This is a genomic window from Bradyrhizobium sp. Ai1a-2 (genome assembly GCF_000426245.1).
Lineage (GTDB): Bacteria > Pseudomonadota > Alphaproteobacteria > Rhizobiales > Xanthobacteraceae > Bradyrhizobium.
Genome location: NZ_AUEZ01000001.1, coordinates 1 through 112796, shown reverse-complemented (window position 1 = coordinate 112796; position 112796 = coordinate 1). Strand labels below are relative to the sequence as shown.

General features: G+C 62.8%; 108 protein-coding genes and 2 pseudogenes (1 of these 110 running past the window's edge). 50 read left to right on the top strand and 60 right to left on the bottom strand.

Translation table 11 applies throughout. From position 1 onward, the window contains the following. Positions 1–321, top strand: partial view of a beta-ketoacyl-ACP synthase II gene (gene fabF / locus K288_RS0100570; RefSeq protein ID WP_027577838.1) — the 3' portion only. The gene continues 942 nt to the left of window position 1, outside the view; the window shows 321 of its 1263 coding nt (coding positions 943–1263); the start codon falls outside the window, past its left edge; it ends in the stop codon at positions 319–321. Positions 322–364: 43 nt separating this feature from the next. Here the strand turns inward: fabF and K288_RS0100565 are convergent, their stop codons facing one another. After that, entirely contained in the window at positions 365–1390 is a 1026-nt protein-coding gene (locus K288_RS0100565; protein WP_027577837.1) for an aldo/keto reductase, read from the bottom strand. 320 nt (positions 1391–1710) lie between these two features. Between K288_RS0100565 and K288_RS0100560 the strand changes: the two genes are divergently transcribed. Continuing rightward, positions 1711–2538 (top strand): enoyl-CoA hydratase-related protein, encoded by an 828-nt coding sequence (locus K288_RS0100560; protein ID WP_027577836.1) that lies wholly within the window; start codon positions 1711–1713, stop codon positions 2536–2538. A gap of 55 nt (positions 2539–2593) precedes the next feature. On the opposite strand, the gene K288_RS0100555 is transcribed toward K288_RS0100560, so the two are convergent. The 5 genes from K288_RS0100555 to K288_RS0100535 form a co-directional block, all read right to left on the bottom strand. Then, complete coding sequence (locus tag K288_RS0100555) at positions 2594–3799, bottom strand: ABC transporter substrate-binding protein (RefSeq protein WP_027577835.1); 1206 nt, start codon at positions 3797–3799, stop codon at positions 2594–2596. A gap of 123 nt (positions 3800–3922) precedes the next feature. After that, complete coding sequence (locus tag K288_RS0100550; protein ID WP_027577834.1) at positions 3923–4933, bottom strand: nitronate monooxygenase family protein; 1011 nt, start codon at positions 4931–4933, stop codon at positions 3923–3925. A 21-nt stretch (positions 4934–4954) separates the two neighbouring features. Continuing rightward, positions 4955–6139, bottom strand: coding sequence for an acetyl-CoA C-acyltransferase (locus K288_RS0100545; RefSeq protein WP_027577833.1), 1185 nt, complete (start codon positions 6137–6139; stop codon positions 4955–4957). A gap of 17 nt (positions 6140–6156) precedes the next feature. Continuing rightward, complete coding sequence (locus tag K288_RS0100540) at positions 6157–7296, bottom strand: acyl-CoA dehydrogenase family protein (RefSeq protein WP_027577832.1); 1140 nt, start codon at positions 7294–7296, stop codon at positions 6157–6159. Positions 7297–7316: 20 nt separating this feature from the next. Then, on the bottom strand, positions 7317–8498 hold the full coding sequence (locus K288_RS0100535; protein ID WP_027577831.1) for an acyl-CoA dehydrogenase family protein: 1182 nt from the start codon (positions 8496–8498) through the stop codon (positions 7317–7319). Between the two features lie 346 nt (positions 8499–8844). Between K288_RS0100535 and K288_RS0100530 the strand changes: the two genes are divergently transcribed. Further along, entirely contained in the window at positions 8845–9585 is a 741-nt protein-coding gene (locus K288_RS0100530; protein ID WP_027577830.1) for an SDR family NAD(P)-dependent oxidoreductase, read from the top strand. A gap of 1 nt (position 9586) precedes the next feature. After that, positions 9587–10255, top strand: coding sequence for a glutathione S-transferase family protein (locus K288_RS0100525; RefSeq protein WP_027577829.1), 669 nt, complete (start codon positions 9587–9589; stop codon positions 10253–10255). 93 nt (positions 10256–10348) lie between these two features. Here K288_RS0100525 and K288_RS0100520 read toward each other — a convergent pair whose 3' ends face one another. Both K288_RS0100520 and K288_RS0100515 read right to left on the bottom strand, forming a co-directional pair. Beyond that, on the bottom strand, positions 10349–11548 hold the full coding sequence (locus K288_RS0100520) for a CoA transferase (RefSeq protein WP_027577828.1): 1200 nt from the start codon (positions 11546–11548) through the stop codon (positions 10349–10351). 51 nt (positions 11549–11599) lie between these two features. Next, positions 11600–12235: a 2-hydroxychromene-2-carboxylate isomerase gene (locus K288_RS0100515; protein ID WP_027577827.1), complete on the bottom strand. Its 636-nt coding sequence runs from the start codon at positions 12233–12235 to the stop codon at positions 11600–11602. A 191-nt stretch (positions 12236–12426) separates the two neighbouring features. On the opposite strand from K288_RS0100515, the gene K288_RS0100510 reads away from it, so the two are divergent. After that, positions 12427–13275 carry a VOC family protein gene (locus tag K288_RS0100510; protein WP_027577826.1) on the top strand — a complete coding sequence of 283 codons (849 nt, stop codon included), beginning with the start codon at positions 12427–12429 and terminating at the stop codon, positions 13273–13275. Between the two features lie 17 nt (positions 13276–13292). On the opposite strand, the gene K288_RS0100505 is transcribed toward K288_RS0100510, so the two are convergent. Next, positions 13293–14912 carry an AMP-binding protein gene (locus K288_RS0100505; RefSeq protein ID WP_027577825.1) on the bottom strand — a complete coding sequence of 540 codons (1620 nt, stop codon included), beginning with the start codon at positions 14910–14912 and terminating at the stop codon, positions 13293–13295. Between the two features lie 60 nt (positions 14913–14972). Here K288_RS0100505 and K288_RS44150 point away from each other — a divergent pair, with 60 nt between their 5' ends. Beyond that, a complete protein-coding gene (locus K288_RS44150; protein WP_244442997.1) occupies positions 14973–15539 on the top strand; it encodes a PadR family transcriptional regulator in 567 nt (188 codons plus the stop codon). A gap of 42 nt (positions 15540–15581) precedes the next feature. Here K288_RS44150 and K288_RS0100495 read toward each other — a convergent pair whose 3' ends face one another. After that, the gene (locus K288_RS0100495) at positions 15582–16145 is read right to left on the bottom strand and encodes a DUF2478 domain-containing protein (protein ID WP_027577824.1); all 564 of its coding nucleotides are present in this window, start codon (positions 16143–16145) and stop codon (positions 15582–15584) included. 189 nt (positions 16146–16334) lie between these two features. Here K288_RS0100495 and K288_RS0100490 point away from each other — a divergent pair, with 189 nt between their 5' ends. After that, the gene (locus K288_RS0100490; protein WP_027577823.1) at positions 16335–16712 is read left to right on the top strand and encodes a hypothetical protein; all 378 of its coding nucleotides are present in this window, start codon (positions 16335–16337) and stop codon (positions 16710–16712) included. A gap of 135 nt (positions 16713–16847) precedes the next feature. Here K288_RS0100490 and K288_RS0100485 read toward each other — a convergent pair whose 3' ends face one another. The 3 genes from K288_RS0100485 to K288_RS0100475 all read right to left on the bottom strand — a co-directional run bounded on the left by K288_RS0100485 (position 16848) and on the right by K288_RS0100475 (position 19280). Continuing rightward, positions 16848–17216, bottom strand: a complete 369-nt coding sequence (locus tag K288_RS0100485) for a winged helix-turn-helix domain-containing protein (protein WP_027577822.1) — start codon at positions 17214–17216, stop codon at positions 16848–16850. A gap of 234 nt (positions 17217–17450) precedes the next feature. After that, the gene (locus K288_RS0100480; protein WP_027577821.1) at positions 17451–18446 is read right to left on the bottom strand and encodes a hypothetical protein; all 996 of its coding nucleotides are present in this window, start codon (positions 18444–18446) and stop codon (positions 17451–17453) included. Positions 18447–18704: 258 nt separating this feature from the next. Then, positions 18705–19280: a heme-binding protein gene (locus K288_RS0100475; RefSeq protein WP_201449625.1), complete on the bottom strand. Its 576-nt coding sequence runs from the start codon at positions 19278–19280 to the stop codon at positions 18705–18707. A gap of 181 nt (positions 19281–19461) precedes the next feature. Here K288_RS0100475 and K288_RS0100470 point away from each other — a divergent pair, with 181 nt between their 5' ends. The 3 genes from K288_RS0100470 to K288_RS49340 all read left to right on the top strand — a co-directional run bounded on the left by K288_RS0100470 (position 19462) and on the right by K288_RS49340 (position 24168). Then, positions 19462–19677: a dodecin family protein gene (locus K288_RS0100470; RefSeq protein WP_027577819.1), complete on the top strand. Its 216-nt coding sequence runs from the start codon at positions 19462–19464 to the stop codon at positions 19675–19677. 259 nt (positions 19678–19936) lie between these two features. Next, positions 19937–21082 (top strand): GGDEF domain-containing protein, encoded by a 1146-nt coding sequence (locus tag K288_RS0100465; protein WP_027577818.1) that lies wholly within the window; start codon positions 19937–19939, stop codon positions 21080–21082. Positions 21083–21957: 875 nt separating this feature from the next. Beyond that, positions 21958–24168, top strand: a complete 2211-nt coding sequence (locus tag K288_RS49340; protein ID WP_051334247.1) for a hypothetical protein — start codon at positions 21958–21960, stop codon at positions 24166–24168. A 3-nt stretch (positions 24169–24171) separates the two neighbouring features. Here the strand turns inward: K288_RS49340 and K288_RS0100450 are convergent, their stop codons facing one another. The 3 genes from K288_RS0100450 to K288_RS0100440 all read right to left on the bottom strand — a co-directional run bounded on the left by K288_RS0100450 (position 24172) and on the right by K288_RS0100440 (position 27501). Continuing rightward, on the bottom strand, positions 24172–24366 hold the full coding sequence (locus K288_RS0100450) for a hypothetical protein (protein WP_027577817.1): 195 nt from the start codon (positions 24364–24366) through the stop codon (positions 24172–24174). Between the two features lie 215 nt (positions 24367–24581). Further along, positions 24582–25817 carry an acyltransferase gene (locus K288_RS0100445; RefSeq protein WP_244442996.1) on the bottom strand — a complete coding sequence of 412 codons (1236 nt, stop codon included), beginning with the start codon at positions 25815–25817 and terminating at the stop codon, positions 24582–24584. A 70-nt stretch (positions 25818–25887) separates the two neighbouring features. Beyond that, entirely contained in the window at positions 25888–27501 is a 1614-nt protein-coding gene (locus K288_RS0100440) for an acyl-CoA synthetase (RefSeq protein ID WP_027577815.1), read from the bottom strand. A gap of 186 nt (positions 27502–27687) precedes the next feature. On the opposite strand from K288_RS0100440, the gene K288_RS0100435 reads away from it, so the two are divergent. Further along, positions 27688–28899, top strand: coding sequence for an ABC transporter substrate-binding protein (locus K288_RS0100435; RefSeq protein WP_027577814.1), 1212 nt, complete (start codon positions 27688–27690; stop codon positions 28897–28899). 226 nt (positions 28900–29125) lie between these two features. On the opposite strand, the gene K288_RS0100430 is transcribed toward K288_RS0100435, so the two are convergent. From K288_RS0100430 to K288_RS0100375, 11 genes are all read right to left on the bottom strand, one after another. Further along, on the bottom strand, positions 29126–29980 hold the full coding sequence (locus K288_RS0100430; protein WP_027577813.1) for a 3-hydroxybutyryl-CoA dehydrogenase: 855 nt from the start codon (positions 29978–29980) through the stop codon (positions 29126–29128). Between the two features lie 179 nt (positions 29981–30159). Beyond that, positions 30160–30612 carry a hypothetical protein gene (locus tag K288_RS44135; RefSeq protein WP_051334273.1) on the bottom strand — a complete coding sequence of 151 codons (453 nt, stop codon included), beginning with the start codon at positions 30610–30612 and terminating at the stop codon, positions 30160–30162. A 68-nt stretch (positions 30613–30680) separates the two neighbouring features. Continuing rightward, positions 30681–30875 (bottom strand): cbb3-type cytochrome oxidase assembly protein CcoS, encoded by a 195-nt coding sequence (gene ccoS / locus K288_RS0100420; RefSeq protein ID WP_027577812.1) that lies wholly within the window; start codon positions 30873–30875, stop codon positions 30681–30683. Beyond that, a complete protein-coding gene (locus K288_RS0100415) occupies positions 30875–33067 on the bottom strand; it encodes a cation-translocating P-type ATPase (RefSeq protein WP_027577811.1) in 2193 nt (730 codons plus the stop codon). Before K288_RS0100415 ends, ccoS begins: the two co-directional genes overlap by 1 nt. Before the next feature lie 9 nt (positions 33068–33076). Continuing rightward, the gene (locus K288_RS0100410) at positions 33077–33577 is read right to left on the bottom strand and encodes a FixH family protein (protein ID WP_027577810.1); all 501 of its coding nucleotides are present in this window, start codon (positions 33575–33577) and stop codon (positions 33077–33079) included. A gap of 17 nt (positions 33578–33594) precedes the next feature. Then, the gene (gene ccoG, locus K288_RS0100405; protein ID WP_027577809.1) at positions 33595–35058 is read right to left on the bottom strand and encodes a cytochrome c oxidase accessory protein CcoG; all 1464 of its coding nucleotides are present in this window, start codon (positions 35056–35058) and stop codon (positions 33595–33597) included. A gap of 82 nt (positions 35059–35140) precedes the next feature. Next, entirely contained in the window at positions 35141–36010 is an 870-nt protein-coding gene (gene ccoP / locus K288_RS0100400) for a cytochrome-c oxidase, cbb3-type subunit III (protein WP_027577808.1), read from the bottom strand. Positions 36011–36016: 6 nt separating this feature from the next. Continuing rightward, the gene (locus K288_RS0100395; RefSeq protein WP_027577807.1) at positions 36017–36181 is read right to left on the bottom strand and encodes a cbb3-type cytochrome c oxidase subunit 3; all 165 of its coding nucleotides are present in this window, start codon (positions 36179–36181) and stop codon (positions 36017–36019) included. Between the two features lie 11 nt (positions 36182–36192). Beyond that, positions 36193–36927 (bottom strand): cytochrome-c oxidase, cbb3-type subunit II, encoded by a 735-nt coding sequence (ccoO, locus tag K288_RS0100390; protein WP_027577806.1) that lies wholly within the window; start codon positions 36925–36927, stop codon positions 36193–36195. A gap of 12 nt (positions 36928–36939) precedes the next feature. Continuing rightward, complete coding sequence (gene ccoN, locus K288_RS0100385) at positions 36940–38562, bottom strand: cytochrome-c oxidase, cbb3-type subunit I (protein ID WP_027577805.1); 1623 nt, start codon at positions 38560–38562, stop codon at positions 36940–36942. Between the two features lie 419 nt (positions 38563–38981). Then, positions 38982–39692, bottom strand: coding sequence for a helix-turn-helix domain-containing protein (locus K288_RS0100375; protein WP_027577804.1), 711 nt, complete (start codon positions 39690–39692; stop codon positions 38982–38984). A 171-nt stretch (positions 39693–39863) separates the two neighbouring features. On the opposite strand from K288_RS0100375, the gene K288_RS0100370 reads away from it, so the two are divergent. From K288_RS0100370 to K288_RS0100355, 4 genes are all read left to right on the top strand, one after another. After that, the gene (locus tag K288_RS0100370; protein ID WP_027577803.1) at positions 39864–40181 is read left to right on the top strand and encodes a cytochrome c; all 318 of its coding nucleotides are present in this window, start codon (positions 39864–39866) and stop codon (positions 40179–40181) included. Positions 40182–40275: 94 nt separating this feature from the next. After that, complete coding sequence (locus K288_RS0100365) at positions 40276–40548, top strand: hypothetical protein (protein ID WP_027577802.1); 273 nt, start codon at positions 40276–40278, stop codon at positions 40546–40548. 4 nt (positions 40549–40552) lie between these two features. Beyond that, a complete protein-coding gene (locus K288_RS0100360) occupies positions 40553–41029 on the top strand; it encodes a hypothetical protein (protein ID WP_027577801.1) in 477 nt (158 codons plus the stop codon). A gap of 37 nt (positions 41030–41066) precedes the next feature. Further along, complete coding sequence (locus tag K288_RS0100355) at positions 41067–41477, top strand: hypothetical protein (protein WP_027577800.1); 411 nt, start codon at positions 41067–41069, stop codon at positions 41475–41477. Between the two features lie 169 nt (positions 41478–41646). Here K288_RS0100355 and K288_RS0100350 read toward each other — a convergent pair whose 3' ends face one another. Next, a complete protein-coding gene (locus K288_RS0100350) occupies positions 41647–44355 on the bottom strand; it encodes a bifunctional acetate--CoA ligase family protein/GNAT family N-acetyltransferase (RefSeq protein ID WP_027577799.1) in 2709 nt (902 codons plus the stop codon). 236 nt (positions 44356–44591) lie between these two features. Here K288_RS0100350 and K288_RS0100345 point away from each other — a divergent pair, with 236 nt between their 5' ends. After that, positions 44592–45317 (top strand): CBS domain-containing protein, encoded by a 726-nt coding sequence (locus K288_RS0100345; protein ID WP_027577798.1) that lies wholly within the window; start codon positions 44592–44594, stop codon positions 45315–45317. Positions 45318–45441: 124 nt separating this feature from the next. Here K288_RS0100345 and K288_RS0100340 read toward each other — a convergent pair whose 3' ends face one another. Continuing rightward, positions 45442–45879: a CBS domain-containing protein gene (locus K288_RS0100340; protein ID WP_027577797.1), complete on the bottom strand. Its 438-nt coding sequence runs from the start codon at positions 45877–45879 to the stop codon at positions 45442–45444. Between the two features lie 198 nt (positions 45880–46077). On the opposite strand from K288_RS0100340, the gene fixL reads away from it, so the two are divergent. The 4 genes from fixL to K288_RS0100320 all read left to right on the top strand — a co-directional run bounded on the left by fixL (position 46078) and on the right by K288_RS0100320 (position 49603). Then, positions 46078–47607 carry a sensor protein FixL gene (fixL, locus tag K288_RS0100335; RefSeq protein ID WP_027577796.1) on the top strand — a complete coding sequence of 510 codons (1530 nt, stop codon included), beginning with the start codon at positions 46078–46080 and terminating at the stop codon, positions 47605–47607. Further along, a complete protein-coding gene (gene fixJ / locus K288_RS0100330) occupies positions 47597–48214 on the top strand; it encodes a response regulator FixJ (RefSeq protein WP_027577795.1) in 618 nt (205 codons plus the stop codon). Before fixL ends, fixJ begins: the two co-directional genes overlap by 11 nt. 87 nt (positions 48215–48301) lie before the next feature. After that, the gene (locus tag K288_RS0100325; protein ID WP_027577794.1) at positions 48302–48703 is read left to right on the top strand and encodes a response regulator; all 402 of its coding nucleotides are present in this window, start codon (positions 48302–48304) and stop codon (positions 48701–48703) included. A gap of 207 nt (positions 48704–48910) precedes the next feature. Then, positions 48911–49603, top strand: coding sequence for a helix-turn-helix domain-containing protein (locus K288_RS0100320; protein ID WP_027577793.1), 693 nt, complete (start codon positions 48911–48913; stop codon positions 49601–49603). Positions 49604–49716: 113 nt separating this feature from the next. On the opposite strand, the gene K288_RS0100315 is transcribed toward K288_RS0100320, so the two are convergent. Together K288_RS0100315 and K288_RS0100310 are read right to left on the bottom strand one after the other, a co-directional pair. Further along, positions 49717–50937, bottom strand: coding sequence for a cytochrome P450 (locus K288_RS0100315; RefSeq protein WP_027577792.1), 1221 nt, complete (start codon positions 50935–50937; stop codon positions 49717–49719). Between the two features lie 68 nt (positions 50938–51005). Beyond that, positions 51006–51215 (bottom strand): ferredoxin, encoded by a 210-nt coding sequence (locus tag K288_RS0100310; RefSeq protein WP_027577791.1) that lies wholly within the window; start codon positions 51213–51215, stop codon positions 51006–51008. Positions 51216–51389: 174 nt separating this feature from the next. On the opposite strand from K288_RS0100310, the gene K288_RS0100300 reads away from it, so the two are divergent. Beyond that, positions 51390–52025 (top strand): TetR/AcrR family transcriptional regulator, encoded by a 636-nt coding sequence (locus K288_RS0100300; protein WP_027577790.1) that lies wholly within the window; start codon positions 51390–51392, stop codon positions 52023–52025. Positions 52026–52170: 145 nt separating this feature from the next. Here K288_RS0100300 and K288_RS0100295 read toward each other — a convergent pair whose 3' ends face one another. Next, positions 52171–53196: a histone deacetylase family protein gene (locus K288_RS0100295; RefSeq protein ID WP_027577789.1), complete on the bottom strand. Its 1026-nt coding sequence runs from the start codon at positions 53194–53196 to the stop codon at positions 52171–52173. A 225-nt stretch (positions 53197–53421) separates the two neighbouring features. On the opposite strand from K288_RS0100295, the gene K288_RS0100290 reads away from it, so the two are divergent. The 3 genes from K288_RS0100290 to K288_RS0100280 are packed head-to-tail and all read left to right on the top strand — an operon-like array spanning position 53422 to position 56875. Next, the gene (locus K288_RS0100290; RefSeq protein ID WP_027577788.1) at positions 53422–54393 is read left to right on the top strand and encodes an ABC transporter permease; all 972 of its coding nucleotides are present in this window, start codon (positions 53422–53424) and stop codon (positions 54391–54393) included. After that, on the top strand, positions 54390–55229 hold the full coding sequence (locus tag K288_RS0100285; RefSeq protein WP_027577787.1) for an ABC transporter permease: 840 nt from the start codon (positions 54390–54392) through the stop codon (positions 55227–55229). Before K288_RS0100290 ends, K288_RS0100285 begins: the two co-directional genes overlap by 4 nt. A gap of 2 nt (positions 55230–55231) precedes the next feature. After that, positions 55232–56875: an ABC transporter ATP-binding protein gene (locus tag K288_RS0100280; RefSeq protein WP_043159012.1), complete on the top strand. Its 1644-nt coding sequence runs from the start codon at positions 55232–55234 to the stop codon at positions 56873–56875. Here K288_RS0100280 and K288_RS0100275 read toward each other — a convergent pair. Next, a complete protein-coding gene (locus K288_RS0100275; protein ID WP_027577785.1) occupies positions 56860–58353 on the bottom strand; it encodes an NAD(P)/FAD-dependent oxidoreductase in 1494 nt (497 codons plus the stop codon). The genes K288_RS0100280 and K288_RS0100275 overlap by 16 nt on opposite strands. Positions 58354–58470: 117 nt before the next feature. Beyond that, positions 58471–58920 (bottom strand): cupin domain-containing protein, encoded by a 450-nt coding sequence (locus K288_RS0100270; RefSeq protein WP_027577784.1) that lies wholly within the window; start codon positions 58918–58920, stop codon positions 58471–58473. Positions 58921–59174: 254 nt separating this feature from the next. Here K288_RS0100270 and K288_RS44130 point away from each other — a divergent pair. Then, positions 59175–60177: pseudogene (locus K288_RS44130) on the top strand (AraC family transcriptional regulator). Positions 60178–60195: 18 nt separating this feature from the next. On the opposite strand, the gene K288_RS0100260 reads toward K288_RS44130, so the two are convergent. From K288_RS0100260 to K288_RS0100240, 4 genes are all read right to left on the bottom strand, one after another. Further along, a complete protein-coding gene (locus tag K288_RS0100260) occupies positions 60196–60408 on the bottom strand; it encodes a hypothetical protein (protein WP_027577783.1) in 213 nt (70 codons plus the stop codon). A gap of 207 nt (positions 60409–60615) precedes the next feature. Next, positions 60616–61665, bottom strand: coding sequence for a hydroxyacid dehydrogenase (locus K288_RS0100250; RefSeq protein ID WP_027577782.1), 1050 nt, complete (start codon positions 61663–61665; stop codon positions 60616–60618). 15 nt (positions 61666–61680) lie between these two features. Beyond that, complete coding sequence (locus K288_RS0100245; RefSeq protein WP_027577781.1) at positions 61681–62577, bottom strand: amidohydrolase family protein; 897 nt, start codon at positions 62575–62577, stop codon at positions 61681–61683. 4 nt (positions 62578–62581) lie between these two features. Further along, entirely contained in the window at positions 62582–63547 is a 966-nt protein-coding gene (locus K288_RS0100240; protein WP_027577780.1) for a tripartite tricarboxylate transporter substrate binding protein, read from the bottom strand. 185 nt (positions 63548–63732) lie between these two features. Between K288_RS0100240 and K288_RS0100235 the strand changes: the two genes are divergently transcribed. Continuing rightward, complete coding sequence (locus K288_RS0100235) at positions 63733–64290, top strand: thiamine pyrophosphate-binding protein (protein ID WP_027577779.1); 558 nt, start codon at positions 63733–63735, stop codon at positions 64288–64290. An 8-nt stretch (positions 64291–64298) separates the two neighbouring features. Next, positions 64299–64913, top strand: a complete 615-nt coding sequence (locus tag K288_RS0100230) for a thiamine pyrophosphate-dependent enzyme (RefSeq protein ID WP_027577778.1) — start codon at positions 64299–64301, stop codon at positions 64911–64913. A gap of 65 nt (positions 64914–64978) precedes the next feature. On the opposite strand, the gene K288_RS0100225 is transcribed toward K288_RS0100230, so the two are convergent. The 5 genes and pseudogenes from K288_RS0100225 to K288_RS53440 all read right to left on the bottom strand — a co-directional run bounded on the left by K288_RS0100225 (position 64979) and on the right by K288_RS53440 (position 69214). After that, complete coding sequence (locus tag K288_RS0100225; RefSeq protein WP_027577777.1) at positions 64979–65365, bottom strand: DUF1236 domain-containing protein; 387 nt, start codon at positions 65363–65365, stop codon at positions 64979–64981. A gap of 112 nt (positions 65366–65477) precedes the next feature. Beyond that, on the bottom strand, positions 65478–66365 hold the full coding sequence (locus tag K288_RS0100220; RefSeq protein WP_027577776.1) for a 2-hydroxy-3-oxopropionate reductase: 888 nt from the start codon (positions 66363–66365) through the stop codon (positions 65478–65480). Positions 66366–66379: 14 nt separating this feature from the next. Then, a pseudogene (gene hyi / locus K288_RS44125) lies at positions 66380–67164 on the bottom strand (hydroxypyruvate isomerase). 11 nt (positions 67165–67175) lie between these two features. After that, positions 67176–68978 carry a glyoxylate carboligase gene (gcl, locus tag K288_RS0100210; RefSeq protein ID WP_027577775.1) on the bottom strand — a complete coding sequence of 601 codons (1803 nt, stop codon included), beginning with the start codon at positions 68976–68978 and terminating at the stop codon, positions 67176–67178. 8 nt (positions 68979–68986) lie between these two features. Beyond that, positions 68987–69214: a hypothetical protein gene (locus tag K288_RS53440; protein ID WP_160168905.1), complete on the bottom strand. Its 228-nt coding sequence runs from the start codon at positions 69212–69214 to the stop codon at positions 68987–68989. 256 nt (positions 69215–69470) lie between these two features. Here K288_RS53440 and K288_RS52045 point away from each other — a divergent pair, with 256 nt between their 5' ends. The 3 genes from K288_RS52045 to K288_RS0100190 all read left to right on the top strand — a co-directional run bounded on the left by K288_RS52045 (position 69471) and on the right by K288_RS0100190 (position 73123). Next, the gene (locus tag K288_RS52045) at positions 69471–69758 is read left to right on the top strand and encodes a hypothetical protein (RefSeq protein WP_152535324.1); all 288 of its coding nucleotides are present in this window, start codon (positions 69471–69473) and stop codon (positions 69756–69758) included. Positions 69759–70138: 380 nt separating this feature from the next. Continuing rightward, a complete protein-coding gene (locus K288_RS0100195) occupies positions 70139–72607 on the top strand; it encodes an arylsulfatase (RefSeq protein ID WP_244443017.1) in 2469 nt (822 codons plus the stop codon). A 147-nt stretch (positions 72608–72754) separates the two neighbouring features. After that, positions 72755–73123, top strand: coding sequence for a hypothetical protein (locus tag K288_RS0100190; RefSeq protein ID WP_027577772.1), 369 nt, complete (start codon positions 72755–72757; stop codon positions 73121–73123). A gap of 171 nt (positions 73124–73294) precedes the next feature. Here the strand turns inward: K288_RS0100190 and K288_RS0100185 are convergent, their stop codons facing one another. After that, positions 73295–73744: a universal stress protein gene (locus K288_RS0100185; RefSeq protein ID WP_027577771.1), complete on the bottom strand. Its 450-nt coding sequence runs from the start codon at positions 73742–73744 to the stop codon at positions 73295–73297. Between the two features lie 338 nt (positions 73745–74082). Here K288_RS0100185 and K288_RS0100180 point away from each other — a divergent pair, with 338 nt between their 5' ends. Further along, on the top strand, positions 74083–74994 hold the full coding sequence (locus tag K288_RS0100180; RefSeq protein WP_051334246.1) for a sialate O-acetylesterase: 912 nt from the start codon (positions 74083–74085) through the stop codon (positions 74992–74994). Between the two features lie 5 nt (positions 74995–74999). Here K288_RS0100180 and K288_RS0100175 read toward each other — a convergent pair whose 3' ends face one another. The 10 genes from K288_RS0100175 to K288_RS0100130 form a co-directional block, all read right to left on the bottom strand. Next, complete coding sequence (locus K288_RS0100175) at positions 75000–76316, bottom strand: amidase (RefSeq protein WP_027577769.1); 1317 nt, start codon at positions 76314–76316, stop codon at positions 75000–75002. Between the two features lie 197 nt (positions 76317–76513). After that, positions 76514–77497 (bottom strand): ABC transporter substrate-binding protein, encoded by a 984-nt coding sequence (locus K288_RS0100170; protein ID WP_027577768.1) that lies wholly within the window; start codon positions 77495–77497, stop codon positions 76514–76516. Positions 77498–77520: 23 nt separating this feature from the next. Further along, positions 77521–78375 carry an ABC transporter permease gene (locus tag K288_RS0100165; protein ID WP_027577767.1) on the bottom strand — a complete coding sequence of 285 codons (855 nt, stop codon included), beginning with the start codon at positions 78373–78375 and terminating at the stop codon, positions 77521–77523. After that, a complete protein-coding gene (locus tag K288_RS0100160; protein WP_027577766.1) occupies positions 78372–79154 on the bottom strand; it encodes an ABC transporter ATP-binding protein in 783 nt (260 codons plus the stop codon). The genes K288_RS0100165 and K288_RS0100160 overlap by 4 nt, the downstream gene beginning before the upstream one ends. Before the next feature lie 294 nt (positions 79155–79448). After that, positions 79449–79910, bottom strand: a complete 462-nt coding sequence (locus tag K288_RS0100155; RefSeq protein WP_027577765.1) for a MarR family transcriptional regulator — start codon at positions 79908–79910, stop codon at positions 79449–79451. Positions 79911–79946: 36 nt separating this feature from the next. Then, positions 79947–80840: an NmrA family NAD(P)-binding protein gene (locus K288_RS0100150; RefSeq protein WP_027577764.1), complete on the bottom strand. Its 894-nt coding sequence runs from the start codon at positions 80838–80840 to the stop codon at positions 79947–79949. A gap of 372 nt (positions 80841–81212) precedes the next feature. Then, positions 81213–81878 (bottom strand): nitroreductase, encoded by a 666-nt coding sequence (locus tag K288_RS0100145; protein ID WP_027577763.1) that lies wholly within the window; start codon positions 81876–81878, stop codon positions 81213–81215. A 62-nt stretch (positions 81879–81940) separates the two neighbouring features. Beyond that, positions 81941–82897: an MBL fold metallo-hydrolase gene (locus tag K288_RS0100140; RefSeq protein ID WP_084799433.1), complete on the bottom strand. Its 957-nt coding sequence runs from the start codon at positions 82895–82897 to the stop codon at positions 81941–81943. 53 nt (positions 82898–82950) lie between these two features. After that, entirely contained in the window at positions 82951–83301 is a 351-nt protein-coding gene (locus K288_RS0100135) for a cupin domain-containing protein (RefSeq protein WP_244443016.1), read from the bottom strand. 100 nt (positions 83302–83401) lie between these two features. After that, positions 83402–84157 (bottom strand): SDR family oxidoreductase, encoded by a 756-nt coding sequence (locus tag K288_RS0100130; RefSeq protein WP_027577760.1) that lies wholly within the window; start codon positions 84155–84157, stop codon positions 83402–83404. Positions 84158–84434: 277 nt separating this feature from the next. Between K288_RS0100130 and K288_RS0100125 the strand changes: the two genes are divergently transcribed. After that, positions 84435–86012 (top strand): winged helix-turn-helix domain-containing protein, encoded by a 1578-nt coding sequence (locus tag K288_RS0100125; RefSeq protein ID WP_027577759.1) that lies wholly within the window; start codon positions 84435–84437, stop codon positions 86010–86012. Between the two features lie 77 nt (positions 86013–86089). Here the strand turns inward: K288_RS0100125 and K288_RS0100120 are convergent, their stop codons facing one another. The 3 genes from K288_RS0100120 to K288_RS0100110 form a co-directional block, all read right to left on the bottom strand. Further along, positions 86090–87151, bottom strand: a complete 1062-nt coding sequence (locus K288_RS0100120) for a 2-dehydropantoate 2-reductase (RefSeq protein ID WP_160168904.1) — start codon at positions 87149–87151, stop codon at positions 86090–86092. 149 nt (positions 87152–87300) lie between these two features. After that, entirely contained in the window at positions 87301–88146 is an 846-nt protein-coding gene (locus K288_RS0100115) for an IclR family transcriptional regulator (protein ID WP_043159069.1), read from the bottom strand. A 112-nt stretch (positions 88147–88258) separates the two neighbouring features. Beyond that, positions 88259–90388: an acetate--CoA ligase family protein gene (locus K288_RS0100110; protein WP_027577756.1), complete on the bottom strand. Its 2130-nt coding sequence runs from the start codon at positions 90386–90388 to the stop codon at positions 88259–88261. A 217-nt stretch (positions 90389–90605) separates the two neighbouring features. On the opposite strand from K288_RS0100110, the gene K288_RS0100105 reads away from it, so the two are divergent. From K288_RS0100105 to K288_RS0100040, 14 genes are all read left to right on the top strand, one after another. Then, positions 90606–91301: a GntR family transcriptional regulator gene (locus tag K288_RS0100105; RefSeq protein ID WP_152535338.1), complete on the top strand. Its 696-nt coding sequence runs from the start codon at positions 90606–90608 to the stop codon at positions 91299–91301. A 61-nt stretch (positions 91302–91362) separates the two neighbouring features. Further along, a complete protein-coding gene (gene oxc, locus K288_RS0100100; protein ID WP_027577754.1) occupies positions 91363–93093 on the top strand; it encodes an oxalyl-CoA decarboxylase in 1731 nt (576 codons plus the stop codon). 158 nt (positions 93094–93251) lie between these two features. Further along, complete coding sequence (gene frc / locus K288_RS0100095) at positions 93252–94529, top strand: formyl-CoA transferase (protein WP_027577753.1); 1278 nt, start codon at positions 93252–93254, stop codon at positions 94527–94529. Between the two features lie 204 nt (positions 94530–94733). Further along, positions 94734–94874 carry a hypothetical protein gene (locus tag K288_RS53435; RefSeq protein ID WP_160168903.1) on the top strand — a complete coding sequence of 47 codons (141 nt, stop codon included), beginning with the start codon at positions 94734–94736 and terminating at the stop codon, positions 94872–94874. Positions 94875–95378: 504 nt separating this feature from the next. Next, positions 95379–96386 (top strand): tripartite tricarboxylate transporter substrate-binding protein, encoded by a 1008-nt coding sequence (locus tag K288_RS0100085; RefSeq protein WP_027577752.1) that lies wholly within the window; start codon positions 95379–95381, stop codon positions 96384–96386. Positions 96387–96466: 80 nt separating this feature from the next. Then, entirely contained in the window at positions 96467–96964 is a 498-nt protein-coding gene (locus K288_RS0100080) for a tripartite tricarboxylate transporter TctB family protein (RefSeq protein WP_027577751.1), read from the top strand. Positions 96965–97001: 37 nt separating this feature from the next. After that, positions 97002–98501, top strand: coding sequence for a tripartite tricarboxylate transporter permease (locus tag K288_RS0100075; protein WP_027577750.1), 1500 nt, complete (start codon positions 97002–97004; stop codon positions 98499–98501). Positions 98502–98902: 401 nt separating this feature from the next. Next, positions 98903–100192 carry an oxalate/formate MFS antiporter gene (gene oxlT / locus K288_RS0100070; protein WP_027577749.1) on the top strand — a complete coding sequence of 430 codons (1290 nt, stop codon included), beginning with the start codon at positions 98903–98905 and terminating at the stop codon, positions 100190–100192. Between the two features lie 235 nt (positions 100193–100427). Beyond that, positions 100428–101744: an oxalate/formate MFS antiporter gene (gene oxlT / locus K288_RS0100065; protein ID WP_027577748.1), complete on the top strand. Its 1317-nt coding sequence runs from the start codon at positions 100428–100430 to the stop codon at positions 101742–101744. A 369-nt stretch (positions 101745–102113) separates the two neighbouring features. After that, positions 102114–102545, top strand: coding sequence for a CBS domain-containing protein (locus K288_RS0100060; protein WP_027577747.1), 432 nt, complete (start codon positions 102114–102116; stop codon positions 102543–102545). 97 nt (positions 102546–102642) lie between these two features. Beyond that, entirely contained in the window at positions 102643–103665 is a 1023-nt protein-coding gene (locus K288_RS0100055; protein WP_027577746.1) for a 2-dehydropantoate 2-reductase, read from the top strand. Beyond that, positions 103665–104453 carry a fumarylacetoacetate hydrolase family protein gene (locus K288_RS0100050; protein WP_027577745.1) on the top strand — a complete coding sequence of 263 codons (789 nt, stop codon included), beginning with the start codon at positions 103665–103667 and terminating at the stop codon, positions 104451–104453. Before K288_RS0100055 ends, K288_RS0100050 begins: the two co-directional genes overlap by 1 nt. Before the next feature lie 324 nt (positions 104454–104777). Continuing rightward, the gene (locus K288_RS0100045) at positions 104778–105773 is read left to right on the top strand and encodes a nitronate monooxygenase family protein (protein ID WP_027577744.1); all 996 of its coding nucleotides are present in this window, start codon (positions 104778–104780) and stop codon (positions 105771–105773) included. A 132-nt stretch (positions 105774–105905) separates the two neighbouring features. Next, a complete protein-coding gene (locus tag K288_RS0100040) occupies positions 105906–106874 on the top strand; it encodes a zinc-binding dehydrogenase (RefSeq protein WP_027577743.1) in 969 nt (322 codons plus the stop codon). A 129-nt stretch (positions 106875–107003) separates the two neighbouring features. Here the strand turns inward: K288_RS0100040 and K288_RS0100035 are convergent, their stop codons facing one another. The 3 genes from K288_RS0100035 to K288_RS0100025 form a co-directional block, all read right to left on the bottom strand. Further along, a complete protein-coding gene (locus K288_RS0100035) occupies positions 107004–108002 on the bottom strand; it encodes an aldo/keto reductase (RefSeq protein ID WP_027577742.1) in 999 nt (332 codons plus the stop codon). A 36-nt stretch (positions 108003–108038) separates the two neighbouring features. Further along, on the bottom strand, positions 108039–108302 hold the full coding sequence (locus K288_RS0100030) for a hypothetical protein (protein WP_027577741.1): 264 nt from the start codon (positions 108300–108302) through the stop codon (positions 108039–108041). A 108-nt stretch (positions 108303–108410) separates the two neighbouring features. Beyond that, complete coding sequence (locus K288_RS0100025) at positions 108411–109196, bottom strand: SGNH/GDSL hydrolase family protein (RefSeq protein WP_051334245.1); 786 nt, start codon at positions 109194–109196, stop codon at positions 108411–108413. 152 nt (positions 109197–109348) lie between these two features. Here K288_RS0100025 and K288_RS0100020 point away from each other — a divergent pair, with 152 nt between their 5' ends. From K288_RS0100020 to K288_RS0100005, 4 genes are all read left to right on the top strand, one after another. Then, the gene (locus K288_RS0100020; protein WP_152535322.1) at positions 109349–110581 is read left to right on the top strand and encodes a hypothetical protein; all 1233 of its coding nucleotides are present in this window, start codon (positions 109349–109351) and stop codon (positions 110579–110581) included. Between the two features lie 5 nt (positions 110582–110586). Beyond that, entirely contained in the window at positions 110587–111171 is a 585-nt protein-coding gene (locus K288_RS0100015) for a protein-S-isoprenylcysteine O-methyltransferase (RefSeq protein WP_027577738.1), read from the top strand. Between the two features lie 207 nt (positions 111172–111378). Then, entirely contained in the window at positions 111379–111570 is a 192-nt protein-coding gene (locus tag K288_RS0100010; RefSeq protein WP_027577737.1) for a hypothetical protein, read from the top strand. An 80-nt stretch (positions 111571–111650) separates the two neighbouring features. After that, complete coding sequence (locus tag K288_RS0100005; protein ID WP_051334272.1) at positions 111651–112352, top strand: hypothetical protein; 702 nt, start codon at positions 111651–111653, stop codon at positions 112350–112352. Positions 112353–112796: the final 444 nt, after the last annotated feature.

The window sequence follows — 112796 nt, the reverse complement described above, 5'->3', positions numbered from 1 at the left end:
ACGCCAGCGGGCGATCACTCCGAGATCGAAGCCATCAAGTCGGTATTCGGGCGCGAGGGCAAGATCGCGGTGAGCGCAACCAAATCGGCAACGGGGCACCTGCTCGGCGCGGCAGGCGGCCTGGAAGCAATTTTCACCATTCTCGCATTGCGCGATCAGATGGCGCCGCCCACCCTCAATCTGGAAAATCCGGACGATGCCGCTAACGGCATCGACCTCGTCGCCAGAGCAGCCAGGCCGATGGCCGTGGAGCACGCGATCTCGAACGGATTCGGCTTCGGCGGCGTCAACGCCAGCATCATCCTGCGACGCTGGACGTGATCGGGTTGCGGGGCGAGCCACGCGCCTGCACTGCTCACCCGTCCTAGACCGCTGGCGGATTGCGCTCGATAAAGGTCGAGCGTTGGTGCCAATAGGGATAAGGCAACGTCACCTTGCTGGCCTCATCGAGCTTGGCGACCTGCTCCTTGGTCAACGACCATCCAATCGCGCCGAGGTTCTCCCGCAGCTGGGTTTCGGTGCGCGCGCCGACGATCAGCGTGGCAACGGTCGGTCGCTGCAACAGCCAGTTCAGCGCGATCTGCGATACGCTCTTGCCGGTTTCCTTGGCGATCTCGTCGATCGCATCGACGACGCGATAGACGTGCTCATCCGGCACCGGCGGTCCGAAGGAAGATGTTTGCGGCAACCGGCTGACCTCCGGCCGCGGCTGGTCTCGTCGGATCTTGCCGGTGAGCCGGCCCCAGCCGAGCGGCGACCACACCACCGCGCCTAGACCCTGGTCGAGGCAAAGCGGCATCAATTCCCACTCATAGTCGCGCCCGATCAGCGAATAATAGGTCTGGTTGGCGACGTAGCGCGGGAAGCCGTGTTTGTCGGCAACCGAAAGCGCCTTCATGAGGTGCCAGCCGGAGAAATTCGACACTCCGACATAGCGGATCTTGCCGGCACGTACGAGCATATCGAGCGTTGCGAGCACTTCCTCGGGCGGCGTCATCGCATCGAAGCCGTGCAATTGGAACAGGTCGATGTAATCGGTGCCCAGCCGCTTGAGCGAACCATCGACGGCCGCAAGCAGATGCTGACGCGAGGAACCGATGTCGTTCGCTCCTTCGCCGAAGCGGAAGCTCGCCTTGGTCGAGATCAGCGCCTTGTCGCGCCGGCCCTTGATCGCCTCGCCGAGCACGCGTTCGGATTCGCCCATGGAGTAGACATTAGCGGTGTCGAACATCGACACGCCGGCGTCGAGGCAGATGTCGACCAGCCGCCGCGCTTCGGTCGCATCGGTATTGCCCCATGCGGCCAGGCGACCGACGCCGCCGAAAGTGCCGGTCCCGAAGCTGAGCGCGGGCACGCTGAATCCTGACTTTCCCAGGCGTCGATATTCCATGTCTATGTTTCCCGAGCCTTGATTTGGCTTCGCACCTGATCCCGAAGCGCCGAACCAACCCAAGTTTGTGCGAACCTATGCGATGTTACAATTGTAACCCAATCTGGCAGCAGCGCAATCACGCACGGTGGAACCACCAATTGAAGTCAAGGTGACTTGGCACTGTCCGACTGCGCGACCCGCGCATCCGCGGCACGAGCGGCTCAGAAACGACGGAAAGGGGTCGGCGCGCAAAAATCGATGTGAGTGCCGATCATCCCAATTGCAGCATCATCGGCATCGTAATATTATGATCGAAATATAATCGCGAGGGCAATGCCATGTCGGAGGATCTGACCGAGGTTGAAACGGGCACCGGCGAATTGCTGTGCAATATCGACGGCCGCGTCGCCATCCTGACGTTGAACCGGCCCGAAGCGCGCAATGCGCTCTCGGACAATCTTACCCCGGCCTTGCGGCGCATGATCAAGAGCCTGGGCGACGACCCGAAGATTGGCGCCCTTCTGATCACCGGCGCGGGCAATGCGTTTTGCGCCGGCGGTGACGTCAAGGGCATGGGAAGTGGCATTGCGCGGCCCGAACGGACGCTGGAGGAGCGCGTCACCATTCTTCGGGAAAGGCAGCGCACGCTCACCGGCGTGCTGGTTTCCGTCCGCAAGCCCACCGTCGCGGCGCTGCCGGGTCCGGCTGCAGGCGCAGGCCTTGCAATCGCACTCGCCTGCGACATCAGGATCGCCGCCGAGTCCGCTGTGATGGCGACCGGCTATGCCCGCATCGGCCTGTCCGGCGACTATGGCGTCGCGTGGCTGCTGACGCGGCTGGCAGGAACGGCCCGCGCGCGCGAGTTGATGTTCCTGTCGGAACGCCTCGACGCCAAGCGTTGCGAGGCGTTCGGCCTGGTCAACCGCGTCGTCCCCGACGATCAACTCCGGTCGGCGGCGCTGGAATTGGCAAAACAGCTCGCCGATGGCCCGCCGATCGCGCTTGGCTACATCAAGGACAATCTCGACCACGCCCTGACGTCGGACCTGCTGAGTTCGATGGATCTGGAAGCCGAGCACATGGTCCGCGCCGCGCGCACCACCGATCACAGCGAGGCTGTGCGCGCCTTCGTCGAGAAGCGCAAGCCGGTGTTTCACGGGCAGTGAAATAGGCCCTGGGTCACCTCGCCCCGCTCTTCGCGGGGCGAGGGAGAAGGAAAAATCACTCCGAGTTAGCGTCCAGGATCGCGCCGAACGGCTCCCAGTTGGTGCCGCTCCAGCGCTGCATCTGCAGTTGCGTCCAGACCATGTTGTTTCTGTCTGACGTATTGGCCCTGATGCCGGGCGACGCCGTCGGTACCACAAAGTCTTTCAGCGATTTCGCCTGTTTGATGATGTTCTTGCGCGAGAGGTCATCGCCGCATTGTTTCAGGATCTGCTCCAGGATCATGCCCTGCATGTAGCCGGTGAGATAGCTGGTGTTCTGGATATCGGCGCCGGGCAGGTATTTCTCGAAGAACGCACGATAGGCCTTCATGCCCTCGTCATTGTCCCACCTTGCATCCGTCGGGTCCTTGTTGATGGTGCCGACGATGACGCCCTTCGAGGTCTCGAGCCCGGCGGGCTTCAACGTGCCTCCGATCGAGCTCGACGGAAAATTGAGGATCACGGTTGCCTTCCAGCCGATCTCGGAGGCCTTGCGGATCGCCTGCGCCGCGAATTTCGGCGTGCCCGCAATGAAGAAGCCTTCCGCACCGGAGCTCTTGAGATTGACGACCTGGGAATCGATCGTCGGCTCCGTCACCTCATAGGCCGCGGTGACGACGCGCTTGTCGAAATCGCTCTTCAGGATCGATTTGAACGCAGCGACATAGTCTTTGCCGAGGTCGTCGTTCTGGAACAGGATCGCGTATTTCTTGCCCGGCAGCGTCTGCTCCAGGAATTTCGCGTAGATCCGGCCCTCAGTCTGGTAGCTGACGAGCCCGGTCGTCGTCAGCGGAAATTCGGCAACATCGGTGAACTTGCTCGAACCGCTGACGATCGCGATCGAAGGGACGCCCTTTGCCTTCAGGTATTTCGCCGTCGCCGAATTGCCTGGTGTCCCGAGTTGGCTGAAGATGAAGGCGACCTCGTCGCTTTCGACGAGCTTGCGCGCATGCTCGACCGCCTTTGGCGGACTATAAGCATCGTCCATCGCGATATAGTTGATCTTGCGCCCATTGATGCCGCCGCGATCGTTGATCATCTGGACATAGCCGAGCACGCCCCGCCCCACGAGGCCGATCGAGGATGCGGGACCGCTGAACGGAAAGATCCCGCCGATCTTGATTTCGGTAGCGCTGACGCCGGGCTCGTCGGCGGCCCTTGCCGGCAACGCGAGGAGCGATGCCGCAAGGCATGCCGCCGCCACACTTAATTTCATCTTCATGCTACCCTCCCTCAAAGCCCGTCACGCGCGAGCCAATCATTTAAAAGAAATGCAGGCAGACGCCCGCGGCCTGGCTCGCCCGCTCGGGCGAACCAGCCAACATGTCGGACTGTCAAAGACCTCTCAGGCGACCGCGCGCGCCGGCGCCTTCGCCACAACACCGTCGAGGAAGCCGGTGAGCCGTTGCCGGATGATCTGCTCGGCTTCGGTCATGATGCGGTCGACCAATTCCTTCACCGTCGGAATATCATTGATCAGTCCGACCACCATGCCGCAGCTCCAGGCGCCCGCGTCCATCTCGCCGTCGATCATCACCTTGGGATAGACGCCCGCGACCTGCTCGTGAATGTCCTGGATCTTGAGGCTGGCGCCCTTCTCGCGCTCGATCTCGAGAAGCTGATCCACGCCCTTGTTCTTCAACACGCGCTCGGTGTTGCGCAGCGTGCGCATCACGAGGCGGGTGTCGAGTTCCGTTGCCTCCACCAGCGCTCGCTTTACGTTGTCGTGGACCGGCGCCTCCTTGGTCGCGACAAAGCGCGTGCCCATGTTCATGCCCGCCGCGCCCATCGCGAGCGACGCGACGAGGCTGCGCGCATCCGCCATGCCGCCGGAAGCTACGAACGGGATATTCAATTCATCCGCCGCGCGCGGCAGCAGGATCATGTTCGGGATATCATCCTCACCGGGATGACCGCCGCACTCGAAGCCGTCGACGCTGACCGCATCGCAGCCGATCTTCTCCGCTTTGAGCGAATGGCGGACGGACGTGCATTTGTGTATCACCTTGATGCCGGCCGCCTTCAGCGCCGGCATGTACTGCTCGGGGCTGCGCCCGGCGGTCTCGACGATTCTCACCCCGCCCTCGCGGATCGCGGCGATATATTCCGGATAAGGCGGCGCGGTGAAGCTCGGCAGGAAGGTCAGATTGACGCCGAACGGCTTGTCGGTCATATCGCGGCATCGCGCGATTTCCTTGGCGAGCAGTTCCGGCGTCTTCTGCGTCAAGCCGGTGATAAGGCCGAGACCGCCGGCGTTCGACACCGCGGCGGCGAGTTCGGCAAAGCCGACATAATGCATGCCGCCCTGGATGATCGGATGCTGGATACCGAACAGTTCAGTGATTGCTGTCTTCACGAAGTTTCTCCGCTTTCGCGATCAGTTGACGATTTCAAACAGTCCCGCAGCGCCCATGCCGCCACCGATGCACATGGTCACCACGCCGTATTTCGCCTTGCGCCGCCTGCCCTCGATCAGGATATGGCCGGTGAGCCGGGCGCCGGTCATGCCGTAGGGGTGGCCGATCGCGATCGAGCCGCCATTGACGTTGAGCTTTTCAGGGTCGATGCCGAGCTTGTCGCGGCAATAGATCACCTGAACCGCATAGGCCTCGTTGAGCTCCCAGAGGTCGATGTCGTCGATCTTCAGGTTGTGCCGCTTGAGCAGCCGCGGGATCGCGGCGACCGGGCCGACGCCCATCTCGTCCGGCTCGACGCCGGCAGCGACGAAGCCGCGGAAGATGCCGAGCGGCTTCAGTCCCTTCTGCGAAGCAACCTTGTCGCTCATGATCACGCAGGCGGACGCGCCATCCGAAAGCTGGCTGGCATTGCCGGCACTGATCGTCTTGCCCTCGAACACCGGCTTGATCTTTGCGAGCCCTTCGGCCGTCGTGTCGGGCCGCGGCCCCTCGTCCTTGCTCAGAGTCACCTCCTTGTAGGTGACCTCCTTCGTGTCCTTGTCGACGACCGCCATCCTGGTCGTGATCGGCACGATCTCGTCGTTGAAGCGGCCGCCCTGCAAGGCGGCGCCAACGCGGCGCTGGCACTCGAGCGAGTATTCGTCCTGCTGCTCGCGCCCGATCTTGTAGCGCTCGGCGACCACTTCGGCGGTCTCCAGCATCGACATGTATATTTCCGGCTTCATCGCCATCAGCTCGTCGTCGACGGCGTGGAACTTGTTCATGTGCTCGTTCTGCACCAGGCTGATCGACTCGATGCCGCCGCCGATCGCGATCTCGACGCCGTCGAGCATCACCGAGCGCGCCGCGACAGCAATCGCCTGCAGGCCCGAGGCGCATTGCCGGTCGATCGTGGTGCCGGCGACGGTGACGGGCAAGCCAGCGCGGATCGCGCCCTTGCGGGCGACGTTCATCACCATGGTGCCCTGCTGCATCGCGCAGCCCATCACCACGTCCTCGACCTCGCCGGGCGCGATCCCGGCGCGCCGGACCGCTTCGGCCATCACATGGCCGGCCATGGTCGGCCCTTCCGTGTTGTTGAGTGCGCCGCGATAGGCCTTGCCGACGCCGGTACGCGCCGTTGATACGATCACTGCATCTGGCATGTGCTTTCCTCTTCTCGTCAGGCCGCCGCATCGAGCTGCGCGTAGCGCAGGACGTGGAAGGCGGGATCGCCGAACTGGATGTTGATGGATGAAATCCGCTTGAAGTAATGGCCGACATTGAGCTCGTCGGTCATGCCCATGCCGCCGTGAAGCTGCACCGCCTGATCGGCCACGAACTTCGCCGCGTAGCCGATCTTCGACTTGGCGCCGGACGCAAGCCGCGACCGCCCCGCCTCGTTCGATGCAAGGCTGAGGTTGAGATGCTGCATCAGGGAGAGCGCCTCCTGATGCGCGATGAACATGTCGACCATCCGGTGCTGCAGCACCTGGAACGAGCCGAGCGTCGCGCCGAACTGCTTCCGCGTCTTGCTGTATTCAAGCGTCGCCGCGTTCAGTTCTCCAATCGCGCCGACAGTTTCCGCGCAGAGCGCGCCGATGGCCCTGTCACGGCAAGCTTCGAGCGCAGCAACGCCCTCGCCTTCCCGTCCCAGCATCTGGCTCGCCGGCACCGAAACATTCATCAGCGCGACCTCGGCGGCACGCCGGCCGTCGATGGTCCTGAAACCCTGGAGATGAAGGTTCGGGGAATGGCGATCGACGACGAACAGGCTGACGCCGTTGCGATCGCGCCGCTCTCCCGAGGTTCGAGCGGAGACGATCAGACTGTCCGCCCACGGCGCAGCCACGACCGCTGCCTTGGTGCCGCTGAGCACGTAGCTACCACCTTCGCGGCGAGCGGTGGTAGAGACATGGCCGAGATCGTAACGCGAGCGGCCTTCGGACCAGGCCAGCGCCCAGACCTTTTCTCCGGACATGATATCAGGGAGATAGGTGGCCTGCTGAGTCGCCGAGCCGATGTCTTCGATCAGGCCCCCGGCGAGGACGACGGTCTCGAAGAACGGCTCGACCAGAAGGTGCCTGCCGAACTCCTGCATCATGATCATGGTGGCCAGCGGCCCGCCCCCGAGCCCGCCGACCTCCTCGGAGAATGGCGCGGCGAGCAGACCGAGTTCTGCGAAGGACGACCAATGTTTGCGGCTCCAGCCCTCCTCGCTCGCGACGATCTTGCGGCGTGCGTCGAAATCGTACTGATCGCGCAACAGGCGCTGCACGCTGGACCGCAACAGCTCCTGCTCTTCCGTGAACTGGATGTCCATTCCGATGGCTCCCTGCGAAGCTAGAGTCCAAGTACGGCCTTGGCGATGATGTTGCGCTGGATCTCGTTCGAGCCGCCGTAGATGGAGAGCTTGCGCGAGTTGAGATATTTTTCCGACGCGGTGTGCCCGTAGTCCGGTCCGGGCATGAAATGGTTGGCACTCACGGGATGCTCGCGGATCGCGAGTCCGTAATTGCCGATCGCGCGATGCGTCAGTTCGGTGATGTCCTGGAAGATCTCGGTACCCCTGATCTTGAACAGCGACGCCGCAGGGCCGGGATCGATGCCGCGCGCCATCTGCGCGACGATGCGAAGCTCGGTCGCCTCCAGCGCCAGCACGTCGAGCTCGATGCGGGCGATATCCCTGACGAATTCGAGATGGGCCGGATCGTCTTCGGGAATCTCGGCCTTCACGATTTTCTTGAGCCGTTCCAGATAGCGCGTCGAGCGGCCGATGCCGGCCATGCTGGTGCGCTCATTGCCGAGCAGGAACTTGGCGTAAGTCCAGCCCTTGTTCTCTTCCCCGATCAGATTGGCGACGGGCACGCGGACGTTTTCAAGGAAAACGTCATTCACCTCATGGCTGCCGTCGATCGTGATGATCGGGCGCACGGTGACGCCCGGCGACTTCATGTCGATCAAAAGAAACGAGATGCCGGATTGCGGTTTCGCGCTCGTGTCGGTGCGTACCAGGCAGAAGATCCAGTCTGCGTGTTGCGCGAGCGTGGTCCAGGTCTTGTGGCCATTGACGATATAGTGGTCGCCCTCGCGCACCGCCTTGGTACGGACGGAGGCGAGATCGGAGCCTGAGCCGGGCTCCGAATAGCCCTGGCACCACCAGTCCTCGCCGGAAAGGATGCGCGGCAGGAATCTCTTCTTCTGCGCCTCATTGCCGAAGGTGTAGATCACCGGACCGACCATGGTGACGCTGAACGCGAGCGGCGGCAGTGTTCCGGCCCGCGTGGTCTCCTGCTCGAAGATGAAGCGCTTGGTGATCGACCAGCCCGGGCCGCCATATTCCTTTGGCCAGAGCGGCGCGATCCAACCCTTTTTGTGGAGGATGCGGTGCCAGAGCAGCATCTGCTCCTTGGTGAGGTCGGTTTCCGGATTGGGGACGCACATCTCCGCCGGATAGTTTTCCGCGATGAAGGCGCGCACCTCATCGCGAAACGCAGTTTCTTCAGGAGAAAGCACCAACTCCATCAAACAGCGCTCCTACCGGATTTCATCGAAGTGAACGGATCCGGGTTCCATAGCGGGCGACGCCGACCTTGTGGCTTCGCCGCAGCCAAGTATCTCTGGCAAATTTGCCACCTCAGACCTCCCCGACAGATATCCGGCCGCTCGTGAGGCGACCTGATCAAGGCCGGCATCTAACGTTCTTTTTTAGAACTCGTCAATCGCAAATCTTTGCGAGCGAGCAGTGCCTCGAAGAGGAGATGTAACACCGGTAGCTCAAATGTCAGTGCGCACTCGAATATTTCCATTTACATCGCGCTTGTCGCTTTCTAATAATCCGGTACCAAATAAGAACTGTCCGGAGGAGAGGATGACAGAACGCCGCGGGGTCGCGATATTGGTCGGCGCAGGCGACGCCATCGGGGCCGCCGTCGCGCGGCGCTTCGCAAAGGGTGGCTACATCGTCTGCATCTGCCGTCGCGATGGCGCCAAATCGCAGGACCTGGTTGACGAGTTGAAAGCCGCCGGCCATGAGGTCCACGCGCTCAGCGTCGACGCCAGGCAGGAGACGGAAGTCCAGGATTTGTTCGCCCGCGTCGAAAAAGAGATCGGCCCGATCGAGGTCTGCCTCTTCAACGCCGGCTCGAACGTCAACAAGCCGCTGCTCGAAACCACCGAGAAACTGTTCTTCAAGGCCTGGGAGCTGGCCTGCTACGCCGGATTCCTGGTCGGCCGCGAGGCGGCGCGCTACATGGTGCCGCGCGGCCGCGGCACCATCTTCTTCACCGGCGCAACCGCAAGCATCCGTGGCGGCACCGGCTTTGCCGCCTTCTCATCGGCGAAATTCGCACTGCGCGCGGTTGCGCAGGCGATGGCGCGCGAGCTCGGGCCGAAGAACGTCCATGTCATGCATCTCATCATCGACGCCGGTGTCGACAGCCCTTCCATCCATGAGCGCATGAAAGCCCGTGGCATCGAGGCGAGCGCGATTCCACCCGACAGCCTGACCAAGACCTCGTCGATTGCAGAAGCCTATTGGTTCGCGCATCAACAAACGCGGGACGGCTGGACGCATGAGCTCGACCTGCGTCCCTCGGTGGAGAAATGGTGAGATGGCCGCGCCGGAGCTGACACTCTGGGGCGTGGGAACGAGCCGAACAATCCGACCGCACTGGGCCATGCACGAGCTTGGCCTCGCCTACCAGACGCGGCCGATCGGTCCCCGCACCGGCGAGACCAAGACCGAGCAATATACCGCGCTCAATCCGCGGCAGAAGATTCCGCTGCTACAGGACGGCGATTTCAGCATCGGCGAGAGTGCCGCGATTGTCGCCTATCTGTCGCGGACCTATTCGACGCCGGAGCGTTCGTTGATTCCGGAGAGCCAGCGCGATTACGCCGCCTGGCTCGAATGGTGCTTCTTCATCGTAGCCGAGCTCGATTCGACGAGCCTCTATGTCATGCGGCGGCACAGCGCCGATGCGCTCGGCCACATCTACGGGGTCGCGCCTGATGTCGTGGCGCAGGCCGCGGAATATTTCCGCCAGCAGTCGCGCCACGTCGAGGTGGCGCTCGCCGACGGCCGCCAATTCCTGATGGGCGATCGGTTCACCAGCGCCGACATCCTGCTCACCACCTGCCTCGACTGGGCGATCGCCTACGGCGTAGGCATCTCCGACCACGCTCATCCCTATCTTGAGCGCATGCATCAGCGGGAGGCGTATCAGCGCGGCCAGGCCGCAAACAAGCCGCTCGCCCCAGTCACACCGCCGAAGGGCTGAGCAGTCAAGCGCGAGGCACGGTTCTCCCTCTCCCCGTCCTTCACGGGGAGAGGGAGAGAGCGTCCCACTCGTCGCTTATTGATTGCGCGGCCCCTACACCGCGACCCGCACCGCCTTCTCGCTGACCATCCGATCGATCGCGGCATCGTCGTAGCCGAGTTCGCGCAGCACCTCGCGCGAGTGCTCGCCGACGCGGGGCGCCGGTCCGCCGATCGACGCCTCGTTGACTTCGAAGCGCGCCGCCGGCTTCGGCTGCCGCACGCGCCCGACCTTAGGCTGCTCGAATTCGGTGATGATCTCGCGCGCCACCACCTGCTCGTTGTGGATGATCTCGCCGCGGCGCAGGATCGGCGCGCAGGGAACATCGGCGGCATCGAGCCGCTCCAGCCATTCGGCCGTGGTGTGCTGCGCGATGTATTCGGCCATCTTGTTGATCCGCGCGGTCGCATTCACCGAGCGCGCGGATGGCGTCGCAAAGCGTGGATCCTTGGCCAGCTCCGGATCGCCGGTGGCGCGGCAAAACCCCTGCCATTCCGAATCCGAAATCGTGCCGGCGGTGATGTAGCCGTCGCTGGTCTTGAACACGAGATCGGGCCGGTCGTTGGGATCGGCGGCGGTCTCCTCGGCGCCGACCACCGTGTATTGCATCATGCCTTCCGGCCAAAGATAGGAGATCATCACATCCAGCATCGCAACGCGGATGTGATCGCCCTGCCCGGTCTTCTCGCGCGCATAAAGCGCGGCCGCTACCGCCTGCGCAGTCATGACCGCGGTGGTCTTGTCGCAGACGATGGTGCGGATCATCTGCGGACGGTTGGTGACGGGCTGCGACTGGATGTCGGCGAAGCCCGATAATCCCTGGATGATCGGATCGTACACTCGTTTCTTCACATAGGGCCCGGTCTCGCCGACCCCGCTGATCGACACATAGATCAGCCGCGGATGACGCTTGCGCAGTTCATCCGCGCCAAGGCCGAGGCGCTCCATGGTGCCGGGCCGGAAATTCTGCACCAGCACATCGGCCTGCGCGACGAGCTTGGCCAGCACCTCGCGACCGGCCTCGCTCTTGACGTCGATTGCGAGCGAGCGCTTGCCGCGGTTGGAGGAAATGAACAGCGCCGAGAACTCGCCGGACTTGTCGATGGTGGCGCGGCTGCGGCGGGTGATGTCCCCGCCGACCGGTTCGATCTTGAGAACATCGGCGCCCTGGTCGGCGAGGAACATGGTCGCGAACGGCCCCGACACCACGCCGGTCAGATCCAGTACGCGTACGCCATTAAGTGGGCCCGGCATCACGTTCTCCTTTATTTGTTCGGCGATCTCCGGCCCGCCGCGGTCCGCTGCTTACGCGCTCTTCGCCAACTGCCTTGTCTGTTCGACAATGGATTCCTCGACCTCGCGAAGCTGGTCCTTGCCGAAGAACATCTCGTTGCCGACGAAGAAGGTCGGCGAGCCGAAGGCGCCGCGATTGACCGAGTCTGCCGTCAGGTCGATCAGCCGCTTCTTGACGTCGTCCTGCTGCGCCCGTGCGATCAGCCTGTCGGCGTCCAGGCCGGAGGATTTGAGCGCGGCGCGAACCACTTCGACGTCATCCATCTTCTTCGGCTCCTCCCACATGTGATGGAAGGCCGCACGGAAATACGGCTCGAACACGCCTTCGAACTGCGCGGCGACGGCGCCGCGCATCAGCATCAAGGTAATGACCGGGAAGAACGGGTTCGGGCGATAGGTCGTGATGTCGTGGCGGCGGATGAAGCGCTCGGTCTCCAGCGCCATGTATTCCGGCTTGTTCTTGATGCCGCGCAGCGAATCCGCCGGCGACATGTTGCCGGTCGCCTTGAAAATTCCACCGAGCAGGACCGGCACATAGTCGAACTTCACGCCGGTGCGCTGTTCGATCGAGGGAATGACAAGTTCCGCCAGATAGGCGTTCGGGCTGCCGAAATCGAAATGGAATTCAACCTTCAGGGGATTTCCCACCGGCCTCTCCTCGTGAGCATCCGTTATTCTCCGCCTGTCATGTGCAGGCGACCTGTAGCCATGCCCTGGCTGGCCCTCGTCATACAGTTCCAAAAATGAACTGTCAATTCTCGGGATCATCCAATATGCTGCCGTAGGCCGAAGCTCGATGCAGTTTGCAACGGAGCCGACCTCTCCCGGGAGCGCTTTTCATGATCACGACCCTCGACCACACCAGCGTCCTGGTTCACGATCTCGACACCGGCATTGCCGCCTATCGCGAGGTGCTCGCCAGGGAGCCGGCATTTCGCGTCAGAACTGATGGCGCCGAAAGCGCGCTTTTCATTTTGGACAATGCCACGCTTCGGGTCACGGCGCCCAACGGCGAAGGCGCGCTCGGCGCGCGCATCCGCGCCGATCTTGCCGAGAGCGGCGAAGGCCTGTGGTGTCTGGACTTTGCGGTCGAGGATATCGAAAAGAGCTATCGGCGATTGCGACGTATCTCGCTTCAGCCGGACGAAGTCGCTGACATCACGTTCAGCGATCTTGCGGCCGGCGCGACGCTCTCCTGGAAACGGAGCGGCTTGCCGGCCGAACAATCGCACGGCGTGCCGATCGCTTTCAGCAAGCGTCTATCCGAAGCAGCGCGCTCCACGGCGACAGCACCGGCCACCGTTCGCAGGATGGACCTGGTCGTGGTTGCGACCGACGAGCCGGAACGCGCGATGGCGCTCTACGGCGCGCGTCTCGGGCTCGACCTGATCTTCGACCGCACGGATGCGAAGAACAAAAGCCGGTTGATGCAGTTTGCCTGCGGCGACATGCTGATCGAAGTCGTCCACCGCCCGGCCGAGAACGAGGCGCGCAAGGCGGACCACCTCTGGGGCATCGCCTGGTCGGTTGACGACGCCGATGCCGCGCGCGAGCGGCTACTGCGCGCGGGCCGCAACGTGTCCGACGTCAAGGCCGGTGCCAAGCCGGGAACGCGCGTCTTCACGCTCCGCGACGGAACATGCAACGTCCCCACCCTCTTCGTGCAGCATCTTCCGCGAGAGTCGTAGGCGAGCTGCCGCGTCCCTCACGAAGAAGGCGAATTATCCGCCATATAGAGATCGCGGAGCACGAATTTCTGTATCTTGCCGGATGCGGTTTGCGGAAACTGTTCGACGACCCGCCAGACGCGCGGGACCTTGTAGGACGCGAGCCGCTGCCGGCAGAACTCCATCAGTTCCTCGTCGGACGCCACGTGGCCCGGCTTGATCTGGATGAAAGCGACGGGCACCTCGCCCCAGTCGCGATCGGGCATGCCGACCACCGCGGCACCGAGGATCGCCGGATGGGTATAGAGCAGATCCTCGATCTCGCGCGGATAGATGTTCTCGCCGCCGCGGATGATCATGTCGCGATGGCGACCCTGCACGCGGCAATAGCCGTGCTCGTCGAGGCTTCCGAGATCGCCGGTGTGCAGCCACCCTTCCGCGTCGATCGCCGACCGCGTCGCGGCAGGATCGTCGAAATAATCCTTCATGATCGAATAGCCCCGCGCGCAGATTTCACCGATCTCGCCGCGTGGCAGGGTCTCGCCGGTCTTGGGATCGACGATCTTGATTTCGGTCTGTGGCAACGGTCGGCCCACCGTCGAGATCCAGTCGGGATGCGGATCATCCGGCAGCGTATGCGTGAGATAGGGCGAGGCTTCGGTCTGTCCGAACCCGATCGCGACTTTCACGCCGCGCTCCAGCGCGCGCCGCACCAGTTCCGGCGGAACCGGCGCGCCGCCGAGCGTCACCAGGCGCCAGGACGACAGGTCGCGGTCGCCGATATCAGGAGAGTCGAGCATGCGAATGAGCATCGTGGGCACGCAGATCGTGATGGTGCCGCGCTCTTCCTCGAACAGGCTGAGCATCAGCTCGGGATCGTAGCCCGGCGGCAGCACCTGCGTTCCGCCGGTCTGCAACGCGCCGAGCGTGCAGAGGCCGCATCCCGCGGTGTGAAACATCGGCATCGGGTTGACCAAGATGTCGTTGTCATCAGCGCCGATGGTGCGCGCGTAGATGCGTCCATTGTTGGCGAGGTTGCGATGGGTCAGGCGGGCGCCCTTCGGCCTGCCTGTCGTGCCCGACGTGTACTGGATCTGCGCAACGTCGGCGGCGGTCACCTCCGGCAGCGGCGCCGCCGGATCACCGCCGGCGATGAACTCCGGCCACCCCGACAAGGCAATGACCTCGCGAAGATCTGGCAGCGTGTTCCGCACCGCCTCGACCGTGCCGACAAGGTCGCGGTTCCGGTAGACGTCCTGCACGATGACGCCGTTGGCGCGTGACTGTTTCAGGACGAAGGCGAGTTCCTCGCCAAGATAAGCAGGATTGACGGTGACGAGTGTCACGCCAGCGAGCGCGGCGCCGAATTCGACCAGCACCCATTCCGGCACATTGGCCGCCCAGATCGCGACATGTTCGCCCGGAGCAAAGCGCCGCAGCAGCGCGCGCGCCACCTTCTCGGATTCCGCCAGTAATTGCTCGAACGTCCAGCGGCGTCGCGCATCTTTCTCCGCGATGCCTTCGATCAAAGCGAGCCGGATCGGCCATGTCGCAGCCGACTTGCGCAGTGCGTCGCCGATTGAAATGTCGAAGACCGGCTCGGTCGCCTCCGCCGGCAGGTACGACAGCGAGGATGGGATGCTGCGAATCTCGGGCATAACACTCCTCTGCGGCTCTCATGGCTGCTATAGTCCATTTAGTATGGTATGAATCGGACCATGTCAAATCACGCTGCTGTTTCAGCCCAATCCGACATCCGGCTCGGCCCGGTATCCTGCCTGGTGCTGGGCCTCATCGGCCTGCGCGGCCCTTCGACACCGTACGATCTCAAGAAGGCGATCGGCCGTTCGGTCAGCTATTTCTGGCCCTTCCCGCATTCGCAGCTTTATGGCGAGCCGGAACGATTGGAGGCCGCGGGGCTCTTGTCATGCCAGACCGAGAGCAGCGGCCGCCGTCGCAAGCTCTACAAGCTGACGAAAAAGGGCGACGCGGCGCTGAAGAAATGGCTGAAGACCCCGCCCGACACGGTCTTTGAAATGCGCGACATCGCAGTGTTGCAGCTCTTCTTCAGTGAGTTCATGAGCGAGGAGGATCTGGTGCGGCTGGCGCTCAGCCAGGCCAAGCTCTATCGCGAACGGCTCGCCACCTACGCCGAAATCGAGAAGACCTATGCAGGCAGGATGGGACGCAATCGCCGGATGGCGTCGCTGTATCTCGGCATCCGCATGGCGAAGGCATGCCTGGAGTTCTGGGAGGACATCGCGGCGCGACCGCCCTCCCCGTGATATCGGTGCTGCTGCGCCTGGCGCAGCTTCCGTCCGATCACGTCACTTCAACACTTCGCAAACCGTCCGGTGTTCGGCGGCCGCGGGCCTCGGATATCGCGCCGAGACATTGTTCCACCATGCATCAAGCGCATCGCGGTCGCAGCGGAGGCGGACGCTCATGCCGTCGGCGAACTTGATCCAATGGGCAAAGCGGTGGCTGGGCACTGCGATCACGACCGGGATATCCGCGCTGAGCGCACGCTCGACCAAATAGCAAAGGCCCTTGCCCTCGCATTCCTGCCGGCCGAAGCGGTTGACGATCAGCACGTCGGCGCCGCGATCGATCGCCGCAGCGATCCGCTCGCCCGCGTCGAGCAACTGGCCGACGTCGAGGCGGCAGCCGGCCGAGCAACTGCCGAGGTCCTGGAACAGCTGCAGCTCTTCGCCGGTATGGACCAGCATGGCCGAGAGACCGGCATCGAGGCAGTGATGGCCGAGCTGGACAATGCCGACGGCGCGATATCCCGCTTTGTTCAGGCCAGCAGCGAAATCGCGCAGGATCTCGTCGGGGTCCTGATGCTGCTCATACACGAGCGCAGCAAGATCGCATTGGGAGTCGAACATGGGGGGCCTCATCTCCATTTGCGACGGGCCCCCGGCCCGGGCTCCGTTATATCCATCACCATATCACGTCCCGGCGGTTGCCAGCCATACCCGGGACGCGGCGTGGCAGGGTCAAAAAGACGGGCTGGACGGCCGGGATCGCACCGATATATCTTCGTGAATATAACGGATATTTGTTCGGAGCCTCTGATGCAGATCGACCCGAAGGCCCTGACGACGTGCGAAGTCGCCGCCGATGGCGGCGTTTCGCTTGGCTTCGTCGATTCCGCCGGCAATCCCTCAACCCTGCGGCTTTCGCTGAACCAGGTCGGCACGCTGGTGATGACCTTGCCGGGATTACTCGACAAGGCGCTGCAGCGCCGCTACGGCGACGGCAGCCTGCGCTACGCCTATCCGCTGGACTCCTGGATGGTCGAGCAATCGAGCGATCCGAGCGTGCGCATGGTGACGCTGCGGACGGTGGACGGGTTCAGCGTCTGCTTCTCGGTTCTCCGCGAGCAGCAGAGCCTGTTGGGAGAAGCGATCGCGGCCGAACCGCAGCCAGGTGCGACGCTGCGCGCAAACTAGAGCATGATCCGGAAAAGTGGAAACCGGTTTTCCCTCGCGACAAACGCGAAGCGTTTGCGCGGAGATCATGCTCAAACTCATGCTCAAACAAAGAGATGAGATCATGATCCGTCTGATCGGGTCATGATCTAGGCATCACGCCTTGCGGGCGATATCGGTCTGCAATGCCACCAGTTCCTTGCGCACCGCGCTCGCGGCATCGCGTTCGATCTTGCGGTAGCGCGCCACCAGGGAAAGGCCGAACGGCGTCAGCACCGCGCCACCGCCATTCTTGCCGCCAGTCTGCCGCTCGACCGCCGGATGCCGGCAGATGCGGTTGATCTCGTCGACCAGGTCCCACGCCCGCTTGTAGGACATCTCCATGGCGCGCCCGGCCGCGGAAATCGAACCGCAATCGCGGATTTGCTCGAGCAACTGGATCTTGCCGGGCCCGATCCTCTCGTCGCTATCGAGATCGATGCGAACGCTCAAATGTGGAAGCGATTTGGCGCCCGGTTTTGACATGTAGAATCCGTCGGTTGCGTCTATTCCCTAGAATGCCATTGAAGCTTTTCACGGACAAGATGAGCGCCGGCCGATAACGCCGCAGTCGGCGTCGGCCGGCGCGTCTCTCCTACACGACAGCAACCAGCGCGTTTTCGAGCGAAGGGCACCGGTTCGCGGGAAGAAAACGCGTCAAAACAAGAATCTAGAGTCTCGGTTCTGATTCAAGTCAGAACCGAGACTCTAGCTCACGTGTTACTTTAACGGAACTGGCGTGATCGCGAATGGACCGGGATCCTTGCCCTTGTTGGGACCGAGCAGGTAGGACAGCTTGCCCTCGGCGATCCATCCGGTGTTGCCGACCTGGGTCACCGAAACAGGCTCGGCCAGGCCGTCCTTGATCACGTCGACCTTGGCCTCATCGCCCGTCACCGTGACCTTGTCGAGCCGGCCGGCGCCTTCGACCAGCAGGAAGTCGCCGCCGAACGCACGCATCGCATCCGCGTGATCCAGCGGACGGGACGGCTTCAACTCGGTGATCTCCCCCGCTTTGCCATCCTTGACCGCGATCCTGAACAGTTTGGCGGGAATGAAGGTCGTGACGTAGAGATGGCCGTCCGATCCGACCGCGATGCCGTCGAGCCCGACCCCGTCCTTTGCCGGTGCCAGCAGCGGATCGGTCGCCCACACGTCGAGCGCCGTGCCGCCCGGCTTCAGGCTGTAGACATAGGGCGCGAAGGAGTCGGTGACGTAAGCGGTTCCGTCGCCTCCGACCGCGATATCATTGCAAAGCGATTTCGGATCCTTGAGCTGAAAGCTCGCCTTCGGGGCGCCGGTGCCAAGGTCGAAGGTTTTCAGCCAGGCGCCCTTGGTCTCGCTCGGACCAGCAACGCCCGAGCCGCTCAAGTCGTTGGAGCAGACATACAAGGTACGGCTCTTTTCATCGGCGAGCACGCCAAGCACCGAGCGGCTGCCGCCCGCGCCGGGCGAGATGAACTGCTCCGTCTTTCCGCCAGGTGCGGCCTTTATGACGCCACCCTGGTTGAAGCTTCCGACATAGAGCGTGCCGTCGCTGGTGGCCGTGACGCTCTCCGGATGGCTCTTGTCGGGCACGCCGATCGGCGTCTCGGCACGCGCCGTGCCGAGCATGAGCAATATCAACCCGGCCGCGCCGAGCGCCCATGCATTGATGTTCTTGAGCAAGTCTCCCTGTCGCAGCGAGCAAAGGGCAACGCTGTCATTCTGCTTCATGTTTTGGTTCCTGATGGACGTGGGTGGACGAGGCAATGCCTCGAGGGGACGATCATCGATCGATGATCGCTCACTGCGCGTCCGCAGGACCGGAACTCCGTAGCTCTTCCGGCCCGGCTGTTCGCCCACGATATATAGCGCAACATACAACGATGTGAAAGCCGCCGCTTTCCGGGGAGCACTACACGCGCGTCTTCAGATGCTGTTTCGCATCGTTGCGACGCCGATGAGGCCGCGGCCTCATCCTCGCGCCTGGCACTATTTGCGGGTAACGGCCTCGATGCCCGCCTGGCAGACGACAGCGTCCTGCGCGCCCGCCCCTCCGCTGCATCCAATTGCGCCGATGACCTTGCCTTCGATGATGATCGGTATGCCGCCCGCCGATGCGACCAGCGTCGGATCGAGCGTCATCACATACGGATGGCCGGTTTCCATCAGATCGAACATGCCCTTGGTGTCGCGCCGAAAGCGCGCGGCGGTGCGCGCTTTGTTCTGGGCGATGGTCGGCGATGCCAACATGGTGTCGTCCATTTTCACGAAATAGGTCAGGTCGCCCGACGGCGACACGACCGCGATGGCCATCTTCCACCCGCGCTTGGACGCTTCCGCAAACGCGGCGTCCACCGCTTGTCGGGCAACATCCAACGAAATCGGCGTCCCATAGGGAATGTCGGCCGGCATCTTCTCGGGCACGCCGGGCGGGAGCGGCTGTGCCGATGCTGCGCTTGCGGTGACCACCGCGGCGCAGGCGATGATCCAAATTGCGAAACCATGGCGGAAGCCGAAAGGGACAAAGGCAAACATCCGTAACACCAGGAAACGCGGATAAGTCATGATAAAACCTCGGTTGTGGCCGCGAGATCAAAGCACAAGTTGAGATTGTTCCTCAAGCAGTCGAACGAGATGAGTCGCAGCCTTCGACGGTGGCGTCCTTTTCAACGCCGATATCGTGATGCTAGTTTCGACGGCGGCAGGGAGCGCCTGCTTCCTGCTTCATTCCGAACAGGAGGACGACATGCCTGAGAGCGTCTACAAGGTCATCGAACTGATCGGCACCAGCACCGAATCCTGGGAAAAGGCCGCGGCCAACGCGGTCGGGCAAGCCGCAAAAACTCTCCGAGATCTTCGCGTCGCCGAGGTCGTCAAACTCGATATGCAACTGGATGGCAAGGGGCAAGTCGAGGCCTATCGCGCCAAGCTCAACGTATCGTTCAAGTTCGAGGGCTCCTGACGTTTTCGCAACCTCGCCCCGCTCGCGGGGCGAGGTTGAGCTTGATCGCAATCCGCTCGACTTATGACCTCAATTCGAGGTTTCGGAATATCCAGTATCCTCCTCTTTTCGCTTACGAAATCCGCGGCACCAATTGGACGGTTTTCAACCGAAAGCGATAACCATTTGATTACCCTGCACTGCAAACGACTTGCCGCTCCCATCATTGGGTAACGATCCATGACGTATTAAGGCCCCGATCCCACCGCGGCCCGGCCTCATGCTTCTCGACCAGTTTTCGATCCTCGTCGCAATCGGCTTCTCGGGCGCGTCCCTCGGCCTCACCCTCTGCATGATGTGGGTCGTCGGAAAATCCGAGACCCACTTGCTGAGCTGGTCGATCGGCCTCGCCTTTATCGTCGCCGGAGTGGCGTTCTTTGGCAGCGTCATTGAAAGGTACGACGCCAATTTGCTGCTTGCGTCGTTCATGCTGCTTATTTTCGGCTTCGGACTGCTCTATGCAGGCTCAGCCAAGTTTTGCTCGAGGCGGTTCAATTGGCTCACTGCATTCACCGTTGCCGGCCTTGGCATTCTGTGCACGTCCGCCGCGTTCGCGATGGGCTATTCCGGCACCGGCACGATCTCTGCCAATCTGGCGATCGGCATGCTGCTCCTGCTGGCCGCCCTCCAATACTGGACCGCGCGCGCCGAATCGCCGCTCCTGATGGCGGCCAATGCGACGCTCTATCTGATAGCTTCGGCATCTTTTGTCGCCTGTGGCTACGCCCTCGCCGAACAAGGCCAGTTCGTCCTGACGGCTCGTCCGTCCAATTGGGCCGAAGACATCAATTCCATCGTCGTGATCGCCGGGTTGACCGGCATCGGCACATTATCGCTCACCCTCAATCAGGCGCGGATCGCAAACCGGCATAGGTCGGAAGCCATGACGGACGCCTTGACCGGACTCTTAAATCGCCGCGCGCTGTTCGATGGTCCGCCCGGCCAAGTCGCGGTTGGCACCGCTGTCGTGGCAATGGATCTGGACCACTTCAAGTCCATCAACGATCGGTTCGGACACGATTCCGGCGACCGGACGCTGAAAGCCTTTGCCGAGATCATCACGGCAAATATCCGTTCAGACGATCTGGCCGCGCGAATTGGCGGCGAAGAATTCTGCATCGTGATGTTGAACTCGAGTCCAAGGGCGTCGGCAGCCGTTGCCGAGCGCATAAGAGCACAGATCGAGGCAATGTCCGTCCCTACTCCCTTGGGACCCATCCGCGCGACCGTAAGCGGCGGAATTGCCTACGCCACCGGATCGGAGACGATCCACTCGCTGCTGATCCGGGCGGATGAAGCTCTCTATGAGGCGAAGACCTCCGGTCGCAACCGCGTTAAACTCTCGGACTTCGGATTGGCCGCCTAGGCCCTGCCGTCGCCACTCGAGGCGGCCCAGGCTTGGCGCGTTGCGCTAGCGCGTCATTTCAAGCGTGGACAAAACTGTTGCAGACGTAATCAACGACACCGCCACCTGCCGGCACAAGGCGTATGGACTCGGCTGCCTCGCGCTTGGTTGAAACGTTGTGAAAGAATGTTCCTTTAATCGGTCGATCGCTTCTCCATCTCCCTAGGTAACTCAACCGCCGTTGGCTTTCGTGTCCGATGGAGAAACCGAGTGGGCAGGTCCAAATTTTTCTCAGCCGCGCTGATCGGCGCGGCCATGTTCGCAACTCCCGCTCTGGCTCGCGAGAACTATGTTCACTCGCGGCACCTCACAGAGAACGCCGACGCAAATGCCATTATCGGCACGGGCTATAACGACTGGCGTCCCTGCTACGGTAGCCGCGCTAGCGATTTGCGTAGCGAGCTCTGCGGTTATGAAGGCCGCGATATGTGGGGCCACTGGGGCGGCTACTACGGGCCCATGGTTCACGCGCCTTGACGTGTTCGGCGTGCGAGACCTTTCGCTGCAATCACGTCGTGGGCTCACACACAAACGATGTCCGCTGCTAGCGGCAGAGCAGACCATGGCTGGGCAAGTCGGCTTGAACGATCGAAGGCCGCCAAGGGGCATCGTTCACCGAAGCAATGACGGTCTAAACGGAATTTCTCCGACAACTGTGGGCCACATCACACTCCCCGTTTTATTTCACGGTATATTTCGCTGAGTTGTTTGGGGCACGTGTGCGAACGACGCGCAGCGCCTGTCTCGATCGCGCACACCCGCATTCATTTGAGATCGCCTCGCCGAGAGGCAGCGCCGATGTCCAGCCGTCGGTTGGCTGTGTGGGAGTGTATGACATGACCATTTTCCGTGAGATCGTCACCAAGAGTGAGTGGATCATTGCGGTCCTGGCACTCTACGTGGTTGCCTGGTCGCGCTTCAACTCGCCGCCCACCAATCGGTCGGGCACGACCTTTGCGCTGTTCTTCCTCGGCGTTATTCTTTATTTCGCCCTGCTCATCCCGCTCTGGGGTCTGGTGATGATCGGACTTTTCCAGGGTAGCATTGGCTACGACTGGATCAGCAAGGCGACGACAGGGGTGAATCCGGAGGCGCAAGCCGCACTCGCTTTATATGCTCCAATCGTGGCCGCGCTCATCATCGTTGTTGCTTCGCAATTCCGTCAGGTGGCGAGAATCGATTCGGCCGCGCGGGCGTTCTGCATAAAGATAGCTGCGATTCCGCGCGAAGCCGATCGACTGGCGATCGAACTCGCGCAAGACGCGGGTTTTGAGCCGGCGGGAAAGCTTCGAGGTCAAATCACCAAAATCATTTCCGAGAATATCGGTGTGCGAGCGCTGGACTTCAGCAGGGATGGCGAGCTTCCTGCCCGCTTCACGCGGGCTATCGCGTTGTACAACCTGTTCGTCGGGCCCGGGAACAACGGCACAGTTCCTGAATTTGCCAGGAACGGATATAGCAAATCCGCCTACGCCAGGATCATGCAACAGGGTGAGGCGATAGCCGCTCGCGCAGATGCACGTTACGAAGACCTGATGCACACTGGCCTTGCGTTTTTCACATCTCTGCAACCAACCCGCGAATTGAAGGAAGCGTTGAATTGCAACATTGCGGAGGTTTCGAACCTTACTTGTAGCCTCGTCGCGCGCTATGTCCTTTTCTGCGAGATGACACACAATGGGCGACTTGAGCGCCTTAAGGACATGGGATTCGATGCTCACCCAACACCAAGGTTCGGACCGGATAAATGGGTAGCCACGATCCTGTTCGTAATCCTTCTGAGCGTCGGCATGATGATGTTCATGCCGGGGACGCGTCCGATCGGAATGGGAAAAGCTCTCATCATTGCAATCACCTTCGGCGTCTCGATGGGGTTCGCAGTCCTCGGAGCAATCGTGGTAGCGCAACGCTTCATAGAGCGCCACCAGGGAGACAAGACGGCGTTTCCGCCCATAGCCGAACTCATACTCGCGGCCCTGATCGTCGTGGGGCTGGCAATCGCCGTGCGGATCGGCATTCCGCTGGTGCCCGCATTGATGCAGGATCACGGATTTCAGGGGGTCTTCGCTCAGTTGGTTGAGCGTTTGCCAGGAATCATCACACCCTTCATTTGCACGATCTCACTTGGCCTTCTTTGTTCCTATCTGGGCTCCTTGGATTGGACTTGGTACCGCGCGTCGTTTTTCGGGGCGGTCGGCAACGGACTCGCACTCATGGGCGCGGGATGGCTGGTCGGATCACTCCTCGACGAAAACGTTCTGGCTCAGTTCTACGTGCATCCTGAACACGCGGTTCGAAACATACTACTGAGCACGGGGCTGACTGGCTTCAGCGTCGGCGCCATGGTTCTCGCGATGTTCAATAGGTCCGAGCGCATACGCAAAGATGCCGCCGAGAACGCCGCCAAATATCCGCCCGCGACTATTCAGGCGCCCTTGATTGCTGACGATTCCGAGGCCGCATCGCCGTCCGGATCCGAGGCTGCGCATGATCTCGGCCGCTACACCCGCGCAAGCGTCGAGGCTTTGGAAGGGCGTTATGTGTGTTTCCGGCCAGCCTTCTCTTCCGCTGAGGTCATCAATGCCTACTTGATAGCTGTTCATTGGGACGAGACAGAATCGTGCCTCATGTTTGAGGAGCGTGAACGTGTCGATGCCGGACACACGCAAAGAGGTCGAGTCTACGTCCCGGACGGCCGGCCGTTCATCAGCTTCGTCACGGTCGAAAAGGGGGCGATGCGCCTGATCATGGTATCTCGCCCCGAAGGTAACGAGCCCGCCCGCGGCCTGGTCACAACGTTATCAAACCCTGCTGGTGCACGTTTCACGCCGGCGAGCGCTCCGATTGTGCTCAGGCGTGTCGCTGACCAAACCCCTCAGCTTGGCTTCATTCAGCCCGGTGCACCTGACTACGAAGCTTACCGGCGAGAACTCGAGATGGTGATACCCGCGTTCGGCTTCTTCGCCACGTCTCCCCCGCCAAATTCGGGCATCGAACCACCGCCCGTCGGAACGACGCAGGAGGTTCGCCTGTCCATCGTAAGGTGATGGCTATTTTCTGAACACCTGCTTCGACGGGGCGTCGAACCTGGCGACGGGCCGATCCATCTGCCAGAGCTCCACATCGTGGCTGTCGACAAGACGCTCGGCGGATTTGATGGCCGAGTCGTCATCGACGCAATCTATCCGAACCACTCCAATCGATCGGCCGTGCAGCCCAACGATGTATGCATGATAGACCGTCATCTTGGCCTCCAAGCAGCGCGAACACCGCGCAGGTGAATTTGCCGGCCCCGACGCTCAAAGCGGAGAATCATCTTCTGTCCTTATCGCCACGGCGCGACCGAACGCTTGTCCGGAAGGTGAATGGCAAGGCGTGTAAATTCCATGGTGGCCGCCTTGTCTTTTTATAAAGGCCCCATAAGGCCGTCCGGCCCAGATCGGCCCCTCCCGACCACGGGTCAGATCATGCGCGCGACGAGCGGAATTCTGCGTAGCAAGATGGTCGCGCCCCAACTGATGAACAGCGTGCCGAGAAAGACGATCGCGAATTTGGCGAACACCGGCAACGCCGGCTCGTAGACGAGATATTGGAGCCAGATCAGCGGGACGAAATGCACGAGATAGATGCCGTAGGCTGAAGGCCGCATCGCATCGAGGAACCGAAACCGTGATTGCGCAAAGCGCAGGAACAGCGCGGGCACTGTGAAGGTCATCGCCGCGTTGAACATCGCAAAGGCCAGGCCGTAGGCGGTGTGCCACCACAGCGGCGGTGAACGGAAATCCGGCAGCACGCTGTGATGGACATAGACCAGGAGCAGGATGACACCGTAGAACGCGAGCCCACAAGTGAGCCACAGCATCCAGCGCTTCGCCAGCTCCCCATCCTCCGCCAGTATCCCGCCTCGCAGGCTGATGGCGCCGACCGCGACGCCGGTGAAGAAGTAGCCGGTGTAAAGCAGGATGCGGCTGGTCTGGATCGGCAGCGGGTAATGGCCGGGCACAAACCAGGCGGCATCGCCGAACTCCAGCCGCAGCGGCAGATAGATCACGATCGAGAAAATCAGGAACGTGGCGAAGGCCGCCATCGGCCGCTGACGGAAGCCGTCGACGAGCCGCCCGAGCGCAGGGATCGCGCGCGGTGCCACGGCCCAAATCAATGCGGCGATCGCGTTCAGCGCAAGCAGCACCCACAGGAACCAGGCCGACCCCGACGACCACGGGCCGACCGTAACCATGTGCCGGTAGAACTGCGGGAAACTAAGCTCCGTCACATGGTAGCGGTAGTAAGCGATCGGCATCAGCACGAAGATCGACACCAGATATGGGATGCCCAGCCGCCACGCGCGGCTGCCGAGGAAGTTCGCCGGCCCCCTGCGCGCCAGGCTGTCGTGAACGAAGAGGCCCGAGATGAAGAACATGCAGGCCATGAAGAAGCTGTCGTTGAACAGCGCGATCAGATCGAAGCCGAGCCATCGCATCCGGTCGCCGCCAATGCCGAAATAGGTGTAGTTGATCACGCCGTGGTACAGCACCACCAGGAAGGTGATGAAGGTGCGCGCGCGATCGAGCGGAACAACGCGTGTCCCGGTCCCCGCGGCCAGCTCGGCGCCGTCGGATTTCTTGAGCATCGGCCCCTGCGTGTCGCAATGGTGCTTCGTCGCTGCCGCGGTATACCACGGCTGTGACACAACCATATACGGTCGCCCAAGGAAATCCGATCAGCTATGGCGTCGTGAGCCGTTCATGCGCGCTTGAATCGGCTGCTCAGCCCACGAAGTTTTTCTGAATCGCACGATCGAGTGTTTCGCTGCCAAGGAAACGCGTCCGCAATTCCCGCTTCAGCAGCTTGCCGCTCGGGTTCTTGGGCAGGCTGTCGACGAAGATCACACGCTTCGGCACCTTGAAATGCGCCATCTGGCCGGCGCAATGCCTGATGACGGTCTCCTCATCCAGCGTTTCGCCGCTCTTGACCACCACGATCGCGGTCACCGCCTCGATCCAGCGCGGATCCGGCAGGCCGACCACCGCGACTTCGGAGACCGCCGGCAGCCGATAGACCATCTCCTCGACCTCGCGGCTCGCGACATTCTCGCCGCCGGTCTTGATCATGTCCTTGACGCGGTCGACCACGGTGACGTGCCCCTCCTCGTCAACGGTTGCAAGATCGCCGCTGTGGAACCAGCCGCCGGCAAAGGCGGCCTCCGTCTTGGCGGGATCGTTGTAGTAGCCGGACAACAGATGTGGCGAGCGATGCACGATCTCGCCGACCTCGCCGACCTTGACGTCCTCCATGTCGGCGTTCACCACGCGCGTCTCGACATTGAGCGCGGGCTTGCCCGCCGATCCCGCCTTGCGCAACTGATCCTCGGGCTTCAGCACGGTCGCGAGCGGCGCGATCTCGGTCTGGCCGTAGAAGTTCCAGAACTTGACGCCCGGCAGGCGCCGCTGCAATTCGAGCAGCACTTCCACCGGCATGATGGATGCGCCGTAATAGCCCTTTTGCAGGCTCGACAGGTCGGTCTTGTCGAAGGCCGGCGAGCGCAGCATCGCGATCCAGATCGTCGGCGGCGCAAAGAAGGCGTTGATCCTGTGCGCCGCGATCAGCGAGAGGATGTGATCCGGCACCGGCTTGCCGGTGATCACGTTGGTCGCGCCGAGATAGATGCCGGGACCGAGGAAGACGTCGAGCTGCGCGCAGTGATAGAGCGGCAGCGCGTGCAGGATGGTGTCCTCCGCCGCCATGCCGCCGTCGATGATGCAGCTCACATATTGCCACATCACCGCTTCATGGGTGAGGACGGCGCCCTTGGGCAGCGACTCAGTGCCGCTGGTATAGATGATCTGCGCGATGTCGCGGCTGTCGACGGAAGCCTCGAGCGGCAAGCCGTCGGCAGCAAGCAGGTCCGCAAAGGTCGTGATGTCCCTCGGCGGCTCGGCGGCATCCTCGCCCGGGAGCCAGATCAGTTTCTCGACCTTCGTGCCCTTGGCGGTTGCGGCGCGGCCGGCGTCGACGAGATCGGGACCGACGGCGAGCAGCCGGGCGCCGGAGTTGGCGAGGATGAAATTGATCTCGTCCGGGTTCAGCATGAAATTGATCGGCACCAGGATCGCGCCGATCTTGGCGAGCGCAAAGCGCAGCGCGGCAAAAGCGTGCGAGTTGCGCGACAGCACCGCGACGCGGTCGCCCTTCTTCATCCCGAGACCACCGAGGCCGCGGCCAAGGCGGTTGCAGATCGCGTCCATCTCCGCATAGGTCCAGCTCACCGCGCCGCAGACCAGCGCGGTCTTGTCGGGATAGCGCCGGGCCGAGCGGCGCAAGAGGTCGCCGATGCTTTGCTCGCGCGCCTTCTGAATGGTCGTGGTGATGTCCGCGGTCATGTTTCCCTCCCTGAACGTCCGCCGTTTCTTCTGGTTCGGACGATGCTTTTTCGTTCTGTTTGCGCCGAACCGGCCGTGCATGCCCCATGCACACGTATTTTGACGCGCCAGATTATCGCAATTGACTCGGATGGAAATCAAAATCTACTTTGTCGGGCAACGATAAAAAACCGGGAGGAAATACCGATGAGACCCATCGCAACGATGTTGTCGGCGGCTGGCCTGTTGTTCACCCTGCTGATCAGCCCTGCTTTCGCACAGCCAGCCGCGACACCGCTGAAGATCGGCGTGCTCACCGATTTCTCGTCGGTCTATTCCGACATCGGCGGCGCGGGGAATGTCGAAGCGACCAAGATGGCGATCGAGGAGTTCGGCGGCACCATGTTTGGCAAGCCCATCGAACTCGCCTCCGCGGACGTGCAGAACAAGCCTGATATCGCGGCCACCATGGCCCGCAAATGGTGGGAGAACGAAGGCGTCGACATGATCATCGATTTGCCGACGTCCGCCACCGCGCTTGCGGTGATGGAATTGTCCAAGCAGTACGAGAAGATCATGATCGTCACGGACGCCGCGAGCTCAGATATCACCGGCAAGTCCTGCGGTCCCTACGTCGCGCACTGGACCTACGACACCTATTCCAACGCCCACACCGTCGGCAGCGCCATCGTCAAGAACGGCGGCGACAGCTGGTTCTTCATCACCGCGGACTATCTGTTCGGCCATTCGATCGAGCGCGACACCGGCGATGTCGTGAAGGCCGCCGGCGGCAAGGTGCTCGGCAGCGTCAAGCATCCGCTCAACACGGCGGATTTCTCCTCTTTCCTGCTGCAGGCGCAGGCGTCAAAGGCCAAGATCATCGGCCTCGCCAATGGCGGCGGCGACACCATCAACACCATCAAGCAGGCCGGCGAATTCGGCATCGTCGCCGGCGGGCAGAATCTGGCGGCAATCGTGATGTTCATCTCCGATGTGCACAGCCTCGGGCTGAAGCTCGCACAGGGGTTGATCGTCACCGAGGCCTACTATTGGGACCTCAACGACAAGACCCGCGCCTTCGGCAAGCGATTCTTCGAGCGCATGAAGCGGATGCCGACGATGAACCAGGCCGCGACCTACAGCGCCACTCTGCACTATCTCAAGGCCGTGCAGGCTGCGGGCACCAAAGACACAAAACCCGTGATGGCCAAGATGCGCGAAATGCCGGTGCGCGACGCCTTCACCGACAACGGCGTGCTGCGCGCGGACGGCCGCATGGTGCACAGCATGTTCCTGTTCGAGGTGAAGAAGCCCGAGGAATCCAAGGTGCCCTGGGACTATTACAAGGTGCTGGCCGAGGTCCCCGGCGACCAGGCCTTCCGCCCGCTGAAGGACGGCGGCTGCGCGCTGGTGAAGTGAAGGCTTCCCTTCTCCCCTTGTGGGAGAAGGTGGCGCGCATGAAATGCGCGACGGATGAGGGGTTCTCTCCGCGGGCGACAGCGCGAGTGGAGAGAACCCCTCACCCCAGCGAGCTCGCTGCAGACACGTGAGCGGCCCTCTCCCACAAGGGGCGAGGGCACATCAATTGGCATCGCGCCCGCGTCTCTCATGTTGCAACGAAGTCGCAGGGTGGGCAAAGCCTGACTCACGCCTTGCCGTAGTCGTAAAAACCCCTGCCGCTCTTGCGGCCGAGATAGCCGGCGTCGACCATCTCCTTGAGCAGCGGCGCTGCGCGATATTTCGGATCGTTGAAGCCGTTGTAGAACACGTCCATCACCGACAGCATGGTGTCGAGCCCGATCAGGTCGGCGAGCGCCAGCGGACCGATCGGGTGGTTGCAGCCGAGCTTCATGCCGGCGTCGATCTCCTCGGCGGTGGCGATCCCTTCCTGCAGCGCGAAGATCGCCTCGTTGATCATCGGGCACAGGATGCGGTTGACCGCGAAGCCGGGGCTGTTCTTGGCTGTGATCGCGACCTTGCCGACGCGCTTCGCAAAAGCTTCCGCCTTGGCCAGCGTATCGTCCGAGGTCTGCAGGCCGCGGATCAGTTCGAGCAGCGCCATCACCGGCACCGGGTTGAAGAAGTGCATGCCGATGAAGCGGTCCGGCCGGTCAGTCGCAGTGGCAAGCTTGGTGATCGAGATCGAAGACGTATTGGTAGCGATCACCGCCCGCGGGTTCAGCGTCGCGCTGAGATCCTTTAGGATCTTGAGCTTCAATTCCTCGTTCTCGGTCGCTGCCTCGATCACGAGATCGCAGGCGGCAAGCTTGGCCTTGTCGGTGGTCGCATTGATGCGTCCGAGCGCGGCGTTCTTGTCGGCCTCGGTCATCTTCTCCTTCTTGACCAGGCGGTCCAGGCTGCTGCCGACGGTTGCCAGCCCGCGCTGCACGGCGGCGTCCGAGATATCGACCATCACCACCTGAAGCCCGGCGGCGGCGCAGATCTGGGCGATGCCGTTGCCCATAGTGCCTGCCCCGATGATGCCAACGGTTTCGATCATTGCTCGTATCCTTCTCGTAAAACGCGCAGGCGTTGCGCCGGCGCACACAGACGATCGCGGCGACCAGCCGGCCGCCGCCCATGCCCATGGTTAGCAGGGCCCCGCCTTCAAGGATACGGTACAGTTTGGCCTGCCGGCACCGCCGGCGCCGGTCCAGTCGGGAAGACGAACGTTCCCGCTCAGCAGCAGCAGGGCCCGCGAAGCTGGAGCTCGGTCTGGTCGGGCTTCGGCTCCGTCCCGAGCGAGTCGATCGTGTAGGTGTTGGCGCAATATTCGCGATGATGCAGGGCCGCGGTTCCGGCCTCGAGCTCGCGGTTGCAGCGGGATTTCTCGATGCAGAGCGCGCACACCCGCCTCATATCATTCAGCGCGCCCGGCTCCGCGCGCTTGATGGCACCTTCGTCGATCCCGAGCGCCTTCAGCATCTGCGGCAATTCGTTGGCACCATGGCGCCCTCGGGCAACCAGCATCTCGAGATCGCTCGGCGCGATCCGGAGGTCATGCGCCACGGAACAGGCCTCGGCGGGGCTGAGATTGCGGATCTCGCCGACATCGCGGAACCGGTCAAGGAAGCCCGTGAGCTTGCCGATCAGCCTGCCCGCGATCGATTCCGTCCGTGCTGTCGATGTCATGGCACCCTCCCGCAGTTTTTCAGCACGCTCACTATCGGCCTGCGCGGGGTCACCGGCATTGCGCCAGATCAAACGCCGTGACGATGGGCCGCCGACGGCTCGCGCCCCTCTGTTGTCGGTATTTCGTCATCGTCGGAGATCGCCCGCCAGGCGGCGCCCTCGAGATCATCGTACTGGCCGTTCTTCAGCGACCACAGGAATCCGAGCAATCCGAACAACCCGAGCAGCAGCGCCAACGGCACCAGGAACGCGATCACTTCCATCACACCTTCTCCTGCCGCACCCGACGTCCGCGCAGCGCGTTCAGCATCACCAGGATCGAGGAGCCCGACATCGCCGCTGCTGCGATCAGCGGCGTCACGAAGCCCAGGATCGCGATCGGCACCGCGAGGAAATTGTAGCCGACCGCGAGATAGAGATTCTGCCGCATCAGCCGCAGCGCCTTGCGCGAATAGTCAACGGCTGCAATGACAGGCGCGAGGCCCTTGCCGAGGAAGACGAGATCCGCGGTCGCCTGGCTCAGATGCGCAGCCGAGATCGGCGACATCGAGACATGCGCCGCCGCAAGCGACGGCGCGTCGTTCAAGCCGTCGCCGACCATCATCACCTTGACGCCCTGCCGCTTCAATTCCTCGATCCGTGCGATCTTGTCAGCCGGCGTCACGCCGGCGCGCCATTCGGCAATACCAAGCGTCTCGGCCGCCGCCCGCACCGCGGGTTCGCGATCTCCCGACAAGATCTCGACCGCAATGCCGCGCCGCTGCAGCGCGGCGACGACTTCTCGCGCGTCCGGCCGCAAGCCTTGGCGAACCGCGAACGCATAGCGTTGTTCGCCGCGCGCAAACGCGACCACCGACGCTTCGGGATCGCGGCGCAGGATCTCCTCGGCGAGGTCCTCCGCGTTGCAGAACGACGGACGGCCGAGCCTGACCTCCTCGCCGCCGAAGCTGCCGCGCACCCCCTGCCCCGGCTCTTCCGTGACGCCGGGCAGCGGCGATTTCGCACCGGCCGCGCGCGACAGCGCCGCAGCGACCGGATGGTGGCTTGCCAGCGCGAGCCGGCCTGCCAGTTCGAACACATCGGCCGGCACGGCCGTAGAATTCACCACGTCGAGTTCGGGCAACGTGAGCGTTCCCGTCTTGTCGAAGATGACGTGACCAACCTCGGCCACGCGCTCGATGGCATCGCCCGAATTGATCAGCACGCCGGCGCGGAACATCGCGCCTGCGGCAATCGTCTGCACCGTCGGGATCGCGAGCCCCAGCGCGCAGGGACAGGTGATGATCAGCACCGCGATCGCGGTGATGATGGAATCGTGCAGGCTCGCGCCGGCGATCAGCCAGCCGATCATGGTCAAGAGCGCGGTCGCATGCACCACCGGCGCATAGAGCCGCGACGCACGGTCGGCGAGCTGCACATAGCGCGAGCGCGCCTGCACGGCGTGATCGAGCAATCGCTGGATGTCCGCCAGCAGTGTGCCTTCGGCCGCCGCCGAGACGCGGATGCGCAACGCACCGGAGATGTTGAGCGAGCCGGCATAGACGTCGCTCCCCGCCTCGACCGCCGCGTGCCGCGTCTCGCCGGTGATCAGGCTCTGGTCGATCTCCGACCGGCCCTCGATCACGGTGCCGTCGACCGCGCAGCGCTCGCCGGGCCGCAGCAGCACCATATCGCCGGCCTTGATCGCCGCGGCCGGCACCACCGAAATCTCGTCAGGTCCAACGAACTTCGTTGCGGTCTCCGCCTTGAGCGCGGCGAGATTGCCGGCGACCGCGCGAGTACGCCGCCGCATGTTCTGGTCGAGATAGCGCCCGACCAGGAGGAAAGTGAGCAGCATGATCGCCGCATCGAAATAAGCATGCTCGGCATGTCCGATGGTCTCGACGATGGACATGGCAAGAGCGAGGATCACGCCGATGCTGATCGGCACGTCCATGTTGACATTGCCCGTGCGCAGCGCGTTGAACGCCGAGCGGAAGAATGGCTGGCCGGCATAGGCGGCTGCCGGCAGCGCGATCAGCGCCGACATCCAGTGGAAGAAATCGCGCTGTTCCGGCAGCATGTCGCTGACATTGCCGGACCATACCGGGATCGACAGCATCATCACGTTCATGGTCGCGAACGCCGCAACGCCGAGGCAGCGCAGCAGGAAGCGCGAATTCTCGACCTCGGCGGCTTCAGCGCTGACCGTCTCGAACGGATAGGCCTTGTAGCCGAGCTCGGCGAGCCGATCGATGAAGCGCGCCGGGTCGAGCGCGCCCTCTTTCCACTCCAACGCCACGCGTCGGTCGGTGAGATTGACGCGCGCCAGCGTCACATCGGGAATCGCTGAAAGCCCGCGCTCGATCTTCGACATGCAGCCGGCACAGCTCACGCCCTCGACCGCGAGGTCGATATGCGCCAGCCCGGAGCCGAGATGTTTGACGTAGTGCGAAAAGTCCCGTGTCGCCTGCATCGCGCCCTCTTAATTCAGCATCACGCGGTTCCTTGACAGGAACACGCGCCGCCCCTGAGCCTCGCTTTCCAGCACGAGGTCCCATTGCCCTGGACCGATCGCGCTGCCGTTGCCGCGATAGCGGCCGCCGCCGGCTTCGGACAGCTCGATCGCCTGGTCGGCGCGCCGGTCGGTCGGGCGCTCCAGACGGGAGGTGAATTGCAATCCGGTCAACGGCCTGCCGTTGCCGTCGCGCGCTTCGACTTCGAGCGCCGTGCCGCCATTGGCGTCGCGCGCCAGATGTGCATCGACCTTCCAGTTGCGGGCGTCCTGGTCGCGCGCCGCCGCGATTTCCTTCTCATAGGCAAGGCTCGCCGCGTAGGCGCTGTCGACGTCAGTGCCGGGCAACGTGAGTGTGGCCAGCTTCATCATGGTGAAGTTGACGCCGATCACCACCCCGAAGAACGCCACCAGCATGGCAAGCACCTTGCCCCCGGTCAGCGGCTTCGGCGATGCACTGGCTCTGCTCATGACGGCTCCACTTCCTGTTACGGCGCGACGAAATTGTCGGTGGCGGAGGCGACTTCGCCGAGGCCGATATCGGTGACGCGGAATTTCACCGGGATCGACTTCTCGGGATTCCGGTCGGAAGGCGCGGTGACAAGCACCCGCAGTTCGGTGGTGCCGTCGCGCCCAAGCACGATCATGGGACGGTCGGGCGTGATCGAGTCGCCGCCGACGACATGAAGCTTGGCATCCTGCGGGCCGTCGATGTCGATCGCCACCACGCGATCGAAGCCGCGCTTGTTGAGGAAGCGCACCGTATAGGCGTTGCGGATCGAGCCGTCGCTGAGCTTGACCGCGACCGGGTTGCGGTCGTGCAGCACGTTGATGTCGAGCAGCGAACGCGTCGCGAGCGTATAGACCATGATGCCGCCGACCAGCGCGATCATGGCGGTATAGATGATGGTGCGCGGCCGCACGATGCGGTAGATCGGCGGCTTGCCTTCGATCCGGCGCTGGATGTTGATGTCGTTGTCGTAGCTGATCAGCCGCGTCGGCCGGCCGATCTTCTTCATCACGGTATCGCAGGCGTCGATGCACAGTCCGCACTGGATGCAGTCGAGCTGCGGCCCGTTACGGATATCGATGCCGGTCGGGCAGACCGCGACGCATTGATAGCAATCGACGCAGTCGCCGGCGTGCTGGCCGAGCGAGCGCAGCTCGTTCGCCTTCTTCACCGACATCCGCTTTTCGCCGCGGTCGTAGCGATAGGTGACGTTGAGCGCCCATTCATCCGTCAGCGCCGCCTGGATGCGCGGCCACGGGCACATATAGACGCAGACCTGCTCGCGCATGAAGCCGGCGAGCAGATAGGTCGTCGCGGTCAGGATCGCGATCCAGATATAGGCGATCGCCGGCGCCTGGAAGGTGACGAGCTCTTTGACGAGCGTCGGCGCGTCCGTGAAATAGAGCACCCAGGCGCCGCCGGTCCACCAGGCGATCATCAGCCAGATCGAATGCTTGAGCACGAGCTCGGAGATGCGCTCCAGCGTCCAGCGATGCGCGGAGGCATCCTTCTTCATCCGCTCGCGCCGGTCGCCCTCGACCAACCGCTCGACCGCGTAGAACAGGTCGGTCCAGACCGTCTGCGGACAGAGATAGCCGCACCAGATGCGGCCGCCGACCGAGTTCATCAGAAACAGCGTGATCGCGGCGAGGATCAGCAGGCCAGTGAAGTAATAGACTTCCTGCGGCCACAACTCGATAAAGAAGAAATAGAAGCGGCTGTTCGGCAGGTCGATCAGCACCGCCTGGTCGGGCGCGCCGAGCCCGCGATTCCAGCGCACGAAAGGCAGGAAATAATAGACGCCGAGGCAGAACGCCATCAGGCCCCATTTGATCCGGCGGAAGGTCCCGGAGACCTTCTGCGGGTAGACCTTCTTGCGGGCCGCATAAAGCGGCCCGACGTCTTCGACTTGATCGGGGTCTATCTGGACGATCTTGTTCATGGGCCGGGATTCTTCTGGCATCGTGGGAGGAGAGGCTAACCCCTCCCCCCGTGCCTTAGTTGATCCAGCGCAAACAGGCGGCCTATTTGCCACCGCCCAGCGTATGCACATAGACCGCAAGCGCCTTGATGGTGGACGGATCGAGCCGGCCGACCCATGCCGGCATCACGCCGCCACGGCCGTTGGTGATGGTCTCGATCACGGTGGCCTCATCAGAGCCGTAAAGCCAGATCTTGTCGGTGAGATCGGGCGCACCGAGTTCCTTGTTGCCCTTGCCGTTCTCGCCGTGGCAGCTCGAACAATTGTCCGCGAACAGCTTGGCGCCGGCGGCCGCATTGTAGCCCTGGCTCGCCGGCAGGCCCGAGAGCGAACGGACATAGTTGGCGACCGTGACGATCTCGTCCTTCTTCAGGATGCCGTCCTTGCCGAAGGCAAGCATCGCGCCCTCATGCGCCTTGGCGTTGCCGGAGCGCGCGCCAAACTGGATGGTCTGTTGAATCTGCTCGAGCGAGCCGCCCCACAGCCAGTCGTCGTCGTTCAGGTTCGGAAAGCCCTTGGCGCCGGCGCCGCCCGAGCCGTGGCACGGCGCGCAATTGTCACCGAAAGCCGCCTTGCCGCGGGCGCGCGCGAGCGCCAGCAACGCCGGATCCTTCTCGATGTCTTCCAGCGACGCCGCGCCGAGCGCGACCATCTTGTCGCCGCGGATCTTCTCGAGATTGGCCAGCTCGACGCCGACGTCGGCACGCGACGAATACTTGATCAGCCCGGTCGTGTTGCTCCACAACAGCGGCCACGCCGGGTACACCACCCAGTAGCCGATCGCCCAGATGATGGTGGCGTAGAAGGTCAGCACCCACCAGCGCGGCAGCGGCGTGTTGAGTTCCTTGATGCCGTCCCACTGGTGACCGGTCGTGGTCTTGCCGGAAACGTGGTCGAGTTCGGTTTCAGCCATGGTCTCTCACTCCTCCCGCAGCGGTATCCGCGATGCCTCATCGAAGGCGGCCTGGTTGCGGGGCCAGAGCGCATAGATCACGATCGCGACGAACAGGCCGACGAAGATCGGCGTCCATACGCTCGTCACGAGGTGCGACGCCAGATTGTGAACCGTCAGAATTGCTTTCATCGTCCCGTCTCTCAGCGAAGATTGGCTTTTTCGTTGTAGAGCTTGAAGTCGACCAGCGTGCCGAGCATCTGCAGGTAGGCGACCAGCGCATCCATCTCTGTCGGCGCCCCGCCCTTGCCGTCGAAATTGCGGACCACCGCCTTCGGATAGCGCTTTGCAAACGCATCGGTGCCGGCATTGTCGGGATCGGCCTGCGCCTTCAGGTCGGCAACCGCGTTGGCGATCTGATCATCGCTGTAGGGCACGCCGACAGCATGGTTGGTGCGCAGGTGATCCGCTATCGTCGAGGTGTCGATTTCGGTCTTCGCGAGGAAGGGATAGCCCGGCATCACCGACTGCGGCACGATCGCGCGCGGATTGGTCAGGTGGGTGACGTGCCACTCGTCCGAATATTTGGCGCCAACCCGCGCCAGGTCCGGCCCGGTCCGCTTGGAGCCCCACTGGAACGGATGGTCGTACATGCTCTCGGCGGCGAGCGAGAAGTGGCCGTAGCGCTCGACCTCGTCACGCAGTGGCCGGATCATCTGCGAGTGGCAGAGATAGCAGCCTTCGCGCACATAGATGTTGCGGCCGGCAAGCTCAAGCGGCGTGTACGGCCTGACGCCGTCGACCACCTCGATCGTGCTCTTGAGGTAGAACAGCGGCGTGATCTCGACCAGGCCGCCGATCGCGATCACCACCAGGATGCCCGCGATCAGGATGATCGAGTTCTTTTCGAAGATTTGGTGGCGGGTCCAGAAGGACATCTTTGACGCTCCTTATTCCGCCGGCTGCAGCGCGAGCGGCGTGGTGACTTCGACCTCGCCTACCCGCACCGTCATCCAGAGGTTATAGGCCATGATCAGCGCGCCGATCAGGAACAGCGCGCCGCCGGCGGCGCGGATGATGTAGAACGGATGCATCGCCTCCACGGTCTCGATGAAGGAATATTCGAGAAAGCCGAGCGAGGTGTAGGCGCGCCACATCAGGCCCTGCAGGATTCCAGAGACCCACATCGCGGAGATGTAGAGCACGATGCCGATGGTCGAGATCCAGAAGTGCCAGTTGACGAGCTTCAGGCTGTACAATTGCTTGCGGCCCCACAGCCACGGCACCAGACAATACAGCGCGCCGAAGGAGACGAAGCCGACCCAGCCCAGCGCACCGGAGTGAACATGGCCGATGGTCCAGTCGGTGTAGTGGCTCAGCGAGTTCACCACCTTGATCGACATCATCGGGCCTTCGAAGGTCGACATGCCGTAGAACGCGACCGAGACCACCAGCATGCGCAGCACCGGATCGGTGCGCAGCTTGTCCCACGCGCCCGACAGCGTCATCAGGCCGTTGATCATGCCTCCCCAGGACGGCATCCAGAGCATGATCGAGAACGTCATGCCGAGCGTCTGCGCCCAGTCCGGCAGCGCCGTGTAGTGCAGATGGTGCGGACCGGCCCAGATATAGAGGAAGATCAGCGCCCAGAAGTGGATGATCGACAGCCGGTAGGAATAGATCGGCCGCTCCGCCCGCTTCGGGATGAAGTAGTACATGATGGCGAGGAAGCCGGCGGTCAGGAAGAAGCCGACAGCGTTGTGGCCGTACCACCACTGGAACATCGCATCCTGCACGCCGCCCCAGGCGATGTAGGACTTCGAGCCGAACACCGACACCGGAAGCGCCGGGTTGTTGCCGAGGTGAAGAACCGCGATGGTGACGATGAAGGCGAGATAGAACCAGTTGGCGACGAAGATGTGCGGCTCCTTGCGCTTGATCACCGTCGCCAGGAACACCAGGAGATAGACGACCCAGACGATCGTCAGCCACAGGTCGGAGTACCACTCAGGCTCCGCATATTCCTTGGACTGCGTCACGCCGAGGAGATAGCCGGTGCCCGCGACCAGGATGAAGAAGTTGTAGCCGAGCACGACGAACCATGGCGCCAGATCGCCGGCGAGCCGTGCCCGGCACGTCCTCTGCACCACATAGAAGGAGGTCGCGACCAGCACGTTGCCGCCAAAAGCGAAGATCACCGCCGAGGTGTGCAGCGGACGAAGCCGGCCAAAGCTGGTCCAGGGCAGATCGAAATTGAGCCAGGGCCAGGCGAGCTGGCAGGCGATCAGGAGCCCGACGGTAAATCCGGCAATGCCCCAGAACATCGCCATGACCGAAGCGAACTTGATCGGGCCGAGATTGTAGTTCGGCTTGCCGTTGATCTCCTGCGGCGGCAGCTCCGCCGGGCGATCGAAATAGCGGTTGACGATGGCGAAGGCGGCCGCGGCGCTGGCCGCCGCGGCGAGCGAAGCATGGAAGGCAAACGGCGCATCCAACGCCTTGGCCGCGGCGAAGGCGCAGACGAAAGCCGCCACCGTGAAGAATAGCGTCAACCCGGCTTCGCCGTGGGTCATCCATTTCGTGGATTGAACTTGCTGCATGTTTGATTCTCTTTGCAGGGGCGCCTGCCCCATCAGCCCAGCTTTGGCCGCCGCGTCCTTGATCGAGATCAACCGCGATCAGCCGCCTCCTCGCTGATGCGCTTTGGCACCAGCTCCTGAGCTCTTTCGCGACTGCTGACCGATCAGAACGGACGATGCTTGCGCGTTTCCGGCGCCGGCTGCCGCACACCCGGCGCGTGGACGCTCGCCCAAGCGAGTACCGCGGCGAAAACCACGAAAACTGAAACGACGGCTGCGGAAACCAAGATCGAGTCGACGGGCATAGCGACCTCCAATGAAAGCTCGCTCGAATATCGTCGTTCGCGGAGACTCGTCTTTGACTTCGATCAAAAATGGGAGAGCAGAGAAGCCCGGCTGTGAGGCGACAGAATTCAAGCCGCGGACAGCGCCTCGGCGCGTGCCGCATCGAGCAGGCTGATGCCGCCCGTAACAATACGGATGATGCCGTCGCGTTCGAGCTTGGTGAAGGTGCGGCTTACCGTTTCGATGGTAAGACCCAGGTAGTCCGCGATATCGAGCCGGCTCATCGGCAACGGCAGCACGTCCCCTGCACGCGCGACTTCGGCGAGCCGGTCGCGCCAGCCGATCAGGAAACTCGCAACCTTCTCTTCGGCGGAACGGCGTCCGAGCAGAACCATATGCTCCTGCGCCCGGATCAGTTCGCGGCCCGCGAGCTCGTTGATACGGCGCAGGAAGCGCGGCCGGTTCTCGGTGAATCGTGAGAAGCTTGCCCTCGAGAACTGGCAAAGCAATGCCGCGCCGACCGCATCGGCGGAGAATTCATGCTGCGCCGATCCGGCAAGTCCAAGGAAATCGCCGGGCAAGGCAAAGCCGATGATCTGCCGGCGGCCATCCGGCAACAGCTTATAGAGACGCAGGACGCCTTCGAGCACGCTGAAGAACGACGTCGCCATGGTCGCCTGCGCAAATACCGTCGTGCCGGGTTCGCACTGGACATGGCGTGACAGGTTCGCCAGCTCCCATAGCTCGGTCTTGTCGAGCGCGGCGCAGATCGCAAAGCCGCGTACCGCGCAATCGGTACAGGTTTGCCGATGAGAACCTTCCAAGAGAGAAACCTTCACGCGCCGCTCCGAATGACCGCCGGCGGACGTTCTTATGCCGCCGGCGGATTGGCGCAGTCTAGCGTGCGCACCGCGGGGGTGTTGATGCAGATCAATCGCCGGCAGCCTTGCGAAGCTATTTTGAATCGTCGCTCCGCCCATCGCGGAGCTTTCTTGATAGATGGGGCCGTAATGCTGCAGTCCGCCGTACGCCAGGTTTTCATTGCGATCATGCTGACGACATCGGCGCTCGCCGCCTCGCCCGCCGAGCAGCGCGGCCGGACGTTCGCGCTCAACAATTGTGCCCGCTGCCACTCCATCGACAAGGTCACCAAGAGCCCGCTCAAGATCGCGCCGCCCTTCCGAACCCTGCACAAGCGCTATCCCGTCGAGACGCTCGCCGAGGCGTTTGCGGAAGGCATCCAGACCGGACATCCGACAATGCCGGAGTTTCGGCTTGATCCGGACCAGATCCACGACCTGCTGGCCTACCTCAAGACGCTGGAATAGCGCGATGACGCCTCGCCCGCGAGGTTGACGCAAATCAACCACGGCATGGCGAGGGCCGGTAACAGTTCTTGATCATGCAACAGGGATGAACGCGATGTTCAACACGACCCATCTGAGCGACGAGCTGCAAGCCCTGAAGATCGATGTGTCGCGCCTCCTCAACACGACCGGTGAAGGCATACGCGACACCGCCAGCGCCAGCGCCGACGCCTTCGCCACGCGCATCAAGGAAGCGCTGGAGGAATTGAGCGAGGTCCTGAGCGGCGAAGAAACTCAGGTCCGGCAGCTGATTTCGGAACGGCCGATTACCTCGCTCGCCTCCGCCTTTGCGCTGGGCGTGGTCGTTGGCTTCGTCATGCGGAGATAGCAAGGTGAACACCGAAAATATCGCCAGGCAGCTGCGCGTCCTCTGGCGCACCGACAGGATCATCGCCGAGATCCGCCTGCGCCACCTCCTGATCGGCCTCGGCCTGCGGGCCTTCGCGGGCCTGATCGCGGCGTTCGGACTTCTGATGTTCGAACTGTCGGCCTATTTCGCGCTGGTCCAGATCTGGAGCGCGGTCGCGGCCGCGGCGATCCTCGGCGCCGCCAATTTCGCCATCGCGGCGATCCTGTTTGCCCTCGCTCTCCGGCCGCCGTCCGGCCGCGAGCTCGATCTCGCCACCGAGATCCACGGCGCTTCCGTCGATGCGCTCCAGGTCGAGGCGCGCGGGCTGCAATCGCAGGTCTCCGGGCTGGTGCAGAATCCCCTGAACGGAATCCTGCCGATGCTGGTGCCGTTGATCGGCATCATCATCAGGAGCCTGAAGAAACCCGCGGCAGCGCCCGCCGCGAAGGACCACGCCTGACGCGGCACGCCGCGCTGATCGAACCGAGTAGAGCAAGATGACCACCGCACCGCAAAAGCCGATCCTCAACACCTCCCTGCCGCCGCAGTTTCGCAAGATCCGCCTCGAGCTCGCGCGCGAGCCCGGCCATCCCGAAGGCGATGCCGGCGCCGGCTATGTGATGGTCGCGCCGCTCGACGACGACCACAGGATCGACCAGAAACTGTGGCGCGCCAACCGCGAGGCGTGCCGCGTGGTCCGCCTCCGACCCGACGAGGAATATATCCTCGGCCACCTCGTCCATCACCAGGGTGGCGGCTGGGTCCTGCACTATGACGGGGCGCCCGGCACGCCGGACGAGATCGGATTCCACTTCAGGGACGAGCACTTCGTTGCCGGCGAATATGTCTCGATCGGCGAAGGCGACAAGATGCACACCTATCGCGTCACGATGGTGTCGCGGCTTTGATCACTCCGTAGCCCGGGTGGAGCGCCAGCGTAACCCGGGACCACTCGCAATCGCTGAAACGGATGCCCCGAGTTACGCGTTCCGCTCCACCCGGGCTACGAGCTAGCCACACGTTCACTTCACCTCTCCCGCAAGCGGAAGAGGGAGAACCAGCACCGCCTCGCTCCACTCACAGCGCCAGCTTGACGTTGCAGATGCCGTGCTCGGCAGGATCGGCCTTCACCTCGAAGCCGAGCTTCCGGCACATGTCCAGCATCACGATGTTCTCGGTCAGCACCTCGCCGGAAATCGCCTTCAACCCTTCCGACTTCGCATATTCGATCAGGAGCTGCATCAGCGCCCAGCCGAGGCCCTTGCCCTTCAGGTCGGTGCGCAGCAGGATCGCATACTCGCCGCTTTCATAGATCGAGTCGGAATGAATCCGCACCACGCCCAGGATTTCCTGGGTGCTTTCGTCCACCGCCACGAAGGCCATCGCACGCGCATAGTCGAGCTGGGTGAGCCGGGCGATGAACTCGTGAGTGAATTCCTTGATTGGCGCGAAGAACCGCAGCCGCAGGTCCTCAGCCGTGACGTGCCGCAGCAATTCGTGGATCTGCGGCTCGTCTTCCGGGCGGATCGGCCGCGCGAAGATACGCCGCCCGTCGATCAAGTGTCCATCGCGATCCTCAAGGTGCCGCTGCCATCGTGACGGATAGGGCCTGACCGCGAAGTTGCTGAGCCCTTTACCTGCGAACTTGCGCGGCACGATGCCCACCGCGACGCGCGCGTCGACCACCAGTACGCCGGCCTCGTCCGCGAGCAGCGGATTGATGTCGAGCTCCCTGATCTCGGGAAGATCCGCCGCCATCTGCGCGAGCTTGACCAGCACGGTCGCCACTGCATCCGGCTTCACTGCCGGCACGTCGCGATAGGCGCGCAGCAGCCGCGACACCCGCGTGCGCTCGATCAAGTCGTGCGCCAGCCGCATATCGAGCGGCGGCAACGCCAAGGCCTTGTCGTTGATGATCTCGACCGCGACGCCGCCGCGGCCGAACACGACCACGGTGCCGAAGGTCGGATCGTCGGCGAGGCCGAGAATGAGCTCGCGCACCTTCGGCCGCACGATCATCGCCTGCACGATGACGCCGGAAACCCGCGCGTCCGGCCGCAGCGCCTTGGCGCGGCCCAGGATCTCGGCGGTCGCCGTGCGCACGGCGTCTGATGAGGTCAGGTTGAGCACGACGCCCCCGACGTCCGACTTGTGCACGATGTCGCGCGACATGATCTTCAGCGCCACCGTCATGCCCTGCGCGAACAGGGTGCTGGCATGCTTGACCGCCTCTTCCGCATCGGCGGCAAGATAGGTCTCGACCATCGGGATGTCGTAGGCCTCGAACAGTTCCTTGATCTCGATCGGATTGAGCCACTGGCGCCTGTCTGAGATCACGGTGGTGACGATCTTGCGCGCCGTCGCGGCGTCAGGCGTGAAGCTTTCCGGCATTGCCGGCGGCACCTGCGTCAGTTCCGCCACGACCTCGCGGTGCCGCACCAGATGCATGAAGCCGCGCACCGCATCGTCCTCGGTGATGTAGTTCGGAATCCTGTTGCTGCTGAAGAGGTCGCTGATCGCCCCACTGGCGCCGACCCACACCGCGAGCACCGGCTTGGCTGCCCTGCCCCGCTTCTTGCGGTGATCGGTGACGACCTTGGTCACGTCCGAAGCAATCTCGTCGGGCGCTGCGATCGCAGTCTGCACATTCATGACCAGGACCGCGTCGTTGCCGGGATCGGCGAGCAGCGCTTCGAGTGCGACGGCGTAACGCGAAGCCCCGGCATCGCCGACGATGTCGACAGGGTTCGAGCCTGACCAGGTGGAAGGCAGCGCTGCATCGAGCTGCGCGTGAATCTGTGGCGTGATCGTCGCTGGAATTCCGCCGAGCTCGACCAGCCGGTCGATCGCGAGCACGCCGAGGCCGCCGCCATTGGTGAGCAGCGCAAGCCGCTTGCCGGGCGGCGAAGGCACGCGCGCCAGCGTTTCGGCGCAGTCGAACAATTCGCGCAGGTCGGAGACCCTGAGCATGCCGGCGCGGCGGAACGCGGCATCATAGACCGCGTCCGAGCCGGCGAGCGCGCCAGTATGGGTGGCGGCCGCTTTCGCGCCTTGCGCCATGCGGCCGGACTTGACCACGACGACCGGCTTGATCCTCGCTGCGGCGCGCGCCGCCGACATGAACTTGCGCGCGTCCTTGATCGACTCGACGTAGAGCAGGATGGCGTGCGTTGCGCCGTCGAGTGCGAAATAATCCAGGAGATCGGCGATGTCGACGTCGAGCTGGTCGCCGATCGAAACGATGCCGGAAAATCCGACCACGCGTTGCGCGGCCCAGTCCACCATGCCGGCCGCGATCGCGCCCGATTGAGAGATCAGCGCGAGGTTGCCGGGCGCCGGCAGATGCGTGGAGAAGCTGGCATTGAGACCGACGCTGGGCGCCATGATGCCGATGCAGTTCGGGCCGATCAGCCGCATGCGATGCTTTCGCGCTGCCTGTTCGGTGGCCTCCGCGAGCGACCCCGGTCCGTGGCCCAAGCCGGCGGTGATGATCACAGCGCCGATCGCGCCGCGCTGTCCGGCATCGTCTACGATCCCGGGCACGGCGGCAGCCGGCGCGGTGATCACGACGAGCTCAGGCACGAAAGGCAACTCGGCAATACTGGGGACCGTCACGACCCCGGCAATCTCAGCATGGCGCGAATTGACGACGCCGAACTGGCCCTTGAACTTGCCGCCGGAAATATTTTGCGCGATCGCGCGGCCGACCGAGCCCTCGCGCAGGCTGGCTCCGACGAGCGCGACCGAGCGGGGCGACAGCAGGTGATTCAATCTGTAAGTGGACATGTTCTGCTTCCGGACCTTCGGCTGGCACTGGCCGTATCGAGATTACGACGCGATGGCGCTCCGATGCGACACCGTAACCAGCCATGGTGGCCGGCCCATGACGAATAGTTCCTGTTCCGGGGCCGGCCTTGCGCTTGCTCAATTCGGCCGCGGCGAACGCGTTGACCTGCCTCAAACACCGCACCTACAGTGTGGCTAGGCTGCGACTATCAACCGCATCAAACTGGAACAAACCCATGCGCGCCCATCAGATCATGACCCGCCCGGTCATTTCAGTCACGCCGGAAACAACCATCGTCGATGCAGCCAACCTGATGCTGCAGCGGCACATCAGCGGATTGCCGGTCGTCGCCGCCGGCAAGCTGGTCGGCGTCATCTCGGAAGGCGACTTCCTACGCCGCGGCGAGATCGGAACCCAGCGCAAATACGGCCGGTTCCTGAAATTCCTGCTCGGCCCCGGCCCGGCCGCGACCGAGTTCGTTCGCGAGCAAGGCCGCAGGGTCGCCGAGATCATGACCTCCGACCCGATCACGGTCACCGAAGAGACGCCGGTCGAGACCATCGTCGAGCTGATGGAGAAGCATCACATCAAGCGCCTGCCGGTCGTTCGCGGTGACGAACTCGTCGGCATCGTGTCGCGGTCCAACCTGCTGCAGGCGGTGGCAAGCCTTGCCCGCGACATCCCCGATCCGACCGCCGACGACGACCACATCCGTGACCGCATCATCAATGCGCTGGAGAAGGCGGATTGGTGCCCGTTCGGTCTCAGCGTGGTCGTCCGCGACGGCATCGTGCATCTCAGCGGCGTCATCACCGACGAGCGCAGCCGCCAGGCCATCGTCGTCGCCGCCGAGAACGTCGCCGGCGTGAAGAAAGTCCACGACCATCTCTGCTGGGTCGAGCCGATGTCCGGCTTCTATCTGCCTTCGCCCGACGACAGGGAGTGGGCGAAGACGGGCTGACAACTCGCCCGGTACTCACCTCGCCTGCTTGCGGGGAGAGGTCGACATTCACTTCACCCTCTCGCCGCAACAGCGGGGAGAGGGTGAAGTGCCGTCATCGCACTGAATGCAATTGAGCTAGCGCTCAGTTTCGGTGGTCTGCCGCGGCAGCGCAGTCGCGCAGGGCGCGCATCACGTCTTCGCGAGAAATGATGCCGGCGAGCCGTTCGCCCTCGAGCACCGGAATGCTTCGCAGCCGGTGATTGATCATCAATTCGAGTACGCGGGTCAACCGCGTCTCCGGCACCACGTAGATGAATTCCGACGTCATCACGTCGGCCGTCGTCTTCTGCATCAGATCCTCATAGCGCGGAAGGATGCGCGCCGGCGTGAAGACGAAGCAGGACAAGAGATCGAATTTGGAAACCATGCCTACCACCTGCGCCCCGTCGACGACGGGATAGGTGTTGAAATCCTCCTTCTCGAATCGTTCGCACAATTTGGCCATCGTCATATCGCGCGAAACCGTCTTCGGCTCGCGCGTCATGTAATCGGCGGCGGTCAGCTCGAGAAATTTGTACAAGGCGAGTCCTCTGTCAGGTCTCTCATTTAAGCCAGCCGCCTCGCTGGCATATTGACCGAGGTCAATCACCGAAGCTGCTGCGCCTCACGGCGACTGCGGAACGAGGTCCCCTCCCCTGAGCAGGACTGGCCAATCGGACCATAATCTGTCAGACCACTGTCGAAACCGCCCCGCCGCGGCGAAGAACCGGAAAAGCGTTTGACTGGACTAGACCCCTCCCCCTCCGATGACCGCGCCCCTGATCGGCGCTTTCGGCTAGGTGCCGAGGGAGCCGGGATCGGCGGCTGGGATATCGATCTGTCGACCAGGGCGCTCACCTGGTCGACCACGGCGCGAAGGCTGTTCGGCGTTCCCGACGATGCGCCGATCAGCTACGAGCTCTTCCTCTCGCTGCTCGAGCCCGACGACCGCGAGCGTACCGAACAGGCGATTTCACGCGCGATCGAAAGCGGTGAAGCCTTCGACTTCGCCTACCGGCTGAGCCGGAGTGACGGCGGCAACCGTTGGGTGCGACTCCGTGGCAGTCTGACGCGGGACAAGACGTCCGCGCATCTTTCCGGCATCGTGCTCGACATCGATGAGGAAAAGCAGCATGAGGAAGCCCTTCGGACGCGCGAAGGGCACCTGCAGTCGATCCTGGAGACGATCCCCGACGCGATGATCGTCATCGATGGCAGTGGCATCATGCAGTTCTTCTCGAGCGCTGCGGAACGGCAGTTCGGCTATACCGAGCAGGAGGCCATCGGGCAGAACGTCAGCATCTTGATGCCGGAGCCCGACCGCTCGCGCCACGACGGCTACATGACGCGTTACCTCATCACCGGCGAACGCCACATCATCGGCATCGGCCGCATCGTCACCGGCCAGCGCAGGGACGGCACCACCTTCCCGATGCATCTGTCGATCGGCGAGATGCAGTCCGGCGGCGTGCCCTACTTCACCGGCTTCGTCCGCGACCTCACCGAGCACCAGCAGACCCAGGCGCGGCTGCAGGAATTGCAGTCGGAGCTCGTCCACGTCTCGCGCCTCAGCGCGATGGGCGAGATGGCGTCCGCGCTCGCGCACGAGCTCAACCAGCCGCTTGCCGCCATCAGCAATTACATGAAGGGCTCGCGCCGCCTGCTTGCCGCGAGCGATGACCCGAACCGCGCCAAGATCGAGAACGCGCTGGATCGCGCCGCCGAACAGGCGATACGCGCCGGGCAGATCATCCGCCGGCTGCGCGACTTCGTCGCCCGCGGCGAATCCGAAAAGCGCGTCGAGCGGCTCTCGAAGATGGTCGAGGAAGCCGGCGCGCTGGGGCTTGCCGGCGCGCGCGAGCAGGACGTGCGGATCCGTTTCAACCTCGATCCGCGATACGACCTGGTGCTGGTCGACCGCGTCCAGGTGCAGCAGGTGCTGGTCAATCTGTTCCGCAATGCGCTGGAGGCGATGGCGCAGTCCGAGCGGCGTGAGCTGATCGCCTCGAACCGGCCGGTCGATGAGGACATGATCGAAGTATCGGTGTTCGACACCGGTCATGGATTTCCTGAAGACGTGGAGAAAAACCTGTTCCAGACCTTCTTCACCACCAAGGAAACCGGCATGGGCGTCGGGCTGTCGATCAGCCGCTCGATCATCGAGGCGCATGGCGGGCGGATGTGGGCCGAGTCCAATCACGCGGGCGGTGCGACCTTCCGTTTCACGCTGCCGGCGGTACCGAACGAGAGTTTGACAGATGGCACGTAGGGGAAATGTCTACGTCATCGACGATGACGACGCGATGCGCGATTCGCTGCAATTCCTGCTTGATTCGGCCGACTTCGACGTCCGCCTGTTCGAGTCGGCGCAAGCCTTCCTGGACGCGCTTCCCACCGTCGAGTTCGGCTGCGTGGTATCGGATATCCGCATGCCCGGCATCGACGGCATCGAACTGCTGAAGCGCGTCAAGGAAAGTCGCGGCGCCTTTCCGGTCATCATCATGACCGGCCATGGCGATGTCCCTCTCGCCGTCGAAGCGATGAGGCTCGGCGCGGTCGATTTCATGGAAAAGCCATTCGAGGACGACCGGCTGATCGCGATGATCGACGTCGCGCTCCGCCAGGCCGAGGCCGGCGCCCGCGACGAGGCCGCGGCCCAGGATGTCGCCAGTCGCATCGCCTCGCTGAGCCCGCGCGAGCGGCAGGTCATGGACGGACTGGTGGCCGGGCTTTCCAACAAGATGATCGCCCGCGACTACAACATCAGCCCCCGCACCATCGAGGTTTACCGGGCCAATGTGATGACCAAGATGCAGGCAAGCAGCCTTTCCGAGCTGGTCCGCCTGGCCATGCGGGCCGGGGCGCTCAAGGATTGAGCTGAATCAAGCCGGCCGGCATCGACAGGCTTATAAATGTGGGTTGATGGACCGGATGGCCGGCCCGGAAGGCGGATAAAAGCCGTGATGCCCGCACCCACCAGACCTCCCCTTGTCTACGTCGTGGACGACGATACCGACGTGCTCGGCTCGCTGCGTTTCCTCCTGGAAACCGACGGCTTCTATGTCCGCACCTTCCGCAGCGCCGAGGCGCTGCTGAACGCCATGACCATGGGCGGCGCCGACTGTTTCGTGATCGACTACAAGATGCCGAACATGAGCGGCATCGACCTCGCCGGGATGCTGCGCCAGCGCCACATCGACACCCCTATCATTATGATCACCGGCTATCCCGACGCGACCATTCCGGCCAAGGCTGCGGCCGCCGGCATCCGTCATGTGCTGCATAAGCCGCATGTCGAGGACAGCCTGTCCACCCGCATCTGGGACGTGATCAAGGCGGACCGATCGACCTCGCCTGCCCCTTAGCCTCGTAGCCCGGGTGGAGCGCAGCGTAACCCGGGACACCTCCATCCACGTCCATCAGCGTCCCCGGGTTACGCTGCGCTTCACCCGGGCTACAATCACGCCACCTCCGTAATCCTACTTAAGGGCTCGCCCTTAAGGCATGGAGCGAAATTTCCGAGGTCGTTTGTTCCGCGTACCAAAAGCCATCCGCTGCATAGGAGATGGCTCATGCTCACCCAGTCGCCCGCCGCCGCTTCCCTCAACATCAATCGGCCTGTGCCGGGCGGCCCTGCGCCTTCCGAGCCATTTTGCGGCCTTGCCGGACATGCCGGCTTGATCGCCACCGAATTCACCTACCGGAAGGACGAGGAGATCTACGGCGAGGACGAGCCGGCCGAATACGTCTACCAGGTGATCCGCGGCGCGGTGCGCACCTACAAGCTGCTTGCCGACGGGCGCCGCCAGATCGGCGCGTTCCACCTGCCCGGCGATGTCTTCGGGCTCGAGTCCGGCGCCAAGCACCGGCTGGCGGCGGAAGCCATCATCGACACGACCGTGCGCCTGGTGAAGCGCCGCAGCCTGGAACAGGCGGCCGGCACCGATGTCCAGGTCGCCCACAAGCTCTGGACCATGACCGCTGGTGATCTCAAGCACGCCGAAGAACATATGCTGCTGCTCGGCCGCAAGAGCGCCATGGAACGGGTCGCCAATTTCCTCCTGGAGATGGATCGCCGCCTTGCGGTCGCCGGCATGATGGCGCTGCCGATGTGCCGCCGCGACATCGGCGATTACCTCGGATTGACGCTGGAGACGGTGTCCCGCGCGCTGTCGCAACTCAACGACGAAGGCGTGCTCGGCTTCTCCGGCGCCCGCCAGATCGTGCTGCGCAACCGCCAGCGCCTGCGCAACATGGACGTCTGATCCGGCGCAGGTCCGTAGCCCGGGTGAAGCGAAGCGCAACCCGGGACACCTGCATCAACGTCTACGAACGTCCCCGGGTTACGCTTCGCTTCACCCGGGCTACGGCACTGCGACTAGCCCGCCCCACCGAACAAAAGCGGCAGCGCGCGCGGGCCGCGGACGGTGCCTTCCGACCATGCCACCTTGCCGGCCGGATCGAGCCGGAAGTCGGGAATCCGCTTCAGCCATTCCTCGATCGCGACCGTCATTTCCATGCGCGCGAGGTTCGAGCCGACGCAGCGATGGATGCCGAGGCCGAAGGCAGCGTGGCGGTTCTCCTTGCGGTCGATCACCACCTTGTCGGCGTCGTAGAACATCGCGGGGTCGCGGTTGGCGGCGGGGAACGACAACAGCACCATGTTGCCCGGCTTGATCGGGCAGCCGCTGATGGTGGTTTCCTTCACCACCTCGCGCGCCATCGTGACCGGCGAATAGGCGCGCAGGAACTCCTCGATCGCGGTCGGCATCAATTCCGGCTCGGCGGTTAGCCGCGCGCGGTCCGCCGGCGTTTTCGAAAGATGCCACAGCGAGGAGCCGATCGCGCTCCAGGTGGTATCGATGCCTGCGATCAGGAGCAGCCGCAGCGAGCCGAGCACATGGGCGTCCGACAGCGGCTTGCCGTCCTTGTCGCGCGCATTCATCAACGTCGTGATCAGATCGTCGGTCGGCTTGTCCTTGCGCGCGGCGACGTGACCGGCGAAATAGGCAGTCATCTCGTGGAGCGCGCCCATCAAGATTTCCTCATTCTTGATGCCGAGCTCGAGGATCTCGTGGATCCACTTGATGAAGAGGTCGCTGTCCTTCTCGGGGATCCCGAGCATGTGGGCGATGGCGCGCACGGGGATGTGCTTCGTGTAGCGCGCGGCGGCGTCGCATTTCCCGTCCTCGATGAATTCGTCGATCAGTTCGTTGCAGATCGCCCTCACCCGCGGCTCCAGCTTCTTCATCGCATCGGGCGTGAATGGCGGCAGCAGCAATTGCTTGGCCGGCTTGTGCTCGGGCGGATCGGAGGTGATCGGCGGCGACGGCTGGGTGATCTCCGGCCGCACATCGCGCACAATGACGCGCCGGGACGAGAAATGTTCGGTGTCGTAGGCGATCTGCTTCACCGCCTCATAGGTGGTGGGCATGTAGCAACCGAGGAAGCGGTCGGTGTGAACCACCGGCGATGCTGCGCGCAACTGCTCCCAGATCGGAAACGGATTCTCGGTCCAGGTCGGATCGGTATGGTCGAAATCGCGGATCCAGTCGGTGACCGGCGGGTGTTCGGGCATCATGCTGACGGAATCGGACATCGGCAGTTTCCTTCCGCTGTGTTCGTTCAGATCGAGTGTGGATGAAGGCGGCGGCTCGACTGCACGCCTCACTCCTCGATGACTTCGATCGCGAATTCCGGGCAGTTGGTCTGGGCGAGATAGGCCTTGTCTTCGAGGCCCTCAGGCACACGGCCCTCGCCGTGCTCATGGGCATTGCCGTATTCGTCGAGATCGAACAGTTCGGGCGCGAGCGCCTTGCAGCGCGCGTGTCCCTGACACCTGTCCTGGTCGACGTGAATCTTCAGCTTTCCGGACATGCGGGCGCTTCCCTCTGCCGCGCGCAGCATCGATGCGCTGGGCTCGATGCGCGGACTGGCGTTCCTCGGCTTCTCGGCGGACGCAACTTGCTTCGGCCGCGTCTCACATTAGAGCTATTACATTCGCGGTCCGGTTGTGCTGTCAAGCAAAAAGTTATAGCCTATCACATTAAGATGGGAACACGCCTCGCTCGCAAGCCGCAAAACGCCTATCACCATGGCGACCTCCGCGACGCCCTGGTGCGCGCTGCGCTGCAAGAAGCGGAACTCGGCGGCCCCGAGGCCATCAACATCAGCGCACTTGCCAAGAAACTCCGCGTCTCGCAGCCCGCTCCGTACCGGCATTTCGCCGATCGCGACGCGCTTCTGTCGGCCGTCGCGGCGGAAGCCTTTCGCCAGTTCAACACGACGCTGCGCGACGCGATCGACGAACCATCGAAGCGGACAAAAATCTCACGCTTCGCGCAAGCCGCCCTCGCCTTCGGCCAGCGCCGCCACGGCATCTACCGCCTGATGTTCGCCTCGCGCGTGATGGCCTGCTCGCCAAAGGACAGCGAGCTGCACAGTGCCGCCATGGAGACGTTCGGCCTGCTCTTGGAAGCATTGGAGTCGCCCGCCATCGGCCTCCTGCGGGAGCGCCACGCGCTGCAGATCTGGGCCGCGCTGCACGGCGTCATCATGCTCGCCGAGCAGGGTCTGCTCACCGGCCAGCTCGCCGAAACCACGCGCGAAGACCTGCTCGACGACATGGTCGCCCAGATCAAGCTGAGCCTGTCCCTCGCGATCAAGGCGGCGGAGCAAGGCCGCTAATTTTCGCCGTCATTGCGAGAGCCGCGTACTCGGACATATCCCCTCGGCAGCGTCGGATGGGTAGAGCGCAGCGAAACCCATCATTCGCGCCGCTTGCTCCATCGCGATGGGTTTCGCTGCGCTCTACCCATCCTACGAATCCCCCTCACCGCGCCGCTTCAAACCCGCCGAGCACCGCGGTCAAATTGGCGCCGAGGATATCGGAGAGATAGCCGCCCTCCTGCACGAACACGGTCGGCAGGCCGATCCGCGCGATCGCGGCGCCGATGCGGCGGAATCCTTCCGTGGTGACGGCAAGGCCCGCCAGCGGATCGTGTTCCGAGGCATCGAGGCCGAGGGCGACGACGAGTGCGCCGGGCGCGAAAGCTTCGATCGTCCTCTGCGCCGTTGCAAGCGCCTTGAGGTAGCCGTCGTCGCCGGTGCCGATCGGCAGCGGAATGTTGAGATTGGTGCCGAGCCCGGGCCCCGCGCCGCGCTCGTGCGCGTAGCCCCAGACAAACGGATAGAACGAGGCCGGATCCGCATGGATCGACACCGTCAGCACGTCCGGCCGCTCGTAGAAGATGCCCTGCGTGCCATTGCCATGATGGACATCGACGTCGAGGATCGCGACTCGCTCATGCGTCAGCCGCAGATGCGCGGCCGCAACCGCGCTGTTGTTGAGGAAGCAGAAGCCGCCGGCGATATCGCGATAGGCGTGATGACCGGGCGGACGGCACAGCGCGTAGACGGCGTCCTCGCCCTCCATCACCATCTGCGCCGCGGTCGCGGCGACATCGGTCGCAGCACAAGCGGCGGCCCAGGTGCCCGGCCCGATCGGACAGCCGGTATCGGCAGTATGCCAGCCGAGCCGGCCGACGATATGGGTCGGATAGGTGGCGGCGTTACGCACCGGGTGGATGTTGGCGATCATCTCGGAGCCGGAATCGCCGAGCGCCGACCAGGCGTCCCAGGCTTCCGCGAGAAAGTTGAGGTATTCGGCGCTGTGCACCCGCGCCCGCGGCCCTTGCCCGAATACGGTCGGCTCGATCAGTTGATGCTTGCCCGCCTTCAACCCTGCCAGCAGCCGGTCAGCGCGCTCGGGTTGCTCGGTGGTGCGCTTGACGACGCCGCGGACCAGGAAGAATTGCGGATCATGGCTGCGATGCAGTTCGGTATAGACGGCCTTCACGAGGAGGCTCCCATCATTGGCGACAGGAACATCCCTTGCATAGAACCGGTGGAATCGCAAAGCGGCCCGGTTGCGAAAGGGATGCCCATGCTGCTGTTCATTCCTTAAGCGCCGACTGCCGAGAGTTTAACCTTGCCCCTCCAGGTCAGACCCGTTGAATCGCCAGCGATGACCGCCTCCCTGGCCCACGGCTGTGTCATCTCCCGAACGAGCTGAAAGGTTCCGATGCTCGCATTCATCACGCAACGAATTATGAAGGCGATCGTCGTGCTGCTCGCGATCGTCGTCATGAACTTCTTCCTGATCCGGCTCGCGCCCGGCGACCCCGCGATGGTGATGGCAGGCGAAGCCGGCGCCAGCGATCAGCTCTTCGTCGCGCAACTCCGCGAAAAATTCGGACTCGATCAGCCATTGCCCGTGCAGCTCTATCGCTATGTAAAGGGCATCGCCACCCTCGACCTCGGTTTCTCGTTCCGCCAGCAGGCACCGGTATCGCAATTGATCCTCGAGCGATTGCCGGCGACGCTGCTGCTGACCGGCACGGCGTTTGCGATCTCGCTGCTATCAGGCGTGCTGTTCGGAACATTGGCGGCGCGCCGGGCGGGCACCTGGGCCGATACCGCGATCACGGTATTGGCGCTGATCTTCTACGCCACGCCACTGTTCTGGGTGGCGCTGATGGCGATCCTCTTGTTCTCGGTGGCGATGGATTGGCTACCGAGCTTCGGCTACGAGACGGTCGGCGCCAACTACACTGGCTTCGCTCATGTGCTCGACGTCGGCGCGCATCTGATCCTGCCGGCGATGACGATCGGCCTGTTCTTCATGGCGACCTACACCCGCATGACGCGCGCCTCGATGCTGGAAGTGAAGCGGCTCGATTTCGTCAAGACCGCGCGCGCCAAGGGCCTGCGCGACGCGGTGATCCAGCGCCGCCACGTATTGCGCAACGCGCTGCTGCCGGTGGTGACGCTGGCGGGCCTGCAGGCGGGCACGCTGGTCGGCGGCGCCGTGTTGACCGAGACCGTGTTCGCCTGGCCCGGCATCGGCCGGCTGATGTACGACGCGCTGCTGCAGCGCGACTACAACCTCCTGCTCGGTGTCTTCGTCGTCTGCTCGGCGATGGTGCTGGCGTTCAACCTGATCACCGACCTGATCTACCGCTCGGTCGATCCGCGCATCGAGGTTGCGGCATGAAGCGGTTCTGGAAGCTATTGCTGCGCAATCCCGGCGGATTGATCGGCTCGATCATTCTGCTGATTGCGATTGCGGTCGCGCTGTTCGGGCCGATGATCTTCCCGAATTCGCCCTGGCGCATGGTGCAGCGGCCGTTCCTGCCGCCGTTCACGATGTCAGGCCTGCCGCTCGGCACCGACGCACTCGGCCGCGACGTGTTCGCCGGCATCATCTATGGCGCGCGCGTCTCGCTGTTGGTCGGATTGGTCTCGACGCTCGCGGCGCTTGCCGTCGGCATTCCCGTCGGCGCCCTCGCCGGCTATTTCGGCGGCCGGATCGGCGATGCCCTGATGCGTTTCACCGAGTTCTTCCAGACCGTGCCGAGCTTCGCGCTCGCGATCGTGCTGGTGGCGATCATGCAGCCATCGATCATTTCAATCGTGCTGGCGATCGCGATCGTGAGCTGGCCGCCGGTGGCGCGGCTGGTGCGCGGCGAAGTGCTGTCGCTGCGCACGCGCGAATATGTCCAGGCCGCGATCGTCACCGGACAGAGCCATAGCTGGATCATCTGGCGCGAGATCCTTCCCAACGCGCTCTCGCCGGTCATCGTGCTGGCTTCGCTGATGGTGGCGACCGCAATCCTGCTGGAGTCCTCGCTCTCCTTCCTCGGCCTCGGCGATCCCAATCTGATGTCATGGGGCTACATGGTCGGCGCCGGCCGCACAGTGATCCGGCAGGCCTGGTGGATCACGGTGTTTCCGGGCATCGCCATCCTGGTTTCGGTGCTGGCGCTGAACCTGATCGGCGAAGGCCTCAACGATGCGCTCAATCCGCGCCTCAACAAGGATGGGCGCTGAGCATGTCCAAGAGCAAAGCCGTCGTCGTCATCAAGGACCTCAAGCTCGCGCTGCCGCCCGGCGCCGACCGCGACTACGCCGTCGACGGCGTGTCGTTCAACCTTGTCCCCGGCGAGATCCTCTGCGTGGTCGGCGAGTCCGGCTCCGGCAAGTCGATGTGCGCCCACGCCTTGATGGGCCTGCTTCCCGACACGATCGGCCGCGAGGCCGGCGAGATCCTGTTCGAGGGGCAGAACCTGCTGCGGCTCGACGAAGACGAATGGCTCGGCCTGCGCGGCCGTCACATCGCCATGGTGTTCCAGGAGCCGATGACGGCGCTCAATCCGTTGATGCGGATCGGCGACCAGATCGCCGAGATGTTCGAGGCGCACAATCTGCTGACGCCGAAGGAGCGCCGGCAGAAGGCGCTCAATCTGTTGCGCGAGGTCGGCCTGCCCGACCCCGAGCGCACGGTGCGTGCCTATCCGCACCAATTGTCCGGCGGCCAGCGCCAGCGCGCAATGATAGCGATGGCGCTTGCGCTCGAGCCGGCGGTGCTGGTCGCGGACGAACCGACCACCGCGCTCGACGTCACCACGCAGGCGCAGATCCTGAAACTGATCCGCGATCTGCAGCGCCGCCGCAACATGGCGGTGATGTTCATCACCCACGATTTCGGCGTCGTCGCTGATATCGCCGACCGCGTGGTCGTGCTTCAGCACGGCAAGGTGGTCGAACAGGGCTCGGCCGATGCCGTGCTGCAGCGTCCACAACATCTCTATACGCGCGCCCTGCTCGCCGCCGTCCCCTCGATGGAGCCGCCGCAGCGTGCTCCGCTTGTCGACCGTCCCAAGGCGGTCGAGGTGATCGGCCTCGACCAGACCTATGTTTCCGGCGGCGGCTGGTTCCAGCCGGAGCGCCGCGTGCAGGCGGCCAAGGCCGTCAACTTCAACATCCTGCAGGGCGAGACGCTCGGCCTCGTCGGCGAGTCCGGTTCGGGAAAATCCTCGGTCGCGCGCCTCGTCATGCGCCTGATCGAGCCGGACCAGGGCACGGTCCGCCTCGGCGATACCGACTTCACCGCGATCGGCGGCAAGGAGCTGCGCAAGGAGCGCAGCCGCATCCAGATGATCTTCCAGGATCCGTTTGCCTCGCTCAATCCGCGCCGCAAGGTCGGCAACATCATCGCGGACGGGCCGATCGCGCATGGTACCGATCCTGATGTGGCGCGGCAGCGCGCCCGCGACCTGCTCGGGATGGTCGGCCTCAACGCCAATGCGATGGACCGTTTTCCGCACGAATTCTCCGGCGGCCAGCGCCAGCGCATCGGGATCGCCCGCGCGCTGGCGCTCGAGCCGGATATCTTGGTCGCGGACGAAGCGGTCTCCGCGCTCGACGTCTCGGTGCAGGCACAGGTCCTCAATCTGCTCGAAGACCTCAAGGCGCGGCTTGGACTATCGATGCTGTTCATCACCCACGATCTGCGCGTCGCCGCGCAAATCTGTGACCGCATCGCGGTGATGCAGCGTGGCGAGATCGTCGAGCTCAGGCCTGCAGCGGCGCTGTTCGCGGCGCCCGAACATCCCTACACGCGCGAGCTGCTTGCCGCCGTGCCCGGCCGGACCTCGCCGAGCGAGGAGTCTGGCCGTCCTTACGCCACCGCGTGATAGTGCGGCGCTGAAGCAAGGAATCGCGCATAGGCATCGGCATCGGGCGGCGTGAACTTTTCGACGAGCGGATTGCGCCGGCGGATAGTCGTGCCGATATCCGCCAGCAGTTCGTCGAAGTGGCGGTAATGATACGGCGCAACGCAAAGTCCACCATAGACGCCCGCCGCCGGCCGTTCGACACGTTTGAAGTGAAGCATCATCGCGATGTTCTCCTTCATCTTGGCAGCGGTCGGCTGCCGCGCAAGCTGGCCGTCGGCGTACCGCACCAGCCAATTGGCGGCCAGTTCAGCGCAAAGCACCGTGCAGAAGCTGGAATTGAATCCGACGAATCCCATGTCCGGCAAATCCGGGTTGGCGATCAGGCGATAGAGCCGATACTGCCCGTCGGGCTCGACCAGTTCGCTGCGGTAGTTCTCCGGCAGGAACGGAACGCCGACTTTGTAGCCGATCGCAAGCACCACCACATCCGCCGCTACGCGCTCGCCCCCGCTCATCACGATGCTGTCGCCATCATAATGATCAAAGGTGCCGCGGATCGCCTTGATGCGGCCGTCCGCCACCATCGGATAGAAGCCGGGAGTTGCAATCGGCACCGAACAGTTGACGCCGTCCTCGATCGGCTGCTTCGGCACCATGTCGCATTGCTTGAGCTTGAGCTGCACCTTCAAGAGGCTCTCCAGCCCGCGCCAGTTCGCCCAGACCAGCGGCTTGGCCAATGTGTGCGCGAGCCGCGACAGCGGGCCGATGCCCCAGCCCGGAAACATCTCCTCCTGCGCGCGGATGTAGAGGATGCGCTTGAAGTTGACCAAGCCGCCGACGAAATACGGAATGCGCCACACCGGCTCGCGATAGACGATGGTAACTTCTGCAGCGCCCGAGTTGACGGCGTTGACGGCAATGTCGGTCGCCGATTTCGAGCCGCCGAGCACCACCACTCTGCGCCCCCTGGCCATTGCCGCATCGTTATATTGCGAGGAATGCAGGATCTTGCCGCCCTGCCCCTTGAACGCGTCCTCGCCGGGAAGACTGAGGGTTTGCGGCTCGTTGAACTGGCCGGTGCAGACGGCGACGAAATCAAAATCCTCATGGTTTGCGCTGCCGTCACCGGTGCGAAGCGTGAGCGTCCAGCCCGCCTTGCCATCGGCGCGGCGATCCATCGCCACGACGCTGGTGTTGAAGCGCACGGCATCGTCGAGCCCATGCTCGTGCGCATAGTCGCGCAAGTAAGCGTAGACCTGCGGTCCCTTCGGCCATTCCGGATACGAGTCCGGCATCGCCTTGTCGGTGTAGCGATAGAGATCCTTCGGGCTCTGGGTCTGGACCTCGGGATAGGACCGCGCCGGCTCCCACACGCCACCGAGATCGCCGCTGCGCTCGACGATGATCACCCTGTGTCCGCGTTCGGAAAACGCCTTGGCTGCGGCAAGCCCGGAAACGCCGGCGCCGATGATGCAAACATGCTTCTGCCTGACCATGTGGATGCTCCGGAGAATCAACAACCTGTGGGAGTGTACGCGTACGTTGTCGTCATCGCCGGACACGATCCCGGCAATCGCACTGCTTCCGATGCCGGACCCGCTACCGGGGCAAGGTCAGTCGTTGGCTTCCGGCGGCAGGAAATTCACTTCGTGCTCGGCGGAAATGCGGACCACTTCTGCGGGGTCCTGCAGATTGTGCAGCTTGTCGAACAGCGCCTCCAGCTTCTGCATCGGCGAGACCCAGAACAGCGCGCGCGCCGGCTTGTCCGACTTGTTGAAATAGCCGTGGGGGATGCCGCGCGGCATGCGCACGAGGTCGCCGGCCTCGGCTTTCACCCAGACGCCGTCGAGCTTGAGGTCGAGCGTGCCCTCCTGCACCAGGATGAACTCGTCCTGGGTCGGATGGATGTGCACCGGCACGAACTGGCCGGGATCGCTGTTGGTTTCGAATGCGAAGGTCGAGTCCGTGACCGCCTTGGGAAAATAGACCTGCCCCAGGATATTCCAGGTCTTGCCGCCGTAGCCCGTGCCGCTCCGCGTAATGCCTTTCTCGAGCGCACCCATTCCGCCACCTCCATGTCTGGACTGCACCGCATGCGTCAGGCTGTCGTGAGAGCGACGGCTTGTCTAGCCGATAAACGAATCCCGCTGCCGCCAGGCGTATGTTGCGCTGCAGGAGGAGTTGTCGCTGCCCAAGCGCTCAGCAAAGGCCCGCATAGCGATCGGGCAGGCTGCGCGCCGAAACCGCGTTTCCCCGCGCCGAGAGATGGATTAGGCTTCCGATATTTTAAACCTCAAGCAACTCGGCGGTGGTTGCGATGAACGCAGGTGCCTTGGCCAACACCCGGCTTGCGGATTTCGCCCGCGTCTCGACCGCCAGTGTCGATGACGCCGCAGAGGCGATCGGACGGATTTTTTGTCCGCATGAACTGAAGCCGACCGGCCACTCGGAGAACGATTTCAGCGCCCAGCACAATTGCGCAGCCTTCGACGGATTTTCGGTGAACTATGTCGCCTACGGCGGATCGGTCTCGATCGACCCCGGCTGCCTTGACCGGTTTTTCCTGCTGCAGATTCCGCTGCATGGTTGCGCGGAGATACGGACCGCGGCGCGCGCAGTGACGACTGCGCCGGGTGCCGCGGCATCGCTGCTGTCGCCGACTGTGCCGACGCAGATGACATGGCGACAGGATTGCGCACAACTCATCCTGCTGCTCGATCGCAAGCTGGTGGAACATCGCGCGGCCGCTCGCGGGAACGTCGGCGAGAGCGGTGGAGTTCGATCCGTCGGTCGACCTCACCGCACGGTTTGGACATGCGCTTCAGGCACGAATCTGCGATCTCGTCGATCTCGCCGAGCGCCTTGGTCCGACAAAGCGCCTGTCGCCCCTGGCGGCAGCCGATTGGCGGGAACGATTGCTCAGTGCGCTACTCAACGGACAGCATCATAGCCTCAGCCGGACCATCGCCATCTTCGAGGGCCGTATCGAGACGCAGCCGACAACGCTGAAGCGGGCGCGCGCCTGGCTCGAGGCCCAGGCTGATGAGCCGCTCGATCTCGTGCAGCTTGCCGACGCCGCCGGCGTCGGCATTCGCACATTGCAGCTCGGGTTCCGCCGTCATTTCGGGACGACCATCTCGGCGATGCTGCAGGACATCCGGCTCGCCCGGCTCAATGCCCGACTGAAGGCGGCAGGGCCGGACGAGCGCGTCGTCGACATCGCCTTCGATCTCGGCTTCACCCATCTGAGCCGGATGGCAAGTGCCTATCGCGCAAAGTTCGGCGAGAGTCCTTCGGCGACCTTGCGGCGCCTGAGCTGACCTCAACCGAGCGAATGACTATGAGGGAAAATCTGCCGAGTCGATCCGGATGCGGTCAGCGTGCAGCGACCAGTCACATAGCGCCTGCGCCTCGCAGAATTTCTGCTTGGCCATTTCCGCGGCTTGACCTTCGTTCGAGGCATTAACTTCCAGCGAACTCTGGCAAACCTCCCGTTCGCGACCATTGTCACCCAGTACGTCCTTCATGAAGCTAACGACAAATCGTGACATGGGAGCCTCCTGCTACACGGGTAGCGTCGGAATTTAGATACTAGCACCTTCGAAAAACGAGTTGAGGTAAATCAAAGCCGATAGCCGCCAATCGTACCGCGATCCTCCGCGCCGGCGAACGCGACGCCAGCGCCCCGGTCCGGCGCGGTTCCACGTCCTCCGCTGCCTTCGCATTCGGCAGTGGATTTGACCAATATCAGCATCGCCCTACGTCGGCGCAAACCCGAACGCCCGCTCAAACCGCCTGGCGTAAGCCGGCCAGACCTCGGGATTGATGATCCGCGGGGGCCGCTTGCCGTCGAGCGCGTCCAGGACCTGCTCGGCGGCGATCCGGCCCATGTTCTCGCGCGCCTCCCGGGTGACGCCCGCCGTATGCGGACTGGCGAGCACGTTGTCGAACTGCAGCAGCGGATGCTCCGGCGGCGGCGGTTCCTTGGCCCAGACGTCGAGGCCGGCGCCGGCGATGCGCTTGTTGCGCAGCGCGTCCTCCAGCGCCTCCTCGTCGTGGATGAAGCCGCGCGCGGTGGTGATGAAGAACGCGTGCGGCTGCATCAGCCCGAATTCGCGCCCGCCGATCATGCCGCGGCTTTCCTTCGTCAGCGGGCAACTGATCGAGACATAGTCGGCACGGCGCAGCAGCTCGTCGAGCTCGACCTTCTCGCCTCCCCGCTTCGTCATCTCCTCGGCGGTCAGATAGGGATCGTAGGCGATCACCTTCATGTGCAGGAGCCCCCTGCAGAGCTCCGCGATCCGGCGGCCGACATTGCCGAGACCGATGATGCCGATGGTCTTGCCCTGCGCCTCGTTGCCGATCAGCGCATTGCGGTTGACGTCCCGCTGGCGCCGCAGCACGCGATCGGACTCGATGATCCGCTTCGACAGCGTCAGCAGCATCCCCAGCGCGTGCTCGGCCACGGAATTGGCGTTGCCGCCGGATTGATTGACTACGAGCACGCCGGCCGCGGTGCAGGCGTCGACGTCAACAGGATCGAAGCCGGCGCCGTTGGAGGAGACCATCAGCAAGTTCGGCGTGCGGCGGAGCAGATCATGGTCGACATGGAAATGCCGCGCCAGTTCGTCGCGTGCCGCGCCGATCTGGTAGGCATGCGCCGCTTCGAGGATCGGTGCCGCGACCTCGTCGGGGCTCTCATTCTCCAGCCGGTCCAGCCGAACGTCGGGGCGGTTCTTGAGGATGTCCGCATAGATGTTGTGGGCGAGATATTTGACGTAGAAGACGCGCTTGTTGTTGACGGTCATGTCCTTCTGCAACTTTCAGTTCGGGAAGCCATAGAGTCTTGCGGGATTGGCGACGAGGATGCGCTGCTGCGTCGCCTCATCCGGTGTCCATTGCTGGAACAATTCGAGCAGGTGGCCGGCATCGGGCATCTCGCCCTCGACCCGCGGATGCGGCCAGTCGCCGCCCCAGACCAGGCGCTCGGGGTTCGCCATCACCAGGGCCTCGTGGAATGGCCGGGCATCGGGATAATCAGGCGCCTGCTGGCTTAGCCGATGTGCCCCGGACAGCTTCGCCCAGCACCAGCCATCGCCGACCGCGCGCAGCAGGCTCTGGAACCCTTCGGTGCCGGTGCCGGCCCGGGCATCGGTACGCCCCATATGGTCGATCACGACAGGCAGGTGCAAGGATTTCAGCAGCGGGATCGTCTGCGGCAGATCCTTGACGTCGATCCAGAGCTGAAGATGCCAACCGAGTTCGGCCATCACGGGCGCCAGCCTCTCGGCTTCCGTCAGCGGAATGCCGCCGCGATAGTGCAACTGGCCGCCGCGGAAGAAATGGTTGAAGCGCAAGCCCCGCACGCCCAGCGCATTCCATTCGCGCAGCGTGGCCGGCGAGACGCTCGCATCTGCTACCGCGATGCCGCGCAGGCGATCGGGTGTGCGTCGGAGCGCATCCAGCATCGCGGAATTGTCGCGGCCATGCGCACTGCCCTGCACCAGCACGCCGCGCGCGAACCCGATGGCGTGGAGCATGGCAAGGTATTTTTCCAGCGGCGCATCGGGCGGCGTGTAGCTGCGATCCTCCGCATAGGGAAAGCGATCGGACGGGCCGAAGACGTGGGCATGGGTATCGCACGCGCCCGGCGGCAGCGGCCGTTTCGGACGGCTGACCTCGCGCGGCGGCAGGCAGGCGGGAATGGCTGAGGCGGTCATCGCGCTATTCCGCGGTCATGCCGGCGGCCTTGATGATCGGCCCCCATTTCTCATAGTCGGCATGGATCTTGGCATCGAATTTTTCCGGCGTGCTTCCGATCGGCACCGCGCCGAGCTTGGTCAGCCGCTCCTTTACCACCTCCGTGTTCAGCGCGGCCACGAAGTCGTGCGAAAGCTTGGCCACGAGGTCGGGCGGCATGCCGCCCGGCCCAAGCAGCCCCCACCACACCTCGGTGTCGTAGCCCGGCACGGCCTCGGACAGGCTTGGGACATCAGGCAGGAACGGCGCCCGCGCCGCCGTCGTGACAGCGAGCGCCCTAACGGTGCCGGCCTGCAATTGGCCGACCGACTCCGGACCATTGTTGAACGAAATCGGGATCTGCCCGCCCAGGAGGTCGTTGATCGCCGGCATGCCGCCTTTATAGGGGATCGCGTTGAGGTCGACCTTCGCCAGGTTCTTCAAGAGTTCACCGGCCAGATGGGTCGACGTGCCATTGCCGGCATGGCCGTAGGACAGGCTGCCCGGCTTGGCCTTCGCAGCAGCGATGATTTCTGCAGCCGATTTGAATGGAGAATCCGCGCGCACCAGCAGCACATTGGGCGAGGACGCCAGCAGGGAAATCGGCGAGAAATCCTTGAATGTATCGTAGGGCAGCTTGGGATAGAGGAATGGATTGGTGGCGTGGCCGCTCGCCACCACGATCAGCTCATAGCCGTCGGGCGCCGAGGTGGCGATCGCCTGCGACGCGATCACCCCGCCCGCACCGGGCCGGTTCTCGACGACGATCGATTGTCCCCATTGTTTCGACACCACGTCGGCGAGGGTACGGGTGAGCACGTCGACGCCCCCGCCGGGCGGATACGGGACCAGGATATGAACAGACTTGGCGGGAAACGGCTGTGCGAATGCCGGGCCGACCGCAAAGGACATGACCGCCGCAATGGCGGCTCGCCAGAACCAGCTGGCCATGATATTCCTCCCATTGCTCTCGTCTTATTGTCGTTGCCGCCTGTATCGCATAGCAGACCGCCATCCGCACCAGCGGAAACCGCAGGTCACGTTGCGACTGCGACATGTTGACAATCCCGCCTGTCGGGTGAAGTTTTGCCGCGAGAAAGCGGCCGCAGCGTCGCGGGATGTCAGGGAGAGCAAACATGGCGCTGGCGGAGGATCAAAGCTCGCTGAAGGGCGCAGCAGAGAAGAGCTGGCACGGCATCGTGCTGCAGACTCTCAAGCGCAACGAGGTCAGCCTCGTGCCCTATGTGCCGGATCGCGTGCTGACGCCGCTGATCAAGAACCTGCACGCCGATCCCTTCTTCACCACCTTTCCCACCGCGCGCGAGGAAGAAGCGGTCGGCATCGTTTCCGGCGCCTGGATGGCCGGCGCGCGCGGCGCAGTGCTGATGCAGACCTCCGGCTTTGCGACGCTCGCGAACGTGCTGGCTTCGCTCGCGATCCCCTACCAGATCCCGGTGATCATGTTCGTCTCCGAACGCGGCACGCTCGGCGAGTTCAACTATGGTCAGACGCTGGTCTGCCGCACCATGCGGCCGGTGCTCGACTCGCTTGCGATGGAGCATCATACCGCGACGCGGCTCGACGAGTTCGAGTTCATCGTCGACCGCTCGATCAAGCAGGCCGTCGCGACGCAGGCGCCGGTGGCGCTGATCCTCTCGCCGCTGCTCACCGGCGGCAAGGTCTTTGACAAGTGAGCGCTCCCATGAACACGGCAACCAAAACCCCTGCCCGCAACACCAAGGTGATGAACCGGTTCGACCTCACCTCGCGTCTCGTCGCAAAGCTGAAGAACGAAGAGGCCGTGGTCGGCGGCATCGGCAACACCAATTTCGACCTCTGGGCCGCCGGCCATCGCCCGCAGAACTTCTACATGCTGGGAAGCATGGGGCTTGCGTTTCCGATCGCGCTCGGGGTGGCGCTGGCGCAGCCCAAGCGGCGCGTGTTCGCGCTCGAAGGCGACGGCTCGCTCCTGATGCAGCTCGGCTCGCTATCGACGATCGCCACGCTGGCGCCGAAGAACCTCACCATGGTCGTGATGGACAACGGCATCTACCAGATCACCGGCGCGCAGCCGACGCCGGCAGCGGCGGCCTCCGACCTCGTCACCATCGCGGTGGCGAGCGGTCTTCCCAACAGCTCCTGGGCCGCCGATGAGGATGATTTCGAGCGCCTGATCGATCAGTCGCTCACCTCGGAAGGCCCGACGCTGATCGGCGTGCGCATCGACGACAAGCCGGGCACCGGCACGACCCGTCGCGATCCCGTGCAGATCAGGGAACGCTTCATGCTCGGCCTCGGCGTGCGACAGCCGTTGTAGAGGCACAAGACAATCCTCGCAGGCAACACGCCTGCGAGGATCAAGGTGTATGTGTCGGTCTTCGTTTAATCGATGATCTTGACCACCCTGCGGGTGCGCGGCTCCACGATCACGCGGCGGTCATTGACGATGGCGTAGCGATACTCCGTGTGCCTCGGCACCGTGCGCAATTCGACAGCGCCCGGCAGCGGCTCGCCGACCACGACGCGCTCACGAACCACGACCGATGGTTCGTCGCGCGGGATCGAGCTGATCACGGCGTTCGGAATTTCCAGTCCGGCGCCGACCGCAGCACCTACGGTGCCGCCGACGATCTCGCCCACAGGACCCAGGACCTGGCCGCCCGCGCGCGCACCATTCGCCGCGCCTTCCACCGTGGTGGATTGCGCGAACGCCGCGCCGGACGCAAGCAGCGACGCGGCAAGGACAGGGATGGCAAGACGCTTCGTCATCATTCTCCTCCAGTGAAATTGACGATGCGTCTTCAACCGCCCTGCAAGAGGGTTGTTCCGGGTTCCATGGTGGCGAACGCCGAGAACCAATCGGCGGTTCCCGCGTTGCGCGTCAGGCCGCGCCGATCTCGTGATCTCCCATCATCTCGAGCGCCCGCACCATCGCCGAATGATCCCACGCCTTGCCGCCGTGAGCTGTGCAGGAATTGAACAGTTGCTGCGCAATCGACGTGCTCGGCAGCGAAAGTCCGAGCGCGCGGGCGCCTTCGAGCGCGAGGTTGAGATCCTTCTGATGCAATTCGATACGGAAGCCCGGATCGAAATTGCGCTTCACCATGCGTTCGCCATGCACTTCCAGAATCCGCGACGACGCGAAGCCGCCCATCAGCGCTTGCCGCACCAGCGCGGGATCGGCGCCGGCTTTCGAAGCAAACAGCAGGGCTTCACCGACCGCCTCGATCGTCAGCGCGACGATGATCTGGTTGGCGACCTTGGTGGTCTGTCCGTCACCGTTGCCGCCGACCCGCGTGATGTTCTTGCCCATCTTCTCGAACACCGGCTTCATCGCCTCGAACGCACGCTCTGGCCCGCCCACCATGATGGTCAGGCTCGCCGCCTTGGCGCCGACCTCGCCACCGGACACCGGCGCATCGAGATAGTCGACACCGAGCGCCTCGATCTTCTTTGCGAATTCCTTGGTCGCAAGCGGCGAGATCGAGCTCATGTCGACGACGATCTTGCCCTTGGAAAGTCCCTCGGCGACGCCGCCGGCGCCGAACAGCACGGCCTCCACGTGCGGCGTGTCCGGCACCATGATGATGACGACCTGCGCCTCCTGCGCGACCTCCTTGCCCGATTTGCACACGACACCGCCGCCCGAGACCAGCTCCGGCGGGATCGGCCCGATGTCATGCAGAAACAGCCGATGGCCTGCGGCCTGGAGATGACCGGCCATTGGACGTCCCATGGTGCCGAGGCCGATAAAACCTATATTGGTCATGGCGAGTCTCCCTCTTAGGTGACGACGGTGAGCGCCGCGTGCCAGCCAAGACCGTCGGTCGTCGTTGTCCGAGGCTTGTATTCACACCCGACCCAGCCACGATAGCCGATCGTGTCGAGGTGGCGGAACAGGAAATTGTAGTTGATCTCGCCCGTTCCCGGCTCGTTGCGGCCGGGATTGTCGGCGAGCTGGACATGCGCAATCCCGGCCAGATGCTTTTGCACAGTGCGCGCGATATCGCCTTCCATGATCTGCATGTGGTAAATGTCATATTGAATGAAGAGATTGCTCGAGCCCACGTCGGCGACGAGCTGCGCCGCCTGCTCGGTGCGGTTCAAGAAGAAGCCGGGGATATCGCGCGTGTTGATCGGCTCGACCAGGAGCTTGATTTGCTCCTTGGCGAGCGCGTTGGCAGCGAAACGCAGATTGTTGACCAGCACCTCATTCAGCTCGCCCGGATCGGCGCCGCGCGGTGCGACGCCGACCAGGCAATTCAACTGCCGGCAGTCGAGTGCCTTGGCGTAGGCGATGGCGCGGAAGACACCGTCACGGAACTCCTCGACGCGATCGGAAAGATCGCGATGCCGCGCTCGCCTGCCGCCCAATCCCCGGCGGGGAGATTGTGCAGGACCTGGATCAAGTTGTGCCTATTCAGCTGCTCGCGCAGCTCGGCTCGATCGAACTCATAGGGGAACAGATATTCGACGCCATCAAAACCGGCAGCCTTGGCGGCGGCGAAGCGCTCCAGGAACGGCATTTCCCCGAACAGCATCGTGAGATTGGCAGCAAATTTCGGCACGATCGAACTCCCTACTCGGCCGGCAACAACTTGCCGGGCTGACGCGCGTCAACGCGCGCCGGCACTTCGTCGAGCGGCAGATCGAGCAGCTCCTCGAACTCCACGACGTTGTCGATCTCCGTGCCCATCGAGATATTGGTGACGCGTTCGAGGATGAACTCGACCACCACCGGCACCCGATACTTCGCCATCCATTCGCGCGCGGTCGCGAACGCCGCCTGCGCATCGTTCGGATCAGTGACGCGGATCGCCTTGCAGCCGAGGCCCTCGGCGACCGCGACATGGTCGACGCCGTAGACGCCGATCTCGGGCGCGTTGATGTTCTCGAACGACAATTGCACCTGGTAGTCCATGTCCAAGCCGCGCTGCGCCTGGCGGATCAGGCCGAGATAGGAATTGTTCACGACGATATGGATGTACGGCAATTTGAACTGCGCGCCGACCGCGAGCTCCTCGATCAGGAACTGGAAGTCGTAGTCGCCCGAGAGCGCGACGATCTCACGGTCCGGATCGGCGGCACGCACGCCGAGCGCGGCAGGGAGTGTCCAGCCCAAGGGGCCCGCCTGCCCGGCGTTGATCCAGTTGCGCGGATGATAGACGCGCAGGAATTGCGCGCCGCCGATCTGCGACAGTCCGATCACGGTGACGTAGCAGGTGTCGCGGCCGAAGGTGCGGTTCATTTCCTGATAGACGCGCTGCGGCTTGATCGGCATATCGTCGAAATGGCTCCTGCGCAGCATCGTACGCTTGCGGTCCTGGCATGAGGCCGGCCACGCCTGTCGCTCGCGGAGCTTTCCGTCTTTCCGCCATTCCTTCGCGACGGTGACGAACAGTTCAAGCGCTGCCTTGGCGTCGGAGACGATGCCGAGGTCCGGATTGAACACGCGGCCGATCTGTGTCGGCTCGATGTCGACATGCACGAAAGTGCGGCCCTTGGTGTAGGTCTCGACCGAACCGGTGTGCCGGTTGGCCCAGCGGTTGCCGATGCCGAGCACGAAATCCGACTGCAGCATGGTGGCATTGCCGTAGCGGTGGCTGGTCTGCAGCCCGACCATCCCCGCCATCAGCACATGGTCGTCGGGAATCGCGCCCCAGCCCATCAGCGTCGGCACCACGGGCACGTTGACGGTCTCGGCGAAACTCACCAGCAGTTCGGATGCATCGGCATTGATGACGCCACCGCCGGCCACGATCAGCGGCCGCTCGGCCATATTCAGCATTTCGAGCGCGCGCTCGACCTGCGCGCGGGTCGCGGTCGGCTTGTAGACCGGCAGCGGTGCATAGGTTTCATCGTCGAACTCGATCTCGGCGAGTTGCACGTCGAGCGGCAGGTCGATCAACACGGGACCCGGGCGCCCCGAACGCATCAGGTGAAACGCCTGGCTGAATACGCGTGGCACGAGGCCAGGCTCGCGCACCGTGAGCGCCCATTTCGTCACCGGCTTTGCGATCGACTCGATGTCGATGGCCTGGAAATCCTCCTTGTAGAGCCGCGCCCGCGGCGCCTGCCCGGTGATGCAGAGGATCGGAATGGAATCGGCGATCGCCGAATAGAGCCCGGTGATCATATCGGTACCCGCCGGCCCCGAGGTACCGATGCAGACGCCGATATTGCCGTATTTGGCGCGGGTGTAACCCTCCGCCATGTGGGACGCGCCCTCGACGTGGCGCGCGAGGATATGCTTGATCGAGCCGCGCTTCTTCAGCGCCGAATAGAGTGGGTTGATCGCCGCGCCGGGAACGCCGAACGCGCACGACACTCCTTCCTTCTCCAGAATACGCACCGCCGCATCGACCGCCCGCATCTTCGCCATGTCGCGCCTCACTGATGTTGCATCGGCGTGATGATCACGGGAGCGATGGACGATCTCAACGACGCTGATTTTGTTTCCCACGATACGGAACGAACGGCGAAAAACCGCACTAGATCAAACGATTGGATCGCCGGCGGAATGAAAGCATACGACAGCCGGATCGCTTCATTCGCAATGACGATCACCATACCTTCGCGCTCTCGCGGCGCGTCGCGCCCGAGTTGTGGAGCAGTCATTCGCCCCTCTATCAACAAGAGGGCGCAGGGAAAGCCGGGTGCCGATTGCACCCATGGGTCCCGTGCAAAAAAGCACGGGGGTAGGACCACAGGTTCAACCGGGATCACACCGGCTTTCCCTGCACAATGGTCTTACGGCTTACTCCGCGCTCTCCCCGGCGACGAATTCGTCTTGTCACCGTCATCGGCGAATTGACGGCTTGCGGACAACCCGGTTGGGCTCGCAACACCTCCGCCGACTTGACACCAGCAACGGATGCCAGGACCACACGGCTTCACCGTACGCCGCAACATCGCTCGTCTGCGTGCCGCCGATCGCTCACAAGCCGGAAGCCTGCCCTGCGACCACATTTCACGCGCGACGCTGCCGCGTCCACCGCATCCCGACCCCACGTTCGTGACGATGGCCAACGCCCCTCTTTCGGGCCGGGATGGCGAGGTTTTAGTCCTGATTTGGGGTTGGGGCGAAGCGGTTTATTTCTGCGCAGAGGACTGGACGCGGCAAATCGCGTTGATGCGGCTGAAGAAATTCGCGCGGGCGTGACTCGCAGGCCGGAGCGGCTTGCCGATAGATTTCCGATGGTCGTTGCACAGCCCGAAGGACGAATGGCAGCAAAGCCGCTTAGGACAATAAGTCTGCCGCAGCGGGACAGCGGTCCAGGGCTGGACGGTCGGTCGACCCGCCGAACTCGCATAGTCGCCCGCCCGCACTCTGATAGTCTGAGGGCACAAGGAAACTACCCAGAAGGCGCTTCGGATACGTTCGGCATCCGTAACGGTCCGAAGCTCACCTCACAAAACTCCCCGCGAAATGCGAACCCTTGATGGGAGGATGTAATGGGTACCTTCTCACAAATGATGACGCGACTTGGTGGCATCGCTGCGGGTGCTATTGCCTGGCCGGCAATGGGATTGTCTGCAGTCATGGTGATGGCAGGCATCTCCTCGGCCTACGCTCAACAAACCACCGGCACGCCAGGCGCGCCCAACGCCACGACCACGATTGATGGCCGCTATCTACCCCCGCCGCCCCAGCCGTTCCGGGGCGACATTGGCCTCAATGCGGCGCAGTCCAAGCCGGCATGGCCGGCGCGGGTGGTGCCGCCAAAGGGCGCGCCCAACATCCTCCTCATCATCACCGATGACGTGGGCTTCGGCGCGCCATCGACCTTTGGCGGCGTCATTCCGACTCCAGCGCTCGACCGCATCGCCGCCAACGGGTTGCGCTACACCAACTTTCATTCGACCGCGCTGTGCTCGCCGACGCGCGCCGCGCTGATCACCGGGCACAACCACCATTCGGTCGGCTTCGGCGTGGTGTCGGAGCAATCGACCGGTTTCCCCGGCTACAACAGCATCATCGAGAGGGACAGTGCCACGATCGGCCGCATCCTGCAGGAGAACGGCTATCGTACCTCCTGGTTCGGCAAGGAGCATAACACGCCGAGCTATCAGACCAGCCAAGCCGGGCCGTTCGACCAATGGCCGATCGGCATGGGCTTTGATTATTTCTACGGTTTCCTCGGCGGCGACAGCAGCCAATGGCAGCCGAACCTGTTTCGCAACACGACCGCGATCTATCCCTACATCGGACATCCCGAATGGAATCTGATCACCGCGATGGCAGATGACGCCATCCACTGGATGAAGCAGCTCAACGACATCGCGCCGTCGACGCCGTTCCTGGTCTACTACGCCCCCGGCGCGACCCACGCCCCACACCATCCGACGCCGGAGTGGATCAAGAAGATCAGCGACATGCATCTGTTCGACAAGGGCTGGAACGCGCTGCGCGACCAGATCTTTGCCAATCAGAAGCGGCTCGGCGTGATTCCGCAGGACGCCAAGCTCACGCCTTGGCCTGACGATCTGCTCAAGACCTGGGACAAGACGACCGATGAGGAGAAGAAGCTCTTCATCCGGCAGGCGGACGTCTATGGCGCTTATCTGGCCTACGCCGACCATGAGATCGGCCGCGTGATCCAGGCGGTCGAGGACATGGGCAAACTCGATGATACGCTGATCATCTTCATTAGCGGCGACAATGGCGCGAGCGCAGAAGGCACCGTGAACGGTACGTTCGCCGAACTCATCCCGTTCAATGGCGTCGTCCCATCGGTCGCGGAAAATCTAAGGTTCTACGACGCCTGGGGCAACGACCAGACCTACCCGCACTATTCGGTTGCGTGGGCCTGGGCCTTCGATACGCCCTTCAAGTGGACCAAGCAGATTCCCTCCTTCTTCGGCGGGACCCGGCAGGGCATGGCGATCTCTTGGCCGGGCCATATCACCGACAAGGGCGGCATCCGCAACCAGTTCCATCATGTGATCGATATCGTGCCGACGCTGCTGGAGGCTACCGGCATTCCGGCGCCCGTCATGGTGGACGGCATTGGGCAGAAGCCGATCGAGGGGGTCAGCATGGCCTACACCTTCGACAAGGCCAATGCGGACTCTCCATCGCATCACCGCACCCAGTATTTCGAGATGTTCGGGGTGCAGGGTCTCTACGACGACGGCTGGATGCTGAGCGCAGTCCCGACCCGCGCGCCGTGGGAGTTGATGGGCAAGGCGATCCTTGATCCCGCGAGCGCGTTCAAGTTCGAGCTGCACGATCTGCGACACGACTGGACGCAGTCGACCGACGTGGCAGCAGCCAATCTGGCCAGAATGCGGGAGATGAGGGACCTGATGTTTGGCGAGTTCGCCAAATACAACGTGCTGCCGCTCGATGCCTCGATGGCGACGCGGTTGGCGGCACCGCGGCCCGGGCTGGCGGAAGGCCGCAAGGTGTTTGCCTATTCCGGGGAGCCCGTGGTCGGCATTCCCGACAACGCGGCGCCGAACGTGCTCAACACCTCCTACACGATCACCGCCAATATCGAGGTGCCGCAGGGCGGCGCGGAGGGTTCGATCGTCAGCGAGGGCGGGCGGTTCGGCGGGTATGGGCTGTACCTGTTGAAGGGTAAACCGGTGTTCACTTGGAACGTGATGGCTCTAAACCAGGTTCGCTGGGAAGGTCCGCAAGCGCTCTCGCCCGGCAAGCACATCATCGTGTTCGACTTCAAATATGACGGCCTCGGCTTTGCAACACTGGCGTTCAACGACGTCAGCGGCCTTGGCCATTCCGGCACCGGAACGTTGATCGTCGACGGCAAGATCGTCTCAACGCAGAAGATGGACCATACTATTCCATTGGTGCTGCCGATCGATGAGACGTTCGATATCGGGTCAAAAACCGGCACGCCAGTCGATGACCGGGATTATCAGGTACCGTTCGCGTTCACCGGAAAGATCGACAGGCTAACAATATCAGTCGAGCCTCCCAAACTGACGGCGGAAGACGAGAAGAAGCTGTCGGAGGCTTCTCGCGCCGCTCAGGATGCGAAGTGACGGGCAAGTCGCACCTCGTCGCGGCGCGGATGACGGGCGGCTCGCACAGGGCCGCTGCGACCAGCTTGTGACGTAAACCCTGCCTCCCGACTTTCTACGGAGGATGCCCAGTATGATCTGAATGCTCTTGTAAGGAAAGGACATCCCATGCACCCAGCACTCATGGCCGTGGCGGCGGCTACTCAATTGGTGACGCCTATTTCCGAGGCCATCCCAAAACTCAACGTCGAAGTTACCTGCAGAGGGTCGGTAGAAGCGGACAAGGCGATGGGTCTGGCCTTACCGCAAACCTTCGACAAGTGTATGAGCGATGAGAACTCGGCGCGTCAGCAATTGGACGCGATTTGGCTTTCGTATTCTCCGGCCGTCAGAGTCCAGTGTGAGGGAGAGGCGACGGCCGCCGGCGACCCGAGCTATGTCGATCTCTTGACCTGTCTTCAAATGACTGATGGATCGGTCACGACCTCGACAGCTGCTTTGAAGGGCGCAAGCAGAAAGAGAAAGGCGCCCAACTAAGTTACGCGTCAGTGAGGAAATGGCGGACGTCGAACGCGATCGGCGCTCTGCGTCAGCTGAGTAGAACGCGGACTCACAAGCGTAGCGAAATCCGAATGGCTGCGAGCTTGACGAAGGCAGTTTGCGGCGGAGCAGGTTTTTCACCACACCCTGCACTATCATTTCTGTCCGCTAGTGCACGACCAACACCGGCACGCTTCCATCCACCAGGACCTCCGATGTCTGACTCCCCAAGAATAGCTTCCTGAGGCCGCGGCGCCCATGAGAGGCCATGACGATCAAGTCGCAGCCTCTGGACTTTGCTGTTTCGATAATCGCAGTCGCTGGGTGCGCATTCGGAACGTGCAAGAGTTCTACAGATATCCCGATCTGCTCCGCCATGGCTCGCGCTTCATCGAGGATTTTGCCAACACGTTCCTTGCAGGCTGCGTCAAAGCTATCAAACATTTCCTGCGGGGGAATCCATCCCGCGTGCCCGGTCCCATACTGGACCTGCAGCGGTTCCGTCACGGTGATGACTGTCACTTTGGCATTCAGGGCCTTTGCCAAAGCAATCCCATGCTCAACGCCTTTTCTCGCGACATCCGATCCATCCGTGCTCAAGAGAATATTGGCGTACATCGGGGACTCCCTTGCTCGTCGAACATTTTCCCTAAAAAAGTGATCCTTACTTATTATGGTCAGATCGTCGTCGTCCGTCTATGGGCCAATCTCGACGCTCATTGGTGGACCAGCGTGCGTCCGGAGCTGCCCTCCCCCCCCGCCAGGTCGCATTTTGACGCTAAGCGGACATGAGCCCTGAGGGCAGATATGGCCGGGTCACGCGCGGCCGGACGAAGGAAAGCGCCCTCCGCCAAACAGGGCGTCAGAACGGCGCTCTGCTCACCAAGGCGGTTTCGCTCCGTCAATGGTTGCGCTAATTTCCCGAACGCGCTGGGGCTCACTCTGCGGGTGCTCGAATGCACATGTCGCGCGCGCACTTTTTGTCAGCAATTCCTGTCCTGATCGCGGCCTATCTGCTTGGAGGGTACAGCGGTCGCCATGATTTTTTTCCGTTCCCGTTTTTTCGAGCGCTGAGAACTCGGACGGCTCCCGACCTCTACACATTTGATCAAGCGGGACGGCTCGCATCCGGCGATCAGAAGAAAGCTGTCGCCTGCCCGCAGCAGACGGACCACACGGCCGTGCTGCTGCTGATCGGGCAGTCCAACGCTGGAAATCACGGCGGGCAGCGGTTTCGGTCGGAACACGGAGAGAGGGTTGTCAATTTCTTCGACGGACGATGCTATATTGCCGCGTCGCCCCTACTGGGATCTGACGGCACCAGCGGGGAATATTGGACCCAGCTCGGCAACCTTCTGCTGGATCGCGGGTCGTTCGACCAGGTCGTACTGGCTCCCGTCGCCATAACCGGCTCTGAGGTCTCCCGTTGGGCGCCAGGCGGCGATCTGAACGGAATCATGACCGGCACCGCGAGCGAGCTGCGGCAGAAAGGCTATCTCGTAACGCACGTCCTCTGGGTCCAAGGCGAGATCGACTACGTCAAGGGAACAAACGAGAAGGACTACCGGGATCGCCTCCTGTCGCTGGTCAGTTCGTTGAGATCTCATGGCGTCACGGCGCCGGTGTACGTTGCCATCGCAACCAGGTGTTTGGGAGCAAGCAACGGAGGAACGCTCTCCCATTCTGCCGACAACCCGGTGGCGCGCGCTCAACTGGCGCTTCCCGATCGCGGCGCCAATCTCCGACGCGGAGTTAATTCAGACGCCTTGCTTGGCGATCTGGATCGGTACGACGATTGCCATTTCGGCTCTTCGGGGGAGCAGAAGGTCGCGAGAGCCTGGGCAGACCTGCTCTCAACCGCCCTCTGAGGCATCTATTCGCGCTGCTGGCGTTCGGTCTTGATAGCGAGCGAGGTTTCGCACCATTTGGCGATCCGCAGCAGCTTCAGGTTCTCGCCGAATGGCGCGACAAGCTGGATCCCCATGGGCAGGCCGCTCGGCCCGATGCCGGCAGGCAATGCGATCGCCGGCACCCCGAGAGTTGTCCAAGGCACGCACAGGCTGGGGTCGCCGGTATCAGACAATCCTTCCGGCGCCTCGCCAGTTGCTGCGGTAGTGAGAACAACGTCAAAACCTGCAAGCGCGCGGGTGAAATCGGCGCGCAGCGCAAGCTGCCTGGCGCGGGCGGAAATATACTCGGTCGCGGAAATCGGCGCGCCGCGTTCGACGAGGGCCTTAAGCCGGGCGCTCGTCTTGTCCGGGAAACGTGTGACGAGATCACCGAAATTCGCCGCGCCTTCCGCGCCGCAGAGCGTAGCCGACAGGGCCGGCAGCTGCTCAAACTCCGCAGGTAACGCAAACGGCTCGACGATCGCTCCGGCATTTTTAAGCAGAACGGCGATTTGCGCGAGCAACGCGCTTTGGCTTTCGTCCAAGGGCGGCGTTGCCGCCGGACGAAGCCACGCGATCCGCGGTGCGGGAAAAGGATCAACACCCTCAGGGGAAATCTGGAACGGCGCGTGCGTAGAAGCACCGGGGCCGCCCGTCAGCAGCGCCAGCAGATACGCGGCATCATCCACGCTGCGGGCGAACAGGCCGAGATGATCAAGGGATTGCGAGAGCGGATGGACGCCCTTCAGGCTGATGGTGCCGAAGCTGGGTTTCAATCCCACCACACCACAATAGGCGGCAGGTCGCAGGATCGAACCCAGCGTCTGCGTGCCCAGCGCCGCCTGCACCGATCCGCTTGCAACGGCCGCCGCAGAGCCGGACGAAGAACCGCCGGGCGTGTGCCTTGGATTCCACGGGTTGCGGGTGGGTCCGGGTTCGCGCCATGCGAATTCGGTGGTGACCGTCTTGCCGAGAACCGTCGCCGAGAGATCTTTCAGGCGGCTGACGACCCAGGCATCCTCATTCGGCTGGTGATCTGCGTACACCGGTGAACCGTAGGTGGTCGGCATATCGACCGTGTCTATGAGATCCTTCACTCCCACCGCGAGCCCTGCGAGTGGTCCATTCCCCGCTGCAACGACGGGCGGTTCGGACGGCAAATAGGCGAAGGCGCGAAGATCGGGTTCGACAGCCGCGGCGCGCGCGTGGCTGGCCGCGATCAGGTCCTGCGGTTGTGCCGAGGCCGCAGCGATCATGCTGATGATTTCGAGGAGGCCAGAGTGGTCTTGCGCGAATCTCATTTTCGGACGGGCCCATAACCAAGGTAAGGAAGATCGAAAGGCAAACGGCTCCGGAGTCAACCCCCGAAGCCGTTGCGACGAAGATCGGCGAAGCCTAGAGCATTTTCGGTTCTGATTGAATCAGAACCGAAGCTCTAGATTCTTGTTTTGACGCGTTTTCTTCACGCGAACCGGTGTCCACTTCGCTCGAAAACGCTCTAGTTCGTGGATATCGCCTTTTCGATATAGGTTCTTGGAACGAAGGTCTTGTAGTCAGGCTGCGCGGCGAGATTGCCGAGCGCGATCTGGGTGTCGAGCGCAAGCTTCAGCGCCTCGGGCGTGATATCGACACTGGTGGGGTAGACGTTGTCGGCAAGCATGCGCTTGACTGCCGCTTCCACCACCGCAGGCTCAAGATTGGGAAATTCCTTCTGAGCGATTTCCACCGTGCGCGCCTCGTTCTTGTGCATGAAACGCACCGCCATTTCGAGCCCGTTGGTGAGCCGCTGGGCAAGGTCCGGATCGACATCGTTGCGCGCGGTGATGGTCGAGAAGGCATAGGCGCCGTACAGTTTCGGGAAGCCGACCACCACCTTCATGCCCTTGGCCACCACCTGGTCGAGGCCGGGCTCGTACATGACCGCCACCTTGGCCTGGCCGGCGACGAAGGGACCGGGCTCGGTGCCGAGCGGAACCTGGATCATCTCCACGTCCTTGCTGGCATCCATGCCGTTTTCTTTCAGCAGCTTGATGAACAGCGAGGTGCTGGTGGTCGGCATCAGGCCAGTTACGATCTTCTGTCCCTTGAGGTCTTTCACACTGTCGAACTTGAAGTCCGGCGTGGCCGCGATCCATACGGCGGCGCCATTCACGACGTTGGCGATCGTGTTCACCGGCGCGCCCTTCGACGCAGCGATGGCTGTCCATTCGGGTCCATGAAGCGAGAATTGCGCGCTCTTGGAGATCACGGCCGAGAGAGCAACGCTTCCGGAGCCGGCGCTTTCCTTGTTGAGATCAAGCCCCTGCTTTTCGAAAAAGCCTTCGTTCATGCCGACATACAGAGGGAGGTACAGCAGGGATTGAAACGCCTGCGAGATTGTCGCCTTCTTCATCTCGGCGGAAGCTGGCCCTGCTGCGGTTATGCCGAACGTAAAAGCGAGGGCAATGGAAAGAGTGCTCAGTTTCGAAATTCGCATTCTCATTTTGGAAGTCTCCTGAAAGAGGATCAAACGTTGATCTGCGTGCCGCCCTGCTGTTGCTTCCAGGGAAGCAGCCAGTTCTCAATGACCTCGACCAGGTGGTAGAAAAGAAAGCCAACGAGCATCAGCGTGAACAGGCCGGCCCACACCGTATTGAGATCGTAAAGACTGGAGGCCACGTAGATGACGTGGCCGAGACCATGCTGCGAGGAGATGAATTCGCCTACGACCGCCCCCACCAAAGCGAAGCCGATATTGATGCGGAAGGTGGCGATGATCGCGGGCAAGGTAGAGGGCGCGATCACCCGCTTGAAGATCTGCTGCTTGGATGCGCCCATGGAGAACAGCAGCGCCTGGAGATCCTTGTCCGCGTCCTTTGCCGCCTGGTAGGCGGTGATGAGAGCGACGATGGAGGTGAGCGAGATCGCGAGCGCGACCTTCGACAGCAAGCCGGTGCCGAACCACAGGATGATGATCGGCGCCAGCGCGATTTTCGGCACCGAGTTGATGGCCGCGATGAACGGCTCCACCAGCCGCGCCACGAACACCGAATACCACAGCGCAAGGCCGATGACCGAACCGATCACGGTCCCGAAGGCAAATCCCAGGATCGCCTCGAATATTGTGTAGCCGGTATCAGCGAAAAGCGAGCCGTTCGCGATGGAGCCGATGAGGTTGCGCAGAACGCCGCTCGGCTGACCAACTAGGAAGCCCGACAACCATCCCCACCGCACCGCCGCTTCCCACAGCAGGAAGAAGCCGACAACGGCAAGTATCTGGAGCGCGCTTCGCCCGATAAGCGAATCGAACACATTGCGGCGCTTTTTCTCGCGTCGGCGAACGGGCGCCGCGGTTTTTACAACTTGAGCCGTTTCCGTCATGCACTCTTCCTGGTCTGGATATCGAGCTCCGCGCAGAGCGTGTGGAAATAACCGGAGAAGCGCGGATCGCTTCGCGCTGCGATTGGAGAATGTTCGTTCAGCGCGATGTCGTGAACGGCCTTCACGCGCGCCGGACGTTGGCTGAGCACGACCACACGTTTGGAAAGCGCCACTGCCTCGTCGATGTCATGGGTCACGAGGATCACGGTCTTGTGAAAGGTTTCCACCGCCTCCATCAGAATGCCCTCGAGATACAGCCGCGTCTGATAATCGAGCGCCGAGAACGGCTCATCGAGCAACAGGATGTCGGGATCGAGCACGAGCGTGCGGATCAAGGCCACGCGCTGACGCATGCCGCCGGACAGCATCTTGGGATACGAATTCTCGAAGCCGGAAAGACCGAACGTGCTGAGATATTCCCTCGCGGTATCCAGCGCCCGTTTGGGATCGACGCCCTTGGTCTCAAGGCCGAGCAGGACGTTGTCCAGCACCGTGCGCCAAGGGAAAAGCAAGTCCTTTTGCATCATATAGCCCACGCGACCGCGCAGGCTTTCCACTTCCTGGCCGCGATAGAGCATGACGCCATCGTCGGGATCCACGAGGCCGGCGATAATATTGAACACTGTCGTCTTGCCACAGCCACTCGGGCCAATGATGCTGACGAAATCACGCTCATGGATATCGAAGGTCAAGCCGTCGAGAACCTGCGTCGCAGCTTCCTTTCCAGGAAAGCTCTTGCGCATGCCGTTCAAACGAAGTTGCACTTTGGGCGATGACATGGTGTCTCCTGTCCACCATGCACTTCAAGCAACCACCGTGCCAAACTCGACGGCATAGATGCGTAAGAAATTGCGATGTTGAGCGTGCGTTCCGGCCGGATCGGCTTCTCGCTGCCTTCGATTCGAGCACGTGCTGCCTTTTTGCAGCCAGCCCGATTCACGGAGACGAAGTCTGTCCGCTCCGCCCGCGGGTAACGTCAATTTGTTCTGCTATTGCGAGGGCGTGAACGCGAGCCTTGGAGCGAGCGTCTTGCACCAGCCGACGATGCCGGCGCGCCTGAAGCGGTAGGAAATTCAGTCTTCGGATGAACTTGTCGCCAGGCTGCCGACGACCATCTTTCTCAGTCCCCGCCGCAGTTCTGTTACATTTTTCGCACCGTTCAGTTGCTCGAATTGCCGTTGGGCTTCGCGCCAGAGAGGGGCCGCTTCAGCGTGAAGACGGCGCCCCTTTTCGGTGAGTTCGATGAGGCGGCTTCGGCCGTCAGTGGGTGACGGCCGGATCTTGATCAGGCCGTCACGCTCCAGAAAGCCGGCCATTTTCCCCATCGCCGTTCGTTCGATGTCGAGGCGTTCGGCAAGGGCATTGATCGCTGCACTCCCCACCTCGTCGAGGACCGCCAGGGTAAGAAACTGCGTGATGCGCAGGCCCGTCGGCTCAAGATGAGCATCGTAAAAGCGGGTGATCTGCCGGCTCGCCCTCCTCATGGCGTTGCAGTTGCACTCGTCCACCCTGAGCGGTTGGTTGGCCAGCAGCATTTTTCCCCTCGCGATCTCCGTTGATGATCAGAACCTTCAGCGCCCTTGTCCGACAAAGACGTGGCGGTATTTTTCGATGAAAGCGGGCACCGAAAGCGCGGGCGTCCCGGTGATCTTCTCGACGTTGTCGTTCGTGCCCGCGAAGATGCCATCGCGATAGTTCTGCGCGACTTCGACGAGGTGTTGCACCAGGAACGGGGGAAACTTGAGCACTTGCTCCATGTTCTGCTTGAACTCCTCGATCGAGGTCGGCGCATACTCGATCTTGGCGCCAAGGACCTTGCTCATGGCGGCGGCGATCTCCGTATGGTTCATCTCGACCGGGCCATGAAGCGTGTAGGTCTTGCCCTCATGGCCTTTTGGATTGGCCAGGATGTGGGCGATGACTCGCCCCTGGTCTTCGCTGGCGATGGGCGCGTGACGGCCGTTCCCGAATGGAAATTCGATCTTCTTCCTGGCCCAGATATCCTTGCCGAGATGCGGGTAGACAAGCCAGTCGGCAAAGAAGGTGGGACGGAGATGCGTCGTTGCGACACCTGACCAATCGAAGACCCGCTCGGCAACCCAGTGGTCCTGCGCAGCATGGCTTTTCGCCTCCCGGCGCGCCGAGATCTGCGACATGTTGACGATAGCAGTAACGCCCGCCTCCTTCGCAGCCTGCGCGAAATAGGCAGTGGCGCCGATGATTCCCGGCGCGATCGGATGAAGGAAATAGGCCGATCGAATGCCTTCCATGGCCGCACGGATGCGGTCGATGTCGGTGAAATCGCCGACCGCGATATCGACGCCGCGAGCCCGCAGCGCAGCGGCCCGTTCACCGTCCGAGCGCACATAGGCCCGCACGCGCCTGCCCATCTTGAGCAGTTCGTCGATGGCAGCACCGCCGGTGTGTCCGGTAGCACCGCTCACAAGAAACTCAGCTTCACTCATGACGAGAATCCTTCGTTAGAAGCATATGCTCCTAAATATATGGGTATATGCTCTTATCAGTCAAGCGGCTTCCGGACTAACTGCTGCCGGCGCCAATTCTCCCTATTTTTCAGCTAGAGCATGATCCGGAAAAGTGGGGACCGATTTTCCGAAAAAGATCATGCTCAAACAAAGAGCTAGAGCGGCATGACTATTCGAAGAAAAGTCATCACGCTCTGGGACGCGTACTCATAAATCCGGTTCGGTAAGCGCGGCTTTCTGAATGTCCGCGTCGCTCCGAAAGCATCGTCGCAAAACGACGCGAAGGGCCACTTGATGCCGTGAGCAGATGCAGCGAACTATCCAATGAAACCGTCGATCGGAGTGTTGCGGCTAACCGCCGACGAACGTGACCGTCTCGTCGAGCGGGGCGCGGCCCGTACGGGCGTAACTCACCGTAGGGTCCTCGTACCCGATCGACATGCCGCAGAACAGGATGAGCCCGTCCGAGGGCAACAGGACCTCCGCGACCGTCTCGCGAACCTGCGACCACGCCATCTGCGGGCAACTGTGCAGCCCCTCGGCGCGGAGCAGCAGCATGACGGTCTGCAGATACATGCCGACGTCGGCCCATTGGGGCCGGCCCAGGTCGCGGTCGATGTAGCAGAACAGGGCTGCGGGCGCGCCGAAACAGTTCCAGTTGCCGATGGCCGCCCGCTGGCGCGCCTCCCAGTCCTCGCGCGCAATGCCGAGCGCGCTGTAGCGCTCCTTGCCGAAGGCGGATCGGCGCTCCCCGTATGGGGACTTCAGCGCGGGCGGGTACATCTCGTATTGCCGCCCGTCCCAGGGGTCGCCGTGGCACACGCGCTCGACGGCGCGTGTCTTGAGCTCGGCCAGCGGCGCGCCGGTCAGCAGGTAGATGTTCCACGGCTGGATGTTCGATCCGGACGGCGACCAAGCGGCGGCGGACAGCACGCGCTGAAGCACGTCCCTCGACACAGGCTCGTCTTTGAATCCGCGCACCGCCCGTCGGCTTGTGACTGCCTCATATACGTCCATAGTGATCGCCTCCCGCCGGCCATCCGTTTCGTTCAAACGCATGCTGTGGTCTCGTTCGGCGATCAGTACTCCCAGGGGCCCGGCACCCAACGAAAGACGTCGCCGTCGACCGCCACATGGCAGACGGACGGGAACGACAGGTGAGTGGCCACCAGCGACTCGCGGTTCGCCGCCAGCTCCCGCAAAAGACTGATACGGACGCGGGCCGCCTCCTCCGGGTCGTGCTCGAAGCCGTTGTACCAGTCGGGGTGCTCGAACCCGACCTGGAATACGGCGTCGCCGGCGAACGTCAGCCGGTCGCTGCCGGATGCCAGGCGGACCACGCTGTGCCCGGGGGTGTGGCCGCCAGTGCGTGTGACGAGCACCCCCGGCGCCACCTCGTGCTTCTCCTCGAACGTCCGCAACTGGCTCTGGTACTCGTGCAAGAACCGCTTGGCCGTCCGCCGAAGCGCGTCCGGGAACCCCGGCGGCATGGAGACGTGGGAGAAATCGGGCGACTCCCAGAACTTGGTTTCGGCGGCCGCCACGTGGATGCGCAGGTCCGGACGCAGCCGCTCCCTCACTCCGTCGACGAGCAGCCCGCCGACGTGGTCCATGTGCATGTGGGTAAGCACCACGTCGGTCACGGACGCGAGATCGATGCCGGCGGCCTCCAGTCGCTGGACCGTCCGCCCGGCCCGCGGCAAGTCCGGAAACTCCGCCCCCATCCCAGCGTCGATGAGTATGGTCCGGCCGCCGCTACGCACCACGACCACGTTCAGCGCCCACTCGAGCACGTCCGGCGGCAGGAACATGTCCTCCAGCCAGGCCGCCCGGACGGACGGGTCAACGTTGTGGCCCAACATCGCGCCTGGCAGCGATAGCACCCCATCGCTAACCACCAGCACGTCAATCGCGCCGACCTTCAGCGCGTAGCGCGACGGAACCAACTCGGGCTCAGGTCTACCGTGGATATACTTCGCGTTCACGCTGTCGACGCAGTACTTGACCGAGGGGTGTGAAGTGTTGTCCGAGCTCATGCTTGTCTCCTGCTGACTGCCTTGCCTTTCGAGTACTTGAGTTGCCGTAACAGTCACTGTGCGGGCACGAGCGCTGGGGCCCCCTTGTCCTTGATCAAGACCACCAGGAACTTCGCCGGCTGGGTGCTGCTTGCGTTCCGGTCGACGACATGGACGTCATCGGGGCCTTCATAGAAGGACTGTCCTGGTGTCAGCGTCACCTGTTGTCCTCCCTTCAACTGCATCACGACGGAGCCCTCCAGCACGTACACAAACGCATGTGCGTTGTGTCGGTGGATAGCGCTCGATCCGCCGGGCGCATGCTCGACCGTGATCATCAGAGCTTCCCTGCCGGGACTCTCCGGAAGATCCTTGGACATGAGTGACGTGACCTTAGGCTCCTGAGCCACCGCCGTGCCGGTCATGAGGCACAGAAGAGCCAACGCAACGAGTTTGATCGTCATGGTCGCCTCTTTCGTTCGTTGCCCGGCACCCGCTCGGATGATCATGGTTATCTCCTGTGCTTCAGCCATGAGCCGCGTTGCGGCTGAGCCAGTCGTCAAAGCGGATGGAGCCGAGGCGGGGGCGATCGCCGGGCGTCAGCGAGCGGTCGTTCAGCTCGGCTCCGAAGTAGCGCCAGTGCACGTCAGCGATCACCTTGCGCTGGTCGCCGCTCGCGGCCAGGAACTTGCGCGCGAACTGGTCCATCGGACAGGCTTCCGGGCCCGCAACCTCGACGATGCCGTTCAGTGGCGGTGCGAGCGTCAGCTCGGCCAAGTTGGCGACCACGTCGTCCGAGGCAATCGGCTGGAATAGCGCGGGCGACAGCCGGACCACATCGCCCTCTGCGCCCGATTTGACGATGCCTCCGACGAACTCGAAGAACTGCGTCGAGCGCAGGATCGTATAGGGAATGCCGGACGCCTTGATCAGATTCTCCTGCGCCACCTTGGCGCGGAGGTAGCCACTGTCGGGACTGCGGTCGCTGCCGACGATCGACAGCGCCAGATGATGCTTCACGCCGGCGGCCTTTTCCGCGGCCATCAGGTTGCGGCCCGAGGTCTCGAAGAATTCGAGCACCGCCTTGTCCTCCCACACCGGCGCGTTCGCCAGATCGACGACGACCTGTGCGCCGGAGAGCGCCTCTTTCAGTCCCTCGCCCGTGATGGTGTTGACGCCGGTATTGGGCGCGGCCGCGATGGCATCGTGACCCTTCTCCTGCAGTTTCTTGACGAGCTTTGATCCGATGAGGCCGGTGCCTCCGATGACGACAATTTTCATGATTTTGCCCTCCAAGGGTATGCAAGGGAGTGTCAGGTTGTGATTTCGACGGGGAGGATGCCGGATCGGCGGCCGGAAAGCCTTGAGGCGGCCTTGAGGCGCGATTGAATTTCGCGTGGGTTTCCGTCCAAGACAGTGGGACAAAAGAGCAAGACGTGCCAAGAAAGCGCCCCGCTGTTCCGGCAGTTTCCGCTTGCTTTGCCGGCGCGACAAGTCGGCCGAGCTTCGGCGATGATCGCCGTGCTATCAATGGCTTGAGCGGCGATGAGAGGGCGACGTGCAGTACGCGTTCGAGGACTACGTGATCGACTCGGACCGGCGGGAGCTCACGCGCAGCGCCGAGCCGATCGCCGTCGGGCCGCAGGTCTTCGACCTGCTGCTCCATCTGGTGCGGAACCGCGAGCACGTCGTCAGCAAGGACGAGCTTTTGGATGCCGTGTGGGCCGGGCGGATCGTCTCTGAATCGACCCTGACCAGTCACATCAATGCGGCGCGCAAGGCCATCGGCGACAGCGGGCAGCACCAGCGGCTGCTTCGAACGCTCGCCCGCAAGGGATTCCGGTTCGTCGGCGACGTCAGCGAGATCGCCAGTCGCTCCGCCGCGGTCAGCACCGAGCCCGACGCACCGGGCAGGACCATCGCAGAGGCGCCGACCCTCCCCGACAGGCCCTCCATTGCCGCGCTCCCGTTCCTGAACCTAAGCGGCGACATCGAGCAGGAGTACTTCACCGACGGCGTGGTGGAGGACATCATCACGGCCTTGTCGCGCATTCGCTGGCTGTTCGTGATCGCACGCAATTCGAGCTTCACCTACAAGGGCCGCGCGGTCGACGTGAAACAGGTCGGCCGCGAGCTCGGCGTGCGCTATGTGCTGGAAGGCAGCGTGCGCAAGGCGGCGCACAAGGTGCGCATCACCGGGCAGCTGATCGATGCCACCACCGGGACGCATCTGTGGGCCGAGCGCTTCGAAAGCGCGCTCGATGATATTTTCGAGCTGCAGGATCAGGTCACCGAGGCCGTCGTCGGCGCGATCGCACCGCAGCTCGAGCGGGCCGAGATCGAGCGCGCGAAGCGCAAGCCAACCGAAAGCCTCGACGCCTACGACTACTATCTGCGCGGCATGGCGCAACTCCATCTGGGATCAAGGGAGTCGATCGACGCGGCGCTCGGCCAGTTCAACCACGCGCTCATGCGCGACCCGAATTTCGCGTCGGCCTATGCGGTGGCGGCGTGGTGCTATTTCTGGCGCAAGGTCAACGGCTGGATGACCGATCGCCCAGGCGAGATCGCCGAGGGTGCCCGCCTGGCGCGCCGAGCCGTCGACCTCGGCCGGGACGATGCGGTCGCGCTCACCCGCGGCGGGCATGCGCTCGCCCACCTCACCGATGACGTCGCCGGCGGCATCGCGTTGCTCGACCGGGCGCTCGTGCTCAATCCCAATCTCGCGTCGGCCTGGTTCCTTGCGGGATTCCTGCGGACCTGGAACGGCGAGCCGGACGCCGCCATCGAGCACTTCGCGCACGCCATGAGGCTGAGCCCACTCGACCCCGAACTCTACCGCATGCAGGCCGGACTGGCGGCGGCGCATCTGTTCGCGGGGCGCTTCGACGCCGCGTCGTCGTGGGCGGAGAAAGCCTTCCGGGAGTTGCCGAGCTTCCTGATGGTCGTCAGTGTGATCGCGGCGAGCCATGCGCTCGCGGGCCGGCCGGACGAGGCGCAGCGCGCGATGAAGCATCTGCGCGAGCTCGACCCCACGCTGCGCGTCTCCAATCTCGCGGATTGGCTCCCGATCCGCCGGCCGGAGGACCTCGCGACCTTCGCGGATGGGTTGCGGAAGGCGGGGCTGCCGGAGTGAGGCGCGCGGTTTTCCGGCCAATCATGTGAAGTGGTGAAGAGGGGTAGCATGGCCTGCTCCGCTCTTGCGAGCGCACCTCAGTTCAACCGCAGCTCCGTGATGTGCCGCGGATCCGCGCTCAGCTCATTCCGCTCCACGCGTTTGACGAGGTCCGTCAGCACGGCATTGGCCGCGCAGGACAGGCCGATCTTCTCGCCTTCGCGGACCACGAAACCGTTGAGGAATTCGATCTCGGTGCGCCGGCCCTTCTGCATGTCCTGGCCCATCGAGGGACGCTGCTCGGAGGAGGTGCGCTTGCCGTCCTTGAAGCGCTGCTCGTCGCAGGCGCGCATCGCCGTCTCGTCTCCCTCTCCGGCCCGCGCGATCGTCTCAGGCGGCAGGTGCAGGATCTCCTCCAATTGATAGCCGAGCGCCTGGCCGACGCGGATCGCTTCGCTGCCGAGCCGGGTGGAGAAACGGCGTATCGGCTCGCTTTGCAACATGTCTCCGCCCGGCAGCCCCGTGCAGGCCGAGAGCCCGTTGCCCATGACGTTGGCGACCAGTTTCGACCAGCGTTCGCCCCAGAGATTGCCGGTCACCTTGGCGCTGTCGGAATAGCCAACCAGACGGCAGATTTCTTCCGCCCGTGCCGTGAGACGGCCATGCACTTCACCGGCGCGAAATACGGTGTGTGCCGCCCCGCCCTTCCCCGCGCCGCGGTGGATATGGCCGGGCTCAGGCAGGTTGACCGTGATGCTGCTGGCAATGCATCCGAGCGTCTTGCCCCAGCCGACGATGCCGGCAATCGTCTCTTCATTCATGCGGTTCTGCAGCGACACGACATAGCCGTCCGGCGCCAGATATTGCTGGATCAGCATGGTCGCCCAGGCCGTGTCGTAAGACTTCATGCAGACGAAGGCGATGTCGACCGGCTTCTCCTTGGCGAGTTGCTGTGCGTCCGTGATGTGCAGCGCGCGCACGGGAACCGAGAACTCCGCGACGTCCCGTGCATGGGTGACGCGTAGTCCGTGCTCCCTCATGTGGTCGACGTGCTCGGGCCAGGGATCGATGAACGTGACGTCCTCACCCGCCTGCACCATATGAGCACCCGCATACCCGCCGACGGCACCAGCTCCGACGATAGCTATCTTCCGACCCATGCTTTCTCCCCGCATTGTTCTTGCGGCCAGGGAAGCAAGCGGTTCACTGGCCCGTTGTGGGCCACTCTAGAGGATTTGGGTCTTTCGCCAAATGCCCGCATCGCGCAACGCGGCATTGCCTCCACCGCTTGGCGATGAGGACTGATGAATCAGTCAGGCTTCATCGCAGGCACCACGCCACCGAGCGCCGCCGTCAGTTCGGCCGCCACTTCGCGCACGGTCTGGCCGAGCGTGACCAGCCGATCGTCGGTCAGGCGGCTGGTCATGCCGGAGACCGAGATTGCCGCGAGCGGCTCGCTGCAATCGTTGTGGACGACGGCGGCGATGCAGCGCAGCCCCATGCAGGCTTCCTCGTCGTCGACGGCATAGCCCTGGCGGCGGACACGTTCGAGTTCCCTGAACAGGTCGCCCGGCCGCGTGATGGTCTTCTCCGTCAGCCGCGGCATGCCGTGATGGCGGATGATCGCGCTGACGTCGTCGTCCGAATAGGTCGCCAGCACCGCCTTGCCGACGCCGGAGGCCACCATCGCCACGCGCCCGCCGACCTTGGTCAGCGAACGCATGATCTCGCGGCTCTCCATGCGGGTCAGCACGACGATGAACTCGTCGTCGACCACGGCGAGATTGGCGGTCTCGCGCGTGAGGTCGCGCAGTTTGCGCAGGTAAGGAATCGCCTGGGCGGTGAAGTTGCGGCGCCTCGCAAAGGTGGCGCCGACCGTGAAGCTGCGGGCGCCCACATGCCATTTCGATTCGGTGCGGTCGAACTGCACGAAGCGGCGGCTTTCGAGCGTTGCCAGCAGACGGTGCACGGTCGAAGTCGACAGCCCCGTGCGGATGGCAAGATCGCTCAGGCGGTAGCCTTCGTCGTCTTCGGCTAGCGTCTCGATGATCGAAAGCGCGCGGTCGACGGACTGCACGCCGCCCTCGCGCGAATCGGCCTCAGGATCCGCGTTGGTCTTCTCGATGGACTTGCGCCGGATCACGTCTCTCTTCATCGCGACCTGCATTTCCAGACACAGACCGAGTTTATGGAGAGTCCCCTCACCCGAAGCGTTCGATCAAAATGCCGCTCCGACGCTTGTCGAAGCGGCATTCATCGTCACCTGATCAGAGCAGACCCGCGCCGCGCGCCCATTTGTACTTGGCGCCCAGCACTTCGACCGGCAGTTCGGTCGAATAGGCATAGGCCGGGATGCCGTGCTGATAGAGATACTCGGCAGCCTCCTCGACCTCGACGTCGCCGGCGAGCGAGGCCACCATCGGCTTGACGAAGCCCTTGGCCTCCATCTCCTTCTTCACCTCGACCATGTTGCGCGCGAACACCATCGGCGGCGTCACGATGGTGTGCCAGTAGCCGAGGATCAGCGCGTGGATGCGCTCGTCCGACAGGCCGAGCTTCACCGTGTTGACATAGGTGATCGGCGGCTCGCCGCCGGTGATGTCGACGGGGTTGCCGGCGGCGCCGAACGGCGGGATGAACTTGCGGAACGCCGCATCGAGGTCCGGCGGCATCTGCATCAGCGACAGGCCGTTGTCGACCACGGAGTCAGACAGCAGCACGCCCGAACCGCCGGCGCCGGTGATGATCAGCACGTTCTCGCCCTTCGGCGTCGGCAGCACCGGCACGCCGCGGGCGAATTCGAGCAGTTGCCTCAAGCTGCGGGCGCGGATCACGCCGGACTGCTTGAACACGTCCTCGTAGATCTTGTCGTTGCCGGCGAGCGCGCCGGTGTGCGAGCTCGCTGCCTTCGCACCCGCCGAGGTACGGCCGGCCTTGAGCACGATCACCGGTTTCTTCTTCGAGACCCGCTTGGCAGCTTCCGCAAAGGCGCGGCCGTCCTTCAGGTCCTCGCAGTGCTGCGCGATCAGATTGGTGTTCGGGTCCTGCTCGAAGAAGGCGAGCAGATCGTCCTCGTCGATATCGGACTTGTTGCCGAGGCCGACGATCGCGGAGACGCCCATCTTCGCCGAGCGCGAGAAGCCGATGATTGCCATGCCGATGCCGCCGGACTGCGATGACAATGCTGCATGGCCCTTGACGTCGTAGGCGGTGCAGAAGGTCGCGCAGAGATTAGCTGGTGTGTAATAGAAGCCGTAGATGTTCGGCCCCATCAGGCGGATGTCGTATTTCTTGCCGACCTCGACGATCTCGGCCTGCAGTTCCGGCGCGCCGGCTTCGGCGAAGCCGGACGGGATCAGCACGGCACCGGGAATTTTCTTCTCGCCGCATTCGGCAAGTGCCCCGGCAACGAATTTCGCTGGGATCGCGAACACCGCGACGTCAATCACGCCGGCCACGTCCTTGACGCTCTTGTAGGCCTTGTAGCCGAGGATCTCGGGCGCCTTCGGATGAATCGGATAGATCTCGCCCTTGTAGCCGCCGTTGATGAGGTTCTTCATCACGGAGTTGCCGATCTTGCCGTCCTCGGCGGACGCGCCGATCACGGCGACCGCCTTCGGCTGCATGATGCGGTTCATCGCAGCGACGATTTCCTCGGTCGGGCGCGGCGCCGGGCGCGGCTTGTAGTCGAAATCGACGACGATGCGCACGTCGGCGGCAATCGCGTCCTTCTTGGTGGCGAAGACCGGATTGAGGTCGAGCTCGACGATTTCAGGGAAATCGCTCACGAGCCGCGAGACCTTGACGATGACATCGGCGAGCGCCTCGCGGTTGACGGGATCGCCGCCGCGCACGCCCTTCAGCATCTCGTGCGCCTGGATGCCGTCGAGCATCGACAGGGCGTCTTCCTTGGTCGCGGGCGCGAGGCGGAAGGTGATGTCCTTCAGGACTTCCACCAGCACACCGCCGAGGCCGAAGGCGACCAGCTTGCCGAACGAGCCGTCGGTGATCGAGCCGATGATCACCTCGGTGCCGCCGCCCAGCATCTGCTGGACCTGCACGCCCTCGATCTTGGCGTCTGCCTTGTACTTCTTGGCGTTGGCGAGAATCGTCTCGTAGGTTTTTTCGGCTTCGGCAGCCGTCTTGACGCCGACCACGACGCCGCCGGCCTCGGTCTTGTGGAGAATGTCCGGCGAGACGATCTTCATCACCACCGGAAAACCCATGCCGGACGCGATCCGCGCCGCCTCGGCCGCGGACTTGGCGACGTCCTCCTTCGGGACCGGGATCCCGTAGGCGTCGCAGACCAATTTGCCCTCCGGCGCCGTCAGGCTCGTGCGCTTGTCCGCTTTGACAGCATCGAGAACTTTGCGGACGGCATCTTTTGAATTTGACATGGGCTTCCTCCTGGGACAAATTTTATGGCATTTGGTATGCCAGAAGCCAAAAAGTCAAGCCGGTCTTCTCCCGCCGGATGCAGAAAACAACGGCAACTTGACATTCTGGTATTTGGCATGCCAAAAACCTAAGGGCATTTCTTCTGCTAAGAAGGCGTCTTCCAAACGGAGGAGACGAGTCGTGCCAACACCGAAGGAAACCAAGGCATCGCCTGCTATGGCTGAGGCAGATATTGCGATCGTCCGTATCGCGCCAGAGACGAGCTTCAAGAACAAGGCTTATGAAGCCTTGAAGGAAGCTATTCTCAAGATGGACATCTACACGACGCCCGAGCCGGTGATGCTCGATGAGCGTGCGTTGTCCGAGCGCCTCGGCGTCAGCCGCACCCCGATCCGCGAAGCGATCGCAATGCTCGAGCAGGACGGTTTCGTCAAAACCGTGCCGCGCCGCGGCATCGTCGTGGTCCGCCGCACCAAGACCGAGATCGTCGACATGATCCGCGCCTGGGCTGCGCTCGAGAGCATGGCCGCACGGTTGATCACGACCACCGCGCGCAAGAAAGACATCACGGCGCTGCGCGACTTCTTCAAGGACTTCAGCAGCGACCGCAGGCCGGAAGATCACATCGAGGAATATTCCAAGGCCAACATCGCCTTCCATCAGGCACTGATCTCGCTGTCCGAGAATCAGGTCCTGGTCGATATGACCAACGACATTCTCTTGCATGTGCGCGGCTACCGGCAGCTCACGATCGGGCGGAAGGATCGCACCGCGACCTCGCTACCCGAGCATCTCGGCATCATCGAGGCGCTGGAAGCGCGCGATACCGAGCTCGCCGAAAAGCGCGCACGCGACCACACGCTTGGCCTTGCCGCTTACGTCGAAGCGCACGGCCAGGAACTTTTCAGCTAACGCGTCACTCAGAAGACGACGAACTCGTCCGAACCAAAAAAGCCAGAGGGAGACTAGGCCCATGCTAAATACCGCCGCCAAAACCGAAGCACCGGGCACGGAACAAGAACTGACGGACGGATTCCATCTCGTCATCGACGCGCTGAAGCTGAACGGCATCGACACCGTCTACGGCGTGCCGGGCATTCCGATCACGGATCTCGGCCGCATGGCGCAGGCGGCAGGCATTCGCGTCCTGTCGTTCCGCCATGAGCAGAACGCGGGCTACGCGGCGGCGATCGCCGGCTTCCTGACCAAGAAGCCCGGCGTCTGCCTGACGGTGTCGGCGCCCGGCTTCCTCAACGGCCTCACAGCACTCGCGCACGCCACCACCAACTGCTTCCCGATGATCCTGGTCTCCGGTTCCTCGGAGCGCGAGATCGTCGACCTGCAGCAGGGCGACTATGAGGAAATGGACCAGCTCGCCATAGCCAAGCCGCTCTGCAAGGCAGCGTTCCGCGTTTTGCATGCCCAGGATATCGGCATCGGCTTTGCCCGTGCGATCCGCGCCGCGGTGTCCGGCCGTCCGGGCGGCGTCTATCTCGACCTGCCGGCCAAACTGTTCTCGCAGGTGATGAACGCCGAAGCCGGCCAGAGGTCGCTGGTGAAGGTGATCGATGCGGCGCCGGCGCAGATCCCTGCCCCGTCCGCAGTCAAGCGCGCGCTCGACGTGCTCAAGGGCGCCAAGCGTCCGCTGATCATCCTCGGCAAGGGCGCGGCCTACGCGCAGGCCGATGAGGCGATCCGCAGCTTCGTCGAGAAGAGCGGCGCGCCGTTCCTGCAGATGAGCATGGCCAAGGGCCTGCTGCCCGACACGCATCCGCAATCCGCCGGTGCTGCGCGCTCGACCGTGCTCAAGGATGCCGACGTGGTGATGCTGATCGGCGCCCGCCTCAACTGGCTGCTCTCGCATGGCAAGGGCAAGACCTGGGGCGACGCGCCAAAGAAGTTCATCCAGGTCGATATCGAGCCGAAGGAGATGGATTCCAACGTCGAGATCGCAGCTCCCCTGGTCGGCGATGTCGGCTCCTGCGTCACTGCCCTGCTCGAGGGCATGGGCGGCAACTGGCCGGCGCCGCCCGCCGACTGGACCACCAAGGTCAACTCCAAGCGCGACGAGAACGTCGCCAAGATGGCGCCGAAACTGATGAGCAATGCTTCGCCGATGGATTATCACGGCGCGCTCGGCGTGCTCCGCACCGTCGTCAAGGAGCGGCCCGACGCCATCCTCGTCAACGAAGGCGCCAACACGCTCGACCTCGCCCGCGGCGTCATCGACATGTACCAGCCGCGCAAGCGGCTCGATGTCGGCACCTGGGGCGTGATGGGCATCGGCATGGGCTATGCGATCGCAGCCGCCATCGAGACCGGCAAGCCGGTGCTCGCGGTGGAAGGCGACAGCGCCTTCGGCTTTTCGGGCATGGAGATCGAGACCATCTGCCGCTACGACCTGCCGGTCTGCGTTGTCGTCTTCAACAATGACGGCATCTATCGCGGCACCGACACCAACTCGGCCGGCGTCGATCCCGCGACCACGGTGTTCGTGAAGGGCGCGCGCTACGACAAGATGATCGAGGCGTTCGGTGGCGTCGGCGTCAACGCGACTTCGCCGGATGAATTGAAGCGTGCCGTCAATGCGGCGATGGACTCCGGCAAGCCGACCCTGATCAACGCGGTGATCGATCCGGCGGCGGGCTCGGAGAGCGGCCGCATCGGCAATCTCAATCCGCAGAGCGTTCTGAAGAAGAAGTGACGGATCAACCTGTCGGCATCATTCCCCGCGGATCGCGGGGAATCCAGTAACCGCTGAACGACGTGAGGCGAACACTGAGCCCGACTGAATCGACGCTGATTACTGGATGCCCGCTTTCGCGGGTATGACAGCAACAGGTAGTAACAAGGAGAGGACAGATGACTAAGGCGCTTACGGGCGTTCGTATTCTCGATTTCACCCATGTCCAGTCGGGGCCGACCTGCACCCAGCTCCTGGCCTGGTTCGGCGCCGACGTGATCAAGGTCGAGCGCCCCGGCGTCGGCGACATCACGCGTGGCCAGTTGCAGGACGTCCCGAACGTGGACAGCCTGTATTTCACCATGCTCAACCACAACAAGCGCTCGATCACGCTCGACACCAAGAACCCGAAGGGCAAGGAAGTCCTGACCGCGCTGATCAAGAAGTGCGACGTGCTGGTGGAGAATTTCGGCCCCGGCGTGCTCGACCGCATGGGCTTTCCCTGGGAGAAGATCCAGCAGATCAACCCGCAGATGATCGTGGCCTCCATCAAGGGCTTTGGCCCGGGCCCGTATGAGGACTGCAAGGTCTATGAGAACGTCGCGCAGTGCACGGGCGGCGCGGCCTCCACCACCGGCTTCCGCGACGACGTGCCGCTCGTCACCGGCGCGCAGATCGGCGACAGCGGCACCGGGCTGCATCTCGCGCTCGGCATCGTCACCGCGCTGTTCCACCGCACCAAGAGCGGCAAGGGCCAGCGGGTGACGGCGGCGATGCAGGACGGCGTGCTCAACCTCTGCCGCGTCAAGCTGCGCGACCAGCAGCGCCTCGGCCATGGCCCGCTCAAGGAATACAGCCAGTTCGGCGAAGGCATTCCGTTCGGCGACGCCGTGCCGCGCGCGGGCAATGATTCCGGCGGCGGCCAGCCCGGGCGCATCCTGAAGTGCAAGGGCTGGGAGACCGATCCCAACGCCTACATCTACTTCATCACCCAGGCGCCGGTCTGGGAGAAGATCTGCGACGTGATCGGCGAGCCTACCTGGAAGACGCATCCGGACTACGCCAAGCCCCCGGCCCGCCTGCCGCGGCTGAACGAGATCTTCGCGCGCATCGAACAGTGGACCACGACCAAGACCAAGTTCGAGGCGATGGAGATCCTCAACCAGTACGACATCCCCTGCGGCCCGATCCTGTCGATGAAGGAACTCGCCGAGGACCAGTCGCTGCGCGCGACCGGCACCGTGGTCGAGGTCGACCACCCGACCCGCGGCAAGTACCTGTCGGTCGGCAACCCGATCAAGCTGTCGGACAGCCCGAGCGACGTCCTGCGCTCGCCGCTGCTTGGCGAGCACACCGACGAGGTGCTGCGCCAGGTGCTCGGCTTCACCGATCACCAGGTCGCCGAAATCCACGACTCCGGCGCGCTCGACCCGCCGCAGAAGCAGGCCGCTGAGTAAGAGAATCAGCAACTTAGAAGCAAAAAGGCCGCCGGGAACCCGCCGGCCTTTTTGACATTTGGAATGCCAAACAACCGATTTATGCTGCATTGCAAAAGACGGATGCTGCTATGCAAACAAATGCGTTGTTTCTGGCATCTGGTATACATTAAATAGTCCCCAGATCACGAAGCGGAGTTCCGCTGCAACTTCAGAGAAGGGGACATGATGTCCAAGACTGCTTCCATCGCAATTTCGGCCCCGACGTCGCTGTGGGGACGGTTGCTGGCCACGATCGATCGGCTGCTGATGAAGAGCGCCGAGATCTCGATCCGCAACGGCGACCTGCCGCGCTTCGGCCTCTAAGGCCTCGTAGCAACACGAATTCCGGCGCGAATGCCGTCGAGGCGGCGCCGACGAGACTGGCATTTTCTTTGAACGAATGGCCCCTGCTCCGGGGCCATTTCCTTTTTCTTCCCGAAACATCGGCACCGGCCCGACTGCGACAAAGTAGCTCGGAAAGTGGTCCACCACGCGGATTGTTTGCAAGCTGGTATGTCGCATACCTTAGGGTAGTACGCTGGCCGACAGCCACCGAGCAAACAGCGGTGCACCGTGGGGGCGGTTAGTCCGGCAAGAGAGGCCGTGGGTCGGTCCATCGCTCCCATGGCTCCTCTCGAGGATCGAGCATTATTCGAAAGAAGCGGATGCCGCGCCTGAACAGCCCTCGTACAGTTCCAATCGGCAGCACGATCGCAGCGGTGATCGACCACCGGAAAGGTGCCGCATGATCCGAAGCACGTGATCGGGATGGGTTGATCGCAAGCCGACAAAGAGCGGCGCGTCAAAATTCGACAGGGAGGACAACAGATGAAGCATTCCATTCTGCATCTTGCATTGGCGGCCGTCGCAGCGTTGTGCGCGAGCGGTACCGGAGCCTCTGCCGCCTGGGAGCCGGTTCGTCCGGTCGAGTTCATCGTACCCGCCGGCACGGGCGGCGGTGCGGATCAGATGGCGCGCACGATCCAGGGCATCGTCACCAAGCACAATCTGATGAAGCAGCCGATGGTCGTCATCAACAAGGCTGGTGGCGCCGGGGGTGAAGGCTTTCTCGATGTGAAGAGCTCATCGGGCAATCCCCACAAGATCATTATTACACTGTCGAACCTTTTCACGACGCCACTGGCGACGGGGATTCCCTTCAACTGGAAGGATCTCACCCCGGTCGCAATGCTGGCGCTCGATGAATTCGTGCTCTGGGTGAATGCCGAGAAATCTTACAACAAGGTCGGCGAATATGTTGACGCCGTGAAAAAGGCGCCGGCCGGCACGTTCAAGATGGGCGGCACCGGCTCGAAGCAGGAGGACCAGATCATTACGGTCGCCGTCGAGAAGGCGATCGATACCAAGTTCACCTACATCCCCTACAAGGGCGGCGGCGAAGTCGCCGTTCAGCTGGTCGGCAACCACGTCGATTCAACCGTCAACAATCCGATCGAAGCCGTAGCGCAATGGCGCGGCGGCAAGCTCCGTCCGCTCTGCGTCTTCGACGCCCAGCCAATGGCCTATGACGAGCCGATCACCGACGGCAAGAGCTGGAAGGATATTCCAACCTGCAAATCGCAGGGTCTCGATATGGAGTATCTGATGTTGCGCGGCATCTTCATGCCGCCGAAAGCAACCAAGGATCAGATCGACTATTACGTCGAACTGTTCAAGAAGGTGCGCGCCACGCCTGAATGGCAGGATTTCATGAAGAGCGGCGCATTCAACACCACCTTCCTGACCGGTGGCGATTACGCCAAGTGGGTCGAAGCCGAGCAAAAGCGCCACGAGGTATTGATGAAAGAGGCTGGTTTCCTCGCCCCGGGGAATTGATCCGGCGATATCAACCAAGCACGCACGCGCGTGTCCCCGCGATTTCGAATCACGAGATCACGATTGAGCCTGGAGGTCTTATGACTGCGCGCAGATCAGACGCTGCCGGCCCGACACACAAGGCGGTGGAAACCGGTATGGCGCTGCTGATTGCAGCCTTCGGCATCATCGTGATCGTCGGCAGTTTGAAGGCCGGCATCACCTGGGGCGCCGAGGGCCCGCGTGCGGGTTTCTTTCCCTTCTACATTGGAATCTCCATCGTCGCAGCGAGCGCCATCAATCTCTGGAGCGCGCTGCGCGACCATGACGACCGATTGTTCGCGGAGTGGGGACAACTTCGCCAGGTGATGAGCGTCGTTGTACCCACCGCGATCTATGTCGGCTCGATGCCCTTTGTCGGGCTCTACGTCGCGTCAATCATTTTCATCGGCTGGTTCATGCGGTGGCTTGGCGGTTACCGATGGCTCCCGACCGTCGCCGTGGCGTTCGGCATGCCCATCATCACCTACTTCGTCTTCGAACGCTGGTTCCTGGTCCCCCTTCCCAAAGGCCCCATCGAGGAATGGCTCGGCCTGTAGAAGCCGTGCTCGGTTCGTTGTTGCAGGACGTATTGAAATGGAAGAACTCGCCAATCTTTTTCACGGTTTCGCCGTAGCCCTGCAGCCCTACAACATGATGCTGATGGTCGTCGGCATCATGCTCGGGGTCATCATTGGCGTGCTTCCCGGGCTCGGCGGCGCAAACGGCGTCGCGATCCTTTTGCCGCTGACCTTCAGCATGCCGCCGACATCGGCGATCATCATGCTGTCCTGCATCTACTGGGGCGCATTGTTCGGCGGGGCGATCACCTCGATCCTGTTCAACATACCGGGTGAACCCTGGTCGGTGGCGACGACTTTCGATGGCTATCCGATGGCGCAGCAGGGCAAGCCTGGCGAAGCATTGACGGCAGCCTTCACCTCCTCGTTCGTGGGCGCGCTGTTCGCCGTCGCCATGATCACGCTGGTTGCGCCGCTGGTCGCAAGCTTCGCGTTGCGATTTGGTCCGGCGGAAAAATTCGCGGTGTACTTTCTCGCGTTTTGCAGCTTCGTCGGCCTGAGCAAGGAGCCGCCCTTCAAGACCATCGCCGCGATGATGATCGGCTTCGCGCTTGCGGCCGTCGGACTCGATTCGATCACGGGGCAGTTGCGATTGACGTTCGGCGTCACGGAATTGCTCAACGGGTTCGATTTTCTCATCGCCGTGATCGGTCTTTTCGGCATCGGCGAGATCCTTCTGACAATGGAGGAAGGATTGAGCTTCCGCGGCGGCAACGCGAAAATCAATCTGCGCGTCGTGCTGCAAACCTGGAGAGAACTGCCTGCGTACTGGGTAACCTCGTTGCGCTCTTGCCTGATCGGCTGCTGGATGGGCGTCACGCCGGCCGGCGCAACGCCGGCATCCTTCATGAGCTACGGCATCGCCAAGCGGCTCGCGAAGAACGGCAAGAATTTCGGCAAGGGAGAAATCGAAGGCGTGATCGCGCCGGAGACGGCGGCTCATGCCGCCGGTACCTCGGCATTGCTGCCAATGCTGTCGCTCGGAGTGCCCGGCTCTCCGACGGCCGCGGTTCTTCTCGGCGGCCTGTTGATATGGGGCCTGCAGCCCGGCCCCATGCTGTTTGTCGAGCAAAAGGAATTTGTCTGGGGCCTGATCGCCTCGATGTATCTCGGCAATCTCGCGGGCCTCCTCGTCGTGCTCACCTGCGTGCCGATATTCGCCGCGATCCTTCGCGTGCCCTTCAGCATCATCGCGCCGCTCATCCTCGTGCTCTGCGCAATCGGCGCCTACTCGGTTCACAACAGCACATTCGACGTGATGCTGATGCTGGTCTTCGGCGTGCTCGGCTATCTCCTCAAGAAGTGCAATTATCCTCTCGCCCCTTTGGTGCTGGCCATCGTGCTCGGTGACAAGGCGGAGGAGGCATTCCGGCAATCGCTGCTAGGATCGCAAGGTTCGCTCGCGGTGTTTTTCTCAAATGGCCTGGTCAGCACGATCATGATCCTGGGGCTTGTTGCCCTTTTCTGGTCCGCGATTCAGGAAGGCTACAGCCGGCTGCGAACAGCGGCCGCCTGAGGCAGCTTCCTGTCGATCTTGGGATATAAAATACCAAGCGGCCTGATCACTCTTGTCGCACCTCGCGCGCTCCACACCTCTCCTTACATGCCTGGTGGATCGACCGGTCTGATGCGCAGGCGCGCCGAACTCGCTTTCGCAAGTGACCTTCAGATCACCCGCCCTGATTCCTGCGTGAATCCAGTCGCTTCAACGTCGATAGAAATTGCGCTGTGGACCGTGGATTTACGTTTGACGTGAACCCGTTCGGCTGAAGTAAGTTGTTGTTTCCGAGTACCGTCGCCCTCCTGCGACATTTGCGCGCGGGCCACACCGACGCTTGAATGTTGGCATATTAAATACCAAGATGCCGCCCGCGCGTTCGGGACATAAGATAACAGAGGCGCGCCTTGGGAGGACCTATGACAGAGATGGTGCAGGCTTCGGCTACGCCAGCTGCCCGTGTCAGCGATACCTTTCGTTGGACACAACTTGTAATCGGCGTTGCGGCGATGGTGATGATCGCCAACTACCAATACGGTTGGACATTCTTCGTCCCCGACATCCAGAAAAAATTCGGTTGGGATCGCGCCTCGATCCAGTGGGCATTCACCCTGTTCGTATTGTTCGAGACATGGCTGGTGCCGATTGAAGGTTGGTTCGTCGACAAATACGGCCCGCGCATCGTGGTCCTCATCGGCGGCATCCTCTGCGCCATCGGCTGGGCCCTCAACGCCCAGGCGACCTCGCTCAACGGTTATTATCTCGGCATGATCATCGCAGGCATCGGCGCCGGCGCCGTGTACGGCACCTGCGTCGGCAACGCGCTGAAATGGTTCCCCGACAAGCGTGGTCTCGCGGCCGGCATCACTGCGGCCGGCTTCGGCGCTGGATCGGCGCTGACGGTCGCTCCGATCCAGGCGATGATCAAGGACTCCGGCTTCCAGACCACCTTCCTCTATTTCGGTCTCGGCCAGGGCATCATCATCGTGCTGCTCTCCTTCTTCCTGTTCGCACCGAAGACCGGACAGGTTCCGATGGTCTCGCAGAACGCCAACCTCGTTCAGAGCCGGCGCAACTATCAGCCGACGGAAGTGCTGCGACAGCCGATCTTCTGGCTGATGTACTTCATGTTCGTGATCGTCGGCGCCGGCGGCCTGATGGTGACGGCGAACTTGAAGCCGATCGCGGTGGACTGGAAGATCGACAGCGTCCCGGTGACCCTGATCGGCATGACGATGACCGCCGTGACCTTCGCTGCAACCATCGATCGTGTGCTCAACGGCCTGACGCGTCCGTTCTTCGGCTGGATCTCCGACATGATCGGCCGCGAGAACACGATGTTCATCGCGTTCGGCATGGAAGGCATCGGCATCTGGGCGCTCTACATGTTCGGCCACGATCCGGTCTGGTTCGTGATCCTGTCGGGCTTCGTGTTCTTCGCCTGGGGTGAGATCTACTCGCTATTCCCCTCCACCTGCACCGACACCTTCGGCTCGAAATTCGCGACCACCAACGCCGGCCTGCTCTACACCGCCAAGGGCACGGCCGCGCTGCTGGTGCCGATTGCGAACTACATGCAGCAGTCCGCAGGCAATTGGGATCACGTCTTCCTCATTGCCGCGGGCGCCAATATCCTGGCATCGCTGCTCGCCATCATCGTGCTGAAGCCGTGGCGCAAGGTCGTGGTGGAGAAATCGAGCGCGTCGTAGCTTCGCGCAACGCAGTTGGCATGAAGCGCCCGGCCGCAAGCCGGGCGCTTTTTTGTTGCTTCCGATTTTCCGAAATTCGCCGAGATCCGCGAGCTGCCTGCATACCGCACTGCAGCACAAGATCGGCTTGCATTGTGGGATATAGTATACCAACATCCCTCAGGTGCTTGCGACGATAAGTCACAAACTCGCGACAGAAGGCCGCAACCGCAGGCACCACGCTCGGGAGGACTTGATGGTTTTTAGCAACGCCGCCACCGCACCCTCAGCACCTTCGTCCAGCGGCTTCCGCTGGTTTCAGCTCGTGATGGGCATCGTGTGCATGGCGATGATCGCCAACCTGCAATACGGCTGGACGCTGTTCGTCGATCCGATCGACGCGAAGCACCATTGGGGCCGCGCGGGCATCCAGCTCGCCTTCACGATCTTCGTGGTGACCGAGACCTGGCTCGTCCCCGTCGAAGCCTGGTTCGTCGACAAATACGGGCCGAACTTGGTGATCATGTTCGGCGGCGTGATGATCGCGCTGTCCTGGGTCCTCAATTCCTATGCCGATTCGCTGGCAGTGCTCTATGTCGCTGCCGTCATCGGCGGCATGGGGGCCGGCGCGGTCTACGGCACCTGCGTCGGCAATGCACTGAAATGGTTCCCGGACCGCCGCGGGCTGGCCGCGGGCGCAACCGCAGCGGGCTTCGGCGCTGGCGCCGCACTCACCGTGGTGCCGATCGCGAGCATGATCGCCGCGAGCGGCTACCAGACGGCCTTCTTCGACTTCGGCATCGGGCAAGGGCTGATCGTCTTCGTGCTCGCCTTCTTCATTCGCCCGCCGTCTGTCGCGATGCCTCCGAAAAAGAAGCAGCTCAACCTGCCGCAGACCAAGATTGATTTCACTCCGCCGCAGGTGCTGCGCAGCCCGATCTTCTGGGTGATGTATCTGGTGTTCGTGATGGTCGCCGCCGGCGGCCTGATGACCGCCGCGCAGATCGCCCCGATCGCCGATGATTTCGGGATTGCCAAGACGCCGGTCTCGCTCGCCGGCTTCCAGATGGCGGCGCTGACGTTTGCGATCTCGCTCGATCGCATCTTCGACGGATTCGGCCGGCCGCTGTTCGGCTGGGTTTCCGACAATATCGGTCGCGAGTACACGATGTTCATCGCTTTCGGCACGGCGGCGCTGATGCTGCTGACGCTCTCGACCTATGGCGCCCATCCGGTCGTGTTCGTGCTCGCCACCGCGGTCTATTTCGGCGTGTTCGGCGAGATCTACAGCCTGTTCCCGGCCACCAGCGGCGACACCTTCGGTGTGAGATACGCCGCAACCAACAACGGCATGCTGTACACCGCGAAGGGCACCGCCTCGCTGCTGGTGCCGCTCGCCAGCATTGTCGCCAAGAATTTTGGCTGGCACGCCGTGTTCGTGATCGGAGTAGCGCTCAACGCGACGGCGGCGCTGATGGCGCTGTTCGTGATCAGGCCGATGCGACGGGCCTTCATCCTGGGCAACGAGACCGCAGCGGAACAGGCGACCACGCGCAGCGTCACCACAGCGTGACTGCAGACATTTGTGACGAGCGAAGGCGCACTTCGGTGCGCCTTTTCTTTTTGCCTGGTTCACTTCACCTCTCCCGCTTGCGGGGGAGTCGGCGCGGCAGCGCCGGGTGGGGACTCTCTCCCCACGCAAGGACAGCAGCAGAGCATTCATCGCGGGTGCAATTCGACCCGATCTCATCATGCTCTGGAATGAAAGGCATACAAAATACAACGAGATAGATAGAGCCAACACGGTTCGCGCACGAAAGCAGAAGCGTCAGCTTTACTTACTGTTTTTATTGCATTTTTCGTAACGTATCCGCTCTTGCCGCGTTGACAATTGGCATTTTGTATACCAGACTTGCGGCTCAACGAACCCAAGGAGGTTGCCATGCAAGTCGGAGATATTCTGCGCAAGAAAGCCGCCCGTGTTGCAACGGTTCGCATGAACGAAACGGTGGCGATCGCCGCGCAATTGATGCGTTCGGGCAATATCAGCGCGCTTGTCGTAAATGACGTCGTCCGCACCGAAGGCAACACGGCCGTGGGCATGTTCACCGAGCGCGACGTGGTGCGCGCCATCGCCGAGCACGGCGCGGCAGGCGCGAACATGCGCGTATCGCATTTCATCTCGGTGCAGCAGCTCGTGTCCTGCAGCTCGCGCGACCCGCTCGAGCATGTCCGCCATCTCATGAACAGGCACCACATCCGCCACGTGCCGGTCATCGACGATTACAGCCTGATCGGCGTCATCAGCATCCGCGACATCGCAGCCGCCTTCGACGAGCAGGCGATGGCCACACGGGAAGCCATTCCGGCTTGAAAGCAACCACAGCGTCAGCGCGCCGGTCTGAGCCATGCTCGGCACCGGCGCTCGACCAGCGCTGAAACATCAACCCCTCCTCATTTCGAAGCATCCCATGAAGATTTGCATTTATGGCGCCGGCGCGATCGGCGGCTATCTTGGCGTGCAGCTTGCGCGCGCGGGCGCGGATGTGAGCCTGGTCGCACGCGGCGCCCATCTCGCAGCCATGAAGGCGAACGGGTTGAAGCTCCTGATCGGCGATCAAGAGCATACCGTGCATCCCCGCTGCACCGACAATCCGGCCGAGCTTGGGGCACAGGATTTCGTCATCATCTGCCTGAAGGCGCATTCGATCACCGGCGTGCTCGAACAGATGCGGCCATTGCTTGGCCCGCACACGCGCATCGTCACCGCCGTCAACGGCATCCCCTATTGGTATTTCCACAAACACGGCGGCGATCACCAGGGTTCGACGCTGGAGAGCATCGATCCCGGCGGCCGGCAGTGGCGCGAGCTCGGTCCTGAGCGTGCGATCGGCTGCATCGTCTATCCCGCGACCGAAATCGAAGCGCCCGGTGTCATCCGCCACGTCTATGGCGACCGCTTTCCGCTCGGCGAGCCCTCCGGCGAGATCACCGAAGACGTGCAGCGTCTGTCTGATGTCTTCACCAAGGCGGGCATGCAGGCGCCCGTGCTCGAGCGCATTCGCGACGAGATCTGGCTCAAGCTGTGGGGCAACGTCTGCTTCAACCCGATCAGCGCCCTCACCCATGCGACCCTGGACGTCATCTGCTCCGATCCGCCGACCCGCGCGCTGTCGAAAGCGATCATGCTGGAGACGCAGGCGATCGCCGAAACCTTTGGCGTCAAATTCCGTGTCGACGTCGAACGCCGCATCGAAGGCGCGCGCAAGGTCGGCGCCCACAAGACCTCGATGCTGCAGGACCTCGAGCGCAGCCGCCCGATGGAGATCGATCCGCTGGTCACCGTGGTTCAGGAAATGGGACGCCTGACCGGGATCCCGACGCCGGCGCTGGATGCGATGCTGGCGCTCGCTGCCCAGCGCGCCCGGATCGCCGGGCTCTACGCTGGAACGGTGCTTCCATCGCCGGAAGCAAAAGTTGCGGTGGTGACGTGATGCTGCAGCGTAACGTGACCCATTGGCTTCGCTTCCGCCGTCAGGGTGAGACCGGCTTCGGCGTAGTGACGCCATCCGGCATCGCTGTACATGACGGCGAGATGTTCGGCCGGTCCAGGCCGAACGGACGAATATTCGCACTGGAGGACGTCGAGGTGCTCGCCCCCTCCGAGCCGACCAAGATTGTCGCGCTCTGGAACAATTTTCACGCGCTCGCTGCCAAGCTGCAGCAGCCGGAGCCGGCCGAGCCGCTCTATCTGCTGAAAGCGACCACCAGCGTCACCGCGCCGGGTGCCGTGATCGAACGCCCCCTCTCCTATGACGGCAAGACCACCTATGAAGGCGAGCTCGGCATCGTCATCGGAAAGCCCTGCACCAACGTCTCTCCTGATGAAGCCGACGACTTCATCTTCGGCTACACCTGCGTCAACGACGTCACCGCCAATGACATCCTCAACCGCGACAAGACGTTTGCGCAATGGGCCCGCGCCAAGGGCTTTGACGGCTACGGCCCGTTTGGCCCCGTCATCACCGCAGGGATCGATCCGGCAAGCCTCGTCGTGCGCACCATCCTCAACGGCGCCGAGCGTCAGAACTACCCGATATCAGACATGATCTTCAGCGCGCAGGAGCTCGTCAGCAAGATCTCGCACGACATGACGCTGTTGCCCGGCGATCTCATCGCCTGCGGCACATCGATCGGGGTCGGCGTCATGAAGGAGCCAGTCAACACCGTGACGGTGGCGATCGACGGCATCGGCGAGCTCACGAACGAATTCAGGCAGTAGGCGGCGTCACCTGACGCCAATGGCGTGAACCCCTTAATTGGGAGACTTTGGGTCGATCCGGCTAGAGCGTTTTCGAGCGAAGTGGATACCGGTTCGCGTGAAGAAAACGCGTCAAAACAAGAATCTAGAGCTTCGGTTCTGATTCAATCAGAACCGAAGCTCTTGTTCCGCCTTGCGGAAACAAGGCGGCGCTTTTGCATGATGGCGTTGCCCTGACCATCACCCGCCCCCGTGGACTTTTGCAGGGGGCGACGGCATCCTGCTGCCCGAAATTCTCGATAAACAACGCGCGCACCAATTGCGCCGGGGAAACAGAGGGCAGCAATGATCAAGACACGCTTCACCGAGCTCTTCGGCGTCGAACACCCGATCGTGCAGGGCGGCATGCAATGGGTCGGACGCGCCGAGCTCGTCGCGGCGGTCGCCAATGCCGGCGCGCTCGGCATGATCACGGCGCTGACCCAGCCGACGCCGGATGATCTCCGCAAGGAAATCGCGCGCTGCCGCGAGATGACCGACAAGCCGTTCGGCGTGAACCTCACCATCCTGCCCGCGATCAAGCCGCCGCCTTACGCGGAGTACCGCCAGGTCATCATCGACAGCGGCATCAAGATCGTCGAGACCGCGGGCAACAAGCCGCAGGAGCATGTCGACGAGTTCAAGAAGCACGGCATCAAGGTCGTACACAAATGCACCAGCGTCCGCCACGCGCTGTCGGCGGAGCGCATGGGCGTCGACGCGATCTCGATCGACGGCTTCGAATGCGCCGGCCATCCCGGCGAGGACGACACGCCCGGCCTGATCCTGATCCCCTGCGCCGCCGACAAGGTGAAGATCCCGATGATCGCCTCCGGCGGCTTCGGCGACGGCCGCGGCCTTGCTGCTGCACTGGCGCTCGGCGCCGACGGCATCAATATGGGCACGCGCTTCATGTGCACAAAGGAGAGCCCGATCCATCAGCTCGTCAAGGAACGCATCGTCGCCAATGACGAGCGCGAGACCGAGCTGATCTTCCGCACCATGCGCAACACCTCGCGCGTCGCCAGGAACGCGATCTCGACCAAGGTGGTCGCGATGGAGAAGGAAGGCGCGAAATTCGAGGATGTGCGCGAGCTCGTCGCCGGCGCCCGCGGCAAGATGGTCTATGCCACCGGCGATGCCGACGAAGGCATCTGGTCGGCCGGCCAGGTGCAGGGCCTGATCCACGATATCCCGAGCTGTGCCGAACTGGTATCGCGTATCGTGCGCGATGCGGAGGCGATCATCCGCGACCGCCTCGAGGCCATGATTTCGGGGGCACAGCGCCAGGCCGCCGAATAGAGCTTTTTCGAGCGAAGTGGAGACCGGTTCGCGTGAAGAAAACGCGTCAAAACAAGAATCGAGAGCTTCGGTTCTGATTGAATCAGAACCGAAGCTCTCGAGCGACCTTGAGCCAACCAAAGAGAAGAGCCGATGAAAGCCTATGTCTATGGCGCCAAGGGCGCTGAGATCACCGACGTCGCAAAGCCAACGCCGAAGGGCACGCAGGTGCTGGTCAAGGTCCACGCCTGCGGCCTCAACCGTGCCGACCTCGGCATGACCAAGGGCCATGTCCACGGCAGCGCGGGTGGCGTCGGCACCGTGCTCGGCATGGAGTGGTCCGGCGAGGTCGCCGAGCTCGGGCCTGACGCCAAGGGCGTCAAGGTCGGCGACAAGATCATGGGCTCGGGCGGCGCCGCCTTTGCCGAATACACGCTTGCCGATCACGGCCGGCTGTTCCGCGCCCCCTCCAACATGAATTTCGAGGAGGCCGCCACCCTGCCCGTCGCGCTCGCGACCATGCACAACGCCGTCGTCACCAATGGCGCGCTACAGGCGGGCCAAACCGTGCTGATCCAGGGTGCCAGTTCCGGTGTCGGCCTGATGGCTATGCAGATCGCGAAACTCAAGGGTGCCAAGCTTGTGATCGGCTCCTCGACCGACGCGATGCGGCGCGGCCGGCTCAAGGAGTTCGGCGCTGATCTGGCGGTCGATTCCAGCGATCCCGGGTGGGTTGACGAAGTGTTGAAGGCAACCGGCGGCGAAGGCGTCGACCTCATCGTCGATCAGGTCTCCGGCAAGGTCGCCAACCAGAATCTGGCCGCGACCAGGGTCAAGGGCCGCATCGTCAATGTCGGCCGTCTCGGCGGCACCCATGCCGACTTCAACTTCGACCTGCACGCCGCGCGCCGCATCCACTATATCGGCGTCACCTTCCGCACCCGCACCATCGAGGAGATCCGCGAGATCTTCGACGAAGTTCGCAAGGACATCTGGGGCGCGGTAGAATCGCGCAAGCTGCAACTGCCGATCGACCGCGTCTACAAGTTCGACGAGATCGGCAAGGCGTTCGAGCACATGGAAGCCAACAAGCACCTCGGCAAGATCGTGGTGACGCTGTAGCAGTGCAGATCGTAGGGTGGGTAGAGCGAAGCGAAACCCACCATCCACCAGCTTGTGGCGTGGCTTGATGGGTTTCGCTTCGCTCTACCCATCCTACAAGCCGCCGCCATCATTCCCCGAGAGCAGCGATCATCGCGGTTCGCCGGAAAATGCCTGCTGCAGCGCCGTCAGCCTGTCGAGCGCAGCTTGCGGCAGCGGGCCTTTTTCGACCGCGGCGAGTGCGTCTTCGAACTGCTGCGGCGTCGCCATGCCGACCAGGATCGTGCCCATCGCCGGGTGGGATATTGCAAACCGCGTGGCGGCTTCGGTCAGGCTCGCGGCGAACCCCTCCGTGACCAGCGCGGCGAGACGGCGCGCGCGATCAATATCGACATCGTAGCTCATCGCCGAACCGATCGGCTCGGGCGCCGGCCCCGCAATCGGATGACGCTCGGCTGAGCCCGACAGCGCACCGCCGGCCAGCACGCGAATGCCCACGACGCCAACGCCGGCGTCCCTGGTGTGATCGAACAATCGTCCATAATCCTGCGCCGGATAGCTCGGCGGCAAATCGCCGGCGGCAGATGGATTGAGCATGTTGTAGACGATTTGAGCACTGTCGAAGACGCCGGCATCGATCACTTGCTGCAGCGCCGCCGTGTCGCCGACGGCCGTCATCCCGAGGAAACGAATCTTCCCCTGCTGACGCAGCCGCTCGAACGCCGGCACCACGTCGTCGAGCACCTGCGGGACGCTTAGCGCCGATCCGCCTCCGTTCTCGGTAATCGGATTGTGCAGATGAAAGATGTCGACCCGGTCAAGACGCAGCCGCGCCAGGCTGCCTTCGAGCGACATCCTGACGGCGTCCGCAATCCGGCCAAACTCGCTGGGCGGCAACCGGACTTTGGTGCCGACGACCACATTGGCCGGTTTCAGTTTTTGCATGACGCGGCCAAGGTTCTTTTCCGATTCGCCATCGCCGTACTGCACGGCAGTGTCGAAATAGTTGACGCCGGCGGCGATCGCCCGCGCGATGGTCCGCTCCTGGTCAACAGGATCGCCGCGCACCATAAACCCGCCCACCGCGCCGCAGCCAAAGCCCAGCACCGAGAGCTGCATTCCCGTGCGCCCAAAGACCCGCATTTGCATCGCTGTTCCTCCGGCTGATTTGAAGTTTATGCAATGTCAACCGACGCGCGGCTTTGTCCTGAAGCGAGACCACAAATGACCGATCAGCGACAGGGCTAGCACACCCACAACAATAGGGAGCCAAATCGACGTGGTTATGATGAAGAAGACAACGACGACCACGCGTCCAAAGACTGATCCGCTCACCGGGTGCTTCAGACCCGCGAAATATGCGTAGATAGCAAAGATGACGGCCAGCACCGTCCACCCGGCGACAAGCACCAGTAATAAGTCAATGAGTTCGCTGAGATAATGGTGCATGAGCGCACCTCCCGACAGCGTCAGCGCGAATCGCTGTCACCCACTGTGAGCGGCCGTCGCGGTGATCGTCGAGGAGAATTTGGTCTTGTTGGCATTCTCGGGCACCTGTCAACGCGCACTCGTCGAGATGGCTCGGGCAAGGGCTCGCCCAATGCAATCATAACCGTCGGCGGTGTTGTGCAATCCGTCGAACGTTACAAGGTCGCTCTGTGCAACCCCGGCATTGATCGAGTTTCGCATCAGCGCAAAACGAGAGAATAGCCCGACCCTTTCCTGTTTTGCGGCATCGATGATGATGCCCTCCATCGTTGAGTAGCTACCTGAAGCGAGCACCTGTGGCGCATATTGCATATCCATCAACACGACGTCCGAAGACCCTGCCTTGAGTGCCCTGACCCCTTCAAGAACACTCCTTTTGAGCCCTTCGTCCGGCCGGCCACCCCAGGCGACGTCATTGGTACCCAACTGCCAGATAACGAGATCCGGCGTGTGCGCGAAAACGTCACGCTGGAAGCGTGCGATGTTGTTTGGAATCGTATCGCCGACTCGACCGCTGTTGATGACCTGGATCGTGGCGTTGGATCTAAGTCTCGCCAGTTCTCGGCGCATCACCTCCGGATATGTGGCTGCGGACCTGAGCACCCAGAGGCCCACTGTCGACGATGATCCAATCGCGACAATCCTTAGCGGCTCTCCAGATTTCAAACGCGCCGCCGTGCGGGGCAATTGTGCACCCAGCGAGGCGTTGAGATTTGCCGAAAGGCATCTCTCCGCCGATGATAGCTCGTCCTGTGCTTGAGAGGGCACACTGCCAGACAATACGACAAGCAAGACCGCGACGATCGACGCTATTGTTCGAGCGTTTCCTGCACGAAAGGCGAAATAGGTCAACATCTTCCCCCAATAATCGGTCAATTCTCTCTTGACAACCCTTGATGCCGGACGTTTCGCTATGTCGTGCAATTACAGGTCGATTGACGCGTGGATACCGAATAACACGATGAATCCGCGGATAGTCGAAACCGCGGATAGTCGCGGGCGAGAGAATGACCGGAAAGCCTGTAGCGAAGCGGCTGGTATTCCATATTGGTGGCTATGATCCAATCACGTCGCATCTCAGCGCGCAACGACGCTTTGTGCGCGAAATTGCCAGGTTCCAACGTACGTGGTCAGTGAAAGCAACCGTTGACGGTTCGCGCGATACCCCCGACCAGATACAATGGAATGTGATGACGACCGGCCCCGATTGGCTGGTCGAAACCGATTACCGTATGGTCCGGTGGGACGACGTAATCGAGGCCTTCGGGCGTCGAAGCATTGGCTCGCGCATTTCCGTCGGCATTCTTACGTTCCTGGATTTCGTCTTGTCCGGCACTCTCTGGCGTTACTTGCAGACCAACTGGCGCTACGCGGGTTTCTTTCTCTTTCCATTCGTCATGTTCGGACTGCTCGTCGCGGCCGCGTTCTTGATCGGCGCGTTTGTATTCAAAATCACCGGATCAATTCCCATTGCTGCTGGTGGCGGTCTCCTCGGGTTCGCTGCCGTCCTGGCGGGTCCATGGCGCTGGCTGCACCTGGGCGACTTGTTCGACGATTGGATTTTCTCTCGCGAGTACATTCGACGCGGCAATCCGGACATCGAACAAAGACTAGACAGGCTTGCCGGCGAGCTCGCGGCTGCGGCGAGCAACTCAGCCGTAGACGAAATTCTGGTCTTGGGGCACAGCCTTGGCGCCGTACTTGCGGTGGACCTGCTTGATCGCGCTTTGAAGCTAGAGCCTGCGCTCGGTGGGAACAAAATGCCCATCACATTCCTGAGCGTTGGATCATCCATACTCAAGATCGGCCTGCACCCGAAGGCAATACGCTTTCGCACGGCGATGGAACGCGTTGCCAAGTCGCGTGCGATCTTCTGGGGCGACTATCAGGCCCTCATCGATCCCCTGAACTTTTACAAAAGTCGGCCAATGGCCGAAATGGGCTTGTCGACAGAAAACGAAACGACCGTCAGGATCGTGAAACTCAGTCGAATGCTTGATCACAACATGTATCGACGCATCCGCTTCCATTTCTTCCGTTTGCACAACCAGTTCGTCAGCGGAAATGACAGGCGAACGTCGTACGATTACTTTATGCTTACATGCGGGCCTGTTTCGGCTAAATCCCAGACGCTCGCCCCGAACGGCGCCCTGTCCATGATCGCTGGCGACGGAGGCCTTGTTGCGATCGCGCCGCTGTCGGAAAGCGAATTGCGGGGAAGTCCGGGCGCGGCAGCTTGATTCAAATGACGCCGACCATTTCAAAAGCCATTTTCGTCGCATTGGCGATCGGCTGGTACCTCATACGTCATAAGTACGCGCGGCGCTCTCGCCGCGAAAGGATTGTATGGAGCGCCCGCGGCCCCCTGGAAACCGCGCTGCTGCTCATATCTCTGACCGGACTTGGACTTGTGCCGATCTTCTACGCAGCGACAGGGATACCACGTTTCGCAGATTACAGTTTTCATCCCTTGCTCGCCTGGCTCGGCCTTTTCTTTGCGATTGCGGCTTTGGGCATGTTTCACCTGACGCATCGTGCGCTGGGACGGAATTGGTCAATCAGTCTCGATGTGCGTGAGAAGCACGAACTCGTGACGGAAGGGGTTTATCGGAGAGTCAGACACCCGATGTATTCGGCATTTTGGCTGTGGGCGATCGCCCAGGCGTTGCTGCTGCCCAATTGGATTGCCGGCTTTGCGGGCCTGACCGGTTTCGGGATCCTGTACTTTGGCCGCGTCGCAAGGGAAGAACGAATGATGTTGGAGACCTTTGGCGACAGCTATCGCGCGTATATGGCGCGGACTGGTCGGGTCTTCCCATCGCTACTCTGAAGTAGGTCCCGACAGATATCGGACATGTGGACAACAAAGCGACCGGGTTCCAAAACGCCTCGAATTCCGTGCCATTTTCGCAACAACCGACGAAAAACGGCCGTCGCGACCGCTAATTGCCCAGTCTATTTGTTGCTGCCATGGCGAGCATCAGGCTATCTGTTGAAGGGTAAATTCCAACCTACCCTGATTCAGTAGGAGATCTAGATGTTGAAGTTCGTGATCCTCGGCGTCGCTTCTCTGGCTTTCGTGGGAACGGCGGCTGCTGCCGACCTCCCGCGGCCTCAGCCTCAGCCAGTGGCTGCGCCAGTCGGCAAGTATCCCCTGGGCAAGTATCCCGTCGGCAAGAGCCCGGTTGGCAAATATCCGGTTGCCGCCCCGGTAGTGACCAAGGGTTGATCTAGTACCTATTCGCGCGCGGCGGCGCTCGCTTGGGGTGGATCGACCAGCTGTGGTCTTTGACCAACGGGGATTCGAAGATGCTAGGCGTGACTCGGAAACATCCAGGTCTGCGGCGTCTTGCTGGGGTCGCGGTGCTCGCGGCCTCCGTGAGCTTGGGGGCCGGGAGCGGGAGCGCACAGCAGCTCGCGGCGCATTCCGATCAGCCGCAACAGGACGCTTTGCCTAAATCGACGGCCAAGCATGCTGAGAGCATGGCTGCGGTTACGCCCAGTGCCCCGTCGGCCAGGTCAGACGCCAAGCCAATCCAAAGAGCTACGACCAGAGGCCCCTATTACGTCGATTTTCGTGCCCGCACGGCCGCATCCTACGGTCATGCATTCGTCTGGTACGGAAAGACGAACGAAAAGCAGGTCGAGGTCGCGGGTTTGGCTCCGGCCGGCGACACGCTGCCCTACATGTTGGGACACCTCGTGTTTGTCCCCTCTGAGACAGGGGCGAGCTACGGCGATCTTGACGAGCAATATCTGACGGCCAGCTATCGTGTCTATTTGAACGAGGCTGACGCCAAGAAGGTCTTTGCTTATATCAAGCATCTCCAGGAGACCTCGCCGCTATGGAATGCGGCAACCACCAACTGCACTTTTTTTATCGGCCGCATAGCGACCTTTATGGGCCTGAAGGCTCCGTTTCATCTGTTAAAGCCTGAGGAATACGTAAACGAGCTCAGGGAGATGAACGGCGGACGAAAAACGGTGCAGCTAGAATCCGATCGGAGCTAGACCCCTCCGTATCGAGTTCATCCAGCTTTCCTGACCGCCTGGACAGGTGCGCGCGTTTCAGTGCGTTCAAGCGAGGGGCTGCGTTCGAGGAAACGCTGCTCAATACGAGCGACGTTCGTGTGCGGCCTCATCTGGTTAATATTTCGTGCAACGGACGCGCCGGGTCGAAATACGCCATCCCTATACTGATCGCCGCCAGCGATTGGCCCGCCATCATGATCGGGTGCGGCCGATCTTCGCGCATCACGGCGCATGAGCCGGATGTTTGCCAAGCCGAAAAAGCGCTATTTCGGCTGAGTGAAAATGATGAACTTGCGCCAGTTGGAGCCGATCCGGAAAACTGGAACCCCTCGCCACAAGCGCGAAGCGTTTGCGCGGCGATCATGCTCAAAAAAAGAGCTAGGTGGTGTGGACACTTATCTCAGCCATAAGACGATGGCTGCG

What these genes read in the sequence shown, in the direction of transcription:
- K288_RS0100565 (WP_027577837.1), bottom strand. Translation starts at nt 1,390, where the DNA reads ATGGAATATCGACGCCTGGGAAAGTCAGGATTCAGCGTGCCCGCGCTC.
- K288_RS0100560 (WP_027577836.1), top strand. Translation starts at nt 1,711, where the DNA reads ATGTCGGAGGATCTGACCGAGGTTGAAACGGGCACCGGCGAATTGCTG.
- K288_RS0100555 (WP_027577835.1), bottom strand. Translation starts at nt 3,799, where the DNA reads ATGAAGATGAAATTAAGTGTGGCGGCGGCATGCCTTGCGGCATCGCTC.
- K288_RS0100545 (WP_027577833.1), bottom strand. Translation starts at nt 6,139, where the DNA reads ATGCCAGATGCAGTGATCGTATCAACGGCGCGTACCGGCGTCGGCAAG.
- K288_RS0100540 (WP_027577832.1), bottom strand. Translation starts at nt 7,296, where the DNA reads ATGGACATCCAGTTCACGGAAGAGCAGGAGCTGTTGCGGTCCAGCGTG.
- K288_RS0100535 (WP_027577831.1), bottom strand. Translation starts at nt 8,498, where the DNA reads ATGGAGTTGGTGCTTTCTCCTGAAGAAACTGCGTTTCGCGATGAGGTG.
- K288_RS0100530 (WP_027577830.1), top strand. Translation starts at nt 8,845, where the DNA reads ATGACAGAACGCCGCGGGGTCGCGATATTGGTCGGCGCAGGCGACGCC.
- K288_RS0100525 (WP_027577829.1), top strand. Translation starts at nt 9,587, where the DNA reads ATGGCCGCGCCGGAGCTGACACTCTGGGGCGTGGGAACGAGCCGAACA.
- K288_RS0100520 (WP_027577828.1), bottom strand. Translation starts at nt 11,548, where the DNA reads ATGCCGGGCCCACTTAATGGCGTACGCGTACTGGATCTGACCGGCGTG.
- K288_RS0100510 (WP_027577826.1), top strand. Translation starts at nt 12,427, where the DNA reads ATGATCACGACCCTCGACCACACCAGCGTCCTGGTTCACGATCTCGAC.
- K288_RS0100505 (WP_027577825.1), bottom strand. Translation starts at nt 14,912, where the DNA reads ATGCCCGAGATTCGCAGCATCCCATCCTCGCTGTCGTACCTGCCGGCG.
- K288_RS44150 (WP_244442997.1), top strand. Translation starts at nt 14,973, where the DNA reads ATGTCAAATCACGCTGCTGTTTCAGCCCAATCCGACATCCGGCTCGGC.
- K288_RS0100495 (WP_027577824.1), bottom strand. Translation starts at nt 16,145, where the DNA reads ATGTTCGACTCCCAATGCGATCTTGCTGCGCTCGTGTATGAGCAGCAT.
- K288_RS0100490 (WP_027577823.1), top strand. Translation starts at nt 16,335, where the DNA reads ATGCAGATCGACCCGAAGGCCCTGACGACGTGCGAAGTCGCCGCCGAT.
- K288_RS0100485 (WP_027577822.1), bottom strand. Translation starts at nt 17,216, where the DNA reads ATGTCAAAACCGGGCGCCAAATCGCTTCCACATTTGAGCGTTCGCATC.
- K288_RS0100480 (WP_027577821.1), bottom strand. Translation starts at nt 18,446, where the DNA reads ATGAAGCAGAATGACAGCGTTGCCCTTTGCTCGCTGCGACAGGGAGAC.
- K288_RS0100475 (WP_201449625.1), bottom strand. Translation starts at nt 19,280, where the DNA reads ATGACTTATCCGCGTTTCCTGGTGTTACGGATGTTTGCCTTTGTCCCT.
- K288_RS0100470 (WP_027577819.1), top strand. Translation starts at nt 19,462, where the DNA reads ATGCCTGAGAGCGTCTACAAGGTCATCGAACTGATCGGCACCAGCACC.
- K288_RS0100465 (WP_027577818.1), top strand. Translation starts at nt 19,937, where the DNA reads ATGCTTCTCGACCAGTTTTCGATCCTCGTCGCAATCGGCTTCTCGGGC.
- K288_RS49340 (WP_051334247.1), top strand. Translation starts at nt 21,958, where the DNA reads ATGACCATTTTCCGTGAGATCGTCACCAAGAGTGAGTGGATCATTGCG.
- K288_RS0100450 (WP_027577817.1), bottom strand. Translation starts at nt 24,366, where the DNA reads ATGACGGTCTATCATGCATACATCGTTGGGCTGCACGGCCGATCGATT.
- K288_RS0100445 (WP_244442996.1), bottom strand. Translation starts at nt 25,817, where the DNA reads ATGGTTGTGTCACAGCCGTGGTATACCGCGGCAGCGACGAAGCACCAT.
- K288_RS0100440 (WP_027577815.1), bottom strand. Translation starts at nt 27,501, where the DNA reads ATGACCGCGGACATCACCACGACCATTCAGAAGGCGCGCGAGCAAAGC.
- K288_RS0100435 (WP_027577814.1), top strand. Translation starts at nt 27,688, where the DNA reads ATGAGACCCATCGCAACGATGTTGTCGGCGGCTGGCCTGTTGTTCACC.
- K288_RS0100430 (WP_027577813.1), bottom strand. Translation starts at nt 29,980, where the DNA reads ATGATCGAAACCGTTGGCATCATCGGGGCAGGCACTATGGGCAACGGC.
- K288_RS44135 (WP_051334273.1), bottom strand. Translation starts at nt 30,612, where the DNA reads ATGACATCGACAGCACGGACGGAATCGATCGCGGGCAGGCTGATCGGC.
- ccoS (WP_027577812.1), bottom strand. Translation starts at nt 30,875, where the DNA reads ATGGAAGTGATCGCGTTCCTGGTGCCGTTGGCGCTGCTGCTCGGGTTG.
- K288_RS0100415 (WP_027577811.1), bottom strand. Translation starts at nt 33,067, where the DNA reads ATGCAGGCGACACGGGACTTTTCGCACTACGTCAAACATCTCGGCTCC.
- K288_RS0100410 (WP_027577810.1), bottom strand. Translation starts at nt 33,577, where the DNA reads ATGAGCAGAGCCAGTGCATCGCCGAAGCCGCTGACCGGGGGCAAGGTG.
- ccoG (WP_027577809.1), bottom strand. Translation starts at nt 35,058, where the DNA reads ATGAACAAGATCGTCCAGATAGACCCCGATCAAGTCGAAGACGTCGGG.
- ccoP (WP_027577808.1), bottom strand. Translation starts at nt 36,010, where the DNA reads ATGGCTGAAACCGAACTCGACCACGTTTCCGGCAAGACCACGACCGGT.
- K288_RS0100395 (WP_027577807.1), bottom strand. Translation starts at nt 36,181, where the DNA reads ATGAAAGCAATTCTGACGGTTCACAATCTGGCGTCGCACCTCGTGACG.
- ccoO (WP_027577806.1), bottom strand. Translation starts at nt 36,927, where the DNA reads ATGTCCTTCTGGACCCGCCACCAAATCTTCGAAAAGAACTCGATCATC.
- ccoN (WP_027577805.1), bottom strand. Translation starts at nt 38,562, where the DNA reads ATGACCCACGGCGAAGCCGGGTTGACGCTATTCTTCACGGTGGCGGCT.
- K288_RS0100370 (WP_027577803.1), top strand. Translation starts at nt 39,864, where the DNA reads ATGCTGCAGTCCGCCGTACGCCAGGTTTTCATTGCGATCATGCTGACG.
- K288_RS0100365 (WP_027577802.1), top strand. Translation starts at nt 40,276, where the DNA reads ATGTTCAACACGACCCATCTGAGCGACGAGCTGCAAGCCCTGAAGATC.
- K288_RS0100355 (WP_027577800.1), top strand. Translation starts at nt 41,067, where the DNA reads ATGACCACCGCACCGCAAAAGCCGATCCTCAACACCTCCCTGCCGCCG.
- K288_RS0100350 (WP_027577799.1), bottom strand. Translation starts at nt 44,355, where the DNA reads ATGTCCACTTACAGATTGAATCACCTGCTGTCGCCCCGCTCGGTCGCG.
- K288_RS0100345 (WP_027577798.1), top strand. Translation starts at nt 44,592, where the DNA reads ATGCGCGCCCATCAGATCATGACCCGCCCGGTCATTTCAGTCACGCCG.
- fixJ (WP_027577795.1), top strand. Translation starts at nt 47,597, where the DNA reads ATGGCACGTAGGGGAAATGTCTACGTCATCGACGATGACGACGCGATG.
- K288_RS0100325 (WP_027577794.1), top strand. Translation starts at nt 48,302, where the DNA reads ATGCCCGCACCCACCAGACCTCCCCTTGTCTACGTCGTGGACGACGAT.
- K288_RS0100320 (WP_027577793.1), top strand. Translation starts at nt 48,911, where the DNA reads ATGCTCACCCAGTCGCCCGCCGCCGCTTCCCTCAACATCAATCGGCCT.
- K288_RS0100315 (WP_027577792.1), bottom strand. Translation starts at nt 50,937, where the DNA reads ATGTCCGATTCCGTCAGCATGATGCCCGAACACCCGCCGGTCACCGAC.
- K288_RS0100310 (WP_027577791.1), bottom strand. Translation starts at nt 51,215, where the DNA reads ATGTCCGGAAAGCTGAAGATTCACGTCGACCAGGACAGGTGTCAGGGA.
- K288_RS0100300 (WP_027577790.1), top strand. Translation starts at nt 51,390, where the DNA reads ATGGGAACACGCCTCGCTCGCAAGCCGCAAAACGCCTATCACCATGGC.
- K288_RS0100290 (WP_027577788.1), top strand. Translation starts at nt 53,422, where the DNA reads ATGCTCGCATTCATCACGCAACGAATTATGAAGGCGATCGTCGTGCTG.
- K288_RS0100285 (WP_027577787.1), top strand. Translation starts at nt 54,390, where the DNA reads ATGAAGCGGTTCTGGAAGCTATTGCTGCGCAATCCCGGCGGATTGATC.
- K288_RS0100280 (WP_043159012.1), top strand. Translation starts at nt 55,232, where the DNA reads ATGTCCAAGAGCAAAGCCGTCGTCGTCATCAAGGACCTCAAGCTCGCG.
- K288_RS0100275 (WP_027577785.1), bottom strand. Translation starts at nt 58,353, where the DNA reads ATGGTCAGGCAGAAGCATGTTTGCATCATCGGCGCCGGCGTTTCCGGG.
- K288_RS0100270 (WP_027577784.1), bottom strand. Translation starts at nt 58,920, where the DNA reads ATGGGTGCGCTCGAGAAAGGCATTACGCGGAGCGGCACGGGCTACGGC.
- K288_RS0100260 (WP_027577783.1), bottom strand. Translation starts at nt 60,408, where the DNA reads ATGTCACGATTTGTCGTTAGCTTCATGAAGGACGTACTGGGTGACAAT.
- K288_RS0100250 (WP_027577782.1), bottom strand. Translation starts at nt 61,665, where the DNA reads ATGACCGTCAACAACAAGCGCGTCTTCTACGTCAAATATCTCGCCCAC.
- K288_RS0100245 (WP_027577781.1), bottom strand. Translation starts at nt 62,577, where the DNA reads ATGACCGCCTCAGCCATTCCCGCCTGCCTGCCGCCGCGCGAGGTCAGC.
- K288_RS0100240 (WP_027577780.1), bottom strand. Translation starts at nt 63,547, where the DNA reads ATGGCCAGCTGGTTCTGGCGAGCCGCCATTGCGGCGGTCATGTCCTTT.
- K288_RS0100235 (WP_027577779.1), top strand. Translation starts at nt 63,733, where the DNA reads ATGGCGCTGGCGGAGGATCAAAGCTCGCTGAAGGGCGCAGCAGAGAAG.
- K288_RS0100230 (WP_027577778.1), top strand. Translation starts at nt 64,299, where the DNA reads ATGAACACGGCAACCAAAACCCCTGCCCGCAACACCAAGGTGATGAAC.
- K288_RS0100225 (WP_027577777.1), bottom strand. Translation starts at nt 65,365, where the DNA reads ATGACGAAGCGTCTTGCCATCCCTGTCCTTGCCGCGTCGCTGCTTGCG.
- K288_RS0100220 (WP_027577776.1), bottom strand. Translation starts at nt 66,365, where the DNA reads ATGACCAATATAGGTTTTATCGGCCTCGGCACCATGGGACGTCCAATG.
- gcl (WP_027577775.1), bottom strand. Translation starts at nt 68,978, where the DNA reads ATGGCGAAGATGCGGGCGGTCGATGCGGCGGTGCGTATTCTGGAGAAG.
- K288_RS53440 (WP_160168905.1), bottom strand. Translation starts at nt 69,214, where the DNA reads ATGACTGCTCCACAACTCGGGCGCGACGCGCCGCGAGAGCGCGAAGGT.
- K288_RS52045 (WP_152535324.1), top strand. Translation starts at nt 69,471, where the DNA reads ATGCCAGGACCACACGGCTTCACCGTACGCCGCAACATCGCTCGTCTG.
- K288_RS0100195 (WP_244443017.1), top strand. Translation starts at nt 70,139, where the DNA reads ATGGTGATGGCAGGCATCTCCTCGGCCTACGCTCAACAAACCACCGGC.
- K288_RS0100190 (WP_027577772.1), top strand. Translation starts at nt 72,755, where the DNA reads ATGCACCCAGCACTCATGGCCGTGGCGGCGGCTACTCAATTGGTGACG.
- K288_RS0100185 (WP_027577771.1), bottom strand. Translation starts at nt 73,744, where the DNA reads ATGTACGCCAATATTCTCTTGAGCACGGATGGATCGGATGTCGCGAGA.
- K288_RS0100180 (WP_051334246.1), top strand. Translation starts at nt 74,083, where the DNA reads ATGCACATGTCGCGCGCGCACTTTTTGTCAGCAATTCCTGTCCTGATC.
- K288_RS0100175 (WP_027577769.1), bottom strand. Translation starts at nt 76,316, where the DNA reads ATGAGATTCGCGCAAGACCACTCTGGCCTCCTCGAAATCATCAGCATG.
- K288_RS0100170 (WP_027577768.1), bottom strand. Translation starts at nt 77,497, where the DNA reads ATGAGAATGCGAATTTCGAAACTGAGCACTCTTTCCATTGCCCTCGCT.
- K288_RS0100165 (WP_027577767.1), bottom strand. Translation starts at nt 78,375, where the DNA reads ATGACGGAAACGGCTCAAGTTGTAAAAACCGCGGCGCCCGTTCGCCGA.
- K288_RS0100160 (WP_027577766.1), bottom strand. Translation starts at nt 79,154, where the DNA reads ATGTCATCGCCCAAAGTGCAACTTCGTTTGAACGGCATGCGCAAGAGC.
- K288_RS0100155 (WP_027577765.1), bottom strand. Translation starts at nt 79,910, where the DNA reads ATGCTGCTGGCCAACCAACCGCTCAGGGTGGACGAGTGCAACTGCAAC.
- K288_RS0100150 (WP_027577764.1), bottom strand. Translation starts at nt 80,840, where the DNA reads ATGAGTGAAGCTGAGTTTCTTGTGAGCGGTGCTACCGGACACACCGGC.
- K288_RS0100145 (WP_027577763.1), bottom strand. Translation starts at nt 81,878, where the DNA reads ATGGACGTATATGAGGCAGTCACAAGCCGACGGGCGGTGCGCGGATTC.
- K288_RS0100140 (WP_084799433.1), bottom strand. Translation starts at nt 82,897, where the DNA reads ATGAGCTCGGACAACACTTCACACCCCTCGGTCAAGTACTGCGTCGAC.
- K288_RS0100135 (WP_244443016.1), bottom strand. Translation starts at nt 83,301, where the DNA reads ATGACCGGCACGGCGGTGGCTCAGGAGCCTAAGGTCACGTCACTCATG.
- K288_RS0100130 (WP_027577760.1), bottom strand. Translation starts at nt 84,157, where the DNA reads ATGAAAATTGTCGTCATCGGAGGCACCGGCCTCATCGGATCAAAGCTC.
- K288_RS0100120 (WP_160168904.1), bottom strand. Translation starts at nt 87,151, where the DNA reads ATGGGTCGGAAGATAGCTATCGTCGGAGCTGGTGCCGTCGGCGGGTAT.
- K288_RS0100115 (WP_043159069.1), bottom strand. Translation starts at nt 88,146, where the DNA reads ATGAAGAGAGACGTGATCCGGCGCAAGTCCATCGAGAAGACCAACGCG.
- K288_RS0100110 (WP_027577756.1), bottom strand. Translation starts at nt 90,388, where the DNA reads ATGTCAAATTCAAAAGATGCCGTCCGCAAAGTTCTCGATGCTGTCAAA.
- K288_RS0100105 (WP_152535338.1), top strand. Translation starts at nt 90,606, where the DNA reads ATGGCTGAGGCAGATATTGCGATCGTCCGTATCGCGCCAGAGACGAGC.
- oxc (WP_027577754.1), top strand. Translation starts at nt 91,363, where the DNA reads ATGCTAAATACCGCCGCCAAAACCGAAGCACCGGGCACGGAACAAGAA.
- frc (WP_027577753.1), top strand. Translation starts at nt 93,252, where the DNA reads ATGACTAAGGCGCTTACGGGCGTTCGTATTCTCGATTTCACCCATGTC.
- K288_RS53435 (WP_160168903.1), top strand. Translation starts at nt 94,734, where the DNA reads ATGATGTCCAAGACTGCTTCCATCGCAATTTCGGCCCCGACGTCGCTG.
- K288_RS0100085 (WP_027577752.1), top strand. Translation starts at nt 95,379, where the DNA reads ATGAAGCATTCCATTCTGCATCTTGCATTGGCGGCCGTCGCAGCGTTG.
- K288_RS0100080 (WP_027577751.1), top strand. Translation starts at nt 96,467, where the DNA reads ATGACTGCGCGCAGATCAGACGCTGCCGGCCCGACACACAAGGCGGTG.
- K288_RS0100075 (WP_027577750.1), top strand. Translation starts at nt 97,002, where the DNA reads ATGGAAGAACTCGCCAATCTTTTTCACGGTTTCGCCGTAGCCCTGCAG.
- oxlT (WP_027577749.1), top strand. Translation starts at nt 98,903, where the DNA reads ATGACAGAGATGGTGCAGGCTTCGGCTACGCCAGCTGCCCGTGTCAGC.
- oxlT (WP_027577748.1), top strand. Translation starts at nt 100,428, where the DNA reads ATGGTTTTTAGCAACGCCGCCACCGCACCCTCAGCACCTTCGTCCAGC.
- K288_RS0100060 (WP_027577747.1), top strand. Translation starts at nt 102,114, where the DNA reads ATGCAAGTCGGAGATATTCTGCGCAAGAAAGCCGCCCGTGTTGCAACG.
- K288_RS0100055 (WP_027577746.1), top strand. Translation starts at nt 102,643, where the DNA reads ATGAAGATTTGCATTTATGGCGCCGGCGCGATCGGCGGCTATCTTGGC.
- K288_RS0100050 (WP_027577745.1), top strand. Translation starts at nt 103,665, where the DNA reads ATGCTGCAGCGTAACGTGACCCATTGGCTTCGCTTCCGCCGTCAGGGT.
- K288_RS0100045 (WP_027577744.1), top strand. Translation starts at nt 104,778, where the DNA reads ATGATCAAGACACGCTTCACCGAGCTCTTCGGCGTCGAACACCCGATC.
- K288_RS0100040 (WP_027577743.1), top strand. Translation starts at nt 105,906, where the DNA reads ATGAAAGCCTATGTCTATGGCGCCAAGGGCGCTGAGATCACCGACGTC.
- K288_RS0100035 (WP_027577742.1), bottom strand. Translation starts at nt 108,002, where the DNA reads ATGCAAATGCGGGTCTTTGGGCGCACGGGAATGCAGCTCTCGGTGCTG.
- K288_RS0100030 (WP_027577741.1), bottom strand. Translation starts at nt 108,302, where the DNA reads ATGCACCATTATCTCAGCGAACTCATTGACTTATTACTGGTGCTTGTC.
- K288_RS0100025 (WP_051334245.1), bottom strand. Translation starts at nt 109,196, where the DNA reads ATGTTGACCTATTTCGCCTTTCGTGCAGGAAACGCTCGAACAATAGCG.
- K288_RS0100020 (WP_152535322.1), top strand. Translation starts at nt 109,349, where the DNA reads ATGACCGGAAAGCCTGTAGCGAAGCGGCTGGTATTCCATATTGGTGGC.
- K288_RS0100015 (WP_027577738.1), top strand. Translation starts at nt 110,587, where the DNA reads ATGACGCCGACCATTTCAAAAGCCATTTTCGTCGCATTGGCGATCGGC.
- K288_RS0100010 (WP_027577737.1), top strand. Translation starts at nt 111,379, where the DNA reads ATGTTGAAGTTCGTGATCCTCGGCGTCGCTTCTCTGGCTTTCGTGGGA.
- K288_RS0100005 (WP_051334272.1), top strand. Translation starts at nt 111,651, where the DNA reads ATGCTAGGCGTGACTCGGAAACATCCAGGTCTGCGGCGTCTTGCTGGG.